The sequence below is a fragment of the Janthinobacterium sp. PSPC1-1 genome, assembly GCF_049897625.1.
GTDB lineage: Bacteria > Pseudomonadota > Gammaproteobacteria > Burkholderiales > Burkholderiaceae_D > Janthinobacterium > Janthinobacterium tructae.
In genome coordinates this window covers 55,968-169,703 of the sequence record NZ_JAFCWP010000001.1, presented here as the reverse complement: position 1 = coordinate 169,703, position 113,736 = coordinate 55,968, and the positions used below count along the sequence as shown (strand labels likewise).

General features: G+C 63.0%; 108 protein-coding genes and 2 tRNA genes (1 of these 110 cut by a window edge). 67 read left to right on the top strand and 43 right to left on the bottom strand.

Features of this window, described 5'->3' with window-relative positions:
- Positions 1–46 precede the first annotated feature (46 nt).
- Complete coding sequence (locus tag ACP7EG_RS00815; protein ID WP_426086032.1) at positions 47–391, bottom strand: transposase; 345 nt, start codon at positions 389–391, stop codon at positions 47–49.
- A 70-nt stretch (positions 392–461) separates the two neighbouring features.
- Positions 462–1,028: a transcription elongation factor GreB gene (greB, locus tag ACP7EG_RS00810; protein ID WP_426086031.1), complete on the bottom strand. Its 567-nt coding sequence runs from the start codon at positions 1,026–1,028 to the stop codon at positions 462–464.
- A gap of 115 nt (positions 1,029–1,143) precedes the next feature.
- Here greB and ACP7EG_RS00805 point away from each other — a divergent pair, with 115 nt between their 5' ends.
- The 12 genes from ACP7EG_RS00805 to ACP7EG_RS00750 all read left to right on the top strand — a co-directional run bounded on the left by ACP7EG_RS00805 (position 1,144) and on the right by ACP7EG_RS00750 (position 13,239).
- The gene (locus tag ACP7EG_RS00805; protein ID WP_426086030.1) at positions 1,144–1,731 is read left to right on the top strand and encodes a hypothetical protein; all 588 of its coding nucleotides are present in this window, start codon (positions 1,144–1,146) and stop codon (positions 1,729–1,731) included.
- Between the two features lie 17 nt (positions 1,732–1,748).
- The gene (locus tag ACP7EG_RS00800) at positions 1,749–3,239 is read left to right on the top strand and encodes a histidine kinase (RefSeq protein WP_426086029.1); all 1,491 of its coding nucleotides are present in this window, start codon (positions 1,749–1,751) and stop codon (positions 3,237–3,239) included.
- A gap of 52 nt (positions 3,240–3,291) precedes the next feature.
- A complete protein-coding gene (locus ACP7EG_RS00795; RefSeq protein WP_034753998.1) occupies positions 3,292–3,939 on the top strand; it encodes a response regulator in 648 nt (215 codons plus the stop codon).
- Between the two features lie 201 nt (positions 3,940–4,140).
- The gene (locus ACP7EG_RS00790) at positions 4,141–5,712 is read left to right on the top strand and encodes a GGDEF domain-containing protein (protein ID WP_099762596.1); all 1,572 of its coding nucleotides are present in this window, start codon (positions 4,141–4,143) and stop codon (positions 5,710–5,712) included.
- A 368-nt stretch (positions 5,713–6,080) separates the two neighbouring features.
- On the top strand, positions 6,081–7,529 hold the full coding sequence (locus tag ACP7EG_RS00785) for a flagellin (RefSeq protein WP_426086028.1): 1,449 nt from the start codon (positions 6,081–6,083) through the stop codon (positions 7,527–7,529).
- A 93-nt stretch (positions 7,530–7,622) separates the two neighbouring features.
- A complete protein-coding gene (locus ACP7EG_RS00780; RefSeq protein ID WP_426086027.1) occupies positions 7,623–8,006 on the top strand; it encodes a flagellar protein FlaG in 384 nt (127 codons plus the stop codon).
- Between the two features lie 120 nt (positions 8,007–8,126).
- Positions 8,127–10,127: a flagellar filament capping protein FliD gene (gene fliD, locus ACP7EG_RS00775; RefSeq protein ID WP_426086026.1), complete on the top strand. Its 2,001-nt coding sequence runs from the start codon at positions 8,127–8,129 to the stop codon at positions 10,125–10,127.
- A gap of 30 nt (positions 10,128–10,157) precedes the next feature.
- Positions 10,158–10,613: a flagellar export chaperone FliS gene (gene fliS, locus ACP7EG_RS00770; RefSeq protein WP_426086025.1), complete on the top strand. Its 456-nt coding sequence runs from the start codon at positions 10,158–10,160 to the stop codon at positions 10,611–10,613.
- Between the two features lie 3 nt (positions 10,614–10,616).
- Entirely contained in the window at positions 10,617–10,943 is a 327-nt protein-coding gene (locus ACP7EG_RS00765; RefSeq protein ID WP_099762582.1) for a flagellar protein FliT, read from the top strand.
- 17 nt (positions 10,944–10,960) lie between these two features.
- The gene (locus ACP7EG_RS00760) at positions 10,961–12,148 is read left to right on the top strand and encodes a flagellar hook-length control protein FliK (protein WP_426086024.1); all 1,188 of its coding nucleotides are present in this window, start codon (positions 10,961–10,963) and stop codon (positions 12,146–12,148) included.
- Positions 12,141–12,467, top strand: coding sequence for an EscU/YscU/HrcU family type III secretion system export apparatus switch protein (locus ACP7EG_RS00755; protein WP_035821344.1), 327 nt, complete (start codon positions 12,141–12,143; stop codon positions 12,465–12,467). Before ACP7EG_RS00760 ends, ACP7EG_RS00755 begins: the two co-directional genes overlap by 8 nt.
- Before the next feature lie 25 nt (positions 12,468–12,492).
- On the top strand, positions 12,493–13,239 hold the full coding sequence (locus ACP7EG_RS00750; protein ID WP_426086023.1) for a flagellar brake protein: 747 nt from the start codon (positions 12,493–12,495) through the stop codon (positions 13,237–13,239).
- A gap of 79 nt (positions 13,240–13,318) precedes the next feature.
- On the opposite strand, the gene fliE is transcribed toward ACP7EG_RS00750, so the two are convergent.
- Positions 13,319–13,621, bottom strand: a complete 303-nt coding sequence (gene fliE / locus ACP7EG_RS00745; RefSeq protein ID WP_243136536.1) for a flagellar hook-basal body complex protein FliE — start codon at positions 13,619–13,621, stop codon at positions 13,319–13,321.
- A gap of 322 nt (positions 13,622–13,943) precedes the next feature.
- Between fliE and fliF the strand changes: the two genes are divergently transcribed.
- The 13 genes from fliF to fliR all read left to right on the top strand — a co-directional run bounded on the left by fliF (position 13,944) and on the right by fliR (position 25,255).
- Complete coding sequence (fliF, locus tag ACP7EG_RS00740) at positions 13,944–15,659, top strand: flagellar basal-body MS-ring/collar protein FliF (protein ID WP_426086022.1); 1,716 nt, start codon at positions 13,944–13,946, stop codon at positions 15,657–15,659.
- On the top strand, positions 15,652–16,650 hold the full coding sequence (gene fliG, locus ACP7EG_RS00735; protein ID WP_071075865.1) for a flagellar motor switch protein FliG: 999 nt from the start codon (positions 15,652–15,654) through the stop codon (positions 16,648–16,650). The genes fliF and fliG overlap by 8 nt, the downstream gene beginning before the upstream one ends.
- 43 nt (positions 16,651–16,693) lie before the next feature.
- Positions 16,694–17,407, top strand: a complete 714-nt coding sequence (locus tag ACP7EG_RS00730) for a flagellar assembly protein FliH (RefSeq protein WP_426087114.1) — start codon at positions 16,694–16,696, stop codon at positions 17,405–17,407.
- 89 nt (positions 17,408–17,496) lie between these two features.
- The gene (gene fliI / locus ACP7EG_RS00725; protein ID WP_243136568.1) at positions 17,497–18,813 is read left to right on the top strand and encodes a flagellar protein export ATPase FliI; all 1,317 of its coding nucleotides are present in this window, start codon (positions 17,497–17,499) and stop codon (positions 18,811–18,813) included.
- A gap of 32 nt (positions 18,814–18,845) precedes the next feature.
- Positions 18,846–19,286, top strand: coding sequence for a flagellar export protein FliJ (fliJ, locus tag ACP7EG_RS00720; RefSeq protein WP_426086021.1), 441 nt, complete (start codon positions 18,846–18,848; stop codon positions 19,284–19,286).
- Between the two features lie 19 nt (positions 19,287–19,305).
- Positions 19,306–20,574: a flagellar hook-length control protein FliK gene (locus ACP7EG_RS00715; protein ID WP_426086020.1), complete on the top strand. Its 1,269-nt coding sequence runs from the start codon at positions 19,306–19,308 to the stop codon at positions 20,572–20,574.
- A 186-nt stretch (positions 20,575–20,760) separates the two neighbouring features.
- A complete protein-coding gene (fliL, locus tag ACP7EG_RS00710) occupies positions 20,761–21,273 on the top strand; it encodes a flagellar basal body-associated protein FliL (protein ID WP_071075861.1) in 513 nt (170 codons plus the stop codon).
- A gap of 6 nt (positions 21,274–21,279) precedes the next feature.
- Complete coding sequence (gene fliM, locus ACP7EG_RS00705) at positions 21,280–22,266, top strand: flagellar motor switch protein FliM (RefSeq protein ID WP_071075860.1); 987 nt, start codon at positions 21,280–21,282, stop codon at positions 22,264–22,266.
- A gap of 51 nt (positions 22,267–22,317) precedes the next feature.
- Positions 22,318–22,752, top strand: coding sequence for a flagellar motor switch protein FliN (gene fliN / locus ACP7EG_RS00700; protein ID WP_034754038.1), 435 nt, complete (start codon positions 22,318–22,320; stop codon positions 22,750–22,752).
- Complete coding sequence (fliO, locus tag ACP7EG_RS00695) at positions 22,749–23,327, top strand: flagellar biosynthetic protein FliO (protein ID WP_426086019.1); 579 nt, start codon at positions 22,749–22,751, stop codon at positions 23,325–23,327. The genes fliN and fliO overlap by 4 nt, the downstream gene beginning before the upstream one ends.
- A gap of 7 nt (positions 23,328–23,334) precedes the next feature.
- Positions 23,335–24,093: a flagellar type III secretion system pore protein FliP gene (fliP, locus tag ACP7EG_RS00690; protein ID WP_096238644.1), complete on the top strand. Its 759-nt coding sequence runs from the start codon at positions 23,335–23,337 to the stop codon at positions 24,091–24,093.
- A gap of 9 nt (positions 24,094–24,102) precedes the next feature.
- Complete coding sequence (gene fliQ / locus ACP7EG_RS00685; RefSeq protein ID WP_071075857.1) at positions 24,103–24,372, top strand: flagellar biosynthesis protein FliQ; 270 nt, start codon at positions 24,103–24,105, stop codon at positions 24,370–24,372.
- A gap of 16 nt (positions 24,373–24,388) precedes the next feature.
- Positions 24,389–25,255: a flagellar biosynthetic protein FliR gene (gene fliR, locus ACP7EG_RS00680; protein WP_426086018.1), complete on the top strand. Its 867-nt coding sequence runs from the start codon at positions 24,389–24,391 to the stop codon at positions 25,253–25,255.
- A 6-nt stretch (positions 25,256–25,261) separates the two neighbouring features.
- Here the strand turns inward: fliR and ACP7EG_RS00675 are convergent, their stop codons facing one another.
- Positions 25,262–25,906, bottom strand: coding sequence for a LysE/ArgO family amino acid transporter (locus tag ACP7EG_RS00675; protein WP_426086017.1), 645 nt, complete (start codon positions 25,904–25,906; stop codon positions 25,262–25,264).
- Positions 25,907–25,979: 73 nt separating this feature from the next.
- Between ACP7EG_RS00675 and ACP7EG_RS00670 the strand changes: the two genes are divergently transcribed.
- Positions 25,980–26,882, top strand: coding sequence for a LysR family transcriptional regulator ArgP (locus tag ACP7EG_RS00670; protein WP_426086015.1), 903 nt, complete (start codon positions 25,980–25,982; stop codon positions 26,880–26,882).
- Between the two features lie 9 nt (positions 26,883–26,891).
- Here the strand turns inward: ACP7EG_RS00670 and ACP7EG_RS00665 are convergent, their stop codons facing one another.
- From ACP7EG_RS00665 to flgB, 13 genes are all read right to left on the bottom strand, one after another.
- Entirely contained in the window at positions 26,892–28,151 is a 1,260-nt protein-coding gene (locus ACP7EG_RS00665) for an MFS transporter (protein ID WP_426086014.1), read from the bottom strand.
- Positions 28,152–28,199: 48 nt separating this feature from the next.
- A complete protein-coding gene (locus tag ACP7EG_RS00660; protein ID WP_426086013.1) occupies positions 28,200–28,652 on the bottom strand; it encodes a MarR family winged helix-turn-helix transcriptional regulator in 453 nt (150 codons plus the stop codon).
- A 329-nt stretch (positions 28,653–28,981) separates the two neighbouring features.
- Positions 28,982–30,223: a flagellar hook-associated protein FlgL gene (flgL, locus tag ACP7EG_RS00655; protein ID WP_426086012.1), complete on the bottom strand. Its 1,242-nt coding sequence runs from the start codon at positions 30,221–30,223 to the stop codon at positions 28,982–28,984.
- 51 nt (positions 30,224–30,274) lie between these two features.
- Positions 30,275–32,242, bottom strand: a complete 1,968-nt coding sequence (gene flgK, locus ACP7EG_RS00650) for a flagellar hook-associated protein FlgK (protein WP_426086011.1) — start codon at positions 32,240–32,242, stop codon at positions 30,275–30,277.
- A 245-nt stretch (positions 32,243–32,487) separates the two neighbouring features.
- A complete protein-coding gene (gene flgJ, locus ACP7EG_RS00645) occupies positions 32,488–33,414 on the bottom strand; it encodes a flagellar assembly peptidoglycan hydrolase FlgJ (RefSeq protein ID WP_426086010.1) in 927 nt (308 codons plus the stop codon).
- Between the two features lie 10 nt (positions 33,415–33,424).
- Positions 33,425–34,540, bottom strand: coding sequence for a flagellar basal body P-ring protein FlgI (locus tag ACP7EG_RS00640; RefSeq protein ID WP_096237493.1), 1,116 nt, complete (start codon positions 34,538–34,540; stop codon positions 33,425–33,427).
- A 2-nt stretch (positions 34,541–34,542) separates the two neighbouring features.
- A complete protein-coding gene (locus tag ACP7EG_RS00635; RefSeq protein ID WP_426086009.1) occupies positions 34,543–35,193 on the bottom strand; it encodes a flagellar basal body L-ring protein FlgH in 651 nt (216 codons plus the stop codon).
- Positions 35,194–35,243: 50 nt separating this feature from the next.
- A complete protein-coding gene (gene flgG / locus ACP7EG_RS00630; protein WP_010400781.1) occupies positions 35,244–36,026 on the bottom strand; it encodes a flagellar basal-body rod protein FlgG in 783 nt (260 codons plus the stop codon).
- Positions 36,027–36,098: 72 nt separating this feature from the next.
- Complete coding sequence (locus ACP7EG_RS00625) at positions 36,099–36,842, bottom strand: flagellar basal body rod protein FlgF (protein ID WP_282406778.1); 744 nt, start codon at positions 36,840–36,842, stop codon at positions 36,099–36,101.
- A 106-nt stretch (positions 36,843–36,948) separates the two neighbouring features.
- Entirely contained in the window at positions 36,949–38,496 is a 1,548-nt protein-coding gene (locus tag ACP7EG_RS00620; RefSeq protein ID WP_426086007.1) for a flagellar hook protein FlgE, read from the bottom strand.
- Between the two features lie 54 nt (positions 38,497–38,550).
- Positions 38,551–39,249: a flagellar hook assembly protein FlgD gene (locus ACP7EG_RS00615; protein ID WP_426086005.1), complete on the bottom strand. Its 699-nt coding sequence runs from the start codon at positions 39,247–39,249 to the stop codon at positions 38,551–38,553.
- A gap of 15 nt (positions 39,250–39,264) precedes the next feature.
- Entirely contained in the window at positions 39,265–39,666 is a 402-nt protein-coding gene (gene flgC, locus ACP7EG_RS00610) for a flagellar basal body rod protein FlgC (RefSeq protein WP_071075845.1), read from the bottom strand.
- Between the two features lie 2 nt (positions 39,667–39,668).
- Positions 39,669–40,121 carry a flagellar basal body rod protein FlgB gene (gene flgB, locus ACP7EG_RS00605; RefSeq protein ID WP_071075844.1) on the bottom strand — a complete coding sequence of 151 codons (453 nt, stop codon included), beginning with the start codon at positions 40,119–40,121 and terminating at the stop codon, positions 39,669–39,671.
- A 191-nt stretch (positions 40,122–40,312) separates the two neighbouring features.
- On the opposite strand from flgB, the gene flgA reads away from it, so the two are divergent.
- The 3 genes from flgA (at position 40,313) to ACP7EG_RS00590 (ending at position 41,903) form a co-directional block, all read left to right on the top strand.
- Positions 40,313–41,008 carry a flagellar basal body P-ring formation chaperone FlgA gene (gene flgA, locus ACP7EG_RS00600; protein ID WP_070220163.1) on the top strand — a complete coding sequence of 232 codons (696 nt, stop codon included), beginning with the start codon at positions 40,313–40,315 and terminating at the stop codon, positions 41,006–41,008.
- 110 nt (positions 41,009–41,118) lie between these two features.
- On the top strand, positions 41,119–41,427 hold the full coding sequence (gene flgM, locus ACP7EG_RS00595) for a flagellar biosynthesis anti-sigma factor FlgM (protein ID WP_034754089.1): 309 nt from the start codon (positions 41,119–41,121) through the stop codon (positions 41,425–41,427).
- Positions 41,428–41,435: 8 nt separating this feature from the next.
- Positions 41,436–41,903: a flagella synthesis protein FlgN gene (locus tag ACP7EG_RS00590; protein ID WP_096237503.1), complete on the top strand. Its 468-nt coding sequence runs from the start codon at positions 41,436–41,438 to the stop codon at positions 41,901–41,903.
- A 50-nt stretch (positions 41,904–41,953) separates the two neighbouring features.
- Here ACP7EG_RS00590 and ACP7EG_RS00585 read toward each other — a convergent pair whose 3' ends face one another.
- From ACP7EG_RS00585 to ACP7EG_RS00535, 11 genes are all read right to left on the bottom strand, one after another.
- Entirely contained in the window at positions 41,954–42,865 is a 912-nt protein-coding gene (locus ACP7EG_RS00585) for a hypothetical protein (protein ID WP_426086003.1), read from the bottom strand.
- Positions 42,866–42,885: 20 nt separating this feature from the next.
- A complete protein-coding gene (locus ACP7EG_RS00580) occupies positions 42,886–43,248 on the bottom strand; it encodes a translation initiation factor Sui1 (protein ID WP_426086002.1) in 363 nt (120 codons plus the stop codon).
- Between the two features lie 48 nt (positions 43,249–43,296).
- Positions 43,297–44,085 (bottom strand): flagellar motor protein MotD, encoded by a 789-nt coding sequence (motD, locus tag ACP7EG_RS00575; protein WP_426087113.1) that lies wholly within the window; start codon positions 44,083–44,085, stop codon positions 43,297–43,299.
- Between the two features lie 5 nt (positions 44,086–44,090).
- Positions 44,091–44,837, bottom strand: coding sequence for a flagellar motor protein (locus ACP7EG_RS00570; RefSeq protein WP_071075840.1), 747 nt, complete (start codon positions 44,835–44,837; stop codon positions 44,091–44,093).
- The gene (locus ACP7EG_RS00565) at positions 44,819–45,550 is read right to left on the bottom strand and encodes an RNA polymerase sigma factor FliA (RefSeq protein WP_096237506.1); all 732 of its coding nucleotides are present in this window, start codon (positions 45,548–45,550) and stop codon (positions 44,819–44,821) included. Before ACP7EG_RS00565 ends, ACP7EG_RS00570 begins: the two co-directional genes overlap by 19 nt.
- 44 nt (positions 45,551–45,594) lie before the next feature.
- Complete coding sequence (locus ACP7EG_RS00560) at positions 45,595–46,458, bottom strand: MinD/ParA family ATP-binding protein (RefSeq protein WP_426086001.1); 864 nt, start codon at positions 46,456–46,458, stop codon at positions 45,595–45,597.
- Positions 46,451–47,779: a flagellar biosynthesis protein FlhF gene (gene flhF / locus ACP7EG_RS00555; RefSeq protein WP_099762516.1), complete on the bottom strand. Its 1,329-nt coding sequence runs from the start codon at positions 47,777–47,779 to the stop codon at positions 46,451–46,453. The genes ACP7EG_RS00560 and flhF overlap by 8 nt, the downstream gene beginning before the upstream one ends.
- A gap of 361 nt (positions 47,780–48,140) precedes the next feature.
- Positions 48,141–50,237: a flagellar biosynthesis protein FlhA gene (gene flhA, locus ACP7EG_RS00550; protein WP_426086000.1), complete on the bottom strand. Its 2,097-nt coding sequence runs from the start codon at positions 50,235–50,237 to the stop codon at positions 48,141–48,143.
- Positions 50,234–51,427 carry a flagellar biosynthesis protein FlhB gene (flhB, locus tag ACP7EG_RS00545; protein ID WP_426085999.1) on the bottom strand — a complete coding sequence of 398 codons (1,194 nt, stop codon included), beginning with the start codon at positions 51,425–51,427 and terminating at the stop codon, positions 50,234–50,236. The genes flhA and flhB overlap by 4 nt, the downstream gene beginning before the upstream one ends.
- 139 nt (positions 51,428–51,566) lie before the next feature.
- Complete coding sequence (locus ACP7EG_RS00540; RefSeq protein WP_426085998.1) at positions 51,567–52,565, bottom strand: fumarylacetoacetate hydrolase family protein; 999 nt, start codon at positions 52,563–52,565, stop codon at positions 51,567–51,569.
- Between the two features lie 88 nt (positions 52,566–52,653).
- Positions 52,654–53,364 (bottom strand): pseudouridine synthase, encoded by a 711-nt coding sequence (locus tag ACP7EG_RS00535; protein ID WP_426085997.1) that lies wholly within the window; start codon positions 53,362–53,364, stop codon positions 52,654–52,656.
- Positions 53,365–53,621: 257 nt separating this feature from the next.
- Between ACP7EG_RS00535 and ACP7EG_RS00530 the strand changes: the two genes are divergently transcribed.
- Positions 53,622–53,987, top strand: coding sequence for a hypothetical protein (locus ACP7EG_RS00530; RefSeq protein WP_426085996.1), 366 nt, complete (start codon positions 53,622–53,624; stop codon positions 53,985–53,987).
- Between the two features lie 378 nt (positions 53,988–54,365).
- Here the strand turns inward: ACP7EG_RS00530 and ACP7EG_RS00525 are convergent, their stop codons facing one another.
- The 4 genes from ACP7EG_RS00525 to ACP7EG_RS00510 all read right to left on the bottom strand — a co-directional run bounded on the left by ACP7EG_RS00525 (position 54,366) and on the right by ACP7EG_RS00510 (position 57,527).
- The gene (locus tag ACP7EG_RS00525) at positions 54,366–55,367 is read right to left on the bottom strand and encodes a S49 family peptidase (RefSeq protein ID WP_426085995.1); all 1,002 of its coding nucleotides are present in this window, start codon (positions 55,365–55,367) and stop codon (positions 54,366–54,368) included.
- A 41-nt stretch (positions 55,368–55,408) separates the two neighbouring features.
- The gene (locus ACP7EG_RS00520; protein WP_426085994.1) at positions 55,409–55,786 is read right to left on the bottom strand and encodes a Rieske (2Fe-2S) protein; all 378 of its coding nucleotides are present in this window, start codon (positions 55,784–55,786) and stop codon (positions 55,409–55,411) included.
- Entirely contained in the window at positions 55,783–56,442 is a 660-nt protein-coding gene (locus ACP7EG_RS00515) for an HAD-IIIA family hydrolase (protein ID WP_426085993.1), read from the bottom strand. The genes ACP7EG_RS00520 and ACP7EG_RS00515 overlap by 4 nt, the downstream gene beginning before the upstream one ends.
- Before the next feature lie 89 nt (positions 56,443–56,531).
- Positions 56,532–57,527 (bottom strand): RluA family pseudouridine synthase, encoded by a 996-nt coding sequence (locus tag ACP7EG_RS00510; RefSeq protein WP_071075830.1) that lies wholly within the window; start codon positions 57,525–57,527, stop codon positions 56,532–56,534.
- Between the two features lie 697 nt (positions 57,528–58,224).
- Between ACP7EG_RS00510 and ACP7EG_RS00505 the strand changes: the two genes are divergently transcribed.
- The 6 genes from ACP7EG_RS00505 (at position 58,225) to ACP7EG_RS00480 (ending at position 67,848) form a co-directional block, all read left to right on the top strand.
- Positions 58,225–61,338 carry an Rne/Rng family ribonuclease gene (locus ACP7EG_RS00505; protein ID WP_426085992.1) on the top strand — a complete coding sequence of 1,038 codons (3,114 nt, stop codon included), beginning with the start codon at positions 58,225–58,227 and terminating at the stop codon, positions 61,336–61,338.
- A gap of 92 nt (positions 61,339–61,430) precedes the next feature.
- Complete coding sequence (gene chrA, locus ACP7EG_RS00500; RefSeq protein WP_426085991.1) at positions 61,431–62,768, top strand: chromate efflux transporter; 1,338 nt, start codon at positions 61,431–61,433, stop codon at positions 62,766–62,768.
- 38 nt (positions 62,769–62,806) lie between these two features.
- A complete protein-coding gene (gene moaA, locus ACP7EG_RS00495) occupies positions 62,807–63,928 on the top strand; it encodes a GTP 3',8-cyclase MoaA (RefSeq protein WP_426085990.1) in 1,122 nt (373 codons plus the stop codon).
- Positions 63,929–63,990: 62 nt separating this feature from the next.
- Positions 63,991–65,850 carry a gephyrin-like molybdotransferase Glp gene (gene glp, locus ACP7EG_RS00490; protein WP_426085989.1) on the top strand — a complete coding sequence of 620 codons (1,860 nt, stop codon included), beginning with the start codon at positions 63,991–63,993 and terminating at the stop codon, positions 65,848–65,850.
- Positions 65,850–66,644, top strand: coding sequence for a hypothetical protein (locus tag ACP7EG_RS00485; protein WP_426085988.1), 795 nt, complete (start codon positions 65,850–65,852; stop codon positions 66,642–66,644). Before glp ends, ACP7EG_RS00485 begins: the two co-directional genes overlap by 1 nt.
- A gap of 292 nt (positions 66,645–66,936) precedes the next feature.
- Positions 66,937–67,848, top strand: a complete 912-nt coding sequence (locus ACP7EG_RS00480; RefSeq protein ID WP_426085987.1) for an MHFG family PEP-CTERM protein — start codon at positions 66,937–66,939, stop codon at positions 67,846–67,848.
- A 12-nt stretch (positions 67,849–67,860) separates the two neighbouring features.
- Here the strand turns inward: ACP7EG_RS00480 and rmuC are convergent, their stop codons facing one another.
- Complete coding sequence (gene rmuC, locus ACP7EG_RS00475; protein WP_426085986.1) at positions 67,861–69,246, bottom strand: DNA recombination protein RmuC; 1,386 nt, start codon at positions 69,244–69,246, stop codon at positions 67,861–67,863.
- Positions 69,247–69,251: 5 nt separating this feature from the next.
- Positions 69,252–69,647 (bottom strand): group II truncated hemoglobin, encoded by a 396-nt coding sequence (locus tag ACP7EG_RS00470; protein WP_034754244.1) that lies wholly within the window; start codon positions 69,645–69,647, stop codon positions 69,252–69,254.
- 132 nt (positions 69,648–69,779) lie between these two features.
- On the opposite strand from ACP7EG_RS00470, the gene ACP7EG_RS00465 reads away from it, so the two are divergent.
- From ACP7EG_RS00465 to ACP7EG_RS00455, 3 genes are read left to right on the top strand one after another with little or no spacing between them, the layout of a single operon-like run.
- Positions 69,780–71,045: an MFS transporter gene (locus tag ACP7EG_RS00465; RefSeq protein ID WP_426085985.1), complete on the top strand. Its 1,266-nt coding sequence runs from the start codon at positions 69,780–69,782 to the stop codon at positions 71,043–71,045.
- A gap of 12 nt (positions 71,046–71,057) precedes the next feature.
- Positions 71,058–71,405 (top strand): GIY-YIG nuclease family protein, encoded by a 348-nt coding sequence (locus ACP7EG_RS00460; RefSeq protein ID WP_071075822.1) that lies wholly within the window; start codon positions 71,058–71,060, stop codon positions 71,403–71,405.
- Positions 71,406–71,462: 57 nt separating this feature from the next.
- A complete protein-coding gene (locus tag ACP7EG_RS00455; protein WP_426085983.1) occupies positions 71,463–71,930 on the top strand; it encodes a MarR family winged helix-turn-helix transcriptional regulator in 468 nt (155 codons plus the stop codon).
- 10 nt (positions 71,931–71,940) lie between these two features.
- On the opposite strand, the gene cqsA is transcribed toward ACP7EG_RS00455, so the two are convergent.
- The gene (gene cqsA / locus ACP7EG_RS00450; RefSeq protein ID WP_426085981.1) at positions 71,941–73,185 is read right to left on the bottom strand and encodes an alpha-hydroxyketone-type quorum-sensing autoinducer synthase; all 1,245 of its coding nucleotides are present in this window, start codon (positions 73,183–73,185) and stop codon (positions 71,941–71,943) included.
- A gap of 167 nt (positions 73,186–73,352) precedes the next feature.
- Between cqsA and ACP7EG_RS00445 the strand changes: the two genes are divergently transcribed.
- On the top strand, positions 73,353–74,657 hold the full coding sequence (locus ACP7EG_RS00445) for a sensor histidine kinase (protein WP_426087112.1): 1,305 nt from the start codon (positions 73,353–73,355) through the stop codon (positions 74,655–74,657).
- Between the two features lie 3 nt (positions 74,658–74,660).
- Complete coding sequence (locus ACP7EG_RS00440) at positions 74,661–75,668, top strand: response regulator (protein ID WP_426085980.1); 1,008 nt, start codon at positions 74,661–74,663, stop codon at positions 75,666–75,668.
- A gap of 8 nt (positions 75,669–75,676) precedes the next feature.
- Here ACP7EG_RS00440 and ACP7EG_RS00435 read toward each other — a convergent pair whose 3' ends face one another.
- Together ACP7EG_RS00435 and ACP7EG_RS00430 are read right to left on the bottom strand one after the other, a co-directional pair.
- Positions 75,677–78,208, bottom strand: coding sequence for an ABC transporter permease (locus ACP7EG_RS00435; protein WP_426085979.1), 2,532 nt, complete (start codon positions 78,206–78,208; stop codon positions 75,677–75,679).
- A 36-nt stretch (positions 78,209–78,244) separates the two neighbouring features.
- Positions 78,245–79,276, bottom strand: a complete 1,032-nt coding sequence (locus tag ACP7EG_RS00430) for an adenosine deaminase (protein WP_426085978.1) — start codon at positions 79,274–79,276, stop codon at positions 78,245–78,247.
- 549 nt (positions 79,277–79,825) lie between these two features.
- Here ACP7EG_RS00430 and ACP7EG_RS00425 point away from each other — a divergent pair.
- The 14 genes from ACP7EG_RS00425 to ACP7EG_RS00360 all read left to right on the top strand — a co-directional run bounded on the left by ACP7EG_RS00425 (position 79,826) and on the right by ACP7EG_RS00360 (position 96,786).
- The gene (locus tag ACP7EG_RS00425; RefSeq protein WP_071075815.1) at positions 79,826–81,748 is read left to right on the top strand and encodes a PrkA family serine protein kinase; all 1,923 of its coding nucleotides are present in this window, start codon (positions 79,826–79,828) and stop codon (positions 81,746–81,748) included.
- A 72-nt stretch (positions 81,749–81,820) separates the two neighbouring features.
- Positions 81,821–83,089: a YeaH/YhbH family protein gene (locus tag ACP7EG_RS00420; protein ID WP_426085977.1), complete on the top strand. Its 1,269-nt coding sequence runs from the start codon at positions 81,821–81,823 to the stop codon at positions 83,087–83,089.
- Entirely contained in the window at positions 83,089–84,690 is a 1,602-nt protein-coding gene (locus tag ACP7EG_RS00415; protein ID WP_071076044.1) for a SpoVR family protein, read from the top strand. The genes ACP7EG_RS00420 and ACP7EG_RS00415 overlap by 1 nt, the downstream gene beginning before the upstream one ends.
- Before the next feature lie 538 nt (positions 84,691–85,228).
- The gene (locus ACP7EG_RS00410; RefSeq protein ID WP_426085976.1) at positions 85,229–85,885 is read left to right on the top strand and encodes an energy transducer TonB; all 657 of its coding nucleotides are present in this window, start codon (positions 85,229–85,231) and stop codon (positions 85,883–85,885) included.
- A gap of 86 nt (positions 85,886–85,971) precedes the next feature.
- On the top strand, positions 85,972–86,901 hold the full coding sequence (locus ACP7EG_RS00405) for a MotA/TolQ/ExbB proton channel family protein (protein ID WP_165829526.1): 930 nt from the start codon (positions 85,972–85,974) through the stop codon (positions 86,899–86,901).
- Between the two features lie 3 nt (positions 86,902–86,904).
- Positions 86,905–87,333 carry an ExbD/TolR family protein gene (locus ACP7EG_RS00400; RefSeq protein ID WP_426085975.1) on the top strand — a complete coding sequence of 143 codons (429 nt, stop codon included), beginning with the start codon at positions 86,905–86,907 and terminating at the stop codon, positions 87,331–87,333.
- 105 nt (positions 87,334–87,438) lie between these two features.
- Positions 87,439–87,870 (top strand): ExbD/TolR family protein, encoded by a 432-nt coding sequence (locus ACP7EG_RS00395; RefSeq protein ID WP_170840419.1) that lies wholly within the window; start codon positions 87,439–87,441, stop codon positions 87,868–87,870.
- 78 nt (positions 87,871–87,948) lie between these two features.
- Positions 87,949–89,160, top strand: coding sequence for a hypothetical protein (locus tag ACP7EG_RS00390; protein WP_426085974.1), 1,212 nt, complete (start codon positions 87,949–87,951; stop codon positions 89,158–89,160).
- Between the two features lie 241 nt (positions 89,161–89,401).
- Positions 89,402–90,373 (top strand): bifunctional riboflavin kinase/FAD synthetase, encoded by a 972-nt coding sequence (locus ACP7EG_RS00385; protein ID WP_426085973.1) that lies wholly within the window; start codon positions 89,402–89,404, stop codon positions 90,371–90,373.
- Between the two features lie 81 nt (positions 90,374–90,454).
- On the top strand, positions 90,455–93,355 hold the full coding sequence (gene ileS, locus ACP7EG_RS00380; RefSeq protein ID WP_426085972.1) for an isoleucine--tRNA ligase: 2,901 nt from the start codon (positions 90,455–90,457) through the stop codon (positions 93,353–93,355).
- 84 nt (positions 93,356–93,439) lie between these two features.
- Positions 93,440–93,949 (top strand): signal peptidase II, encoded by a 510-nt coding sequence (gene lspA, locus ACP7EG_RS00375; RefSeq protein WP_099762453.1) that lies wholly within the window; start codon positions 93,440–93,442, stop codon positions 93,947–93,949.
- A 17-nt stretch (positions 93,950–93,966) separates the two neighbouring features.
- Positions 93,967–95,187 carry a bifunctional phosphopantothenoylcysteine decarboxylase/phosphopantothenate--cysteine ligase CoaBC gene (gene coaBC, locus ACP7EG_RS00370; RefSeq protein WP_426085971.1) on the top strand — a complete coding sequence of 407 codons (1,221 nt, stop codon included), beginning with the start codon at positions 93,967–93,969 and terminating at the stop codon, positions 95,185–95,187.
- A gap of 35 nt (positions 95,188–95,222) precedes the next feature.
- Positions 95,223–95,672, top strand: coding sequence for a dUTP diphosphatase (dut, locus tag ACP7EG_RS00365; protein ID WP_099762451.1), 450 nt, complete (start codon positions 95,223–95,225; stop codon positions 95,670–95,672).
- 10 nt (positions 95,673–95,682) lie between these two features.
- The gene (locus ACP7EG_RS00360; RefSeq protein WP_426085970.1) at positions 95,683–96,786 is read left to right on the top strand and encodes a M48 family metalloprotease; all 1,104 of its coding nucleotides are present in this window, start codon (positions 95,683–95,685) and stop codon (positions 96,784–96,786) included.
- Between the two features lie 31 nt (positions 96,787–96,817).
- Here the strand turns inward: ACP7EG_RS00360 and ACP7EG_RS00355 are convergent, their stop codons facing one another.
- Entirely contained in the window at positions 96,818–96,958 is a 141-nt protein-coding gene (locus tag ACP7EG_RS00355) for a hypothetical protein (RefSeq protein WP_162835767.1), read from the bottom strand.
- 98 nt (positions 96,959–97,056) lie between these two features.
- On the opposite strand from ACP7EG_RS00355, the gene ACP7EG_RS00350 reads away from it, so the two are divergent.
- The 5 genes from ACP7EG_RS00350 (at position 97,057) to ACP7EG_RS00330 (ending at position 100,808) form a co-directional block, all read left to right on the top strand.
- Entirely contained in the window at positions 97,057–98,064 is a 1,008-nt protein-coding gene (locus tag ACP7EG_RS00350; protein WP_426085969.1) for an XdhC family protein, read from the top strand.
- Positions 98,065–98,132: 68 nt separating this feature from the next.
- A complete protein-coding gene (locus ACP7EG_RS00345; protein WP_426085968.1) occupies positions 98,133–99,050 on the top strand; it encodes a DNA-3-methyladenine glycosylase family protein in 918 nt (305 codons plus the stop codon).
- 57 nt (positions 99,051–99,107) lie between these two features.
- The gene (locus ACP7EG_RS00340; RefSeq protein WP_426085967.1) at positions 99,108–99,479 is read left to right on the top strand and encodes a COG4315 family predicted lipoprotein; all 372 of its coding nucleotides are present in this window, start codon (positions 99,108–99,110) and stop codon (positions 99,477–99,479) included.
- Positions 99,480–99,498: 19 nt separating this feature from the next.
- Entirely contained in the window at positions 99,499–100,026 is a 528-nt protein-coding gene (locus ACP7EG_RS00335) for an RNA polymerase sigma factor (RefSeq protein ID WP_426085966.1), read from the top strand.
- Positions 100,023–100,808, top strand: a complete 786-nt coding sequence (locus ACP7EG_RS00330; protein ID WP_426085965.1) for an anti-sigma factor family protein — start codon at positions 100,023–100,025, stop codon at positions 100,806–100,808. The genes ACP7EG_RS00335 and ACP7EG_RS00330 overlap by 4 nt, the downstream gene beginning before the upstream one ends.
- A 43-nt stretch (positions 100,809–100,851) precedes the next feature.
- Here the strand turns inward: ACP7EG_RS00330 and mug are convergent, their stop codons facing one another.
- A complete protein-coding gene (gene mug, locus ACP7EG_RS00325; protein WP_426085964.1) occupies positions 100,852–101,373 on the bottom strand; it encodes a G/U mismatch-specific DNA glycosylase in 522 nt (173 codons plus the stop codon).
- A 183-nt stretch (positions 101,374–101,556) separates the two neighbouring features.
- Between mug and ACP7EG_RS00320 the strand changes: the two genes are divergently transcribed.
- Positions 101,557–102,033: a (2Fe-2S)-binding protein gene (locus tag ACP7EG_RS00320; RefSeq protein WP_426085963.1), complete on the top strand. Its 477-nt coding sequence runs from the start codon at positions 101,557–101,559 to the stop codon at positions 102,031–102,033.
- Entirely contained in the window at positions 102,030–104,345 is a 2,316-nt protein-coding gene (locus tag ACP7EG_RS00315) for a molybdopterin cofactor-binding domain-containing protein (RefSeq protein WP_426085962.1), read from the top strand. The genes ACP7EG_RS00320 and ACP7EG_RS00315 overlap by 4 nt, the downstream gene beginning before the upstream one ends.
- On the opposite strand, the gene ACP7EG_RS00310 is transcribed toward ACP7EG_RS00315, so the two are convergent.
- Complete coding sequence (locus tag ACP7EG_RS00310; RefSeq protein WP_426085961.1) at positions 104,342–105,520, bottom strand: MFS transporter; 1,179 nt, start codon at positions 105,518–105,520, stop codon at positions 104,342–104,344. The two genes, ACP7EG_RS00315 and ACP7EG_RS00310, sit on opposite strands and share 4 nt — an antisense overlap.
- 110 nt (positions 105,521–105,630) lie before the next feature.
- Between ACP7EG_RS00310 and ACP7EG_RS00305 the strand changes: the two genes are divergently transcribed.
- Entirely contained in the window at positions 105,631–106,431 is an 801-nt protein-coding gene (locus tag ACP7EG_RS00305; protein ID WP_426085960.1) for a helix-turn-helix transcriptional regulator, read from the top strand.
- 46 nt (positions 106,432–106,477) lie between these two features.
- Here the strand turns inward: ACP7EG_RS00305 and ACP7EG_RS00300 are convergent.
- A tRNA-Met gene (locus tag ACP7EG_RS00300) sits at positions 106,478–106,554 on the bottom strand.
- Between the two features lie 142 nt (positions 106,555–106,696).
- Positions 106,697–106,773: transfer RNA gene (locus ACP7EG_RS00295), tRNA-Met, on the bottom strand.
- 198 nt (positions 106,774–106,971) lie between these two features.
- Here ACP7EG_RS00295 and ACP7EG_RS00290 point away from each other — a divergent pair.
- From ACP7EG_RS00290 to ACP7EG_RS00280, 3 genes are read left to right on the top strand one after another with little or no spacing between them, the layout of a single operon-like run.
- The gene (locus ACP7EG_RS00290) at positions 106,972–107,550 is read left to right on the top strand and encodes an NUDIX hydrolase (RefSeq protein WP_426085959.1); all 579 of its coding nucleotides are present in this window, start codon (positions 106,972–106,974) and stop codon (positions 107,548–107,550) included.
- A gap of 30 nt (positions 107,551–107,580) precedes the next feature.
- Positions 107,581–108,297 (top strand): leucyl/phenylalanyl-tRNA--protein transferase, encoded by a 717-nt coding sequence (gene aat / locus ACP7EG_RS00285; RefSeq protein ID WP_426085958.1) that lies wholly within the window; start codon positions 107,581–107,583, stop codon positions 108,295–108,297.
- 60 nt (positions 108,298–108,357) lie between these two features.
- The gene (locus ACP7EG_RS00280; protein WP_282406729.1) at positions 108,358–109,080 is read left to right on the top strand and encodes an arginyltransferase; all 723 of its coding nucleotides are present in this window, start codon (positions 108,358–108,360) and stop codon (positions 109,078–109,080) included.
- Between the two features lie 164 nt (positions 109,081–109,244).
- On the opposite strand, the gene ACP7EG_RS00275 is transcribed toward ACP7EG_RS00280, so the two are convergent.
- A complete protein-coding gene (locus tag ACP7EG_RS00275; protein ID WP_426085957.1) occupies positions 109,245–112,556 on the bottom strand; it encodes a S41 family peptidase in 3,312 nt (1,103 codons plus the stop codon).
- Positions 112,557–112,759: 203 nt separating this feature from the next.
- Between ACP7EG_RS00275 and ACP7EG_RS00270 the strand changes: the two genes are divergently transcribed.
- Positions 112,760–113,736 carry the 5' portion of a quinone-dependent dihydroorotate dehydrogenase gene (locus ACP7EG_RS00270; protein ID WP_426085955.1) on the top strand. Its footprint extends 67 nt past the window's final position, so 977 of the gene's 1,044 nt are visible here — the first part of the coding sequence; the start codon lies at positions 112,760–112,762; its stop codon lies beyond the right edge, outside the window.

Below are 113,736 nucleotides of genomic sequence, written 5' to 3'. Positions count from 1 at the left end.
ACGATACCGGCCCTGACGGGATTGAGTTCGATATAGCGCTGGCAAATCAATAAGTAACGCTCGCCTGAACCATGCAAGATTTGTAGCGGCCTTCCCACAAGCTGCCGGTACGACCATAACGCCAGTTGAAATACTGCACATAACGCTGGTTCAGCATTTTCATCATCGACGACAAGGAGTCTGTATTTTGCGTGGAAAGCAAAAGATGCACATGATTGCTCATGACCACATACGCATGCAGATAGCACGGCGCAAGCGCTAAACAACTACGCAGATAGTCAAGATAGCGCTGCTTATCCTGCCCATCAAGAAAGCATGCTTGGCGATTCACTCCACGCTGCACCACATGCAGCGGAACGCCGGGCAAGACAAGCCGGAGGCGACGGGGCATGGCAACTCCTGATACCAACTAAATGATCAGTGTGCCAGCACCCGCCTCAGGCGCCCTGCGTCACCGCAAACTACCCCTCCACCGGCGCTGGATACGTCACTTCCAGCAACTCCAGCTCTTGCTCGCCCTGCGGCGTGTTGAGGGTGATGAGGTCGCCTTCGCGGGCCTTGGTGATGGTGCGCGCCATCGGCGAGACCCAGCTGATCTTGCCGTTCAGGGGGTCGAATTCATCGATGCCGACGATGGTGATGGTGTGCGTTGCGCCGTCGCTGGTGCGGTAAGTAACCGTGGCGCCGAAAAACACCTGGTCGTTGCCATGGTGCACGCTGGGGTCGACGATGGCGGCCAGATCCATGCGTTTGGTCAGGAAGCGGATGCGGCGGTCGATTTCGCGCAGGCGCCGCTTGCCGTAGATATAGTCGCCATTTTCCGAACGGTCGCCATTCGACGCCGCCCAATGCACGATACGCACCACTTCCGGACGGTCGACGTCGATCAGCTGCAGCAACTCTTCCTTGATGCGCTGGTAGCCGGCCGGCGTGATGTAGTTCTTGGCGCCGGCGGGAATGGCCAGCGCCAGCGCGGCCGCTTCTTCATCGTCGTCGTTGTCGGATTCTTTTACAAAGGCTTTATTCATCCGCCTATTGTAGCCCCGCCAGGGAGCCACGGGCACACCGGATGCGGGGGCAGCCGGGCTTTTTTGACGTATCATCGTGGCAATCGCGGCAAACCTGCGCCGCACACGGAGACGGATGAAAAAATTCTACAGAGTCAGGCGCTGGCTGTTCGCGCCGCTGGTCTACCTGGCGGCCATCTGCCTGCTGATCGAGGAATGGCTGTGGGCGACGGGCGCGCGCATCATGCAGGTGGTGGCGCAATTTCCGCCCCTGCATACGCTCGAAGCGTGGATCAAGCGCCTGCCGCCGTACTGGGCGCTGGCCATCTTCGTGCTGCCGGCCGTGCTGCTGTTTCCCGTCAAGCTGCTGGCCCTGCTGGCGATCGCGCGCGGCCATGCGTTTTCCGGCATCGGCGTGATCGTCATCGCCAAGCTGGGCGGCGCGGCCGCCGTGGCCCGCCTGTACAGCCTGACGCGCCCTACCCTGCTCAGTTTGCCGTGGTTTGCGCGTTGGCATGGCCTGTTCATGGAAACCAAGGACCGCTGGATCGCCCGCCTGCGCGCCACGCGTCCGTGGCGCCGCGTCAGCCGCCTGTCAGCCGCGCTGGGCCGCGCCCGCCGCGCCTGGTGGCAGCGCTTGCGCAAGGGCACGCCAGGCCGTCATCATTCCCGCCCGGCCAGAGTGCTGCGCCGCTTCGCCGCCTTCTGGCGCGCCCGCCGCTAATGAAAAAAGGCCATCCCATGCACGATACTGCCCGGCTCGCCCCCGCCATGCGCGCGGCGGCGCGGGAAATCTACCTGTACGACGCGGTCAGCCTGCAATTGCTGGACGCCAACGATGCCGCCTGCGACAACTTGCAGTACGCACGCAAGGAGTTGCTGGCGATGACGCCCTTCACCCTGGCGCCACAGCTCGACGCGCAGCAACTGGCCGCCGTGCTGGCCGCCCTGGACGACAGCATCGGCGCGCAAGCCTTGCTGCACGTGCAGCAGCGCCGCCGCGATGGCAGCCTGTATTCGCTCAGCCTGCACCTGTCGCGCGCCAGCCGCCAGAACCGTGCCCTGCTGCTGGCCGAGGGCGAAGACTTGCGCACGCCACAGGCGACGGCCGCCGCCCTGGCGCAGGTGCAGTCGCGCTTCAACGCCATCGTCTCGAATACGCCGGGGCTGGTGTACCAGTTTTGCCTGCATGCGGACGGGCGAGCGTCCTTTGCCTACCTGAGCGATGGCTGCCAGGCCCTGCTGGGCCTGGAGCCGGCACAGCTGCACGCGCGCCCGGAACTGTTCTACCAGCTGATCCTGGCCGACGACCACGCCTCGTATCTGGAGTCGATGCAGGCCTCAAAAAACGCCTTGTGGAGCTGGAACTGGGAAGGCCGCATCTGGATCGATGCCTGGAAGGATGTCAAATGGATCAACTTGCGCTCCACGCCGCGCGCGCTGGCCGACGGCACGGTGCAGTGGGAAGGCATCATGACGAATATCACGGAAAGCCGGCTGGAACAGATCGAAGTGCGCCAGTCGCGCGCCCGCCTGGCCGAGCTGACTGCGCATATCGACAAGGTCAAGGAACACGAACGCACCCGCCTGGCGCGCGAACTGCACGATGACCTGGGCGGCAATTTGACGGCGATCAAGATGGCGCTGGCCATGCTGGCGCGCCGCCTGCCGCCGGACGACCCGCAGTTGCAGGAAAAGGCCGACTATGTCGATGCCCTGGTCGACCGCAGCATCGACGCCGTGCACCGCATTTCGCTGGACTTGCGCCCCTCCATGCTGGACCTGGGCCTGGTTGCCGCGCTGGACTGGCAGGTGAAGGAATTCGCGCGCCAGGCCGGCATCGAATGCGAATTCATTTCCAACCGCCAGCATATTGAACTGGAACTGGACCAGGCGACCAGCCTGTTCCGCATCGCCCAGGAGGCACTGACGAATATCGCCAAGCATGCGCAGGCCAGCAAGGTCAGCGTGCGCCTGGCCCGGCAGCGCCAGCATCTGAGCCTGTCGATCGCCGACAATGGCGTCGGCATGCGCCTGTCCGACCGCGCCAAGCCGCAGTCGTTCGGCATCCGCGGCATGGCCGAACGCGCCAGCGCGCTGGGCGGCACCCTGAGCCTGGTGGATGGACCCGATGGCGGCACTCTCCTGAGCATAAAAATCCGGCTGACCACGCCGCGAGAGGCGATAATAGCGGCTGCAGCCAGCGCACCAGCGCAAAGCGGAGCGCCATAAGGCCACAGGGTCGCCGCAGGGCGCAGGGATTCAGATAGGAAACAACGCAGTCATGAAAGAAAAAGCCACCATCCGGGTATTCATCGCCGACGATCATGCGATCGTGCGCGAGGGCTTGAAGCAAATCCTCGCCGACACGAAGGACATCATCGTGGCCGGCGAGGCTGAAAATGGCCACGACGCCATCAAACTGTTCCGTGGCTCGAAATGCCAGGTATTGCTGCTAGACATCTCCCTGCCCGACCGCAGCGGCATCGAGGTGCTCAAGCAGATCAAGAAGGAAAAGCCGGAACTGGCCGTGCTGATGCTCTCCATGCACCGCGAGGACCAGTATGCCATTCGCTCGCTCAAGGCGGGCGCGGCCGGTTACCTGACGAAACAGAGTGCGCCGCGCGAGCTGGTCACGGCCATCCGCCAAGTGGCGCAAGGCTTGAAATACATCAGTGCCTCGCTGGCACAGGAACTGGCCAACACGGTGGGCGAAGACCACGAAACGGCCTTGCACGACACCCTGTCGGACCGCGAATACCAGACCCTGGTCATGATCGCCTCGGGCAAGGCGGTGGGCGCCATTGCCGAAGAACTCAAATTGTCCGTGAAAACCGTCAGCGAATACCGCGCGCGCTTGCTGGTCAAGATGAAACTCAAGAACAGCGCCGAATTGACGCATTACGCCATCCGCAACCAGCTGGTCGATTGACGGCAAAGCGGCATGCCCGCTGGCATCGGGCGAATTGACAGGACTTCTCCTTGCTTCTCGCACAATAAGTTCTTTGCCAACTCGCCTATCATGGGGATAATGAGAAATATCTGAAAAGGCTGTGTCTACATGTCCAGTAAATTGCCATCTTCACCAGCAGGCGCTCCCGCTGGCGCCACGCATACCGCCGCCGCTGCGGCGATGAATCCGGCCGATATCGCCCGCGAAGCGTTTCGCCGCCTGGCCACGCGCCGCATCGCCCCCACGCCCAGCGCCTACCGCGATATCTACAATGAAATCGCCGGCATCAGCGAACCGGCCGATACGCCTGCCGCCCCGGCAGCCGTGCTGGCCGCCAGCGCTCCCACGGAGAGCGGCGCGGAAAACGTCCTGACGCAGTTTGCCGCCAAGATGAGCGAATCGGCGGGCGAACTGGGCGACTTTGGCCGCCGTTTCCAGCGGGCACTGAAGGCGCGCGACTGGGACAGCTATGCGCGCACCCTGGCGCAGCTGGCGGAAAAACAGGTCAAGAAAGGCGGCGGCATCGAATTGCCGCCACTGCCGGACGGCGAACAGACGCGCACCCTGCGTGAATTGCTCAGCCGCACCCTGGGCTTTGCCGTCGCCACCTTGCTGACGGGCACGCCCGCGCTGGTGGAAGAAGCCGAATCGCTGGGCGCTGCCATCAAACTGGCGCACACGGAAGAGGCGCTGAACGAAGCGGCGCTGCGCCTGAAGCAGCTGTGCTACCAGATCGAACTGAAAAGCGGCGATACGGCCGAGCAGCAGGAATTGCTGCTGCGCCTGTTCAAGTTGCTGCTGGACAACGTCAGCCAATTGCTCGACGACGACAGCTGGCTGCGCGGCCAGGTCGATGCCGTGCAAAACCTGATCGCCGGCCCGCTCGACCAGCGCGCGCTGGAAGACGCCACGCGCAGCCTGAAGGAAGTCATCTACAAGCAAAGCCAGCTCAAGCACAGCCTGTCCGACGTCAAGCTGACGGTGAAGAACATGATGATGACCTTCATCGACCGCCTGGGGCAAGTGGCGGCCAGCACGGGCGACTTCCATGAAAAGATCGGCGGCTATTCGGAAAAGATCAGCCAGGCGGAAAATATCAGCGAATTGAACAGCGTTCTCGACGAAGTCTTGCGCGAAACGCGCATGGTGCAGAACGAAGCCCTGCGCGCACGCGACAAGATGGTGCTGGCGCGCCAGGAAGTGCAGGATGCGGAACAGCGCATCCACACCCTGGAAGCGAAGCTCCAGCATATGAGCGAACTGGTGCGGGAAGACCAGCTGACGGGCAGCCTGAACCGCCGTGGCCTGGACGATGTGTTCGAGCGCGAGACAGCCCGCTCCGACCGCCGCGGCACGCCGCTGTGCATCGCCATGCTGGACCTGGACGATTTCAAGCGCCTGAACGACACTTATGGCCACCTGGCCGGCGATGCCGCCCTGAAACACCTGGTCAAAATCGTCAAGGAAACCCTGCGCTCGATGGACGTCATCGCCCGCTTCGGCGGCGAGGAATTCCTCATCCTGCTGCCGGAAACCACGGTCGAAGCGGCCTCATCGACGATGACGCGCTTGCAGCGCGAGCTGACCCGGCATTTCTTCCTGCACGACAACGAGAAAGTCTTGATCACCTTTTCCGCCGGCGTGGCCCTGCGCCTGCCCAACGAAGACCAGGCCGAGCTGGTCAAACGCGCCGACCGCGCCATGTACCAGGCCAAACAGACGGGCAAGAATCGGGTGGTGGTGGCCGACTAAACGGCAACTTGCAGGCTGTCGCACTCCATGCCCACCTTACGGTGGGTTTTTTTTGGCCTGCGCCCGGCACGTGCGTACGGCGGCGCTGCAGCGGCCGACATGCGCCCCCTGTGGCAATCTGAAGATACTGAATATTATTTCTTATATTTAATTATTTACAACCCTAAAGTTTAGTCAAAGCGTGCCGTCTATGCGTCCTCGCCTATGGCAACTTGAGGGGCAAAACAAAAAATATACTCGCTGTATTTCCCTAAACTTTCCATGGCCCACTCCGTTAATGAATATAACTGCGGTGTGAGTGTCCCGGAAGGCAGGGGCAGACCAAGGTACAAGGCACATAGCCAAAACATATAGCAAGGAGCTTCAAAATGGCCTCAGTCATCAATACCAATACCGCGTCACTGAATGCGCAACGCAACCTGAGCACATCGCAGTCGGCCCTGTCCACCTCATTGCAACGCCTGTCTTCGGGTATGCGCATCAATAGCGCAAAAGACGATGCTGCTGGCCTGGCAATTTCCGAGCGCTTCACCTCGCAAATCCGCGGTCTCGATCAAGCCAAGCGCAACGCCAACGATGGCGTGTCGCTGCTGCAAACGGCCGAGGGTTCGCTGAAATCGACGGGCGACATTCTGCAACGTGTCCGCGAACTGTCAGTACAGTCGTCGAACGCCACCAACTCGGCCGGCGACCGCAAGGCAATCCAGGCTGAGGTAGGCCAGCTGCTGTCGGAAGCCGACCGCATCTCGCAAACGTCGGAATTCAACGGCATGAAGCTGCTCGACGGCTCGTTCGGCTCGGCATCGTTCCAGGTCGGCGCCAACGCTGGCCAAACCATCCAGGCCACGACTGCCAACTTCCGTACCAATAACTACGGCAACAACCAGTCGTCCGCTGCGCCACCAGCTACCTTGGCTGGCAGCACTGCTACCGCTTACGCCGGCGGCACCTTCGACATCCAGGGTCTGAAATCGGCAACGGTCACCGCGACTACCGCCGACACCGCGCAAACGCTGGCAGCCACCATCAACGGCAAGACCTCCGATACGGGCGTGACGGCAACTGCCAAAACCGAAGAAGAAGTCAAGTTTGCGGCCAATGGCGTGTATTCGCTGGCAGTTACCTCCGACAGCGCCACCGCCTCGAACGTGACCTTCACGGTGGGCGCGAACAACGCGTCGGGCCTGGCATCGGCAGTAAGCGCCTTCAATGATGTATCGTCCACCACCGGCGTGACGGCCAAGATGAACGACGCCAAGGACGGCCTGGTGCTGACCAACATAGCTGGCAACAACATCAAGCTGGACAACAAGAGCGCGACCTCGACCTTCACGGCTGCCTCGATCGGCGCCGACGGTGCCCGGACAGCGGCTGCCACCGTTGCCGCCACCAACGGCTCCGCCGTGTCGATGGGCTATATTTCGATGAACTCCGACAAGGGTTTCTCGTTGGGCACGGTTACCGCCGGCAATGGCGTGGCCTCTGGTCCGGCGACGCTCAATTCGGTATCCAGCATCGACGTGTCGACTGTCGCGGGTTCGAACGATGCGCTGAAGATTCTCGATTCCGCCCTGGCCAGTGTCAACAGCCAGCGCGCAACCTTCGGTGCCTTGCAGTCGCGCTTTGAAACGGCGGTAAGCAACCTGGAATCGACCTCGGAAAACCTGTCGGCATCGCGTAGCCGCATTCAGGATACCGACTTCGCATCGGAAACGGCCAAGCTGACGCGCGGCCAGATCCTGCAACAGGCTGGTACGGCAATGTTGGCCCAGGCCAACTCGCTGCCTAACGGCGTGCTGTCGCTGCTGCGCGGTTAATCTCCGCCCCGTAGTACCGTAGCTTAGCCCTCCCCGGCCGATCCAGATATTGCATCTTGATCCGCCGGGGATTTTCCGTTAGAGGACACCATCATGGATATCCAGGCAACAAACGGCCTCACGGCCCCACAGCCGCAGCCGCAGCGCACTGCGCTCACCCCAGGCAGCACCACGGCCGCCAAACCTGCGGCGCCAGCAGCCACGGACAGCAAGCCCACCGGCAAGGCCGCCAGCAAGGAAGACGCGCAGGCCGAGCTGAGAGAGGTCAAGCAGGCCGTCAGTGACATCAACAAGGCGATGCAGTTCATGTCGCGCCAGCTGGAGTTTTCAGTCGATACCGACAGCGAGCGCACCATCGTCAAGGTGATCGACCAGCAAACCCGCGAGGTCATCCGCCAGATGCCCACCAAGGAAGCGCTGGAAATCGGCAAGGCGCTGGAAAAAGCACAAGGTTTGCTGATCAAGCAAACGGCGTGAAACGGCCCTGTGCCACTTCCTTCGTGGCATAGGGCAAACAGCTGGCCGAATACCCCTCTAAAGTCTGGATGGATTATGCCGTTAACCAAGTATATTCAAGCATTCTCATAGGAGGTTATTGTGGCTGTCTCATCCGTCAGTACTGGTGGCGTTCTCGACGTAAATGGCCTGGTCAGTCAGCTGATGGCAGTGGAGAGCCGCCCCTTTGTTGCCATGCAGAACAAAGAGAAGGCGATTACCTCCCAAATCTCCGCCTATGGCACCCTGAGCGGCGGCGTCGGCGCGTTCCAGACCACTGTCACCGCCCTGGCCGATGCCTCCAAATACAAGGTGGCCAACGCCACCACCTCAGATGACAAGGTCTTGACCGCCACCGCTGGCAAGGACACAGTCAAGGGCAACTACAGCGTCAACGTGACCCAGCTGGCGCAGGCGCAAACCATTTCGGCCGCCGGCCAGGAAAGCACCTCGACGCTGATCGGCTCGGGCGCCAGCACCGTGCTGACATTCGACTTCGGCAGCATCACCGGTGGCACCCTGACCGACGGCAAATATACCGGCGCCACCTTCGACCTCGATGCCACCCGCGTAGCGCGCACCGTCACCATCGACGGCAGCAACAACTCGCTGCAAGGTATTCGCGATGCCATCAACAAGGCCGGCATCGGCGTGACCGCCAGCATTATTTCCGACGGTAGCGACAAGCCGAACCGCTTGGTATTGACATCTGGCAAGAGCGGTGAAACGTCGAGCATGCGCGTGTCCGTCGCCGGCGACCAGGACCTGAGCAACTTGCTGTCCTATGCGCCCAACGGCACGCAGAACATGACCCAAAGCAATGCTGGTCAAAATGCCAAGCTGACCGTCAACGGCGTGGCCATTACCAGCCAGACCAACAATGTCGAGAACGCCGTGCCTGGCGTGACGATGTCGGTACTCAAGATCGGCACCAGCAATGTCGGCGTCACCATGGATACGTCCGGCATCAAGACGGCGCTGACCAATTTCGTCAAGGCCTACAATGAGCTCAATACCACCGTCACCGGCCTGACGGCCGTCACGCCCGACTTGAAACAGGGTGCGGCGCGCACCGGCGGCCCGCTGGTCGGCGATTCGACCACCAACAGCCTGCAGGCCAGCTTGCGCAAGCTGTTCGGCACCAGCGTGCCGGGCCTTGACAGCACCGTGACGAGCCTGAGCCAGCTGGGCGTCGCTTTTCAGAAGGACGGCACCCTGAAGCTCGATACCGGCAAGCTGCAAACGGCGATCGACAAGAATTCGGACGACGTCATCAAGCTGCTGGCGACCTCGGGCTCGACCACCGACAGCCTGGTCAGCTTCGTCAGTTCGACCAGCAATTCGACGGTCGGCACCAAGGGCATCTCGATTTCCAAGCTGGCCACGCAAGGCACCCTGGTCGGCAGCACGGCGGCCAACCTGAACATTATTGCCGGCGTCAACGACAACCTGTCGCTGAGCATCAATGGCGTCAGCACCAAGGCCACCCTAGTGCCGGGCAACTATACGGCCGACAGCCTGGTCAGCCATTTGCAGTCGCTGATCAACGGCGCCTCGGGCGTGACCGACACCACGGCCGGCGTCAAGGTAACGCAGCAAAATGGTGTGTTCAGCATCGTCTCGAACAAGTATGGCTCGTCATCGAAGCTGGAAATCACCGGCAATGGCGCCGACGACCTGTTCGGCACGCCGACCATGACCACCGGCGTGGACGTGGCCGGCACCATCGACGGCGCCGTGGCCGTCGGCAGCGGCCAGACCCTGACCGGTTCGGCCGGTTCGGGCAGCGCCGGGATTGCCGTACTGATCAAAGGCGGCCAGCTGGGCGACCGCGGTACGGTGAATATTTCCAAGGGTATCAGCGCCCTGTTTGCTACTATTACGGATAATTACCTGGGAACGGCGGGCCTGATCCAGAACAAGAATGACGGCTTGAACAAGAGCATCGCCGATATCACCAAGCAACGCGATGCGCTCAATACGCGGCTGACCCTGACCGAGGCGCGCTTGCGCAGGCAATACAGCTCACTCGACGTCACGCTCAGTTCGATGAACAGCACCAGCAATTTTTTGACTCAGCAACTCGCTGCGCTGGCCAAGTAGAGCTAACGCATATCTACAAGAGGAATACGAATGTTTGGATCATCGAACAAAGGCGCGCAATCCTACGCCAAGGTTGGCCTGGAAACGGGCATAGGTGCCGCTTCCCCGCACAAGCTGATCGCCATGCTGTACGACGGCGCCCTAGTAGCCGTGCTGAGCGCGCAGATGCACATGAAAGCTGGCAATATCCCGGAAAAGGGCAAGTCCATTTCACGCGCCATGCAACTGATCGACCAGGGACTGCGCGCCAGCCTGGACAAGAATGCGGGCGGCGAGATCGCCGAAAACCTCGATGCGCTGTATGAATACATGGGCGCGCGATTGCTGATGGCCAACCTGAAAAATGACCTGAGCATCCTCGAAGAGATACAGCGCCTTCTGACCGACCTGCGCGACACCTGGAACGCCATAGGCACGCCTTCCGGCATGAGTATTGCCGCTAGCGATGCATCTGCTACCCGCATCTCCAACTATGCGAGCGCCTGAGCCATGATGACCAATCAAGAAGTCCTGACCACCTATGAAACCATGCAGACCCTGACGGGCCGGATGGTGACGGCCGCCAGCAACGCCGACTGGGACGCGTTCGAAGCGCTGGAGCAGCAAGTGAGCGCGCACGTGGAAGCGCTGAAAGCGAATGAAGCAAAAGTCGTGCTGGAAAGCGCCGGCCGCCAGCGCAAGGTCGCCCTGATCAAGCAGATCCTGGAAGATGACCGCAAGATCCGCGACCTGACCATGCCGTGGATGGCGCATTTGTCCAAGCTGATCAACAGCACGGGCACCGAACGGCGCCTGGCCAACGCCTACGGCGTCTAAACGCAAGCGGGGGCGCCATGTTGCCGAAGATGGATGCCATCGGCATGCCGCCCCTGACCCCGGTCAAGGGCGCGCGCCCGGCCGACGCCGTCGCCGACCCGCGCCAGGCCGAGTTCCAGCGCTCGCTGCAGGGACTGATCGGCAAATCCATGCAGGGCCAGGTAATGGCGCGCATGGGCGATGGCAGCTACCTGGTGCGCGTGGCCGGCACGCCGGCCCGCATGCAGCTGCCCGCAGGCGCCCAGCTGGGCACCGAGATTCCCCTGACCTTGATCGGCATCAATCCCCGTCCCTCCTTTCAAATCGGCAATCACCGCGACCAGCCCGCCAGCGCCCTGCTGACGTATGCCGACGCGGAGGCCGAACCCGACGCCTTGGAAGCGCGCGGTCCCCAGACCGGCGCTGCCCAGGCCGGCATGCGCGCCAGCAGCACGGCCGCCACCCTGCTCAGCCGCGCCCCCCTGACGCCGACCAACTTGCTGCCCGCCCTGGCAGGCGATACACCGGCACCGGAACTGAGCACCACCGCGCGCGCCATCAGCAGCGTACTCAGCCAGGCTGAAAGCGTGCCCGGCGCCCCCCTGGCGCTGGTCGGCAAGACGCCGCTGATGGCCGCGCCGGGAGCCGATCCGGCCCAGGTGGCGCAAAAGCTGCGCGACACGGTCGGCAGCAGCGGCCTGTTCTATGAATCGCACGTGGCCGAATGGGCCGAAGGCAAGCGCCCGCTGGCCTCGCTGCTGCTGGAACCGCAAATGCAAAAGGCCGCGCCGGGCGAGACGCCCAGGACGGGCACCGACCTGGCCTCGGCGCAGCTGATCAATTTACAGCTGCATACGCACGAACAGGCGCGCGTGCAGTGGCAGGGCGAAGCCTGGCCCGGCCAGAAGATGCAGTGGGATATCAGCCAGGATGCGCCGGAAGGACAGCAGCACGCTGGCACGCAGGGCGACGAAGAAGCGACGGCCTGGCGCAGCAATGTGCGCTTCCAGTTTCCCCTGCTGGGCGACCTGGCCGCGCACGTGGTCTTGCAGGGCGGCCGGGTGGCCATCCAGCTGCAGGCCGGCAGCGAGGCCAGCGCCGATACCTTGCGCCAGCATGCGGCGCGGCTGGAAGCGTCGCTGGACGCCGCCGGCTGGCCCCTGTCGTCATTGACGATCGCCGGCAAGCCGCAGGCGGCCGAGCCAGCGGAAGCAGATGATGCTTGACGACACCAAGCGCAAGGTGCCGCAGACGGCCGTCGCCCTGGCCTACCAGAGCGGCACGCCAGCGCCCAAGGTGGTGGCCAAGGGCAGCGGCCTGATCGCGGACCAGATCATCAGCACGGCGCGCGAACACGGCGTCTTCGTGCATGAATCGAAAGAATTGGTGGCGCTGCTGATGGATGTCGACCTGGACCGCCAGATTCCGCCCGGCCTGTATCGGGCGATTGCGGAACTGCTGGCCTGGTTATATCATATTGAATCTGCGAATGGCGGACCCATCCCGCCGCCGCCCGACACCAGCGTCAACCTCACTGATACATAGACAGGCATCAATGCAAGCACATATTATGGATTCCGGCCTCGAAAACTGGCATGACTTTGAAGTGGAATCGCGGCGGGAAATCATCGCCTTGCTGCGCAGCATCAGCGAAAAGAACCAGCTGATCCGCATGCTGATCCACGGTGAATCCGATGTGTGCGTCACCTCCATCCTGGAAGTCGATGCCGACCACAATACCGTCATCCTCGACCGTTCCGTGAACAACGACCAGAACCGGCGCATGCTGGCCGCCAAGGGCATCTCGTTTGAAACGTCGCTCGACAAGATCCGCATCCTGTTTGCCAGTGCCCAGGTGCAAGAGTGCAATTACGGCGGTACTCCCGCCTTGAAAATTGCCATTCCAGAAACATTGATCCGCCTGCAGCGGCGCGAGTATTACCGCATGACCACGCCCGTGAGCAATCCCGTGCGCGTCTCGATTCCCCTGCCGCCCTCGCTGGGCGGCGCCGATGCCCCGTTTCCGCTGGCCGACATCAGCTGCGGCGGCATCGCCATCCTGGACAATAAGCTGATACTGGGCGAGACCATCGGCAGGGACTATCCCGGTTGCCGCATCGACTTGCCTGACGTCGGCATCGTCACCGCCACCTTGCAAATTCGCAATTCGCTGGACATGACCCTGCTGAACAACAAGCTGAACCGCCGCCTGGGCTGCCAGTTCGTCGACCTGCCGCGCAGCATGCTGGCGCACGTGCAGCGCTATATCACGCGGCTGGAGCGGGAGAGGAATGCGCGCATGGCTGGGTTGGGCTGATCATAGTTAACCCAAAACGAAGACTGGGGTCGGACCCTGAGGGTCCGACCCCGGCCCTTGCGCTTGGGGTTATCATGAGTTAAACCTGCATATTCATGATCTCGTGATACGCCGACACTAATTTATTGCGCACCTGCACCGTCGCCTGGAATTCGATGCTCGACTTTTGCATCGACACCATCACATCCGACAGGCTGACCTTTTCGTCACCCATGGTAAAGCGCTGGCCCATCGCCGACGAAGCCTGTTGCGAACTGCTCACGGAGTCCAGCGCGCTCTTGAAGGCGTCGGCAAAATTCACCTTCGCTGCCGGCATTTCCGTCTGGATCGCTGGTATTTTCGCCTCCGGCCGCGTGGCCGCCGACTTCAGTTGCGCGATCATCGCCTCGATCCTGCTGCTATCGATACCGCCTGTTTTCACTTTGCCTCCCGATTCTGGTCTACTCCTTGTTGTACCCAGAGAACAAAACCCTGGTTTGCAAGGCAACGACGGGTACAATAACTTCCATCACATGTTGCCAGGGTTCCACAATACCAGCGCCAACGCCAGCCGCTCGGCCGAGCAGGCGGCAAAAGCGCCTTCTGTTTGGACGATTGAAGCGCGTGACAGTGGCGGATAATTCTGCATATCGCCCCTCCTCCCGAGGAAGCGGCCCCCACGCACCACCCAACACCCGTCAAACCACACGCCCTGGAAGGCAATCATGGCTGTAGCCGAAGAAATCGATGTGAACCGCATACCGCCGGAACCGGCGCCTGCCCGCTCGCCCGTGGAGTCCGTGCAAGCGTTCGCCAAGACGCCGATGGGCAAGAATTTCCTGCGCGGCCTGGGTGTGGCCGCACTGATTGCCATCGGCGTGGCCCTGTACATGTGGAACCAGCCACCCGAGTACAAGGTCCTGTTTTCCAATTATACGGACCGCGACGGCGGCGCCATCACCGCATCGCTGGACCAGCTGGGCATCAAGCACAAGTTTTCCGAAGGCGGCGGCGCCATTCTCGTGCCCACCGAGCAAGTCCACGATGCGCGCCTGAAACTGGCCGCGCAAGGCTTGCCGAAGGGCGGCAACGTGGGCTTCGAGCTGATGGAAAACCAGAAGCTGGGCGTCTCGCAGTTTCTGGAACAGGTCAATTTCCAGCGCGCCCTCGAAGGCGAACTGGCGAAATCGATCGAATCGGTGTCCGCCGTCGACACGGCGCGCGTCCACCTGGCCCTGCCCAAGCCGTCCGTCTTCGTGCGCGAGCAGCAAAAACCCACGGCTTCCGTGCTGCTGAACCTGCATCCGGGCCGCGGCCTCGACCAATTGCAGGTAAGCGCCATCGTGCACCTGGTGGCGTCCAGCGTGCCGGAATTGCTTCCAGTCAATGTCACCGTGGTCGACCAGGCCGGCACCTTGCTGTCGAACCAGGAAAAGGACAAGGACCGCGCCAACGGCATCAAGAGCCTGGACCCGAACCAGTTAAAGTACGTGCAGCAGTTGCAGCAAAGCGTGATCAAGCAAGTCGAATCGATCTTGCTGCCCATCGTCGGCGAAGGCAATGTGCGCGCCGAAGCGACGGCCGACGTGGATTTCTCGCAAAGCGAGCAGGCGGCCGAAACCTACAAGCCGAACTCGCCGCCGGAAGCGTCCACCATCCGCAGCCAGCAAACGAGCGAATCGACGGGCGCTGGCAATGCCAACCCGTCCGGCGTGCCGGGCGCCCTGTCGAACCAGCCGCCAGGCGTCGCCACGGCGCCGTTGACGGCCGAAGCGCCAGGCGCACCGGCCGGCGCAGCGACGGCACCGAGCCAGAAGGAATCGACGACAAATTACGAAGTTGACAAGACCGTGCGCTACGAGCAGAAATCCATGGGCGGCTTGCGCCGCCTGTCGGTGGCCGTCGTCGTCAACTACCGCCGCAGCTTCGACAAGGATGGCAAGGTCACGGTCAAGCCGATTTCGCCTGCCGAAATGGTGCAGATCAATAACCTGGTCAAGGAAGCGATGGGCTACAACAAGGAGCGCGGCGACAGCTTCAGCGTGGCCAACTCGCCCTTCGACGGCATCGACCGCGCGCCGGAAGGCAAGCTGGAGTGGTGGCGCGACCCGGCCAACTTGCCGCTGGCCAAGGAACTGGCGAAGTTCCTCATCACTGCCCTGATCCTGCTGTATATCTTCATCAAGATCGTGCGCCCGATGCTGCGCCCCGTGATGCGCAAGATCGACGATTTCGGCGCGCCACCGCCCGTCATCGAGCCGGAACTGGCCAAGGACGGCGCAGAAAGCGAAGTCCTGCTCAGCGAAGCGGAGCTGGAAGAACTGGAAGAAGATACGGCCCGCGGTTATCGCGAAAACCTGGCGATGGCGAGGAAACTGGCACAGGACGACCCACGCGTGGTGGCCAACGTAATCAAAGCATGGATAGGCAATAATGAGTGAGACAACGGGACTGCAAAAAGCATCGATCCTGATGCTGGCACTGGGCGAGAGCGAAGCGGCCGAGGTCATGAAATTCCTCGGCCCGCGCGAAGTGCTGAAACTGGGCGCCGCCATGGCCACCATGAAGGGCATCGCGCACGAACAGGTGGTCGAGGTGCTCGACGACTTCCGTGCGCAGACGGAACTCAATTCCACCGTCGGCCTCGATTCGGACGAATACATCCGGCAAGTGCTGACCAAGGCGCTGGGCGACGACAAGGCGTCCGTGCTGCTGTCGCGCATCCTGGGCGGCAAGGATGCGTCCGGCATCGAATCGCTGAAATGGATGGATTCGCAATCCGTGTCCGAGCTGATCCGCAACGAACACCCGCAGATCATCGCCACCATCCTGGTCCACCTGGAACGCGACCAGGCGTGCGAAATCCTCGGCCATTTCACGGACCGCCTGCGCAACGACGTGGTGCTGCGCATCGCCACCCTGGACGGCGTGCAGCCGGCCGCCTTGCGCGAACTCAACGATGTGCTGACGAAACTGCTGTCGGGTAACGAAAACATCAAGAAATCGTCGCTGGGCGGCGTGCGCGCGGCGGCCGAGATCCTCAACTTCATGAGCGGCGAGCAGGAAGGCTCCGTCATGGACAATATCAAGAACTACGACAACGACATGGCGCAAAAGATCATGGACGAAATGTTCGTGTTCGACAACGTGATCGACATCGACGACCGCGGCATCCAGCTGCTGCTGCGCGAAGTGCAGTCGGAAATGCTGATCATCGCCCTGAAAGGCGCCTCGCAAGAGCTGCGCGACAAGATCTTCAAGAACATGTCGCAGCGTGCCGGCGAGATGATGCGCGAAGACCTGGAGTCGAAAGGCCCCGTGCGCCTGTCGGAAGTGGAATCGCAACAGAAACAGATCCTGCAAATCGTGCGCCGCCTGGCGGACGAAGGGCAGATAGTACTGGGTGGAAAAGGCGAGGATTCGTTTGTCTAATTTAATACCCAAAGAGCAACAAACCGCTTACCAGCGCTGGGAAATGACCTCGTTTGGCGACGAGCGTCCCAGCGTGGTGGCGGCGCGCAAGCTGCTCGAACCCGATCCTGAACCCGAATTCGACCCGGAAATGGATCCATACGGCGAACTGTCGGAAGAAGAGCAGGCCGCGCCGCTGGAATACCCGACGCAGGAAGAACTCGACGCCATCCGCGAAGAAGCGCGCGCCACGGCCTTCGATGAGGGCCGCGCCGCCGGCTATGCGGAAGGCCACGCGGCCGGACATGCCGACGGCCATGCGCAGTCATATGCGGAAGGCAAGGCGGCGTCCGGCGTGGAACTGGCGCATCTGCAAACCATCGCCGTCGACTTCGGCACGGCCGTGCACCAGGCCGATGAACTGATCGCCAACGACGTCATGGAACTGGCCTTGCAACTGGCCAAGGCCATGCTGAAGACGGCCTTGCCCGTGCGCCCCGAGCTGATGCTGCCGCTGGTGCGCGAAGCCATCGAATATTTGCCTGTGCTGCAACAACCGGCCTTGCTGATGCTCAATCCGGAAGATGCGCAAGTAGTGCGCGACGGCATCGGCGATGAGCTCGACAAGGGTGGCTGGAGGGTCATCGAAGACCCGTCCGTGGAACGCGGCGGCTGCAAGATCGACACGGCCAGCAACCAGATCGATGCGCAAAGCTCCACCCGCTGGCAGCGCCTGACGCATGCGCTGGGCAAGGACCTGGACTGGCTGGCGCCGTGAGCGAGTCCGTCAAAGGCCCGCAAGCCCATGCGGGGCGCTGGCGCGCCTACCTGAGCGACTGTTCGGCCGTGGTCGGCTTTGTGGAACCGATGCAAATATCGGGCCGGGTCACGCGCGTGGCCGGCCTGGTGATGGAAGCGGTGGGCCTGCGCCTGGCCGTCGGCGCCGCCTGCACCGTGCCGCTGCCGAATGGCGGGCGGGTCGAGGCGGAAGTCGTGGGCTTTGAAGGCGAGCGCCTGTTTTTGATGCCGCAAAGCGACGTCGAAGGCATCGTGCCCGGCACGCGCGTGTTTTCCGTCGAACCGGCCATCCCCCGTCCCGGCAGCGTGGCGCATCCGCGCCGCCGCCCCAGCGACCGCGCGCGCCATCTGCCCGTGGGACCGCAACTGCTGGGTCGCGTGCTCGATGGCGCGGGCCGCCCGCTCGACCAGCTCGGCCCCCTGCTCACGACGGACAGCGCCCCCATCAACGTGCGTCCCGCCAATCCACTGGGCCGCGCGCCCATCGTGACCACGCTGGACGTGGGCGTGCGCTCGATCAATGCCATGCTGACCGTCGGCCGCGGCCAGCGCATGGGCCTGTTCGCCGGTTCCGGCGTGGGCAAGAGCGTGCTGCTGGGCATGATGGCCCGCTACACGGAAGCGGACGTGATCGTCGTCGGCCTGATCGGCGAACGGGGACGCGAAGTGAAGGAATTCATCGAGCAAATCCTCGGTGCGGAAGGTCTGGCCCGCTCCGTCGTCGTGGCGGCGCCGGCCGACACGCCGCCGCTGATGCGCCTGCAGGGCGCCGCGTATGCGACGGCGATTGCCGAGTATTTCCGCGACCAGGGGCAAAACGTGCTGCTGATCATGGATTCGCTGACCCGCTACGCCATGGCGCAGCGCGAAATCGCCCTGGCCATCGGCGAACCGCCTGCCACCAAGGGTTATCCGCCGTCCGTCTTCGCCAAGCTGCCCGTGCTGGTGGAACGGGCCGGCAATGGCGAGGAAGGCGGCGGCTCGATCACCGCCTTCTATACCGTGCTGACCGAGGGCGATGACCAGCAGGACCCGATCGCCGACTCGGCGCGCGCGATTCTCGATGGCCATATCGTGCTGAACCGGCGCCTGGCCGAGGCGGGCCATTATCCCGCCATTGACATCGAGCAATCGATTTCGCGCGCCGCCCACTCAATCACCACGCATGAACACCAGCAGCAGGCGCGCAAGCTGAAACAGCTATATTCGCGCTATGAACGCAGCCGCGACCTGATCAGCGTGGGCGCCTACAGCGCCGGCACCGACCCCGTACTGGACCAGGCCATCGCCCTGCATGAAAAGATCGAGGCGTTTTTGCAACAGCAAATCACCGAGCGGGTCAGCATGGACGAGAGCTTGGGGCAACTTACCGCTCTATTCGACTGATTAGGGCTTGCATGGCGGGAATATAATCAGGCATGGCTTCTCCTTCCCAACTTGCAACCCTGATCGACCTTGCCCAGCGCGAAACGGATGATTGCGCCAAGCGCCTGGGCGCGGCCCTGAAAGCGCTCGACGATTGCCGCCAGAAGCTCGACATGCTGTCCGGCTACCGCGACGATTATGCCCAGCGCTTCGAGGCGAGCATGAGCAGCGGCATCACGCCCATGGCTTACCGCAATTTCCAGGCCTTCATGGTCAAGCTCGACAGCGCCATCCAGGGCCAGCAGCAAGTGGTCGAGCATGCGCAAGCGCGCAGCGAGAATGAAAAGATGCGCTGGCAACTGGCCGAACGCAAGCGCATGTCGTACACCACCCTGAATAACCGGGCGCAGGAACAGGCGCTGAAGCTGGAAAACAAGCGCGACCAGAAAGCAATGGATGAGCACGCGGCGCGACAAGCCTATTACAAACGCTAAGCAACACTGAGGCAGCATCATGCAAACCCAGCCAACACCGATTTCCCAGATTATCTCGCCGAACGCCACGCCGGGCGCCGCCAACCGCAGCCAGGCGCCCACCAGCAGCACCGCGGGCGACTTCCAGCGCACCCTGAACCGCCAGATCGAGCAACGCCAGACCAGCCGCAATATGGAGCAAGCGCAAGGACAAGCATCGGCGGCAGCCCGCCCTGCCAGCCCTGCCGCGACGCAGGCGCCCACCCAGGCGCCGGCCAAGGACACGACGCCGGCGCACGCGAACACCGAACCGGCCGCCAACAAGGAACAGCCATCCGCGCCCGCCAGCGAGGCGCCCGCCACCAGCGACAGCGCCACGGCCGAGGCCAGCGTGCCCGCCGCGACAGTTCCGCCGCCGGCCGATCCTGCCGCCGAGATGCTGGCCCTGGTGGGCAGCATCCAGCTGGCCATCCAGCCGCCAGCGGCCAAGGCCGCGCCGGAACTGCCCGCGCGCGCCAGCCTCAAGGCCGACGGCAAGAACCTGGCAACAGGGGCCTTGCTGGCAGCCGGCCAGGGCGGCGGCAAGGCCGCCGCCACCGTTATCGCGCAAGCCGACAGCGGCGACTTTGCCGACAGCCTGGGCCTGGCCCAGGGCAAGGCGGCCACCACACAAGGCAGCAGCGTACCGAGCGGCAAGGCCGAGCCGGGCAAGCTGGCCATCGACGCGCAGCTGGCGGCCACGGCCAAGGCTGGCAGCGCCGTGAGCGAAGCGATCATCAAGGAAGCACCTGCCGACCTGAGCCGCTTGGCGGCCCAGCTGCAGCCAGGCGCGCTGCAGCAGGCCGCCGCCGCTATGGCCGTGCCGGCAGACAAGCTGACGGGCCGGGTCGGCACGCCGGCCTGGGATCAGCAACTGGGGCAGAAAGTCGTGTGGATGGCGGCCGGTGGCGACCAGAGCGCCACCCTGACCCTGAATCCGCCCGACCTGGGGCCTGTGCAAGTGGTCCTGACGGTCACCAATGACCAGGCCGATGCCGCCTTCATGTCGGCCCAGCCCGAAGTACGCCAGGCGCTGGAAGCGGCCATGCCTCGCCTGCGCGAGATGATGAGCGAAGCGGGTATCGCCTTCGGCAGCGCCACCGTCTCGGCCGGCACGCCGGAACAGCAAAACAATGGCGAGCGTGCCGCCTCGGGCGAACGCCGCGGCAATGGCCAGGGCGGCAGCGTCTCCGGTGGCGAGATCGCCATTGCGCCGGCGGCGGGCGGACGCAGCCGGCCCAGCCTGAGTGCCGTGGATACCTTTGCCTGAGGCCAATTCATCGGCCGCAGGCCCCAGACGCGCCCCAGGGAGTAACTTTTCGTATAAAAACAGCGAGTTGAGGGCGCTTCCGCCCTCTTTTCACTGCATCCTTCTGCGCAGAATTTGCCGATAATGACATAATGGCGTCGTGATCCACTTCCATGCACTCGTGTACCATTGAAAGCAAATCCAAAAATGAAAGCAGATCCGAAAGCAGATGCAGGCCTGGCCCCCCCCGGCGCCTCGAAAAAGAAGCTTCTGATCATCGTGCTGGCCTCGGTGCTGGTGGCTGGCGGCATCGGTGGCGGTGCAGCCTGGTACTTCCTGCATGGCAAGGCCGATAAAGAAGAAGCGGCGCCCAGCAAGAAAAAACATGCCGCGTCCAAGGCCGGTCCGCCCGTCTTCGTGCCCATCGACTCCTTCACCGTCAACTTGCAGCCGGAAAATGGCGAACAATACCTGCAGATCGCGTTTACCTTGCAGGCCAGCAGCGCGGAAGAAATGGACTTGATCAAGGTCAACATGCCGAAAGTGCGCAGCCGCTTGCTGCTGCTGCTGTCCGGCAAGAAGGCATCCGAACTCAATACCGTGGAAGGCAAGCAGCAACTGGCGGCCGAAATCATCAATCAGGTGAACCAGCCGTTCGAGGACAAAGGGCCGGAGCAGGACGTGACGGACGTATTATTTACCGCATTCATCATTCAATAAGCAGCCATGGCCGATAATTTCCTCTCCCAGGAAGAAGTCGATGCCCTTCTGAAGGGCGTCAACGGAGACCAGGACGACGCGCAGGCGCCGGAAGATGTCACGGGAGTTCGTACCTACAACCTGGCAACCCAGGAGCGCATCGTGCGCGGCCGGATGCCAACGTTGGAAATTATCAACGAGCGTTTCGCCCGCCTGCTGCGCGTGGGCCTGTTCAACTTCCTGCGCCGCAGTGCCGAAGTGTCGGTGGGTTCCGTGCGCGTCTCGAAATACAGCGAGTTCATCCGCAACCTGGTGGTGCCGACCAATCTGAACCTGGTGCACATGAAGCCGCTGCGCGGCACGGCCCTGATGGTCTTCGATCCGGGTCTGGTGTTCCTGCTGGTCGACAATCTGTTTGGCGGCGACGGACGTTTTCATACGCGTGTCGAAGGACGCGACTTTACGCAGACGGAGCAGCGCATCATCTTGCGCATCCTCGACATCGTCTTTGAAGCCTATACCAAGTCGTGGGAACCGGTCTTCCCCGTCGAGTTCGAATATATCCGCTCGGAAATGAACACGCAGTTCGCCAACATCGCCACGCCGAACGAGGTCGTCGTCGCCTCGACGTTTACGGTGGAACTGGGCTCCGTTTCCGGACAAATCCACTTCTGCATGCCGTACTCGATGATCGAGCCGATCCGCGATTCGCTGACCTCCAGCCTGCAGGGCGAAGCGCTGGAAGTGGACAAGCGCTGGATCCGCCTCATGACGCAGCAGATCCAGATCGCCGAAGTCGAACTGGTGGCGTCGCTGGGCACGGCGCGCGTCTCGTTCGACGAGATTTTGAACATGAAGGTGGGCGACATCATTCCGCTCAATATTCCCGAACTGATCGCCGCCACCGTCGACGGCGTGCCCGTGATGGATTGCACATATGGCGTGTTGAACGGACAATATGCGCTGAAGGTTGAAAAGTTATTGGCAAATTCCGATAACATGAATAATCACTAAATAACTACCCGGGCCGCGTTGCGGTCCGTATCTGTACAACAGGAGAAACACATGTCTGACAACCAAGACGACCAAAGCGCGGAAGACGATTGGGGCGCGGCCATTGCCGAGCAGGCCAAGGCGGAAGCCGAAGCGCTGCAAAACCAGGCCGCCAATACGGCCAGCGCGGCCAGCGCCGCCGTGTTCAAGGACTTTTCCAAGCAGGCGTCGAAGTCGGAAACGCACAACGATATCGATTTCATCCTCGATATCCCCGTGCAGCTGACAGTCGAACTGGGCCGCACCAAGATCGCCATCAAGAACCTGCTGCAACTGGCACAGGGTTCCGTGGTCGAGCTTGACGGCCTGGCGGGCGAACCGATGGACGTACTGGTGAACGGCTGCCTGATCGCCCAGGGCGAAGTGGTGGTGGTGAATGACAAGTTTGGTATCCGCCTGACCGACATCATCACGCCTTCCGAACGCATCCGAAAATTGAATAAATGAAGCCTGGCCTGTTGATTTCCACCGTGCTGCCGCTCATGGCGGCATGCAGCATTGCGCTGGCGGCGCCCGCTTCGGCTCCCGTACCAGCTTCGGTCCCGGCCGAAACGGCGGCGCCCAGCGCAACTGCCGAAGTTGCATCTGAAAAACCCGCTGCAGCGGCACCCGCCCCTGCCGCCGCCCTGCCCGCCATGCCGGCGGGCGCGCCCATGACGATGGCACCGACGAGCTCGGCCGGCAGCTTGCTGCAAACCATCTTCGCGCTGGTGTTCGTGCTGGCCCTGCTGATCGGCCTGGCCTGGTTCATGAAGCGCTATGGCCCTAAAGTCATGGGCGGCAACAACAAGATGCGCGTCGTCAGTTCGCTCAATCTGGGCGGACGCGAACGCATCGTCCTCGTCGAAGTGGCCGACCAGTGGATCGTCGTCGGCGCCTCGCCCGGCCGCATCAACGCGCTGGCTACCATGCCGCGCCAGGAAGGCGAGTTGCCGCAACTGGCAACGACGCAAAACGGCCCCGCAGCCGCCAATTTTTCCGAGTGGCTGAAACAGACCATCGAAAAACGCAATGGGAAATAAGCAGCAGATGGCGTGGTCCAACGTAAAGACTCCCCTGACCTGGCTGCTGGCGGCGGCCGCCCTGGCCTTGCCGCTGTGGGCCATGGCCCAGCCGGGTATCCCGGCCTTCAACAGCACGCCGGCGCCGGGCGGCGGACAGAATTACTCACTGCCGGTGCAGACGCTCATCCTGATGACGTCGCTCACCTTCCTGCCGGCGGCCCTCCTGATGATGACCTGCTTTACGCGCATCATCATCGTGCTGTCCCTGCTGCGCCAAGCCATCGGCACGCAATCGGCGCCGCCGAACCAGGTGCTGGTGGGGCTCGCCCTGTTCCTGACCCTGTTCGTCATGGGCCCCGTGTTCGACAAGATTTATACGGATGCCTATCTTCCTTACCAGGAAAACAAGATCAGCATGCAGCAGGCCATGGACAAGGGCGTCGATCCCCTGAAAACCTTCATGCTCAAGCAGACGCGCCAGGCCGACCTGGCCCTGTTTGCCAAGATGTCGCGCTCGCCGGCCCTGCAAGGCCCGGAAGACGTGCCGCTGCGCATCCTCGTGCCCGCCTTCGTCACCAGCGAACTGAAGACGGCATTCCAGATCGGCTTTGCCATCTTCATCCCGTTTTTGATCATCGACATGGTGGTCGCCAGCGTGCTGATGTCGATGGGTATGATGATGATGTCGCCGGCGACGATCTCGCTGCCGTTCAAGCTGATGCTGTTCGTGCTGGTCGATGGCTGGCAATTGCTGCTGGGCTCCTTGTCTCAGAGTTTTTACTAGGGGAAAACGATGACACCCGAAAGCGTCATGACCCTGGGCCGCCATGCGATGGAAGTCACCCTGATGGTGGCCGCGCCCATGCTGCTCGTCGCCCTCATCATCGGCTTGATCGTGAGTATTTTCCAGGCGGCCACGCAGATCAACGAATCGACCCTGTCTTTCATCCCCAAGCTGGTCGGCATCTTTGTCGCCCTCGTCGTGGCCGGTCCGTGGATGCTGTCCGTCATGCTCGACTATATGCGCCAGGTATTTACCGGCATTCCGAACCTGGTGGGTTAGTGCAGCCACCATTGCCATGCTGACCCTGTCGAGCATCGAACTGAACACGTGGATCGCAGCACTGCTGTGGCCGCTTAGCCGCATCCTCGGCCTGATCGCGGCCGCGCCCCTGTTCGGCAATGCTGCCGTGCCGGCCAGCGTCAAGGTGACCCTGGGCGCGCTGCTGGCCATGATCATCGCTCCCACCGTGCCGGCCTTGCCCGCTGTCAACCCGATGTCCTTGCCCGGCTTGCTGATCCTGACGCAAGAGATGCTGGTGGGCCTGGCCATGGGCTTTTCCATCCGCATCGTGTTTTCCGCCGTCGAAATGGCGGGCGAACTCAGTAGTCTCACCATGGGCCTGGGCTTCGCCTCGTTCTTCGACCCGCAAACCAAGGGCAGATCTTCCGCCATCAGCCAGTTCCTCGTCATGCTGGCCACCTTGATGTTTTTGACAGTCAACGGCCACCTGGTCTTGCTGGCGGCGCTGGCGGAAAGCTTTGTCAGCCTGCCCATTTCATCGAGTCCCATCAGCGGCGGCGGTTTCCAGCAATTGGCGGCCTGGGGCGGGGAAATCTTCCGCTCCGGCCTGCAGATTTCGCTGCCCATCATCGCCGCCCTGCTGCTGACCAACGTGGCGCTGGGCATTTTGACGCGGGCCGCGCCGCAGCTGAACATTTTCGGTATCGGCTTCCCCGTCACCCTGGGCGTGGGCTTGCTGGTGATCAGCATGGTCCTGCCCTACCTGGCCACGCCCTTCCAGAACATGTTCCTGCGCGGCATAGAAACGGCGCGTTTGCTGCCGCGCGGCTTTGCCACGCGCGACCGGCCACCGCCGCCCGCGCCGCCGAATCCCTTGCGCCCGGCGCCGCCTGCTCCGGCTCCGCTGCCGGCGGCGCGCTGATCAGGGCTAGCCGCCCAGCGCGTGGCGCAGCAGCAGCGCCGACAGCACGAACATGGTGACGCCGATCAAGCCATCGAGCACTTGCCAGGCGCGGGGCCGCGCAAACCACGGCGCCAGCCAGCGTGCGCCATAGCCCAGCGAGGCAAACCACAGCAGGCTGGCCGCGCTGGCGCCGGCGATGAAGCAGCCGCGCAGCGCGCCCGGTTGCTGGGCGCCAATACTTCCCACCAGCAATACCGTATCCAGATACACATGCGGGTTAAGCAAGGTAAATGCCGCCGCCTGGGCCAGCACGGCGCCCAGTCCCAGTCCGGCACCTCCCTCGGCGGCGCGCAACTGCTGCGGCCGGCGGGCGCGCAGCAGCGCTTGCCAACCGTAGACGGCCAGGAAAGCGGCACCACCCAGCGCCAGCGCGCTGGCCAGCAAGGGGCGCTGCCCCAGCGCACTGGCCATGCCCAGCACGCCGGCGGCAATCAGCGCCGCGTCGGCCAGCGCGCAAAACAGCACGATGGCGCCCACGTGTTCGCGGCGCAGGCCTTGCCGCAAGACAAAGGCATTTTGCGAGCCGATGGCAACGATGAGTCCCAGGCCCAGGGTCATGCCCTGGAAAAAGACGGAAAAAACGAGTGGGGTGGTGGCGGAGAGTGTCATGCGGCGATCTTGCCAGCTGCAAGCAATGAAGGCAAACTACCTTTTCTACCGCTACTTAAGGAAAACTTCATCCATGCTCGACTATGCCGCCCTGGGCGCCCTGGCCGCCGTCATCCGCGAAGGCAGTTTCGAGCGCGCGGCGCGCGCCTTGCATGTGACGCCATCGGCCATTTCGCAGCGCATCCGCCTGCTGGAAGAGCGCGTCGGTTGCGCGCTGGTGATACGCGATCAGCCTTGCCGCGCCACGGAAACGGGCCGGCGCTTGTGCCAGCACGTGGACCAGGTGCAACTGCTCGAACAGGATTTGCAGGGCAACTTGCCGGCGCTGGCGCAGGCAGCACTGGGCGTGTCGCGCGCCAGCGTGCCCGTCGCCGTGAATGCCGACAGCCTGGCCACCTGGCTGGCGCCCGCCATCGCCGCCTTCGCCGCCGGGCACCCGGTGCTGCTGCAAGTGGCCGTTGACGACCAGGACCATACGGCCGAGTGGCTGCGCAGCGGCACCGTGCTGGCCGCCGTCAGCGCCATGGCCCGGCCCGCATCGGGCTGCAACAGCCGCCCGCTGGGCGCCATGCGCTACCTGGCGGCCGCCAGTCCCGCCTTCCTGCAGCGGTATTTTGCCCACGGCGTGGGCGCCGCCAGCCTGGCGCTGGCACCCAGCCTCGTGTTCAATGCCAAGGACGAGCTGCAATCGCGCTGGGTGCGGCGCCTGTGCCACCGGCATGTGGAATTGCCGCGCCATGCCCTGCCCTCGCCGCACGCCTTCGTCACGGCCGGCCTGGCCGGTATGGGCTGGGGACTGCATCCGCAGGCACTGATCCAGCCTAATCTTGACAATGGCAGCCTGGTCGAACTGCTGCCCGCTACGCCCCTGGATGTGCCCCTGCACTGGCACACGGCACGCGCCGCGTCCGGCCTGCTCGACGGTTTGAGCGCAGCCATCCTGGCTGCCGCCCGCACGGGCCTGCTGCCGCCCTGATTGCCAGGCTCAGGGCTGGTCGCTGCTGAACGCGAAGCGCCAGCGCCGCACATCGACATTCAAACGCAACTGGTGATGTTTGACCAGGTAGCGCACGCCGACCAGCGCCGCCGCCAGGCCCGACAGGGCGCCGATGCCCAGCGCCCAGCGCGGGCCGAAGGTGTCGGCCACCCAGCCCACGATGGGCGCGCCCAGCGGCGTGCCGCCTGCCGAGATGGCCAGCAGGATGGCCATCACGCGGCCCCGCATGGCGGGCGCCGTCGACAGTTGCACGCTGCTGTTGACGCTGGTGGTAAACGTTTGCGCGGCGATGCCGATGACCACCAGCATCATGCCGAACAGCCAATAATTGGGCATCACGGCAGCCAGCGCGCAGGCCAGGCCGAACAGCGCCGCCGCCCCCAGCAGCAAGGCCAGCGTAGGCTGGCCACGGCCCGCCGCCAGCAGGGCGCCGGCCACGGAGCCGCACGCCATGATGGAACTGAGCACGCCATACTGGCCGGCGCCCGCATGGAAGGCTGTGACCGACATGGTCGAGAGGAAAATCGGGAAATTCAAGCCGAAGGTGCCGATCAGGAATAGCATCAGCAGGATGGCCATCAGGTCGGGCCGCTGGCGCACGTAGCGGAAACCCTCGCCCAGGCTGGCGCGCGTGGCCTTGATACGCGGTGCGCGGCGCAGCAATTGCACGCGCAGCAGCAACAGCGAACCGATCACGGCGGCAAACGAGACGGCGTTGATGATGAAGACCCAGCCACTGCCGACACTGCTGATCAGCAGCCCAGCTACCGCGGGGCCCAGCATGCGCGCCGCATTGAACGAGGTGGAATTGAGCGCCACGGCATTCGTCAGGTCTTCCTCACCGACGATTTCGGCAACAAACGTCTGGCGCACGGGCGAATCGAAGGCCGTCACGCAGCCCAGCAGGAAAGCAAACACATACACATGCCACAGTTGTACCAGGCCGCTGATGCACAAGATCCCGAGTCCCAGCGCCAGCAAGCCCATGGCCGCCTGCGTGCACAGCAGCAATTTCCTGCGGTCGAGCAAGTCGGCTGCCATGCCCGTCAGGGGTAGCAACAGCAGTTGCGGGCCGAATTGCAAGGCCATCACAATACCGACGGCGCTGGCATTGTGCTGCGTCAATTCGCTCAGCACCAGCCAATCCTGCGCCGTGCGCTGCATCCAGGTGCCAATATTCGACACCAGGGCGCCGCCGGCCCAGATACGGTAATTGGGAATGCGTAGCGAACGGAAGGTGTTGTTCATCTGGGCGTGCGGGCTCCTTGCCGGGGTCGTGGTGGAAAACTCAGCGGATCACTGCGCCAAGCGTTTGAGTAAGGCCACCGCATGGTTCAGTTCGGTGACTTCGTCCGGCGTGAGCCGGGTTTCAATGGTGCGCGCCAGCCAGTCTTCGCGCGCGGCGCGGCTGGCCGCGATCCAGGTGCGGCAACTGTCCGTCAGGGTCAATAGCGTCTGCCGGCCATCCGCCGGGTCGGGCGAGCCCGTCACCATGCGCGCTTGCGTCAACGCTTGCACGGTGGCGGCCATCGACTGGGGCCGCATGCCTTCGGCGCGCGCCAGGCTGCTGGCGGTGGCCGGGCCATCGCGCTCGAGGCGGCTCAGCACGGATGCCTGCGACATGCTGACATCGCCCAGATGCGCTTCTTCGCGCAGGCGGCGGCGCAGCTTGCCGACCAGGATACGTAATTCGCCGGCCAGTTGCAGCACGTGCTCGTGATCGTTGTGTTCTTCTTGTGGGGTGCTCATGCTAGCCGTGGAGTGGATCAACGGCCATCAGTATAACAGATAGACAGGCAGACTGCGCAGTTTGCCTGCATATATTATCAAGACGGCCATTTTGCGCCCGTAAAAAAGCCGGGGCGGGAGGTATTCTCCCGGCCCCGGCTTGCCGGTCATCGAGCCGATATCGAGCGCTTAGAGCCTATCCCAGTAGGGAGCGTCTTCTGCTGGCAGCTCATCAGGAGCGCGGACAAGGCGTGAGGAGGACGCGTGGCGAGCCACGCGACGACGAGCAACGCCGTCCCCGCTTCTGAGGGGCGCCAGCAGGGGATGTATTCATCTACTGGGATAGGCTCTTAGCTGATGTAATTGAACAGCGACAGGCCCGAGATCGAGGTGAACGTTTTCTGCGCCGCCTGCAGGGTCACCTGCTGCTGGGTGAAGGTGGAAATGGCTTTCACCATGTCCAGGTCTTGCAGGTCCGACAGGGTGGTGGCGTACTGGAGGTCGAGGTCGTCGCCTGCGCTGTCGAGATAATCGAGCTCCTTCATGCGCGCGCCCACTTCGGTGCGCACCGACAGCACATTGTCGTAGGCCGTGTCGAGTATATTGTGGGCCGCGTTCAAGCCATTCGTCAGGCGCGCCTGGCCCGCATCGCCAGTGGTCGTCTGGCGCAGCACGCCGATCAGGTTTTTCACGGTGGTAAACAGCGATTCCTTGGCGCTCGGCTCCAGCGTAAAGCTGTCCAGGTCGGCCGGCTTGCCCGTGACATTCACTTGCTGGCCGTCGAAGGTGATGGTGTCGCCGCTCTTGTAGGGGATGGGCACGGCGGGATTCGGCACCGTCTGGCCCAAGGTGGCGTCGGTGATGGTATACGTGGTGACGGCAGCGGTGCCCGTGCCCGCGACCTTGAAGTCAATGGAATATTTATGTCCCGTCAATGCCGTCGGGTCCGTCACCGTGCCACCGGAAACGATGCCGGAACCGCCGCGCGTGAAGTTGCCGCTGGCGGCGGCCGTGGTGAACTTGCCGTTGCCGGTCAGGTTGTTTTCAAAGACGGTGGCGCCGGAATCGCTGGTCGCCAGGTAGCGCGCCGAGCCCACCTGCAATTCGCGCTGGCCCTGGTCGCCCACATAGGTGGCGCCCGTCGGCGTCTGGCTGAATGGCTGGGTGGTGGATTTATAGCCGGAAAACAGGTAGCCACCGGCGCCGTCGGCCGTGTTGGCGATGCCCAGCAAGTCGGTCAGCCGCCCTTCCAGTTCCCTCGCCAGGGTTTCGCGGTCGACGTCTTTCAGCGCGGGATTGCCGGCCTTGACGACCAGATCTTTCACGTCCGCAATCAGTGAACCCGTGCTGGCCAGCGCCAGCTCTTCCTGTGACAGGAAATTCTTCGCATTCGAACGGTTCGTCACGAACTGCGTATTGATCGATTGCGACTGCGTCACTTCCAGCGCGCGCGCCGAGGCGATCGGATCGTCGGCAGGCGTCAGGTTGCGGCGGTTCGCCGACAGCTGCATCTGCGTACGGTTCAGGGCACCCTGCAGATTGTTCAGCTGCGAACTGCCCTGGTCATAAATCATTCGTGTGCTGATGCGCATGATGCTGCCCTTCCAGAAAGCCGCCGCGCGCTAAGTCGCGGCAAAAATTGATTAACGTCCCAGGCCGATGACTACGTCGAACAGGGTGCTGGCGATCTGCATGACCTTGCCGCACGCCTGGTAGGACTGCTGGTAACGCAGCAGGTTGGCCGCCTCTTCATCGAGGTTGACGCCGGAGACGGCCTGCTGCTGCGTGCTGACCTGCTGCAGCAAGGCCAGGCTGGCCAGGCCGCTGACCTGTACTTCGCGTGTCTTGTTGCCCACGAAGCTGACGGTTTGCGCATACGAGCCCTGGAACGTGGCATTGCCGCCATCGAGGATGTTCTTCGTCTGCAAGCCCGCCAGCAGCGCGGCATTGCGGTTGTCGCCCACGCCGCCCGTATTGGGCTTGATCGTGAAGGTATCGCCCTGCGCCGGCGTGCCCGTCATGCTGACATTGATGCCGCCAAAGCTGAAGTTGTCGCCTTCCGCATACGGGATGCTCGCCGTACCGGCCGGATAGGTGGTGGTGGCGCCATTCACGCCCTTGACCGTCACCGCCTGGCCGGCCGGGAAACCCGTCAGCGAGGTAGTCGCCTTGTCGTAGGTCAAGGTCACGGGCCCCGTCAGGGCATTGCCCGGGGTCAGGTAGGCCTTGTCGACGGAGCCGGCGCTGAGCTTGCCCGTGCCCGTATTGGCCACCGGCGCCGAGGTGGCGATGGGGGCCCCAGCGGCAATCTTGTTGCGGTCGGTGATCAGCACGGCCAGGCCCGCCGCACCATTCGCCGTCGGTTTGATGACGTAGTTGTCGCCTTGGGCGGCCGTGCCCGAGATCGAGAAATCGACGCCGTCGATGGTTTGCGGCGCCGTTTGCGGGTACGGATTGATGATGGTGTGCGCGCCGTCCGATTCGCGCGTCACCACATAGTTGCTGCCATCGTAATTCAGGCTGTAATCGCTGGCCGTCAGCTTGGTGGGGTCGCTGACCTTGGCCGACAGCACGGTGGTGCTGCTGGCGTTGTTGCCGCGATCGGCGCCGATCACGGGGTCGGGTATCTTGAAAAAGTCGCCGCCCATGGCGCCATTCAAGTCCTGGCCCAGCTTGTGCTGGTCGTTGAAGGTGCTCGCCAGCGCGATGGCCACCTTGCCCAGCGAGTTCTGCACATTGTCCAGGGTGCCGCTGCGAAATTCCAGCAAGCCGCCCAGCGAGCCGCCGGTCAGGGAGCTGTCCGGCAGTACGCTGACGGTATTGCCCGTGACATAGCCCACCTCGATGCGGTTCGGGTCCGTCCGCGAAGGCGTGGCCGCCAGCGCGAAGCTGCGATCCGCCACCACCAGCGGCTGGCCCGCGCCGATGGAAATGGTGACGGTATTGTTGGCAGCGGGTTGCACCGTCGCCTTGACATACTTGTTCAATTCCGTGATCAGCTGGTCGCGCTGGTCCAGCAGATCGTTGGGCTGGTTGCTGGCATCGACCGACAACTGGGAAATCGACTTGTTCAGCTCGGCGAGCTGCTTGGCGTAGGTATTAATCACCGTCACATTCGACGTGATCTGCGAATTGACGCCGTCGCCGATCTCCGTCAGGCGCGCGCTCAAGCCCTGGAAACGGGAAGCGAGCGAGCCGGCGCTCGACAGCAACGCCTGGCGCGAGGCGACCGAAGACGGATTGGCGCTGAAGTCCTGCACGCCCTTGAAGAAATCCTGCATGGCGGGCGACAGGCCCGCCGTGGGGTCGGCCAGCAAGTTGTCGATCTGGCTGATCTGCGTGTAATAGCTGTCGAGCGCGCTGGTGGCGCTTTGTGCGGCATTGACCTGGGTGCCCATGAAGCTGTCGTACTGGCGCTTGATCTGCGACACTTCCGTGCCCGTGCCGACGAAGCCATAGCCGGCAAAGTTCGACTGCGAAGTCTGCTGCAGCACCGTCTGGCGATTGTAGCCGGGTACATTCGCATTCGTGATGTTATGCCCGGTCGTCGACAGGCCCACCTGCGCTGCAAGCAAACCGCTCTTACCGATGCTGAGTAGATTCGAAGTCATGGTGTCTTATTGGTTACCGTCACATGTATTTACGGCAGCCGCGGCGAAAACTTGAAGTGCGCGGCCTGCACAGGGGTACGGCAGGGTCTGTAGGTCGCAATAAATTATTGTAATTTCTGACTTTCATAACCGGCGCTCTGCGGCGTTACCCGCTGCTAGCAGTGCCTGCACTGCGTCGCAACGGGCGCCTTGCAGCGCATCCGCTTCTGTTCGTCATAACTTCACAATAATTTCCCACGACCTACTTAGCCGACCAGCGAATGCTTGATGATTTTTGTCAGTTTGGCAGCGTAATTCGGGTCCGTCGCGTAGCCAGCCTTTTGCAAGCCCTGGGCAAACGTGCTGGCGTCGCCCGCGCTGGCCAGCACTTTTTCGTAGCGCTTGTTGTTTGTAATCAACTGCGCGTAATCCTTGAAGCTGTCCGCGTAGCTGTCATAGGCACGGAATTTCTCCACCTTGCGCTGCGCCTTGCCATTCACATATTCCGTGGTGACGGCTTCCGTGACCTTGCCCTTCCAGTCGCTGGATGCCTTGATGCCGAACAGGTTGTGGCTGCTGCTGCCGTCGCGGGCGATGATTTCGCGCTTGCCCCAGCCCGTCTCCAGCGCTGCCTGGCCCAGCATGAACTTGGCCGGGATGCCGGTGGCGCGGCTGGCTTCTTCCGCATGTACACCCAGCTTTTCCTGGAAGGCGCGCACATGCGGCGCCTGCGTGGCATTGGCCTTCTCGCTCAGGGTCTTGCCCGTGGCGGTGGCACTGGCCGCGCCGTCGGTCAGCGCGCCTTGCTGCTGGCGGAAGGCAGCCAGCGCCTGCGTCATGCTCGACGAGCGGGGCGACGGCGCTTCGGCGCCATCGGCGGCCAGCGCCTGGTTCGAGGACGACAGCTGGCGGATCAGCACGTCCGCCAGGCCCGTGCCCCGCTTGGCCAGGTTCTGGCTCGTCTGCTGATCCAGCATCGAGGTATACATCTTGCTTTGCTGGCTATCCATGATGCCGTCCTGCGGCGAGGCGTCACGCATGCTTTTCATCATCATGTTGATGAACATGGCTTCAAATTGCGTGGCCGCCTCTTTCAGGGCGGCAGGGTCCTTCGCCTTGGCGGACTGGCGCAAGCCATCCATGCCCTTGACGTCGTAGGCGGCGGTATTGCTGAGGTCGGTTTGGCTGATCATGGCGTGCCCATCAAATGATTTCGAGTTCGGCGCGCAGCGAACCGGCCGCCTTCATCGCCTGCAGGATGGCCAGCAAGTCTTGCGGCGAGGCGCCGATGGCGTTCAAGGCTTTCACCACGTCGGACAGCGAAGCGCCACCCTTGACCAGCATGACCTTGCCCGGTTCCTTCTTGATATCGATCTGTGCCGTCTGCGTGACCACCGTGCGCCCGCCCGACAAGGGTGCCGGCTGGCTCACCTGCGGCTCGACATTGATGGTGACGGACAGGTTGCCGTGCGAAATGGCACATGTTTCCAGCGTCACGGACTGGTTCATCACGACGGAACCGGTGCGCGCATTCATGATGACCTTGGCCGCCAGGCGGGCCGGATTGACTTCGATGCTTTCCAGCTGGCCCAGGAAGGTCACGCGCTGGTCGCTGCTGCCCGGCGACTGCACCTGAATCACGCGCCCGTCCAGCGCGGCGGCCGTGCCGGCGCCGTAGCGGCTGTTGATGGCGTCGACCACGCGGCTGGCGGTGGCGAAATCGGTGGCATTCAATTCCAGGCGTATGGTGTTGTTGGCGCCCAGCACCGAGGGCACAGTGCGCTCGACGGTGGCGCCGCCCGAGATGCGCCCCACGCTCAGGTGATTGATGACGATGGAGCTGCCGGCCGCCTGCGCGCCCACGCCGCCCACCAGTACATTGCCCTGCGCCATGCCGTACACCTGGCCGTCGGCGCCCTTCAATGGCGTCATCAATAAGGTGCCGCCGCGCAAGCTTTTCGCATTGCCCATCGACGACACGGTCACGTCGAGCATCTGGCCCGGCTGGGCAAACGCGGGCAAGGACGTCGTCACCATCACGGCGGCCACGTTTTTCAGCTGCAAACTGGTGCCTTGCGGCAAGTTGATACCTTGCTGCTGCAGCATCGCCGCCACGCTCTGGATGGTGAACGGCGTTTGCGTGGTCTGGTCGCCGCTGCCGTCGAGGCCGACAACGAGGCCATAGCCCATCAACTGATTCTGGCGCACGCCGGCGATGCTGGCCAGGTCTTTCAGGCGTTCCGCCTGGGCGACGGGCGCCAGCATGGCGGCTGCCAGGCCGCAGGCGAGCAAAAGGCGGGGGAAAGTCAAGGTCGCCATGATCAGAACGGCAGCAGGCTGAGGAAGAAGCGCGAGGCCATCGAGGCCATTTCGGCGCGGTCGATCTGGCTGTTGGTGCGGTATTCGACGCGCGCGTCGGCCACCTGGGTCGAGGCCACGACGTTGCCCGTGCCGATGGTGTCCGGATTGACCATGCCCGAGAAGCGGATGAATTCCGTGCCCTTGTTCATGGCGATCTGTTTTTCGCCGGCGACGATAAGATTTCCGTTTGGCAATACCTCGATCACCGTCACGCCGATCGTGCCGGAAAAGGTGTTGCTGGCGGACTGGTTGTCGCCATCCGCAAACTTGGTCGCGCCATTCGCCGAGACGGTGCCGCCTAAACGGCCCTGGGCAAAACCAGGCGTACTGAAGCCCACGCTGCCCGACTTGTTGCCGGAGCTGGCGCCCGCCTTGACGGCGTTCGTGCGCTCGGTGATGGCGATCGTCATGGTGTCGCCCACGTGGCGCGCGCGGCGGTCTTCGAAGGCGGGACGGTAAGTCGACGGCTGGTAGATGGAACCGTTGTTGACGACCACGGGTTCCGGCATCGGCGCGCGCGTGGTGGTCGGGTATTGCACGATGGACGTAGGCGTGATGGCGCAGCCGGACAACAGGACTGCGGACAACAGGGCGATGATGGGGTATTGCATGGCGAACCTCCGCTGCCATCCGGCGGCGGATGGCATGACGACTATGAAAATTAAAGTTGCGACAATTTCTGCAGCATTTGATCGGATGTGGTGATGGCCTTGCTGTTGATCTCGTAGGCGCGCTGCGTCTGGATCATGTTGACCATTTCCTCGGCCACGTTGACGTTCGAGCTCTCGATGTAGCCCTGCATCAGCACGCCGGCACCATTCGTGCCCGGGGTGTTGGTTTGCGCCACGCCGGAAGCGCCCGTTTCCATGTACAGGTTTTCGCCCTTCGATTCCAGGCCGGCCGGATTGACGAAGGTGGTCAGCTGCAGGGAGCCGATCTGCGACGGCGCCACGGTATTGGGCAAGGTCACGGAGACGGTGCCGTCGCGCGCCACGGTCAGGCTCAGCGCATTCGTCGGTACGGTGATGGCGGGCTGGATGACGAAGCCTTCGGAAGTCACCAACTGGCCATTGGCATCCGTCTGGAAGGAGCCGTCGCGCGTGTAGGCGGTGGCGCCATCGGGCAGCAGCACCTGGAAGAAACCGGTGCCGTTGACCATCACGTCGCGCGAATTGCCCGACGCCTGGGGATTGCCCTGGGTATGGATGCGTTCGGTAGCCACGGTGCGCACGCCCGTGCCGATCTGCAAGCCCGACGGCAGCTGGGTTTGCTGCGACGATTGCGCACCCGGCTGGCGCACATTTTGATACAGCAAGTCTTCAAACACGGCGCGCGACTTCTTGAAGCCCGTGGTGCTGACGTTGGCCAGGTTATTGGCGATCACGTCCATCTGCGTCTGCTGCGCTTCCAGGCCGGTCTTGGCTATCCAAAGGGAACGAATCATGTTTTTTCTCCAATAACAGCGCTTGCCAGCCCTGTAGACTATTTCTATGTGACCATTATGCGACCGGCTCTATCAATTCAAAGCGAGGATCTGGGTGGCTTTCGCCGCGTTATTCTCGGCATTCTTCAACAAGCTCATTTGTGTTTCGAACTGGCGCGCCAGGGCGATCATGCTGACCATCGAGTCGACGGGGCTGACATTGCTGCCTTCGAGCGCGCCCGTCGTCAATTTGACGGCCTGGTCGGCTTGCGCCAGCGTGCCATCCTTCAGGCGGAACAGGCCGTCGTCGCCGCGCACCAGTTGCTGCTCGGGCGGGTTGACCAGCTTGATGCGTCCCAGCACCGTGGACGGGCCCGGCGGCACATCGGTGGAAATCGTGCCCACCGTGCCATCGCTGGCGATGGACACCGTCACGCCCGGCGGAATGGCCAGCGGACCCGTGTCGCCCTGCACCATCAAGCCCGATTGCGTCTGCAACATGCCGTTTTCATTGAGCTTGAAGGCGCCGTTGCGCGTATAGGCTTCGGAACCGTCGGCCGACTGCACCGCGATCCAGCCGCCATTTTCCACGGCCACATCGAGCGCGCGGCCCGTGTGCTGCATGGGTCCTTGCGTGAAATCGGAACCGACCGTCGAATCGACGACAAAGGCGCGCGTCGGCATCATGCCGTCGGCCACCACAGGCACGGCGCGAAACGAGTCGAGCTGGGCACGGAAACCCGTGCTGGTGGCGTTCGCCAGGTTATTCGCCGTGGTCGCCTGCTTGTCCAGGATGTGCTTGGCGCCCGAGCCGGCGGTGTAGATGAGACGGTCCATGTGTTTCTCCTGTTGCTTTCAACCCAAGGCAAAAACTGGGGTCGGACGGGGACGCCAAGTCCCTCAGGGTCCGACCCCGGCCTTTCGCCGCTAGGGGGTCAATCCATTAGCGCAAGTTCACCAGGGTTTGCAAGACCGAATCCTGCGTCTTGATGGTCTGCGCATTCGCCTGGTAGGCGCGCTGGGCCGTGATCATGTTGACCAGCTCCGCCGTCAGGTCCACGTTCGACACTTCGACGGCCGAGGCGCGCAAGTCGCCCAGGCCGGCCGAGCTCGGCTCACCCGTCATGGGGCTGCCCGAGGTCGAGCTTTCCGCCCAGGCATTGTTGCCCAGCGGCTCGAGGCCATTCGGATTGGCAAACTTGGTCAATACCACCTGGCCCAGGTCGCGCGTCTGGCCATTGTTGTACTGGCCCTGGATCACGCCATCGGAACCCACGACGAAACGGCTCAGCTGGCCGGCCGCATAGCCATCGGCCACGGTGCGCTTTTCGCTGGTGGATGAACTGAGCTGGGTGGAATTGGTGAAGTCGACCTTGATCGCCAGGTTCGCGTTCGCGCCCGTGGCGGGGAAGACGGGCAGGTTGACCGTCACCGGCAGGGTTTGCGGCGGCGTCAGGCCCAGCATGGCGGCCTTGTCCAGGCTACCGACGCTGTTGAACACCAGCGCAGCCGACCTCACGGCGGGCACTTCCGTCACCGAGGCGATATTCTTGTCGATCTGATCCGGTGTCAGGCTGGAATTGATGCCGTTAGGCACGGCGCTGCCATAGGTGGCGCTGATGGCATTCAACTGGGCGGTGCTGGCGCCGGCCAGCACGGCGGCGGCGCGCACGGCAGCGCCGGCCGCATTGCCATAGGCGACGGCGGCAGCCGTGATAGCCGCCGGCACCAGCGGCACGGCAGTGGCGGCGGACTGGTAGGCGGTGCGCGCGGCCAGCGAGGCGGCATCGGTCTGCGCCGCAGCCGCCACTTTCGCGCTGGTAATTTCCTTGCCGTCAGTAGCCGAGTAGACATCCCAGCTATTGATGCCCGTCTTGACGTAGAAATTGGACATGGTGTGGGCATTGCCCAGCGAATCGTAGACGGGCACGGGGAATTGCTTGGTCCACGACTTTTGCTCGCCCACGCTGAACGGCACCACGGTCGGCATGGCCGAGTTGGAATCGAGGTTGACCTGGGTATCGACCTTGGTGGTCGCCTGCGGCGCCATGTCGGACGGGTCGATCTGCAGCGGTACGACGGCGCCGGCCAGGATCTTGCCGTTCACGTCGGCCGGATAGCCCGTCAGCTGGGCTTTCTGGGCATTGATGATGAAGCCGCTCTTGTCGACCTGGAACTGGCCGTTGCGCGAATACTGGATGGCACCGTTCACGCTGGTGCGGAAGAAACCGCCGCCATTGATGGCGATGTCGAGCGGATTCGACGAGCTTTCCAGGTTACCCTGGTTGAACAGCTGCGCCACTTGCGACACGGCCACGCCGATGCCGGGCTGGTTGCCGCCCACGCCATACAGCGAATTGGCATAGATGTCGGCAAACTGCGCCTGCGATTGCTTGAAACCCACGGTGGCCGAGTTGGCGATATTGTTGCCGATGACGTCCAGCGATTTGGCGGCGCCATTCAAGCCGCTCAGGCCTTGTTGGAAAGACATTGTGTTCTCCTGGTAGAAATTAGGGGTAGAGGGTCTACGCTACAAACGAGCGGCTTACAAAATCTGTTTCACATCGGCCATGGTGATGCTGCCCACGCCCGGCACATTCAACTTCACGCCGCCGGCGCCCGTCGACACGCTGGCGACCGAGCCGAACATCAGCGCCGCCGCATCCGTGAGCTTGGCGCCGCCACGCGTTGCTTCCACCGAAAAGGTATAGGCGCCGTCGGCCAGCACGATCGGCTTGCCATCCTTGTCGAGCTCGGCGGTGGAACCGTTCCAGCCCAGCGGCAAGGTACCCGCATCCTGCGGGCCCAGGTCGATGGAATGGACTTCCTTGCCCGCGCTGTTGTAGATGATGACCTTGACGCTGTCGGCCGGCGTCGCCAGGTCCACGCCCAGCAGGGCCGCGCTCTTGCTCAGGGTGACGTTCTTGCCTGCCGTCAGCACGCCGTGGCCGATGATATTCGCTGCCTGCATGGATTCGGCCTGCTGGTAGCTGGTTTTCAGCGTTTCCAGCGTGGTATTGAGCTTGTTGACGCCCGTCACCGTGGACAGCTGGGCCAGCTGGCTCGTCAGCTGCGCATTGTCCAGCGGGTTCATTGGATCCTGATTTTGCAGCTGGGTCACCAGCAGGGTCAGGAATTTGTTCGTTTCTTCCTCGACGCTGCCCTTCGCGGCCGTCGTCTTCTTCGGATTCATCGTCGCCATCAGGTCGGTGACGGTGGTGGTGCTGGTATCGATGGTTGCCATAATGGTCAGTCAGCCCTATTGGCCGAGCGTAAGGGTTTTCAGGAGCAGCGACTTGGCCGCGTTCATGGTTTCCACGTTGGTCTGGTACGAGCGCGAAGCCGACAGCATGTTGACCATCTCGTCGACCGTATTCACGTTGGGCATGGTGACGTAGCCCTTCTCGTCGGCCAGCGGGTTCTTCGGGTCGTAGACCAGCTTCATCGGCGACGGATCTTCGATCACCTTCTGCACCTTGACGGCCGTGGCGCCGTTGGCCATGGGCACGGCTTCGAACACCACCTGCTTGGCGCGGTAGGCTTCGCCCGTGGCGCTGGTGGCGCTGTCGGCATTGGCCAGGTTGCTGGCCACCGTGTTCAGGCGCTGCGCCTGGGCGCTCATGGCCGAACCGGACACGTTGAAGATATTAAATAGCGACATGATTATTGTCCTCCCTGGATGGCCGTCAGCATGCCCTTGATCTGCGAGTTGAGGAACGTCACGGCCGCCTCGTAGCGGATGGCATTGTCGGCAAAGGCGTTGCGTTCAAGATCCATGTCCACCGTATTGCCGTCGACGGCGCCCTGGGCCGGCGCGCGGTACAGCAGCGGCGTGCCGTCAGCCAGGGTCTCGACCTTGCCGCCCGTGCTGCTCCCTGCGGCAGCGGCCACGCCCTTGCCCGGCAGATGCTGCGGCGCCGTGCCCTTCAAGGCCGGCGGCACGCCATCCTTGCGCGCCATCGCCCCCTTCAGCGCGCTGGCGAAATCGACATCGCGCGCCTTGTAGTTGGGCGTATCGGCATTCGCGATATTCGAGGCGAGCAATTCCTGGCGCGTCGAGCGCAGGCTCAGCGCCGTCTCGTTGAAGCGCATGTAATCGTCGAGTTTCCCTATCATGTCAGGCTCCGGAAAGATCTGCCACTGGCGCCTGAGATGGCGGAAGGATGGCGGTATAGTGATGACAGGAAACATAGTACGGCGCCCACCGGCAAGGCCATCGCCGGATCAGACCGTACTTTTACCCCTTAATCGGCGCTTCGATCAGGGCTGCGCGCACTATCATGGCACTATTCCAGAGGCCTATCACCATGAAAACACCGCTCGCTTTCTTCTTCGCTCTTGCCGCCCTGCCACTATTGGCGCAGGCGCAAAACGCCGGCCGGCAGACGCCGGAAGCGCTACGCAACAGCGTGGAACAGTTCCTGCAAGTGCAAAGCAATGGCTTGCCAGGCAAGGTGACGGTCACCGTCGGCGCCGTCGATCCGCGCCTGAACCTGGCCGCCTGCCCCGCGCCGCAAGCGTTCATGGCGCCAGGCGCGCGCGCCTGGGGCAAGACTACCGTGGGCGTGCGCTGTACGGCACCCTCCAACTGGACCATTTATTTGCAGGCCAACGTGGCCGTGGTGGGCGACTACGTGGCCAGCGCCGTGCCGCTGGCACAAGGGCAAGCCATCGACGCCAGCCAGCTGGTGACGATGCAGGGCGACCTGGCGGCATTGCCGGCAGGCATCGCCACCGACATGGCCCAGGTGGTGGGCGCCAGCACGAATATTTCCTTGCCACCAGGCACGCCGATGCGCCTCGATACCCTGCGCCGCAAGCCGGTGGTCATGCAAGGCCAGCTGGTGCGCGTCGTTTCAAGTGGCAACGGTTTCCAGGTGGCATCAGAAGGACGCGCCATCGGCAGCGCCGGCGATGGCCAGACGGTGCAGGTACGCACGCAGAGCGGCCAGCAGATCAGCGGCGTGGCGCGCGCGGGTGGCATGGTGGAGGTCGCCTTTTAACGCGAATAGATAGCGATATTGTAGTCTGGCGCACTAAAGTTCCTGGATAAGATGCCGATAAGATGTCATATCCCGGAGTTTTTTGACTTCGACCAGACGAGGATCACGCTGTGAAAATTACCGACAACACCATTAAAAGCAATCCCGGCCTGCCGGTGGCGCCCGCGAATACCTCCGGCGCCCGGAATGCCGAGAAAGCCCAGGCAACACCGACGACGTCGGACAATGTACGCCTGTCGCCGCAAGGACAGGCATTAGCGGCCAGTGCAACTGCCGGCAGCGGCGCCGTGTTCGACACGAAAAAAGTCGAACGCATCAAACTGGCGATCGCCGACGGCCAGTTCCAGGTCAACTCTGAAAAAGTGGCGGACGGTCTCCTCGACACAGTCAAGGACTTGCTGCACTCACGAAATAGATAGGTTCCCTCATGCAATCAGTGACTCCGTTTTCCAGCCTGCGCGACGAGCAACAGCTCATGACCACATTGCTGGCATTGATGAAAGAAGAACAGCGGCATCTGGTTGCGGCTGACATCGATGCAATCACGGAGCTCACGGTGCGCAAGACGGCACTCGTCGGACAATTGAGCCAGCTGGCGGCGCAACGCCACCAGGCGCTGGCGGCAGCCGGTTTCACGGCCGCCGAAGCGGGCATGGAAGACTGGCTGATCAGCGCCAGCGAAGCCGAAGCGGCGCCCCTGTGGAAAGCCCTGCTCGACACCACGCGCGAAGCGAAAGAACAGAACCGGCTTAACAGCCTGCTGGTCAACAAGCACATGCTGCACACGCAAGGCGCCCTGAACGCCATGCGCCCCACGGCCCAGAGCGGCAATTTCTACGGCCCCAGCGGCCAACCGACGACGAACACGGCCAGCCGGCGCGTCGTCATCGGCTAAGTCCCTTATTTAGAGCCTATCCCCCGGCAAGGCGCAGCGGCTTTGCCAGCTCAGCCGTGCCCGGGTCGTCCCGTGTGCTGGCGAAATTTCGCCGCGATGGCTTGCCCCTTCGCGGCGGCGGCGGCCTGCTGCGCCGGGGTCAGTTCATCCTGCAGCCAGTGCCAGTATTCATCCTGATACGGATTGGTGGCGCCGGGAGCGAGGATGTCGTCGTAGACGAGGCGCAGGGCCAGCAGGTAGCCATACGCTTGCGGCGCATCTTTCTGCACCACCTCGCCATCGCGCAGGTAGGCCATCATCAGGGTAGCCACGCTGGAGAGTTCAGCTTCGTCCGCCTGCGCCGTCAGCTGGGCGATGGCTTGCCGCTTCCATGCCTGCACCAGCGGATCGTCGGGACGGTTGCGCAGCGCGCTGCGGTCGCCGAACGGCCCTTCCGACAGGAAAAGGGTGGCGGCGCCCGGCACGCCCGCCTTGGCGGCAGTGGCCAGGTAGCCCAGTCGGTCCTCGCGCTGGCGCTGCGTCAGGCCCGCGCACAGCTGCTGCTGGGCGGCTTTTTCTGCCGCCGTCATCTCGCGTCCCAACTCGAATTCCAGCCCCGGCAAGCGGCTCTCGCGCTGGAAGACGATGCAGTCGTCGAGCAGGTTGTAGGCCGCATACGCGTCTTCCGGCCTGCCGCTGGCGGCCAGGCGTTCGAGCCGCTGCGCCAGGGAAACGACAACGGGCGCGTCAGCCGCAGGGACGGAAGCCTCGATAGGCAAATACGATTCCAGGCTGCGCCCCGCTGGTGCGCTGGCGGCAGCGATAGCCACAGATTCCGGCGCGCCGCCGTCGGGTGCGGGCCAGTACGCCAACGCCAGTGCTGCCGCGATGGCAGCGGCGATGGCGATACTGGTGAATTTGACGTTCATGGTGAGGATGCGCGTGGATGGGAAGCGCACGTTACCACAGGTGCGCGGCGGCATGCCGCACGCGGCGCGGGCAATCAGCCGCCGGCTTTTTTCGCTTGGTGGCCCAGTTTGGCCAGCGCGGCCACGATGGTGTCCACGTGGTCGCCCTGCACTTCGATCACGCCATCCTTGACGGTGCCGCCCGAGCCGCATTGCGTGCGCAGCTGCTTGCCCAGCAGGGCCAGCGCGATGGCGTCCAGCGCCAGGCCTTTCACCACGCTGACGCTCTTGCCGCCGCGGCCCTTGGTCTGGCGCGACACGCGCACCACGCCATCGCCCGCAGGCGCCACCTTGGCCTGCGCCTTGCACGCGCATTGCGCCAGCGGCTGGCGGCAGGCGGGACACATGCGGCCCGTTTCAGTGGAATACACGAGACCGCCCAGGGAACTGCTTTTCATGATGGAGAGATAAAAAGGGAGAAGGCGCGATTGTACCAAGCGCCGGGTTCAGTTGGCGGGAGCAGGTGCCGGTGCGACGGGCGGCGTCGGCACTTCCGTCACCGTCTCGGGGATGCCCGACAAAATCGTCACGGCGACCCTGCGGTTGCGCGCGCGCCCTTCCGGCGTTTCGTTCGGCGCCACGGGGATGTTGTCGGCATGGCCCACGGCCGTCAGGCGCGACGCTTGCACGCCGCTGGCGATGAACAGGCGCACCACGGCGCTGGCGCGCGCGGCCGACAATTCCCAGTTCGAGGCAAAGGTCGAATTACTGATCGGCTGCACATCCGTATGTCCTTCCACCTGCACGTCGTGCGTGTCATCCTTGAGCAGCACGGCCACGGCGCGCAAGGCCTGGTCCGACTCCATCGTCAGCCCTGCGGCGCCCGGGTCGAACAGCACGCTGGCATTGATTTCCACGCTCACGCCGCGGCTCGTCTGCGTCACCCGCACCTTGCCTTCCTTGACCAGCGGCGCCAGCGTGGACGTCAGGTCCTGCGCCAGGCGCGTCATGTGTTCGCGCTCGCGGCGGATGGCTTCCGTGCGGCGTTTCAGGGCTGGGTTCGGCAGCGCAATGGCTTGCGGCGCTTCCATGATGATGGGCGGCGCGCCCTTTTCCAGGCTGAAGGCCTGGCCGATGGCATTCTGGAAGACGCGGTATTTACCTTCGTTGACTTGCGAAATCGCGTACATGACGACGAAAAAGGCGAACAGCAAGGTGATGAAGTCGGCATACGAGATCAGCCAGCGGTCCTGGTTGTCCGGCTCCTCGTCATACTTCCTGCGCGCGCGCCGCATCATGCTCAGTGCTCGTGCAGCAGGCTGGCCACGCGCTCTTCGATGATGCGCGTGTGGTCGCCCGTGGCGATGTCGTACAGCACGGCGGCCGTGATTTCATACTGCAGTACCCGGCGCGAGACGATGGCCTTGAGTTTATTTGCCACCGGCAGGAACAGCAGATTGGCCAGGCCCACGCCATAAATCGTCGAGACAAACGCCACGGCGATGCCGCTGCCTAATTTACTCGGGTCGGTGAGGTTTTCCATCACGTGGATCAGGCCCAGCACGGCGCCCAGGATGCCGATGGTGGGCGAATAGCCGGCCGCCGATTCCCACACCTTGACGGCCTGGCGTTCGGCCATCTCGTAGGCGGAGATTTCCACGTCGAGCAACTGGCGCAGCTTGTCGGGCGCGATGCCGTCGACGATCATGCGCAAGCCCTTGGCATTGAAGCGGTCGGCCGTGTTCTCCATCAGGCGTTCGAGCGCCAGCGGGCCATCGCGGCGCGCCGTCAAACTCCATTGCCCGATGTCGCGCGCCAGCGCGGCACGCGTGTCGGCTGGCGGCAGGAAGACCCAGCGCAGCATTTCCAGGCCGCGCACGAAGGTGCGCAGCCGCGTTTGCAGCAGCACGGCGCCGAAGGTGCCAATGACCACGATGGCAAAGGCGGCCGGCTGCAGCAGGGAGGCCATCTTGCCGCCTTCCAGTGCCTGGCCGACCAAGAGGCCCGCCAGCGCCAGCGCCAGCCCGATTACGCTGGACCAGTCCACGCCAGCTCCCTCAAGGTTGCCCGCAGGCGCGCGACGGCCTGGGTATGCAGCTGCGAGACGCGCGATTCGGACACGCCCATCACCGCACCGATCTCCTTCAGGTTCAGCTCTTCTTCGTAGTACAGGCCCATGAGCATTTTCTCGCGTGGCGGCAGCGCGTCGATGGCATCGATCACGGATTGCCGGAAATCGGTATCGAGCAGGGACCGCAAGGGGTCGCTGTTCTCGTCCACGCAATGGCGGTCGAGAAAGCTGTCATTGCCGTCCGGGTCATGAAAGTCTTCGTAGTACAGCAACTGGTGGCCGCCGCCGTCGCCCAGCATTTCCTGGTAGTCGACCAGCGACATTTTCAGCAATTTTGCCACTTCCGACTCCGTCGGCGGGTGTCCCAGGCGCTGCTGCAAAATGCTCATCGCCTCTTCGATCTTGCGCATGTTCTGGCGCATGCTGCGCGGCAGCCAGTCGCTGGTGCGCAATTCGTCGAGCATGGCGCCGCGGATGCGCAGCACGGCATACGTCTCGAACTGCGCGCCATGCGTCTCTTCATAGCGGCTGATGGCGTCGAGCAGGCCGATCATGCCGGCCTGGATCAGGTCATCGACCTCGACCGAAGGCGGCAATTTCGCCTTCATATGGTGCGCCAGACGCTTCACCAGCGGAATGTGCTCCGTCAGCAAATAGTCCTTGTTCGATTTCCCTTTGACCGTGTACATAGGCTGCTTATTGTTTTAACTGCTATCGTGTGCTGATGATGGATTCAGACGCTGAACTGGTGCGGGCTCCCCGTCTGATACAAGGTGCCACCGAGCACCGGCGCCGCCGAACGGGCCAGCCGCTCGGCCAGTCCGCGAAACGCCACCGAGGCTCCCGCCAGCGGAAAGGCATCGACCACGCTGCGGCCCAGACGCGCCGCGCGGTGCAGATACTCATCGGCAGGCACCGATCCCATCGAGGTCAGTTTCACGGCCAGATAGCGGCTCGCCGCCTGCGCCATATTATCGTATACCACTTTTGCCTCGGATTCGGAAGCGCCGGTGACGAGAATGCCGAACGGACGGCGTCCCAGCTCCTGGCTCAGGCGCTTGATCAGGCAGTACGCGGCCTTGATCGAGGTGGCACTGGTCGACACTTGCACCACGATATCGGACGAGGCCATCAGCGGCACGGGGAAGCAATCGCCTTCGTCGGCCATGATGCCATCGACCAGCACGATGCCGCTCTGGCGCGCCAGCACCTCGAAGGTCTTGCCCAGGCGGCGCAGTTCTTCCTCGCCCGCATAGTCCATGCTGTCCATCAGGTGGTTGCGCGCGCCCAGGCTGGCCACGCCGAAGCCTTGCGGCACCTGGTGGATGACCTGGTTCAAGGCGCACTGCTGGCGCGCCACGTCGCGCAGGCTGGCGCCGTGCGCCAGTCCCAGGCGCGCGGCGACGCCGTCGCTGCCGCCGCTGGCGTCGAGCAACAGCACGTCATTGCCGCCGTAGACCAGCGAGGCGCCCAGGTTGACCAGCATGGCGCCCTTGTCGTCCTGCGGCGTGGCTGATAAAAATGTCATCACGCGCGGCTGCGGGCCAGCCAGCATGCGGCGCAAGCCTTCGGCCTGGTCGAAATCGAAATTAGCCAAGGCGCACCCCGCGCGCTTCATTGTTGCGGGCGGCCGCCTGCGCCATCAACAGCGGCAGTTCGGCATCGGAAAACTGCGTCGCCGCCGCATCGCGCTTGAGCTTGAAGGCGCGGTCGATCAGGTAGCCGCGGTCGGCCAAGTACAGGTCTTCCGGCACGCGCTGGCCGTTCGACACATAAAACAGGTTGAGTTTCTGGCGGATCACCACGTCGAGCACATTGCCGATCGAGGCCGCTTCATCGAGCTTGGTCATGATGCAGCCGGCCAGGCCGCTGCCCTGGTAGGCGCGCACCACTTCGTTCAAGGTTTCCTGCGTCGCCGTGGAGTTCAGGCACAGCAAACGTTTCACGTCGGCGCCGGCGCCCGACAGCATGGCCACCTGTTCCGTCACCATCTGGTCGCGCTGGCTCACGCCCACCGTATCGATCAGCACCGTGTGCTTGTTCTTCAATTCTTTCAGGGCGATGCGCAAGTCCGCTTCATCCTTCACCGAATGCACCATCACGCCGAGGATCTTGCCGTAGATGCGCAACTGTTCGTGCGCGCCGATACGATAGGCGTCCGTGGTGATCAGGGCCAACTTTTCCGGGCCGTGGCGCATCACGCAGCGGGCCGCCAGCTTGGCCGTGCTGGTGGTCTTGCCGACACCGGTCGGGCCGACCAGCGCAAACACGCCGCCCTGCTCCAGCATGGCGTCTTCATTGGCGACCGTATTCAGGTTACGGCTGAGGACAGTCTTGATCCAGCGCATGCTTTGCGCGCCATCGAGGCCGGCGGGCAGCTTGTCGATCAGGTAGCGCGCCAGGCTGGCCGAGAAACCGGCGGCCAGCATTTCGCGCAGCACCACGGCTTTTTGCGGCTCGCGCTGTTGCGTCGAGCCCCACGAGATTTCCGCCAGCTGGGTTTCCATCATGCCGCGCATGGCGCGGATTTCATTCATCATGCCGCTCATCTCGGCGGCGGCGTTCTCTTTGACGTGCGCCAGCGCGCTGGCCATCATCTGCTGCATGCGGGCCATGTCCACTGGCTCGCCGGCAGCCTGGCGCGGTGCGGCAGGACGTGGCGCAGCCGGGCGCTGGGCCGGGGCGGCCGGACGCTGCGGCGTGGCGAACTGGGTCTGCAACTGGGGACGGGGCTGGGACATTTCGGACGCGGCCGGCGGCGACGCCAGCGAAGCGGCATCGTCATTGGCCAGCGCGAGGATTTCCACCACGCCATCGGCCTGGCGGTTCGACAGGATCACGGCATCGGGACCCAGCGCTTCACGCACCTTGCGCAGCGCATCGCGCGACGAGGCGCCCGTAAATTTCTTCACATTCATGACCGGCCTCCCAGGGCGGGGGTGGCGCAATATTGGCTGAACTGTGTGACCATCGTCGACTCCTGTTGCTTGGGTGCTGTCTTCCACATGGACACAGATCACCCGGACAGTTTCCATTATTAGCGATGCTTGGAGGAAATGATCGAAGGAACAGGACGGGAAAGTACCCGTTATTCAGTTTGCCGGCAGGAAATTGATGAAAAAATAAGCAAAAAAGTGGCAACCCGTCGCTTCGCGATCGGAGTGCGCCCCATTGGGACGCACTCCCCCATCGAAATCTAGGGTCAGACCCCCTCGCACGTTGGCGATGACCTTCGTGTTGGTGGTGTTGAGGGTCTGACCCCGGCATTAACCATGTCAACTATTGCGCGCCCACCAGGCTGGTGACGCGGATGGTCTTGGTTTCCGGCACTTCCGCATGCGACAGCACTTTCAGCTGCGGCAAGGCGCGGCGCAGGAAACGCGACAGCAAGGCGCGCAGCGGCGCCGGCACCAGCAGCACCGGCGTCAGGCCCAGCGCCTCCTGCTGCTGCGCGGCCAGGCCTGCCTGGTGGGCGATGGTATCGGCCAGGCCCGGCTCGATGCCGGCGCCGTCGCCGCCGTTGCCCATGGCTTGCATCAGCAGGCGCTCCAGGCGGCTGTCCAGGGTCATCACGGACAATTCGGCGGCGCCGGGGAACAGTTGCTGCACGATGGCGCGGCCCAGCGATACGCGCACCAGCGCCGTCAGCTCGTTCGGGTCTTGCGTATTGACCGTATGCTCGGCCAGGGTTTCGATGATGCTGCGCATGTCGCGGATGTGCACGCCCTCGGCCAGCAGGTTCTGCAGCACCTTTTGCAAGGTCGACAGCGACAACATCTTCGGCACCAGGTCTTCCACCAGGCGCGGCGCATCCTTGCCCAGGTGATCGAGCAGCGACTGCACTTCCGCGCGCCCCAGCAGTTCGGAAGCGTGCGAGGTGATCAGGTGGTTCAAGTGCGTGGCCACCACGGTGCCCGCATCGACGACCGTGTAGCCCATCGATTGCGCCTGGTCACGCAAGCTGGCGTCGATCCAGGTGGCGGGCAAGCCGAATGCGGGATCGCTGGTGGCCACGCCCGGCAAGGTGCCGCTGGCCATGCCGGGATTAATCGCCAGGAACTGCCCGTTGAACGCTTCGCCCACGCCCACTTCCACGCCCTTGAGGGTGATGCGGTAGGCGGACGGTTTCAATTCCAGGTTGTCGCGGATATGCACGGGCGGCGCCAGAAAGCCCACTTCCTGGGCAAATTTCTTGCGGATGCCCTTGATGCGCTTGAGCAATTCGCCGCCCTGCGTCTTGTCGACCAGGGGAATCAGGCGGTAGCCCACTTCCAGGCCCAGGGTATCGACGGGCATGATGTCTTGCCAGCTAGCTTCTTCCTGCTCGGGCGCCACGGTGGCTTGCGGCACGTCGGCCGGCCTCTCGGCCGCTTCTTTTTCCTGCGTGCGTTTCTTGCTGATCAGATAGGCGGAGCCGGCCAGCGCGGAGGCCAGCAGCAGGAAGACCATGTTCGGCATGCCCGGAATCAGGCCCATGCCGCCGATGATGCCGGCGGTAATATACAGTACTTGGGGTTTCGCAAACAGCTGCCCCACCAGCTGGGTGCCGATGTCCTGGTCGCTGGCCACGCGCGAGACGACGATACCGGCTGCCGTGGAAATGATCAGCGAAGGAATCTGCGCCACCAGGCCGTCACCGATGGCCAGCAGGGTGTAGTTCTTGAGCGCGTCGGCAAAGCCCATGTCGTGCTGCAGCAAACCCACCAGCAAGCCGCCGACGATATTGATGACGGTGACCATGATGCCGGCGATGGCGTCGCCGCGCACGTATTTGCTGGCACCATCCATGGCGCCATAGAATTCCGCTTCCTGCGCCACTTCCGTGCGGCGGCGGCGCGCTTCGTCTTCGCCGATCAGGCCGGCGTTCAGGTCGGCATCGATGGCCATTTGTTTACCAGGCATGGCGTCCAGCGCGAAGCGGGCACCCACCTCGGCGATACGGCCCGCACCCTTGGTCACGACGGTAAAGTTGATGATGGTCAAAATGATGAACACCACGATACCGACCGTGTAGTTGCCGCCGATCAAGAAGTGGCCGAACGCTTCGATCACTTTACCGGCCGCGTCGGCGCCCGTATGGCCTTCCGTCAGCACCACGCGCGTGGACGCCACGTTCAGCGACAGGCGCAGCATGGTCGACACCAGCAAAATGGTCGGGAACGCCATGAAGTCGAGCGGCTTGACCGTGTACAGCGCCGTCAGCAGCACGATGATGGACAGCGCGATGTTGAAACTGAAGAAAATGTCGAGAATGAAGGCCGGCAGCGGCAGCACCATCATCGCCAGCAGCATGATGATGATGATCGGCGCGGCGATGCCCTTGCTGGCGTTGCTGCTCATTCCGCTGAGCCAGGCTGGCAATCTCAGGCCGTTCATGGTGTACTTCCTTTATTCTTGTCTGCCGCGTCTGCTGCGGCTTTGATCTGCGATGCGGGGTCGAGTGGATCGAGCTCGGGCGGCACGTCGAGTTTTTTCGGCTTGTCGGGCCGCTGGCCATGGCCACTGCCGTAGCTGCGCAGCTGGAACACATACGCCAGCACTTCGGCCACGGCGCCATACAGCGCCTCGGGGATCTCGTCGCCGATGTCCGTGTGCTGGTACAGCGCACGCGCCAGGGCCGGCGCTTCCAGGATGGCGACCTTGTGTTCGCCGGCCAGTTCGCGGATCTTCGCCGCCACCTCGTCGATACCCTTGGCCACCACCTGCGGCGCGCCGCGCGAATTCTCGCCATACTTCAGGGCCACCGCGTAGTGGGTAGGATTGGTCACCACCACGTCGGCCGTCGGCACGTCGGCCATCATGCGGCGGCGCGACATTTCATGCTGCATCTGGCGTATCTTCGCCTTGATCTGCGGATTGCCGTCCGACTCTTTCGCCTCTTGCTTGACTTCCTGCAAGGACATTTTCATCTTGTTAGCGTAATGCCACATCTGGTACGGGCCGTCGATGGCGGCGATCAGGCCCAGCGCGCCCACGATCATCAGGAAAGCCGTAATCAGCAGGCTGATCAGATGGGCCGAACCGGCGCGCAAGGATTCGACCGACAGGCCCAGCACGGCGTCTTTCTGGTGCTGCATCACCATCCAGGCGACGACGCCGACGACGAGCGTCTTGGCGATGGCCTTGAGCAATTCCACCAGCGCATTCTTTGAAAACATATTGCCCAGGCCGCGAATCGGGTTGAGCTTGCCAAAATTGGGGGTGAATGCCTTGGAACTGAACAGCCAGCCCCCCACCAGCACGGGCGAGGCCAGGGCGACGAGCATGATCGCCAGCGCGTACGGCAGGCAAGTCAGCAAGACGGAACCCACGTCGTAGCCGATGCGCAACATCATCGCGTCGGGATTGAGGATTTGCTCCCGGTCCAGGGTCAGGCCGGAGACCATGACCGCCGTCAGCCGGCGCACGATGGCGTCGCCGGCAAACCACAGGCAGCAGCCGGACGCCATCAACACCGTAAACGTGGCCACTTCACGCGATCGCGGAACGTCGCCTTCCTCACGCGCCTGCTCGAGGCGCTTCGGTGACGCGGCTTCGGTCTTTTCTGCGTCGCTGTCTTCCGACATCAATCAACTCCGGTGAAGTCCTGCAGCCTGGTTAGGCGCAATACGGACTGGGCATGACGCATTATCGGTTTAATTAGCGCAACGCCATCAAGGGAAAAGGAGGGCTAATCCCCTGCTTTTCCTTTGCTCTCCAGAAACCTTAGCGGGACTTCCTGGCCTCTGCCTGCTTGACGGTCTGCTCGATGGCACCAAACAGCGACTTGCCGTCATCGCCCAGCATTTCCAGTCGAACAACATCACCGAACAGCAAATAGGGCGTACTGGCGACGCCATCGGCGATCATCTCCTGGTTACGTCGCTCAACGATGCTGGAAAAACCCTTTTTAATCTCCTTGTTGGCGACGCCGCCCGCGCTGACCACGCTGCCGGCGCGCGCGTTGCGCGTCTGGCACAGATGCGCAAGCAATTGCGGATAATTAAACGCCATATCGGCGCCCGCGTGGGGCTGGCCCGTCAATTTTCCGTTCAGGCTGCAGCGCAGCGCGTAATGCACCTTGCCGCCGCGCCAGGCGTCGCCCAGTTCGTCGGGCGTGATGGCCACCGGTGAGCAGGCCATGGCCGGCTTCGATTGCAGGAAGCCGCAGCCGCTGGCCTGCTCCTCGGGCGCCAGATTGCGCAGAGTAATATCGTTGACCAGCATCAACAGCTTGATGTTCAGGTGCGCCTGGTCCGGCGTCGAGCCCATGGCCACGTCATCCGTGATGGCGGCGATACCCGCCTCGTAATCGATGCCCCACTGTTCGTGCGCCAAGGTGATGTCGTCGTGAGCGCCGAGGAAATCATCGCTGGCACCCTGATACAGGCGCGGCGCCTCGCGCAAGTTGGCGGGTACATCAACGCCTGCGGCCTTGCAGGCCCGCTCGATCTGCTGCAGGTACGATGCGCCGGCCACGCGCAGGCTGCTGCGCGGCAAGGGCGCCATGCAGTTGGCAGGGTCGAACTCGAAGGCGCGATGGCCGCGGCCGCTATTGATGGTCTGGTACAGCAAATCGAGCTGGGGCGCGATGAAACTCCAGTCGTCGAGCGCCTTTTGCAAGGTCGAGGCGATGCCATCGGCCAGGTGGGCCGTTTTCAGGTCGCGCGAGACGACAGCCAGCTGGCCGTCACGCGTGCCGTCTTTCAAAGTTGCTAATTTCATGTACGGGAAACTTCGTCAAATGCGGGCAATTAGGGACCAAAGACGCCAAAAAGCCGGGACATTCCCGGCTTTGGCGGTCAGGAGGGATTTATGCCAGCAGCGCGATCTGCTCTGGCGTCAGATAGCACCACTCGCCTTCGGCGATGCCCAGCGATTCCAGCGTCAGGCTGCCGATGGCGGAACGGTGCAGCGCGCTGCAATGGTTGCCGGCGGCGGCCAGCATGCGCTTGACCTGGTGGTATTTGCCTTGTTCGAGCACGATTTCCAGCTGATGCTCTCCCCGTTTGATGCAGACGAGGGCCGCCAGCGGGGCCGGTTCATCGTGCAATTGCACGCCAGCCAATAGCTGCGCCACTAGTTCATCGGTCACGGGCTCTTGCGTGGTAGCCTGGTAAATCTTGGGAACATGACGCTTCGGCGACGATTGCGCATGGATAAAGGGGCCATCGTCGGACATCAGCAGCATGCCGGTCGTATCGTGGTCGAGCCGGCCGACGGGCTGGACTTCGCGCCAGGTGAACTGTTCCGGCAGCAGGGTCAACACGCCAGGGTGATGGCTGGGCTTGCGCGAGCATTCGAAGTTGGCGGGCTTGTTCAGCGCCAGGTACAGGTGCGCGCGGTATACCCACTCTTCTTCAAACACGTGCAGCACCAGGCCTTCGGTCTCGACGGTGGTACGGTAAGTGGTCTGGGTGACGCCATCGATGACGACATCGCCATCTTCGATGAGGGAACGACAATATTTACGGGTGCCAAAACCCTGCGATTGCAGGATGCGGTCTAGGGATAATTTACTCATGGGCGTGACTTTACCAGAAGCGGCTGACAGCGTGAAGCGGCGGCGCGCGCCGCCTGCGCCAGTCGGCGGACCGTGCACCAGCCTTGCGCAGGCACAGATACGGCGATGCACAAGGTGAGATTTCGATATAAATGGCCCATTCCTTTGAGATATATCAAGCGCTCGGAATATCGCATTGATAGACTGAAACTTCGTTAGGAATCCGCCTAATGTACTTTAGGAATTGTGGCAGTCGCCACCCCTCATAAGGACATCGTATGAAGCATACCGATACCATCGCCTTACAAGGCAGCATCGCCGACATGCGTCAGCGCATCGCCGCGGAACAGGCGGCCATGCACAAGGTCAGACTCGGCGTGGCGCGCTGGCGCAACACCCCTGCGCCGCAGGATGCGGACGCGCCGCCAGCCCCAGCGAGCCAGACGCGCTGGCATGCCGAGGCGCAATGCCATTTCATGTGCTGGCTGGAACTGGGCGGTTTTGCGCACGCGGATGCGGCAGCCGACAAGGTGAGCGCGCCCGCCATGACAGACATGCCACCCGACAGCAGCGCCAACTCCGGCAACAACACAGCAGCGGCGCCGGCCCCCTTGCCCGCGCACTGTAACGGCTGCGCCGCCTGAGCGCGCCACCATCGGCCCTGTCATGCCCTGCCCCCGCATGCCTGCCTTGCCAGCCAGACCAGATCACGCATTGCACGATGCCAGCCCACCCGGCACGGACGACGCACAAAAGGAAACGGCGGCATTGCGCCGCCGTTCCCAAGCCCCATCGGGACTTCAGTGAGGAATGTAAATTCACTCAAAACCACATCTGCGATGCGGCGAGTAGTTCCAAGACCTGCCAATCAAGTTAGTACTGACAACATAGTTGATATATCGCCCCTCCTTGAAAAGAACTACGCTTTCACTATAGCCCAAGCAGCCCCTTTTTCAAGCCAAATTACCATCTTATTGAAAATCATTCTCGACTGGCTTGCCTGCCAGCCAAGAGTGATGCCTTCAACGCAACGCCGGTTGTGACTGCTGCACGGCCGCCTTCATGGCGCCTGCGCCCATGGCGGCGCCAAATTTCTTCAGCACCCGCTCCGGCAAGCCTTCATGCTGCGTGTAGTCGACGATGTCTTCCGCCTTGACGACATCGCGCGCCACGCTGTCGACCGTGCCAAAATCGTCGGCCAGCCCCATTTCCACGGCTTTCGCGCCCGTCCAGTACAGGCCGGAGAAGGTATCGGCCGTTTCCTTCAGGCGCTTGCCCCGTCCCGTGCGCACCACGTCGATGAATTGCTGGTGGATTTCATTGAGCATGCCTTGCGCATACGCCTTGTGCTTTTCCGTCAGGGGGCTGAACGGGTCCATGAAGCCCTTGTTCTCGCCCGCCGTCAGCAGCCGGCGCTCGACGCCCACCTTTTCCATCACGCCCGTAAAGCCGAAGCCATCCATCAGCACGCCGATGGAGCCGACCACGCTGGCCTTGTTGACATAGATGCGGTCGGCGGCGGCGGCGATGTAATAGCCGCCCGAGGCGCACATTTCATCGACCACCACATACAAGGGCTTGTCCGGATAGCCCTTGCGCAGGCGCTGCATCTCGTCGACGATCATGCCGGCCTGCACGGGACTGCCGCCCGGACTATTAATGTGCAGCACCACGGCCACGGAACCGGCATCGGAAAATGCCTTGTCCAGCGCGGGGATGACGACGGCGGCCGAGCCGCTGCCTTCGGACTCGATACTGCCGCTGATGTCGATCAGGGCCGTGTGGCGGCCCAGGGTCTCGCTGTCGTCGGCCGTGTTGTAGTCATAAAACACCCACAGGGCGAACAGCACGATCAGCAGGCCGAACACCTTGAAAAAGATGCTCCAGCGGCGGTGCGCGCGTTGCTCTTGCAAAGTGGCAAATACCAGCTTTTCCAGCACGTCGCGCTCCCAGTTCCCCGCAGGGGCGCCGTGGCCGGCGGCTGGCGCGCTGCTGTCCAGCTTGTCATTCGTGTTTTCGCTCATGGTTCACTTTGTTTAAATTGCAATAATGCCTGTGCCCGGCATCAGGCCGGCAGCGGCTGAACATACTCATCGGGTTGCCAGTACAGCTGGCCATCGCGCTCGCTCACTGGAATCGGGCGCAAGCGGCCGCCCTTGCAGGGACCGCCCGCGCACAAGCCGCTCTCCGGCACATAGATGGCGCCATGCGTCGAACACATCAGGTACAAGCCGCTGGACTCGAAAAACTCGCCCTCGGCCCAGTCCAGTTCGATCGGTACGTGGGCGCAGCGGTTCAGGTAGCCATATGCCTTGCCGCCGTGGCGCACGACAAAGCCGGTGGTCGCTTCGCCACCAGCCGAGACGGGAAAGCGCACGCCCTTGCCGCCATCGGCCAGCGCATCGGCGGCACAAATGAATACGTCGACAACATCGCTCATCATGCGTACTCGCTCAGCCATTGATGCAGATCGGCCACCGTGGCGGCCGAATACAGGGGATTACAAGCCTGCAACTGCTCCACCGGATGCGCCCCATACTCTACGGCAATACCGGCCGCACCTGCATTGCTTGCCATCAACAAATCATGACTGGTGTCGCCGATCATCACGGTGCGGCGCATATCCTGCCCCAGTTCGCGCGTCAGCTCCTGCAGCATGGCCGGATGGGGCTTGGAAAACGTTTCATCGGCGCAGCGCGTCGCATCGAACAGCGACAGCAGCTTGACGGCATTCAGCGAACGGTTCAGGCCGACACGGCTCTTGCCCGTGGCGACGGCCAGAAAGTACGCTTGCTGCGAGAGTTCCTGCAGCATTTCCTGCACGCCGGGAAACAGGGTCAGCTCATGGTCGCGCGACAGATAGTGATAGCGATAGCGTTCCGCCATGCGCGCATGGTATTTCGGCTCGACATCGGGCATCACCAGCTGCATGGCTTCGTGCAAGCCCAGGCCGATCACATGCGAGGCCAGCAACTCGGTGGGAATTGGCAAGCCCAGGTCTTTCGCCGACGCCTGGATGCACTTGACGATGGTCGAGGTACTGTCTATCAGGGTACCGTCCCAATCGAAGACGATCAGATCAAATTGCTTTCTTGCCATGTTTCCCGACGACAAAGCCGCCGGCTCCTTGAGAATGAATGATGGCGACTGACTACCTTGTGAGTAGTGTCCCCGCACGCGATGGAGAGCTATCGTGCGGCAACGGCCAAGGGTTTGCCCAAGCTTACCAAGAAACGCTCGCATTCGGCAGCCAGCGGCGCATTCAGGGTCACCGTCTTGCCCGTCTCCGGATGCGTAAACGTGATCTGGTGCGCGTGCAGGAACATGCGCTTCAGGGCGCCGCGCGTGCTGTCGGCTTTCAACAGGGCACGGTTGAGGGCAAAGTCGCCATATTTATCGTCGCCCGCGATGGGGAAACCGGAGGAGGACAGATGCACGCGGATCTGGTGCGTGCGTCCCGTCTTCAATTCCGCTTCCAGCAAGGCGAAGTTGTGATATTTATGCAACAGTGAAAACACCGTGTGCGACGCCAGGCCATCGGCCTGCACGGCCACCCGGCGCTCGCCTTCGGCCGTCGTGTATTTATGTAGCGGCAGCTTGATATGCTGGCGCGCATTCTTCCAGTCACCGGCCACCAGTACCAGGTAGCGCTTGTCCGTGAGGCCGTCGCGCATCTGCTCGTGCAAATTCGTCAACGCCGTGCGCTTCTTTGCCAGCAACAGCAAGCCGGACGTGTCGCGGTCCAGGCGGTGCACCAGTTCCAGGAACTTGGCGTCGGGGCGCGAGGCGCGCAATTGCTCGATCACGCCGAACGAGACGCCCGAGCCGCCATGCACGGCCACGCCGGCCGGCTTGTCGATGACGAGCAGCTGCGCATCTTCGAAAATGATCTTGAATTCGGCGGCCGGCGCGCCCGTGGGGGCCTTTTCGGCCACGCGCACGGGTGGAATGCGCACCACGTCGCCGGCGACAAGACGGTACAGCTGATCGATACGGCCTTTATTAACCCGCACTTCTCCCGATCGCAAGATCCGGTAGATGTGGCTTTTAGGCACTCCCTTGCACACTCTTAATAAGTAGTTGTCGATACGCTGGCCTGCTTCTTCCTCGGCGATCGTTACGAATTGGGCTTGCGGCTGAACCGGGGGTGTTGAAGGGGGAACAACATCTTTTTGACTCTTCATTTACTATGTCTTCCCAGAAATCTCTCTAAGTCCTTCATTTTGAATATATAATTGTTTTTGCTGCGGCCCTGGCTGCTGCGAGTGTAAGAATAAAAGCACATTTTACACAGGGGCGTCTCCACCGGCCTCGCCAAATTGCAAATTCGGTGGAAAAAAATGTATATGCACCATCCCTGCGCGAATCAAGGTTGCACCGTAGTTGTAATCGGATAACGCGTGGAGATGCTGAAGTGAGTGTGGGATTATAAGGATAAGTACCCGTTAGCGCGACTTATCGAGTCGGGCTCGCGGGTTGATGAAGTTGATAACGCTTGCCGTTTTCGCCAAACCCCGTATGTGGCCAAATACTGAGGGTTGTCGATGATAGGCTGAGGCCAAGCCTCGCCATCGCGATCCCTGTAATGAGCCGGCTAACGATTTTGGCTCTGAATTTGCTGACCACTTGCATTCTCTGCCCCCGATGCAGTTCATTCTCATCCGGGCTGTTTCAGATGAGTTGCAAGTGTCCTGTGCACTCGGCATGACGATTGACCTCACCGCGCCTGTTGCGGCCGTAACGCATATCTCGTACGCGTTGTTGCTCCGCACGCCTGGGCATTTCCCCCGCCAACACTCCCGTTCTCGCATATATCCCTGTACTTTCGTCGCTTCCCCGGAAGCGGCTTTGAGATGGCCTACGGGTCGCGGAGTTATAAAAATGAAACGCATGTTGTTTAATGCCACGCAGCAAGAAGAACTGCGCGTAGCGATTGTCGACGGACAAAAACTGATCGACATCGATATCGAGACAGCCGGGCGCGAACAGCGCAAATCCAACATCTACAAGGGCGTCATCACGCGCATCGAGCCATCGCTCGAAGCGTGCTTCGTCAGCTATGGCGAAGACCGCCACGGCTTCCTGCCTTTCAAGGAAGTTGCCCGCACGTATTTCCGCGAAGGCGTCGATGTGCGTAACGCTTCCGTCAAGGAAGCGCTGCGCGAAGGCCAGGAAATCATGGTGCAAGTGGAAAAGGAAGAGCGCGGCAACAAGGGCGCTGCCCTGACCTCGTTCGTTTCGCTGGCCGGCCGTTACCTGGTCTTGATGCCGAACAACCCGCGTGGCGGTGGCGTATCGCGCCGCGTGGAAGGTGAAGAGCGTCAGGAATTGCGCGAAACCATGGATAAACTGGACTTGCCAGCTGGCATGTCCGTCATTGCCCGCACCGCCGGCATCGGCCGCAACGTCGATGAACTGCAGTGGGACTTGAATTACCTGATGCAACTGTGGCGCGCCATCGAAGGCGCCGGCAAGTCGGCCAACGGCGCTTTCCTGATCTACCAGGAATCGTCGCTCGTCATCCGCGCCATCCGCGACTACTTCCAGCCCGACATCGGCGAGATCCTGATCGATACCGACGAGATCTACGACCAGGCGCACCAGTTCATGAGCCACGTGATGCCCGACATGGTGCACCGCGTAAAACGCTACAGCGACGACGTGCCGCTGTTCTCGCGCTTCCAGATCGAACATCAAATTGAAACGGCGTACAGCCGCACCGTGCCGCTGCCATCGGGCGGCGCCATCGTCATCGACCACACCGAAGCGCTGGTTTCCGTCGACGTCAACTCGGCCCGCGCCACGCGCGGTTCGGACATCGAGACAACCGCCTTCAACACCAACTGCGAAGCGGCCGAAGAAGTGGCCCGCCAGCTGCGCCTGCGCGACTTGGGTGGCTTGATCGTCATCGACTTCATCGACATGGAAGTGGCAAAAAACCAGCGCGAAGTGGAACAGCGCCTGAAAGACGCGCTGCACCATGACCGTGCCCGTGTACAAATGGGCAAGATTTCCCGCTTCGGCCTGATGGAACTGTCACGCCAGCGCCTGCGCCCTTCGTTGTCCGAAGGCTCGCACGTGACGTGCCCGCGCTGCTCCGGCACCGGCCACATCCGCGACACGGAATCGTCCGCCCTGCAGGTGCTGCGCATCATCCAGGAAGAAGCGATGAAGGAAAACTCGGCCACCATCCACGTGCAAGTGCCCGTGGACGTGGGCGCCTTCCTGCTGAACGAAAAGCGCGGCGAAGTACTGAAAATCGAGAACCGCCACCGCATCGCCGTGATCCTGATCCCGAACAAGCATCTGGAAACGCCGCACTACAAGCTGGAACGCATCAAGCACGACGATCCGCGTCTGGAAGACAGCCAGGCCAGCTACAACCTGGCCGAAAGCGCTGAAACCGACATGGCTTACAGCAAGCGCCAGAAGGAAGAAGCCAAGCCGCGCCAGGAAGCCGTCGTCAAGACGATCACGCCTGACCAGCCAGCACCGCTGGTCGAGCGCAAGCCTGTCGAAGCGAAACCAGTCCCGGTGGCCGCACCTGCCGCACCACAAGGCTTGATCGCCAAGATCATCAGCTTCTTCACCGGCGCCCCGGCCCCGGTGGCGCCAGCGCCCGCCCCTGTCGCACCAGCCAAGCCGACCGGCGCCGACCGCGGCGACCGCAACAGCCGTGGCCCGCGTGGCCGTGGCCGCAACGGCAAGCCTGGCCGCGAAGAACGCGAACCGGGCCAGGGTCGCCCAGCCCAGGACGATGCAGCGAAAGAAGCGGAAGCACTGGAAAAGGCGGCCCGTCCGCCACGCCCACCGCGTCCGCCACGCGAACCGCGTGAAGCGGGCGAGGCAACGGCGGCACCACGCGAACGGGGCGAGCGTCCTGAGCGCGCGGAACGCCCTGAGCGCGCAGAGCGTCCAGAACGCGCCGAACGTCCGCCACGCCAGCCACGCGAAGGCCGCGAGCCACGCATCGACAAGGCTGTTGTTGCTGAAGTGAAAGCGGATGAACTGGCCCTGGTTGGTGCTACCGCCAGCGCCGTCAATGTGGTCGTACCGTCAAGCGGTCCGGACGCTGATGCAGCACCAATGAGCTTGCTGAAAGCGCCGGTCAATGCCGGTCCTGAAGGCGAAGAGACGGAAAACGACGTGGAAGGCGAAGAACCGCGCCGCCGCCGTCGTCGTGGTGGCCGCAACCGCAACCGCCGCGACCGCGAAACGGGCGAGCTGATCGAATCGGCAAACGGCGAGAACGAAGGCCAGGACGCGCCAGTGATCAGCTTTACGGTCGCTCCGGCGCCGGAAGCCGCCGCTGATGCTACCCCGGTCGCCGTCGTGGCTGCCGCCGCTGTCGTCGCCGTCGCTGCGCCAGTGGAAGCTGCCGTCGTGGAAGTGGTCGAAGTGGTCGAAGTGCTGGAAGTGGCCAAGGTCGAAGAAGCCGCTCCTGCCGCAGAAGCCGCACCAGTTGCTGAAGTGATCGTGCCACCAGCCCCTGTCGAAGCGGTTGCAGCGCAAGCTGAACCAGCCGCTGCCGAGCCAGCACCAGTTGCCGAGTACAGCTTTGCCGAGAAAGTGGAAGCGGCACCGGTGCCAGCGGAAATCATCGTCGAAGCCGTGCCAGTGGTGGAAGCTGCGCCTTTGGTCGAAGCCATCGCCGTGATCGAGGAAGCACCAGCGCCAGTGGCTGAAACGGCGCCTGCCGTGGTGGAAGCCGCACCGGTGGTTGCCGAAGTTGCGCCTGCTCCTGCTCCTGCTCCTGCTCCTGCTCCTGCGCCATCACCTGTCGTCGCTGCAGCGCCGGCACCTGCGCCGCTGGACTTGAGCGCAGTGCTCGGTTCGGCCGGCCTGACCCTGGCTGCCACCGATCCGGAAAAACTGCGCCTGGCGCAGGAAGCGGCCGCCAAGGCAGTCGCTCCCGTGCGCAAGCCGCGCGAACGCAAGCCATTGCCGCCGCAATCGGATGAGCCGTTGATCCAGGTCAACACGCAACGTCCATAAGCGCGCCGGGTTCGCCCAGCCGCCAATGATGAAAGGGGGAGCTCAGGCTTCCCCTTTTTTACGTCCACACCTTTGCCAGCCAGCCGCCAGCCATGCACAAGAACGCCAACCTTCCCCGCCCCGCCCCCGTCAGCCTGCGCAGCGCCTTCTGGTACTGGCTCAAGCTGGGCTGCGTCAGCTTTGGCGGCCCGGCCGGGCAAATCGCCATGATGCATGCGGAACTGGTGGAAAAGCGGCGCTGGATTTCCGAGCAGCGTTTCTTGCACGCCCTGAATTACTGCATGCTGCTGCCGGGGCCGGAAGCGACCCAGCTGGCCATCTACATCGGCTGGCTGATGCACCGCACGCGCGGCGCCCTGGTGGCGGGCCTGCTGTTCCTGCTACCCTCGCTGCTGCTGCTGATCGTCCTGTCCTGGCTCTACATGGCGTATGGCCACGTGGCCGCCATCGCCGGCATCCTGTACGGCATCAAGCCGGCCGTCGTCGCCATCGTGCTGGCGGCTGCCTGGCGCCTGGGCCGGCGCACCTTGCGCAGCCCCGGCCTGATCACCATCGCGGCGGCAGCATTTGTCGCCATCGCCGCGCTACAGCTGCCATTTCCGCTGATCGTGCTCGCCGCCGCCCTGCTGGGCATGGCGGGCGGGCGCTGGCTGCCGAGCCATTTTCATATCGGCGGCACGCAACATGGCGGCGCGGCCCGCTACGGTGCCGCCCTGATCGATGACGACACGCCCACGCCGGAGCACGCGCAGCTCAAATGGCCGCGCCTGCTGGGCACGGCCGCCGTGGGCCTGGCGCTGGCATTCCTCACCTGGCTAGGCCTGGCACTACTGGGCGGACGCGAGCAACCGCTGGCGCAGATGGGCGTGTTTTTCAGCAAGGCCGCCCTGCTCACGTTCGGCGGCGCGTATGCCGTGCTGCCCTACCTGGTGCAGGGCGCCGTCGACCACTACCACTGGATCACGAGCGCGCAGATGATGGATGGCCTGGCGCTGGGCGAAACGACGCCCGGCCCTCTGATCATGATCGTCGCCTTCATCGGTTTTGTGGGCGGCTGGAGCCATGCCGCAGGCATCGCCGGTGAACACCTGTGGCTGGCGGGCGTGTGCGGCGCCCTCGTCGCCAGCTGGTTTACTTTCCTGCCCTCGTTCATCTTCATCCTGGCCGGCGCGCCGCTGGTGGAAGCGTCGCGCGGCAATTTGCTCCTGAGCGCACCCCTGACGGCCATTTCGGCGGCCGTGGTGGGCGTCATCGCCAGCCTGGCACTGTTCTTTGGCCGCCATGTCTTCTGGCAAGAAAACCCGCTGCCCCACTGGGACTGGCTGGCGATGCTCATCGCGCTGGCGGCCGGCGTGGCGCTGATCAAGTTTCAAATGGGCACCATCAAATTGCTGCTCGCCTGTGCCATCTTCGGCCTCGTGCTATCGTAGCTGCCTTGACCGATTTAACGTAAGTGGTATCACCTTTCATGGCTGACAAGATTATCTACCTCGCCGAGGCCCGCAATGGAGCACCGGCGATCCCCGCGCGGCTGGAAAGCCCCAGCGGCAACGTGGCCGACAGCCTGGGCCGGCCCCTCCACGACCTGCGCATCTCGATTACCGACCGCTGCAATTTCCGTTGCGTGTATTGCATGCCGAAAGACGTGTTCGACAAGAACCACGTGTACCTGCCGCACACGGATTTGCTGTCGTTCGAGGAAATCACGCGCGTGGCGCGCCTGTTCGTCGCGCACGGCGTGGAAAAAATCCGCCTGACGGGCGGCGAACCGCTGCTGCGCAAGAATATCGAAAAGCTCATCGCCATGCTGGCCGAGCTGCGCACGCCCTCGGGGCAGCCGCTGGACCTGACCCTGACGACCAACGGTTCCTTGCTGGCCAGAAAAGCGCAAGCATTGAAGGATGCGGGCCTGAACCGCGTTACCGTGTCGCTCGACTCGCTCGACGACACCACCTTCAAGCGCATGAACGATGTCGATTTCGCCGTGGCCGACGTACTGCACGGCATCGATGCGGCGCACCAGGCAGGACTCGGCCCCATCAAGATCAATATGGTCGTCAAGGCCGGCATGAACGAGCAGGAAATCGTGCCCATGGCGCGCCACTTCAAGGGCACGCCCTACATCTTGCGCTTCATCGAATACATGGACGTGGGCGCCTCGAACGGCTGGAACTTGCAGGAAGTCATCCCGTCCGCCGAGGTGGTGCGCCGCATCGGTGCACACATGCCCTTGCTGCCCATCAACCCCAACTACGCGGGCGAGACGGCGGCGCGCTGGCGCTACGCCGATGGCAGCGGCGAAATCGGCCTCATTTCCAGCGTCACGCAAGCGTTCTGCGCCGATTGCAGCCGCGCCCGCCTCTCGACCGAGGGCAAGCTGTACACCTGCCTGTTCGCCAGCAGCGGCCACGACTTGCGCAGCCTGCTGCGCGGCGGCCGCAGCGACGCGGAAATTTCCTCGGCCGTGGCGCAGTTGTGGCGCGGCCGCGCCGACCGCTATTCGCAATTGCGCACCAGCCAGACGGATTTGACGGCCACCACGCTTGAGCACGGTAAAAAGAAAGTGGAAATGTCGTACATCGGCGGCTGAATCAGGCGCGGCGCGCGCCCGCCGCTGCTACCATGGCGCATGCCCCCATTTTCCTACCTGACATGATCAACACACACGACATTACCGGCCTGATCCTGGCCGGCGGCCTCGGCACGCGCATGGGCCAGCGCGACAAGGGCATGCTGCCCCTGCATGGCCAGCCACTGGCGCGCCACGTGCTGCAGCGCCTGGCGCCACAAGCAGGCCAGTTGGCCATCAGTGTCCACGCCGATGCCGGAGATTATGCGCGCTTCGGCCTGCCCGTCTGGCCCGACGTGCTGCCGGGCCAGCTGGGCCCGCTGGCCGGCATGCACAGCGGCATGCAGCACGCCAGCACGCCCTACCTGCTGACGGTGCCGTGCGATTCGCCCCTGCTGCCGCCCGACCTGGCAGCGCGCCTGGCCGCCGGTTTAATCGACAACGATGCCGACCTGGCCATCGCCGTCACCGAAGAGATCGACCCGGCCACGGGATCGACGTTGCGCCGCCCGCATCCCGTTTTCTGCCTCGTCAAGACTTCCGCCCTGCCCCAGCTCGATGCGTATCTGCGCAATGGAGAACGCCGCATGCGCACCTGGCATGGCCCCCTGAAGCTGGCCGAGGTAGTATTCGAGGATGGCGGCGCGTTCGGCAACATGAATACCCCGGACGAGCTGGCCGCCCTGCAGGCGCAGGGCCTGTCCGTGCCGATGGCGCAAGCCATCCTGGCCGACAGCGTCGCACCCGTCGCCGACGTGGAACAACTGCCGCTGCCGCAAGCGTTCGAGCGCATCCTGGCGGCCGACATCATCTCGCCCATCAGCGTGCCCGCGCACGACAATTCCGCCATGGATGGCTATGCGCTGCATGGGGCTGACCTTGGCGCCGACCTGGGCGGCAGTGTGCCACTGACCCTGGCCGTGGTCGACACCATCCTGGCCGGCCGCCCCGGCACCGTCAACGTTGAGCGCGGGCAATGCGCGCGCATCATGACGGGCGCCGTCATGCCCGACGGCTGCGACAGCGTGGTGCCGCAGGAACTGGTGCAGCAGGCCAGCGCAAGCAGCATCACGCTGGCGCCCGATTGCATCCGCCCCGGCGACAACCGCCGTTTCAAGGGCGAAGACTTGATGCAGGGCCAGCCGGCCTTGCTGCAGGGCAAGCGCCTGGGACCGGCCGAACTGGGGCTGCTGGCCTCCTTGGGCATCGCCACCGTGCCTGTGCGCCGGCGCCTGCGCGTGGCCTTCTTTTCCACCGGCGACGAATTGCGCTCGATCGGCGAGCAACTCGACGCCGGCTGCATCTATGACAGCAACCGCTACACCCTGCTGGGCATGCTGAGCCGTTTGGGCTGCGAAGTGCTCGACATGGGTATCGTCAAGGATGAGCCGCAAGCGCTGGAAGCGGCCCTGCGCGGCGCCTGCGCCAAGGCCGACGTCATCATCACCTCGGGCGGCGTGTCCAGCGGCGCGGCCGATTTTACGCGCGAGATCCTGGCGCGCCTGGGTGAGGTAGCCTTCTGGCAAATCAACATGCGTCCGGGCCGCCCCATGGCCTTTGGCCGGATTGCCAGCGAAGGCGGCACGGCCTTGCTGCTGGGCCTGCCCGGCAACCCCGTGGCCGTGATGGCGGCGTTTTATTTCCTCGCCCGCCCCACCCTGCTGCGCCTGATGGGCGCCGATGCGGACACGGCCACCCTGCCGCTGCTGCAAGTGGCGGCACAAGCACCCATCCGCAAGAAACGGGGCCGCACGGAATACCAGCGCGGCATCGTCGAACGGGGCGCGGACGGCCGCCAGCACGTGCGCGTGACGGGGGCGCAAGGCTCCGGCATCCTGCGCTCGATGACACAAGCCAATTGCATGATCGTGCTGCATGAAGCGCAGGGCAACGTGGCCACGGGCGACCTGGTCGATATCGTGCTGTTCCATGGATTGACCTGATGAAACATCTACTTCTGGCACTGGCCCTGCTGCAGGGCATGGTGGCGTACGCTGGCGATGTCCACAGCAATGGTTACACGGTGCGCTTCGACGAGCGCATCGAAACGGCGCCGGGCGACTTGCATGGCGCCACCGTGGGCCGCATCAGCATCGTGCGCGCCGCCGATCAAGGTCTCGCGTGGCAGGAAAACACGCCCTTGCAGCCGGGCTGCGGCGCCATTGCGGCCATCACCGTCCTCAACGACAGCTATGTGGCCCTGTGCGGCCACTTGGGCGGGCGCCATTACACGCAAAAGATCATCTTCATGCAAGGCAACTCGCCCAGCATGGTGAGCGTGGACCAGTTCGATTCACCGAGTGCCGTGCGCGTGGAGCGTAACGGATCGCTGGCCGTCGACGTCCTGCGGCGCGACCGCTTCCCTGGCGAGCTGACGGGTCCGCATTACTTTCCCACCGTGTACCGCTTGCACCACGATGACGCCACCTTCGGTTTCATCCCCAGCTTTGATGCCGATGCCGCCGAGCGCTACTGGCAGCACTTTCGCGCCACGCGCCAGGCGGCGCCAGCGGCGGACGTACTGCCGGAACTGCTGGCGTCGCTGCTGGCGGCGCAGGCCGGCAAGCAATCCATCTGTGCAGAACTTGCCACGCTCGCCGCAGATTTGCAGCAGGGACAACAGTACGAACAGTACGATATGCAAGGCGCGCGCACCTTGATGCGCAAGTGGCTGCACAAGCTGCCCGCCATCGGCTATCCCGCCTTCGATACGCAAGCCTGCCCGGGCCGCATCTAGATCGTTTCACCACCGCCTGCCGGCGGCGCATCCTTCAACACCCCACTGCCCTCTCAACCGGCCCGCCCAGCGCGGGCCGCTCGCATTGCCCCTTCACAATCAATTTCCCTGCACTGCTGTGGTTCGACTATCGAGATTAAAATATTAATTATTTCTTTAAGGAACATATTAATAAACACAACACTAATTGTAATTATTTTATTTATTTGTTGATACTACAGTTTCTTCGGTGATAACATTCGAACTTGCACAAAAATTCAATTTTGATATTGTTTTCACGAGGAAACTAATAATGAGACACCATTCATGGATCGCGGGCGCCGGCATGCTGGGAGTGGCTTGCCTGCTTGGCATGTTGTCCCTGGCGCCGCTGCCCGCCTATGCCAAAGGGTCCCCTCGGGCCGACGTGCTGGAGCATTGCAGCTGGAACCGCCCGGGCGCCGACCCGTTCATGGGAGATGTGGTGGCCGCAGTGGACAGGTACCCGGACATCGCGCCGCAGGTGCGCGAAGAATTGAAGGCGCGCATGCGTGCGCGCCAGTACGATGAAATCGTCGTGATCAGCCGCGACGCCATCCGCGGCAAGGGCCATTACAATGCGCGCATCAGCGACATGCATTTCGGGCCGGGCCGCGTCTGCCGCAATGTCACGCGCTCAGGCTGGAGCGAGCAGATGCAGGAAAGGGGACTCGTGTACTGCGTGCAGGGCGTTTGCATCCTCGTGCCCACCGTGTGCCGCAATGTCAGCCGCATCATGCGGGTGCCAGCGTCAGCGACGCCAGCCACCGGAGCCGCTCCCGGTGGCGCCGCGCCCGTTGCCGCCGGGCCCGCCGCCCCGGAAGCAGCAGGCGTGCCCGTGATCGATAATCCCGACGCCTTGCACGGCGGTTCCTTCACGGGCGCCGGCGCGCCGCCGGCCGTGGCGAGCGCTCCCTTCCTGCCCTTCGATTATGTGCGTACCGTCGGCGGTATCACGCCGCCAGCCGGCATGGGCGGCATGGGCGGCGGAGGTGGTGGTGGAAGCCTGCGGCCGGACCAGGGCAGCAGCATCATCGTGCCGCCCACCGTGATCCTGCCGACCCTGCCACCCACCGGCCCGACAGTCTTGCCGGCCGTGCCCGAGCCGCAAACATGGGCCATGCTGCTGGCGGGATTGGCACTGCTGGCCGGCGCCACGCTGCGCCGCCGGCCAGCGGCGGCCTGAACGCCGAGGGCGCTATTCGCCGTCCGCCTCGGCGGACAGCCCCGCGTCCGCCGCGCCCAGCAGCAAGGCGGCCGCCTCGCCCGGCAAGGCTTCCACGGATTTCAATTTGCGCGCCATCTGCCGGCTGCGCACTTCCGCGCTTTCGATATTCTTCGCCGCCTTTTCCAGCGTCAGCCGGGTTTGCGACAGCACGTCGCCGAACTTGCCGAACTCCGTCTTGACGGCACCCAGCACCTGCCATACTTCCGACGAGCGCTTTTCCAGCGCCAGCGTGCGGAAACCCATCTGCAGGCTGTTGAGCAAGGCCGTCAGGGTGGACGGTCCGGCAATGCTGACCCTGTGTACGCGCTGCAATTCGTCGGCCAGTCCCGGCCGGCGCAGCACTTCCGCATATAGCCCTTCCGTGGGCAGGAACAGGATGGCAAAGTCGGTGGTCAGCGGCGGCGCCAGGTATTTCTCGGCGATGGTTTTCGCCTCGCCCCGCACGGCCCGTTCCAGCTCGCGGCCGGCGACGGCCACGCCGTCCGCATCGGCCCGCTCGGCCGCGTCCACCAGACGCTCGTACTGTTCCTTGGGAAACTTTGCATCGATGGGCATCCACACGGGCGGACCGCCGTCGACCATGCCTGGCAACTTCAGGGCGAATTCCACGCGCGCGCCGCTGCCCGGCAGCGTTTCCACGTTCTTCGCGTACTGGTCGACAGTGAGTACCTGCTCCAGCAGCATTTCCAGCTGCACTTCGCCCCAGGTGCCGCGCGTCTTCACATTAGTAAGCACCCGCTTCAGATCGCCCACGCCCAGCGCCAGCTGCTGCATTTCACCGAGGCCCTGGTGGACTTTTTCCAGCCGCTCCGACACTTGCTGGAACGACGCACTCAAACGCGTTTCCAGCGTGGCATGCAGTTTTTCATCGACCGTCTTGCGCATCTCTTCCAGGCGCGCGCCGTTATCGGCCTGCAAGTCGCGGATCTTGTTTTCCAAGGTGGCGCGCACTTCCAGCATGCGCTGCGCATTCGATTCCGTCAGCTGGGCCAGGGTCTGGTTGGTGCTCTCGGCAAAGCGCGCCAGGCTTTGCGCCTGCTCCTCGCGCCCGACTTTCCCCTGCGCCTGCATCTGCGTGCGCAGGCTGTCGAGCTGTTGCAAGGTTGCCGCCTGGAATTGCGCCAGGCCGGCCGCCAGGTCTTGCCGGGTGGCTTGCGCCGACGCCTGCAACTGCAGCCGCACTTCGCGCTCGACCCGGTCGATGCGCTCCAGGCTTTGCTGCTGGTGCTGCTGCACCAGCGCCAGGGTGGTGGCGCCATCGCCGGCCGCGCCACGCGGGCGCAGCAGCAGCAAGATCAACAGGACGATGGCGACGGCGGCGGCGCCCAGCAGGCTGTAAAACTCGATTGGGCTCATGGGTGTCAGTCAGGTTTGTTGCGCATCCAGTCGGCCGTCTGATAGAACGATTCCATCAGGCGCACGCGCAGGGATTCTTCGATGCCCGTGTCTTCCATGGCCCAGGCCATGGCGCGCAGCCACTGGTCGCGCTCGCTGGTGCCGATGGCGTAAGGCAAGTGACGCGCGCGCAAGCGCGGGTGGCCGAATTTCTCGATATACAAATCCGGCCCGCCCATCCAGCCCGTCAGGAAGAAATACAGCTTGTCGCGCGAACCGTCCGTCGATGGCGGATGCATGACGCGGATGCCGGCGAACTCGGGCTCAAGTTCCATCAGATCATAAAAACGGTCGACCATTTCACGCAGCACGGGGGCGCCGCCGATGGTCTCGTACAGGGTGGGGGCAGTGGTATCAGTCATGGCCGCCATGATAGCGCAAGCATCGGCGCTCCATGCGCCACTAGCTCTCTCTGCCACAATAAATGGCAATATACTTGACCAATCAAGCTTATATCAACTACTATGCAATTTTAAACCAAGGACAAGAACAGCATGTCAGCCACTACCCAACCCCACTTGCTACGCAATACCAACTTCCGCTGGCTGCTGGGCGGCGGCCTCGTTTCCATGCTGGGCGACCAGTTCAGCATGCTGGCCCTGCCGTGGCTGGTGCTGAGCCTGACGAACGATAGCCTCAGCCTGGGCATCGCCGTGGCCCTGATGGGCGCACCGCGCGCCGTACTCATCTTGCTGGGCGGCACCGTCGCCGACCGTTACTCGCCCCGGCGCGTGATGCTGCTGAGCAAGTATGCGAACGCTGCCATCCTGCTGGCACTGGCGGGGCTGCTGATGCTGGAGCAGGCCAGCCTGGCACTCGCGTATGCGGCCGCGCTGGCACTGGGCATCGCTTCCGCCTTTGGCATTCCGGCCGGCACGGCCATCCTGCCGCAAGCCGTGCCGACGCAATTGTTGCAAAAAGCCAATGGCTTGCAGATGGGCACGCGCCAGTTGTCGCTGCTGGCCGGCCCCCTGCTGGCGGCGCTGGTGCTGGGCGCCCATGAGGGCGCGCAGAAAACCCCCATGGCGGCGCTGGCCGCCGCCTTTGTCATCGATGCGCTGACATTTGTGTTTTCTGCCTGGACCTTGCGGCAAGTCAAGCTGCGGCCACTGGCCGTGGTGGCGGCGCAGGGCATGTGGCGCGACATGGCCGCTGGCCTGGCCATGGTGTGGCGCGACCTTCCCTTGCGCAGCTGCTATGCGTACTGGGCGGTGGTGGCCTTCTTCGTCATGGGTCCGCTGCAAGTGGCCTTGCCCGTGCTGGCCAGCGAACGCCTGCACGGTGCTGCGGCGCTGGGACTGCTGATGGGCGCGCACGGCGCCGGCACCCTGGCCGGCATGCTGGCGTCCAGCCTGGGCGGCGCCTGGCTGCGCCTGCGTTTCGGCGCCACCCTGCTGGCCGTTGACGCCATTGTCGCCATCCTGTTGATGACGCTGGGGCAAATCGAAACAGCCTGGCAAGGCGCAGCCTTGCTGGCCGTCACCGGCCTGCTGGGCGGCTATGTGCAGGTGGCCATCTTTACGTGGATACAGCGGCGTGTGGTGCCCGCCATGCTGGGCCGGGCGATGGCCGTGTTCATGGGCATCTTCCTGGGCCTGGCGCCCCTGTCGGCGGCGGCCACGGGCGCGCTGCTGCGCCACCTGAGCGTGAGCGAACTGTTCTGCGCCGGCGGCGCCCTGCTGCTGGCCGCCGCCATCGCCGCCGCCCTGTTCACTGACATTGCGCGCATCGCGGCAACCGATTACGTCACCCAACCGTGAGGAAATTGCAGCATGGATAAAACACAGCAAGCTGCCCTGAAAGCGGCTTACCGGCAGCAAGCGCCAGCGCTGGGCATCATCGCGCTGCGCCACCTGCCCAGCGGATGCACCCTGCTCGAACGCAGCCGCAACGCCCCTGGTGCGCTGAACCGCCACCGCTTCGAACTCGCGCTGGGCACGCACCGCAACGCCCGCTTGCAGGCGGATTGGCGGCGCGATGGCGCGGCGGCCTTCCGCTTCGACATCATCGACACCGTCGATCAATCCGTCGATCCCGCCTTCGATGCGCAGGCCGAACTCGATGCCCTGCTGGCCCTGCACCGCGCACAGTGGCTGGAACAGGGGCAGCCACTGTATTGAGCAGTATTGCTTTACACTTGCGTACTCAAGCACTGCGCAGCCAACACCAAGGAAACCATGACCGATCACACTTCCCCGCCGCCGGACGGCGCCAGCGCGCTGGACTTTTGCCTGCGCCTGGCGCGTGCCCAGGCGCTGCTGGTGCGCCGTTTTGACAGCATTCTGGGCAATCTGCATGGCTTGAGCTTTGGCGATTATCAATTGCTGTACCACTTGCAGCGTGCGCCCGGTGGCCGCCTGCGCCGCATCGACCTGGCCGAGCGCCTGGCGCTGACGGCGTCCGGCATCACGCGCTCGCTGATACCGCTGGAGAAAATCGGCCTAGTGGCACGCCAGGCCGATGCGCGCGATGCCCGCGTCGGCTATGCCGTCATCACCGAGGCGGGGCAAGCCCTGCTGATCCATGCCGATGCGACGGCGCAGGCGCTGGGCCAGGAATTGCTGGGCAGCGCCAGCGCGGAGCAGCTGGCACCGCTGTCCCTGCTGCTGGCCGGCATCGCCGGCAGCCAGCCCAGCAACGGCTGACGCCCGCTCCTTACACCAGCGCCAGCTTGCGCAAACGCCGCGTCGACGGCCAGCGCGCCATGCCCGTCTCATCGCGGATGGCGGCGCAGGCGGCCAGCACTCTGGCGCGCTCGTCCTCGCGCAAGCCCGCATTCAGGGTCAGGCGCACCAGCGAGCGGTTCTTCGGCGTGGCCGGTGCGCAGAACACGGCGCCGTAGATGCCGTGCCGCTCCAGCGCCTTGCGCAGGATCAGGGTGTCGGGTTCAGTGCCCGCTTCCAGCGCGATGATTTGCTCGGTGCCGTCGCTGACGTTGTAGCCAAGCTCAGCCAGACCCTGGCGCAGCTGCACGCTGTGGCGGCGCAGGGCGGCGCGGCGGGCATCGGCGGCGCGGATGAAATCGAGCGCCGCATCGAACCACGCCAGCTCGTGTTCCAGCAGGCAGGAGCTGAAGATGGCGGGCCGCGAGGCGGACAGGAAATAGCCCTTGAAGCGGGCCGAACAGGTGATCAGCCCCGCGCGCCCCGCAAACGCCTTGGCCAGCGACGCCGTGCGAAAATGCACGCGCCCGGCCAGGCCCAGCTCGGCCACCAGGCCCGCGCCCTGCGGGCCGTGCGTGCCCAGCGAGTGCGACTCGTCGACGATCAGCATGCTGCCGCTGCGCTCGGCGATTTCCACCATTTCCAGCAGCGGCGCCACGCTGCCATTCGTGCTGTACAGCGCATCGACGACGATGATGCCGGGGCCATGCTTGTCGAGCTGGCGCTGCAGGTGAGCGCCATCGTTATGCAGGAAGGCCACGGGCACGGCTTGCGCCGATTGCACCCCTTCCCACAGCGAGGCGTGCGCCTGCATGTCCAGGTAGACGGGGATGCCGGGCCCGGCCAGGCTTTGCAGCAAACCCACGTTGGCGACCCAGCCCGACTGCGCCAGCACACAGGCTTCGCTGCCGAGATAGTCCGCGAATTTTTGTTCGAGCCGGTGCTGGCGGCTGCCTTCCTGCAAGAACACGGACGACATCAGCATGGCGCCGCCGCCTTGCAAGACGCGCGCCTGGGCCGCCAGCAGCACGGTCTCGCCGGCGATGTTCAGGTAATCATTACCTGCCAGCATGACCGCACGCGCGGGCATGGCTTGCCATTCGTGCAGGTGTTCGCCACCGAGCAGCTTCTCGATGCGCTCGACGTAATGTTCATCCATGCGTGCGCGCACGAAGGCAGGCATCTGTTGTTCAGCATGGATGGCGGGGGACGACAGGGGAAAAAGGGCGTGTGACATAGGGCACTCCTGATTGGTTGCGGGGGAACTACCGCGTCCAACATGCGCGAGCCATCCGACAAGAGATTGATACAGCTCAACAGTTATGCCGATATTCTGCTGATAAGGAAGGAACCCGCCGATCATGTTGCATTGACACGCCTCAACGAACACGTCCCCTGATCATGATGCACGTGCAGTCCCCTTCCGGAAAACGGTGGCAAGGCAAGCTGCTCCAGCCTTTCCTGCATTTCCACGACGCCATCGAACACACACCCGTGCGGCGCGCGCAGGTGCGCACCCTGGCCGTCATCGGCGCGCTGGGCATGCCCCTGTACTACGCGCTGTGGCATTATTTTTTTCCGCAAGAATACGAATCGCCGCTGCTGCGCAGCGTGGCGGCACTGCTGTTCCTGCCCGCGCTGTGGCCCGACCGCTTCAGTAATACCTGGTTCAGCGTGTACCTGTTCCTGGGGCTGACCTTCGAACTGCCGTTTTTCTTCACGTACATGTTCCTGATGAACCACGCCTCGGCGCTGTGGATGCATTCACTGCTGGTGGCGCTGATCGTGCTGTTTCATTTCGATACGCGCATCGCCGTGCTGGCCTACCTGAGCGGCACCCTGCTGGCCTGCCTGGCGTTTGCCGTGTTTGGTGATCCCGCCTTTTTGCTCAGCCGCGACGTCTTGCAGCAATTGCCCGTGCACTGGTTCACGATTGCCGTGCTGTCCGTGGTCAAGGTGGGGCGCCATGTGGGCGCACAAGAGAAACTGGCCGGGCTGGCAGCCGGACTGGGCAGCGTGGCGCACGAATTGCGCACGCCCCTCGTCAGCGTCGAGGCGAACGTGCGCGGACTGCAGCGCAAGCTGCAAGACCAGCCGCCCGACGCGGCCAGCCTGGAAGCGTTGGCGCGCATCCAGTTCGAAGTGCGCCACATGCACCACATGATCGATTTGTTCCTGCTCAGCGCCAGCGCCGTCAACCGCAAGCTCGAAGCGAACGAAGCTGTGGCCATGCACGACAGCGTGGCGGCCGTGCTGCGCCGCTATCCATTTACCAGCACGGCCCAGCGCGACATCGTCAAGGTCGAGGTGCGCGCCGATTTCACCTTTCCGGGCCAGTCGGAATTGTGCGTGGTTATCCTGCTGAACCTGCTGCGCAATGCCTTGAAAAGCATCCACCGCGCCGGCAAGGGCCGCGTGCGCATCATCATCGATGGCGCCCATCCCGTACCGCGCCTGCTGTTCATCGACACGGGCTGCGGCATCGCGGCCAACCGCCTGCCGCTGATCTTCGACCGCTTCTATTCGTATCCCGCGCACAACGGCAGCGGCATCGGCCTGGCCCTGTGCCGGCAAATCATGCAAGCCTGGCAGGCACGCATCCGCTGCGTGGCGCGCGAAGGCGCCTACGCCATCTTCGTGCTGGAATTTCCCCAGCCCCTGCCCGTGCCCACGCACCACCGTTTTCCATCCATCCACCGCGCGAGGTGACGCATGCAACTGCCCGTCTACACCCATCCGACCCTGACCGTATTGATCGACGACAGCGATTCCTTCCTGAAAAGCCTGGCATTCCAGCTCAATCCTAGCCTGGCGCGCAAGACTTTCCACGACACCAGCAGCGCCTTGCACTGGCTGCGCCACAGCACGCAACTGGGCGAGACACCGCTGCACGTCAATTTCGACACGCAAAACTTGCCGCCCGACCAGTGCAACGTGGCGCTCGATCTCGAACGCATCTGGCGCATCAGCGGCCAGGCGCAGCGCTTTGCCGTGCCCTCCGTGCTGGTGGTCGATTATTCGATGCCGCAGATGAATGGCCTGGAATTCTGCCAGGCCGTGCGCGACTTGCCGTGCAAGAAGATTTTATTTACAGGGGCGGCCGATGAAAAAGTAGCCGTGACGGCCTTCAACCGGGGCTTGATCGACCGCTACATCAAGAAGAGCGACGACGATGCGCTCGACATCCTGGAACTGGAAATCGTTGCCCTGCAACGCGAATTCTTCCTGCAGCAATCGGACACCGTACGCGACTTGCTATTACTGCACGACTACAGTTTCCTGCAAGACGAAGCCATGGCCGCCGTCGTGTACGAGCTGTGCCAGCGCCATGGCTTCGTCGAGTTCTACATCTTTCCCAATCCCTGCGGCATCCTGTTTTTCACGCGCGACGGCCATGCCAAGCTGATGATCATCGAGACGGAGCGCAGCCTGCACACGCAATATGAAATGGCGCGCGACAGCGACGCACCGGAATCCCTGCTGCTGGCCCTGCTGGAAATGCGCGTGATCCCGTACTTTTCCGACGCCGACAGCGACGGCATGTATGCGACGCACATCGGCGAAAACTGGTTCCGCTACTGCGCCGCGCCCACCATCTGTCTGGGCCGCGTGACGTATTTCTGGGCCCTGTTCGACGTGCCGGCGCACCAGTTGGGGCAGCCGGTCATGTCCTATGCGCAATTTTTGCGCGCGGGCGCGGGCGACAGCATCAGCGCGTAGTTGGCAACTTAGCCTTCCCGTAGCGTTTGCAGCGGCGGATGTTTCAATACATTGCGCAGTCCCAGCCAGCCGCCGGCGATGGCGCACAGGGCGCCGGCCAGTAAACCAAAGGCCCACACGCCCGGCGCGAAGCTCCAGGCGAACTTGAACTGGTAAGTGGCCAGGGCCCAGCCCATGGCGGCTGCGCCCGATGCCGCCAGCAAGCCGGCCAGGGCGCCCACCAGAGAAAATTCGATCAGCTGCGCCTGCGCCAGCTGGCGCCGCGTGGCGCCCAGCGCGCGCAGCAGGCCCGCTTCGCGCGTGCGCTCGTCCTGCGAACCCATCAGCGCCGCATACAGCACCAGCAAGCCCGAGGCCAGCGTAAACGCGAAGAGGAATTCGACGGCCGTGACCACTTGGTCCAGCACGCCCTGGATCTGTTTCAGCACGCCGCCCACGTCGACCACCGTCAGATTCGGGTAGTCGCGCAGCAAGGCATTGCCCAGGTCCGCCTGCGCAGGCGGCAAGTGAAACGCCGTGATCCACGTCTGCGGCGTGTCCGCCATGGCGGCCGGGTTGATGATGACAAAGAAATTGACGCGCATCGAACCCCATTCCAGCTTGCGCAAACTGGTAATGGCCGCCTCGACGGGCTGGCCGGCGATGTCGAAGCGCAGCTTGTCGCCCAGTTTCAGTTTCAATGTCTTGGCGATGCCCTCTTCCACCGACGCCTCAGCCGGCGCACCGGGCGCATTGGCGAACCACTTGCCGGCCACCAGCTTGTTTTCTTCCTGCATGGTGGCCATCGTCGACAGGTTGAATTCGCGCTCGGCCAGGCCCTTGGCGCGGTCATCCTCGTAGGTGGTTTCCGTGATGGCGTTGCCATTCACGGCCACCAAACGCCCGCGTATCATCGGATACAAAGGCGCATTGGCCACGCCGGCCTGCGCCAGGCGCGCGGCGATCGGCTCTTTTTGTTCCGGCAGGATATTGATCATGAAGCGGTTCGGCGCGTCCGGCGGCGTGGCATTGCGCCAGGCCACCATCAAGTCGCCGCGCACCACCGTCAGCAACAGCAAGGCCATCAGGCCCAGCGCCAGCGACACCACCTGGATCACGGTGGCGCCCGGACGGCGCTGCAAGGACGTGACGGCGAAGCGCCAGCCCTGGTGATTGAAGGCGCCGCGCAGGGTTTTCAGCGATTTGATGCCCAGCCAGCCGGCCAGGCCGAACAGGGCAAAGCCGCCCAGGAAGCCGGCCGCCGTCAGCAGCGCCAGTTTCACGTCGCCCGCCTGCCACAGGAGCAGCACGACGAAGGCGGCGATGCCCAAGCCGTAGGTGGCCAGGGCCAGCGCCTGCGGCGGCTCCTGCTCGCGGCGGATCACCCGGTTATGGGGAACATTTCGCAACTGCAAAATCGGCGGCAGGGCAAAGCCCAGCAACAGCAGCATGCCGGTGGCCACGCCTTGCAGCGCAGGCAGCAGGGAGACGGGCGGCAAGTCGCTCTGCACCAGCTTGCCCAGCAGCTCCAGCAGCACCAGGTGGCCGCCGAAACCCACCATCACGCCGATCAGGCTACCCACCAGGCCCACCAGTAAAAATTCGATCACGTACATGGCCGTGACCTGGTTTTGCGTCAAGCCCAGGCAGCGCAGCATGGCGCAGGCATCGAGGTGCCGCAGCATGAAGCGGCGCGCCGCCATGGCCACGGCGACGGCCGCCAGCATGGCCGACAACAAGCCGACCAGCGACAGAAAACGGTCGGCGCGGTCCAGGGTCGATTGCATCTGCGGACTACCCGATTCCAGCGATTCGATGCGCACACCTTTGATGGCCTGCGCCTTGATCTGGCTTTCCAGCCAGGCTTGATATTGCGCAAGCTCGGCTGCCTTGGCGGGCGGTGCCGACAGCAGCAAGCGGTACGACACGCGCGAGCCGTTTTGCACCAGCGCCGTGGCGGCCAGGTCGCTCAAGGGCAGCATCACGCGCGGGGCGAAGTTCAGGAACGAGGCGCCCCGGTCCGGCTCGCTGGCGATCAGTTGCGTGACGGTAAATGCCTTGTCGCCCAAGGTCAAGGTGTCGCCCAGCTTCGCGTTCAGGCTGGACAAAATCGCCGCGTCGACCCACACGGTGCCCGGTGCCGGCACCTGCTCCGTTGGCCTTCCCAGGGCATCCTGCGCTTCGTTCAGTTTGGTCGTGATTTTCAGCTTGCCCCGCTGCGGGTAGCCGGGCGAGACGGCCTTGAGGGACGCCAGCTGCGACAGCGACTGCTCACCCTCGCCCGCCTGCGCCATGCTGGGGAACGTCACCGTGTCGGCCAGGATAAAACCGCGCTTCTGCGCTTCGGCGCGCCACGCCGCATTGACGGGCTGGTCGGCGCTGATGACCAGGTCGGCCCCCAGCAGCTGGTGCGCGTCGCGGTTCAGGCCCGCGCGCAAACGGTCGACGAAGAAGCCCACGGCCGACAGGGCCGCCACGGCCACGATCAGGGCGACGAGCAGGAAACGCAGTTGCCCGGCGCGCCAGTCGCGGCCGGTCATTTTCAGGGAGAGGCGGAGCATGGGCGGCGGGTCTTTATGCGAGTTGATTGTGATGCGTTATTGCGCTGCGCCGTGGGCGGCGGCGTGCTGGGCAAAATACGCAGCGACGGTAGCAAGGAAGGCGTCTTTTTGCGCCTGCGGCAGGAAGGCGGCAATAAAACCGTTGCGCGCCAGGCGCTGCGCGTGGGACAGGCCCAGTGGCAGCGCGTCGAAGATGGCGTCGAAGTTATCGTTCATGTAGCCGCCGAAATACGCGGGGTCGTCCGAGTTCACCGTCACGAGCAGGCCGGCGTCGAGCAGTTGCACCAGATTATGCTCATGCATCTGGTCGAACACGCGCAGCTTGGTGTTCGACAAGGGGCAGACGGTCAGCGCGATCTGTTCGCGCGCCAGGCGGGCCGTCAGTTCCGCGTCTTCCAGGCAGCGCACGCCATGGTCGATGCGTTCGACTTGCAAGTCGTCGAGCGCCGTGCGGATGTAGGCTGGCGGACCTTCCTCGCCCGCGTGGGCCACCAGGTGCAGGCCCAGCTCGCGGCAACGGGCAAACACGCGCGAAAATTTCTCGGGCGGGTTGCCCACTTCCGAGGAATCGAGGCCGATGCCGATGAATTTGTCGCGGTGCGGCAGCGCGTCTTCCAGGGTCTCGAACGCCTCTTCCTCGCTCAGGTGGCGCAGGAAACACAGGATCAGGGCCGCGCTGACGGGGCTGTCCTGGCAGGCGCGGTGAATGCCGTTGATCACGTCGGCAATCGGCACGCCGCGCGCCGTGTGCGTTTGCGGGTCGAAGAAGATTTCCGTATGCAGCACGTTATCGGCTTCGGCGCGGCGCAGATAGGCTTGCGTCATGTCATAGAAATCCTGCTCTTTCAAGAGCACGCTTGCGCCAGCGTAATAAATGTCGAGAAAAGACTGTAAATCCGTAAAAGCATAGGCGCTGCGCAAGTGTTCTACCGATTCATAGCCCAGCGGCACGCCATTGCGCGCGGCCAGTGCGAAAATCAGTTCTGGCTCCAGCGAGCCTTCGATATGGATATGCAACTCGGCCTTCGGCATGCCGCGGACGATCGCGCGCAATTGGGGGTTCATCATGGGTGTTCCTTATAGGGTGACGATAAAAGTGCTGGCACGCGCACGCACGGCGCGCAGGGCCATCAGACATGCAGGCATCTTAGCGCAAGATGGCCGGTCTCACCGGCGACAGCAGCGCCAAGGCTGGCACCGGCACGTGCTGGCGAATTGTCGTATGATGGTTTAAAAGGTACAAAAAGGTTCATCGCAATCGATGAAAAATTTGATGATTTATCCAATTAAATCAACAATTTACAAACAAGTATTAAGGATATGCTGACATATCTTTTGACTTCCTGATCCTTTAGAGCAATAATAAATTTCATGGGGTAATGGTAGGTGCAACAAGCGCTATCAACAGTGAAAAAAAGCCGGCTGGCCACGTCAGCGTACGGCATCAAGCGCCAGTTTTTTGGTCCGGGCAATCCGGACTCGCAAAGACACCCGGGCTTGAAACAACAATAAAAATCGGTACGGGGTACAGGAAAAGTTCAGACGGCGAGCCCAGGCGAGTGCCAGGCGGGCGGCCATGGTGACTGGCAGGACAGGTTTACATTAAAGGACATTGACATGACCATTTTTGATAACTATGCAGCACGCTACGAGCGCACCCGCGAAGAGGAAATGTCGCTCACCGAATACCTGGCCCTGTGCAAGAAGGACAAGCTGACCTATGCCAGCGCGCCCGAACGCATGCTGGCCGCCATCGGCGAGCCGCAACTGGTCGACACGCGCAACGACACGCGCCTGTCGCGCATCTTCGCCAACAAGGTGATCAAGATCTATCCCGCCTTCCGCGAGTTCTACGGCACCGAGGAAGTCATCGAGCAAGTCGTCTCGTATTTCCGCCATGCCGCGCAAGGGCTGGAAGAACGCAAGCAGATCCTGTATCTGCTGGGGCCTGTCGGCGGCGGCAAGTCGTCCATTGCGGAAAAACTCAAGTCGCTGATGGAGCACGTCCCCTTCTATTGCCTGAAAGGCTCGCCCGTCAACGAATCGCCGCTGGGCCTGTTCAACGAGCAAGAAGACGGCACCATCCTGGAAGAGGATTACGGCATCCCGCGCCGCTACCTGCGCAACATCCCCAGCCCCTGGGCCGTGAAACGCCTGCATGAATACAATGGCGACATCAACCAGTTCCGCGTCGTCAAGCGCTACCCGTCCGTGCTGAAACAGATCGCCATCTCGAAAACGGAGCCGGGCGATGAAAACAACCAGGATATTTCCTCGCTGGTGGGCAAGGTCGACATCCGCAAGCTGGAAGACTATGCGCAGGACGACCCGGACGCCTACAGCTATTCGGGCGGCCTGTGCCTGGCCAACCAGGGCTTGATGGAATTCGTGGAAATGTTCAAGGCACCGATCAAGGTGCTGCATCCGCTGCTGACGGCCACGCAGGAAGGCAATTACAAGGGCACGGAAGGTTTTGGCGCGATTCCGTTCGACGGCATCATCCTGGCCCACTCGAACGAGTCGGAATGGAAGACCTTTAAAAACAACCGCAACAACGAGGCCTTCCTTGACCGTATCTATATCGTCAAGGTGCCGTACTGCCTGCGCGTGACCGATGAAATCAAGATCTACGACAAGCTGGTGGCCAATTCCTCGCTCGTCAAGGCCCCGTGCGCGCCCGGCACCCTGCGCATGATGGCGCAGTTCGCCATCCTGTCACGGCTGAAAGACCCGGAAAACTCCAGCATTTTCTCGAAAATGCTCGTCTACGATGGCGAAAACCTCAAGGATACGGACCCGAAAGCCAAATCCATGCACGAATACGTCGATTATGCGGGCGTGGACGAGGGCATGAACGGCCTGTCGACGCGCTTTGCCTTCAAGATCCTGTCGAAAGTGTTCAACTTTGACAATTCCGAAGTGGCCGCCAATCCCGTGCACTTATTATATGTACTGGAACAGCAGGTCGAGCGCGAGCAGTTCGCGCCGGAACTCGAGCAGCGCTACTTCTCCTATATTAAAGAGCACCTGGCGCAGCGCTATGTGGAATTCATCGGCAAGGAGATCCAGACGGCGTACCTGGAAAGCTATTCGGAATACGGCCAGAACATCTTCGACCGCTACGTGACGTTTGCCGATTTCTGGATACAGGACCAGGAATACCGCGATCCGGACACGGGCGAAAGTTTTGATCGTGAATCGCTGAACAATGAACTCGAGAAGATCGAGAAGCCGGCGGGCATTTCCAATCCGAAAGACTTCCGCAATGAAATCGTGAACTTCGGGCTGCGCGCGCGGGCCTCGAACGGCGGCAAGAATCCCGCCTGGACCAGTTATGAAAAGTTCCGCACCGTGATCGAAAAGAAAATGTTCTCGAATACGGAGGAATTGCTGCCCGTGATTTCCTTCAATGCCAAGGCCAGCGCCGACGATGCCAACAAGCACGCCGACTTCGTCGCCCGCATGGTGGAAAAAGGCTATACGGCCAAGCAGGTACGCCTGTTATGCGAATGGTACTTGCGCGTACGCAAGTCATCCTAGCGCGGACAGCGGAGGCACGCTCCCGCCCGGCGACTGGCGGGGCGCGCAAGACGAGAGGCAAGGAGGCACCCTTTGACATACCTCATCGACAGGCGCTTGCAAAGCAAGAATAAATCCGCCGTCAACCGCGAGCGTTTCCTGCGGCGTTACAAGGGCCAGATCAAGGATGCCGTGGGGCGCGCCATCAAGGGGCGCTCGATCACGGACGTCGAGAATGGCGAAAAAGTCAGCATCCCCGTCAAGGACGTGGGCGAACCGTCGTTCGGCCACGCGCATGGGGGCGTATGGGAAGTGGTTAATCCCGGCAACAAGGAATACCTGAAAGGCGACCAGATCGCCCGGCCGAAAGGCGGCGGTGGCAGTGGGCGGGGCAAGGCGGGCAATAGCGACGAGACGACGGAAGACGACTTCATCTTCGAATTGTCGCGCGAAGAATTCATGAATTATTTCTTCGAGGACTTGGAATTGCCGCACATGGTGAAAACCCAGCTGACGGCCACCACGGAATTCAAGAACCAGCGCGCCGGCTACAATATGTCGGGCACGCCATCGAACATCCATGTGCTGCGTTCCCTGCGCGGCGCGCTGGGCCGGCGCATCGCCGTCGGCGGCGGCGCCCGCAAGCAGTTGGCGCAGGCCGAGGAAGACCTGGCCGCCCTGCTGCTCGACGGCGCCGCCGAGGACGACCCGCCGGTGGTGGAACTGCGCCGCGTGATCCACCACCTGCACACGCGCCTGCTGGCCATCCCCTTCATCGATCCGTTCGACTTGCGCTACAGCAATCGCATCAAGGTGCCCAAGCCGATGACGCAAGCCGTCATGTTCTGCATCATGGACGTCTCCGGTTCCATGGACGAATCGCGCAAGGACACGGCCAAGCGCTTCTTCATCCTCTTGTATCTATTCCTCAAGCGCGCCTACGACAAGATCGAGGTGGTCTTCATCCGCCACCATACGGCGGCGGCGGAAGTGGACGAGCATGAATTCTTCAATTCGCGCGAGTCGGGCGGCACCGTGGTGTCGTCCGCCCTGCACTTGCTCAATACCATCATCGACGAACGCTATGGCGCCGGGCAATGGAACAGCTATGTGGCGCAGGCGTCCGACGGCGATAACTGGGACAACGATTCCGTGCTGTGCCGCCAGTTGCTGATCAACACCATCCTGCCCAAGGTGCAGTACTACACCTATGTCGAGATCACCGACGGCCCGCAGCAAAACCTGTGGGAGCAATATGCGGGCGTGCTCGACCATCACGCCCATTTCGCCATGCAAAAGATCGTCACGCCGGCCGATATCTACCCGGTCTTCCGCGAACTGTTCAAGAAACAGGTGAAATGATGAGTGCAGCCTTTGACCGCGCCAGCAACACTCCAGGCGAACCGTTCGTGCGCCTGCGCCACCCGAACGCCCTGCCCGAGCAGTCGGAATGGACGTTCGAACTGATCGAGCAAATCCACGAGGAAATCCGCAGAGTGGCGAAGCAGTTCGGCCTGGACACCTATCCGAACCAGCTGGAAATCATCACGGCCGAGCAAATGATGGATGCCTACACCTCGGTCGGCATGCCTGTCTCGTACAACCACTGGTCGTTCGGCAAACATTTTCTTTCCACCGAAAAAAGCTACAAGCGGGGCCAGATGGGCCTGGCCTACGAGATCGTCATCAACTCGAACCCGTGCATCGCCTATTTAATGGAGGAAAACAGCCTGACCATGCAGTCGCTGGTGATCGCGCATGCGGCCTACGGCCACAACTCCTTCTTTAAAGGCAACTATCTGTTCCGCGCCTGGACGGATGCGGACGCCATCATCGACTATATGGTGTTTGCCAAGAATTACATCGCCGAATGCGAGCAGCGCCATGGCGTCGATGCGGTGGAATTGCTGCTCGACTCTTGCCACGCCATCCAGAACTATGGTGTGGACCGCTACAAGCGCCCGGCGAAACTGTCGATGGCGAAGGAATATGCGCGCCAGAAAGAGCGCGAAGCGTATGTGCAGTCGCAGATCAACCAGCTGTGGCGTACCCTGCCCCGGCGCGAGGATGACGAGGACGAGGATGAGCAGCGCAAGGCCGCCCCCCGCTTCCCGCCCGAAGCCGAGGAAAACCTGCTGTACTTTATAGAGAAGTACGCGCCGCTGCTGGAACCGTGGCAGCGCGAGATGGTGCGCATCGTGCGCAAGATTTCCCAGTATTTCTATCCGCAGCGGCAAACCCAGGTCATGAACGAGGGTTGGGCCACCTTCTGGCACTACACGATATTGAACCAGCTGTATGACGAAGGCGTGGTGGGCGACGGCTTCATGATGGAATTCCTGAAAAGCCATACCAACGTGGTCTACCAGCCGCCCATCGACAGCCCGTATTACAGCGGCATCAACCCGTATGCGCTGGGTTTTGCCATGATGAGCGACATCCGCCGCATCTGCGAGCATCCGACGGACGAAGACCGCGCCTGGTTCCCCGACATTGCCGGCAGCGACTGGCGCAAGAGCCTGGACTTTGCCATGCGCAATTTCAAGGATGAAAGCTTCATCGCCCAGTATCTGTCGCCGCGGCTGATCCGCGAATTCCATTTCTTTGCCGTCCTCGACGACGACAAGAATGAAAAACTGGCCATTTCCGCCATCCACGACGATGCCGGCTATCGCTACGTGCGCCAGCAGCTGGCCGAGCAGTACAACCTGGGCAACCGCGAGCCGAACATCCAGGTCTGGTCCGTGAATACGCGCGACGACCGCGCATTGACCCTGCGCCACACGCAATTCCAGCGCCGCCCGCTGAACCAGCAGGCAGCCGAAGTGCTCAAGCACGTGGCACGGCTGTGGGGCTTCGATGTCCACCTCGATACGGTCGATCCGCAAGGCGTCGTCCTGGGTACGCTGAATTGCCGGCGCGAGAAGCGCAACCGGCGCGACGATGCGCCGGCACGGCCATAAGTAATCTTCTTGGCAATTATTTTAGCAAGAACATAAGCGCATCCTATGCCGCCATAGGAATTCCGTATGGCCTGGCGACGTCGAAACGGCTGCCGGGAGCGTCTTTTTTGACCTGGGTGAAGTTCCTTTCGCACCCGATTGGTGCGCGCGTATGGCGAAGTGGTCTGGTTCAGAGGCAAAATATTCCCTATGGGAAATATTTTTCTCCAAATTTAGCGGTTTCCATATTGATTATCACGAAATATAATTCCGTCATATGGGCACATCGGAGAACTTAGCAGTAGTCGCCCAAAACGGCTGTAAAAAACCGATAAGACCGCCTTTTTTTATGTCCGAAAGCGTGCAAAGATGACATAAGCAAGTACGTTTTCAGGGCGCAAAAGCGCCAAAAATTTAACCGGTTTTAGGCGTTAAAAATCTGTGTAAAATAAAGAATTCGTATGTATAATTCGGCGACGTCCCGGATACGGCTGGAGCTTTGTGTCGTCATTTTGGGGTTCAGTTGCAAGACAAGAGATGGTATTTGGAGAAAGCAGGCATGAATTTTTCGAACGAGAAAAGTCCCAAGAACTACACAGGCATCACTATCGTTGTCCTGCTGCACGTTCTCGCGGCTTACGGGATCGTGACGGGCTTGGGCAAGCGGTTGGTCACCAAAATGATGGAACCGGTTGAAACCAAGATTATCGAGGAAGTCAAACCGCCTCCACCGAAGGATCTTCCACCGCCACCACCGCCGCCAGAAATGAAAGCGCCACCGCCGCCATTCATTCCGCCAGTCGAGGTGAACGTGCAGCAGCCGCCACCACAGCAGAACGTGATTGCAAATACGACTGCCGTGAAGCCAGCCACGAATGTATTGGCACCGCCAGCGCCGCCTGCACAGCCTACGCCAACTCCTGGACCAGCCAAATCGGTGCGTACACCGGCCGTGGTTGACTTCAGTGTCTGCGAAAAACCGGCTTATCCAAAGTCGTCGCAGCGCAACGAGGAAACCGGTGTGGTGACACTGTCGTTCCTGATCGGTGTGGACGGCAAGGTCGCTGATTCGAAGATCGTGAAGTCCAGCGGCTTCAGAGACCTGGACAAAGCTGCGGTGCAAGGTATCAGCCGCTGTACATTTAAGCCGGCAACAGTTGACGGCAAGCCGGAACAAGGCTGGCAGCAAATGCAATACGTTTGGTCGCTGGATTAAAACCCGAGACAGTTATCCCCTGTCTCACACCATGATTTCGTTGTCATTACGTTCAGCGATCTGTTATTTTTAATTTTGGAGGAAGCATGTTTAAGAATACCCGTTTGTCCGCATTTTTTGCCGCGGTTCTGTTGTCCGTCACCGCTACTACCGCTCTGGTAGCAGCTCCGGCATTCGCTGACGCGCCAGCATCGGCTGCCGCTTCGGCTCCTGCGGCAGACGCTGCACCAGCACCAGTTGCCGCAGATGCAGCCGCTCCAGCAGCAGACGCAGCAGCTCCAGCCGCTGACGCAGCAGCTCCAGCCAAAACCGAAGAAGTGCACAACCCGTTCGGCCTGCAAGCAGTGTGGGACGGCGGCTTCGTGCCACGCGCTACCCTGATCATCATGGTCATCATGTCGATCGGCACCTGGTACATCATCATCACCAAGCTGATCGATCAAATGAAGATCTTCAAGCAAGCCAAAGAAGCCGCTGCCAAATTCTGGAAAGCTCCTTCGATCGCTGCTGGTTCGGCAACCCTGGAAGAAGGTTCGCCATTCCGCTTCATCGCTGAATCGGGCACCAAGGCAACCGCGCACCATGACGGCGCCCTGCTGGAACAAATCGATCTGTCGACCTGGGTGACGATGTCGATCCAGCGCGCTTCGGACAAAGTTCAATCGCGTCTGCAAGATGGCCTGTCGTTCCTGGCAACCGTTGGTTCGACCGCACCGTTTATCGGTCTGTTCGGTACCGTTTGGGGTATTTACAACGCACTGACCGCTATCGGCATGACCGGTAACGCATCGATCGACAAAGTGGCAGGTCCAGTTGGTGAAGCACTGATCATGACCGCTTTCGGTCTGCTGGTCGCCGTTCCTGCCGTTCTGGGTTACAACTGGTTGGTGCGTCGTAACAAGACCGCAATGGAAGACATCCGCTCGTTCAGCGCCGACGTTCACTCGGTACTGATTTCCGGCGCCATGTCGACCAGCGAAGCTGGCCGTGCTGCCGGCGCTAAAAAGATCGGATAAGTCATGTCGATGTCCGTCGGCTCCGACAGCGGAGATGAAGATCAAGTAATGTCAGAAATCAACACGACGCCGCTCGTCGACATCATGTTGGTTTTGCTGATCATTTTCTTGATTACGAGTCCGGTTGTCCTCAAGCTGCAGCAAATCAGTCTGCCGATTGAGGCCAATCAAGCCCTGCAAACCAAGCCAGAGAACGTTAACATCGTTGTTAACAAGGACGGCGAGATTTACCTGGGCCAGACCAGACTGAAAGACACGAACGAACTGTTCGATTATCTTAAAGTTGAAGCAGTGAAAGTACCGCAGCCGGAAGTACACGTTCGTGGCGACCAAGAAACACGCTACGAATCGATCGGCCGGGTTATTTACACGACCCAACGTGCCGGGATCCAGAAGGTCGGCTTCATCACCGAACCACCTGACAAGGGCTGATAGCGGCTGGCAGCGGCGTCCCGGCAACAGGGGGATGCCGCTGCCGGAAGCTGACCGGGCGGCAGTTTCGCCCGGTGCTTCGTTGGACTTCTTAAAGGAAACACTATGAGTATGAATGTCGGTTCGGGAAGCGCAGCAGGCGCGGATCCGGAACCAATGATGGAACTGAACATGACGCCCCTCATCGACGTGATGCTGGTGCTGATTATCATGTTGATCATCACGATTCCTAAGCAAAACCACTCGGTGAACCTGAACATGCCGGTCGGCACCCCGCCGCCACCGACAACCGAACCAGTGGTCGTCACGATCGATGTCGATTTTGATGGCACTATCTTGTGGGACAATCAGGTCGTACCTGATCGTAATACGCTGGAAGCCAAGCTGAGCAACGTTGCTGCGCAAGCAGACCAGCCAGAAGTGCATCTGCGTCCTAACAAGCTGGTGGAATACAAAGTCGTCGCCGGTGTGATGGCGTCGGCGCAGCGTCTGGGCGTGACCAAAATCGGTCTGGTCGGCAACGAGCAATTCCAGTAAGCTGTAGCAATCAGGTTATCTTTACATCCGAATAGGCAGGACTTCCTGCCTATTCGCTTTTTACTGAAAGACTTTCTTATGTCCAAGTTTCGTCTCGCTCATCTCGGCCTCGTCATGGCCGCTATCGGTTTTACCGCAGCAACTCCCGTAATCGGCCTGGGCTCGCTGGCATACGCCGCGGACACCGTGCGTGCCGAAGTGGGCAAGCCACTGCAAGAAGCGCAAAAACTCGCTAGCAGCGGCAAAAACAAGGAAGCGCTGGCCAAGCTGCGCGAAGCTGACAGCGTCGGCGGCAAGACCGCCTTTGAAAGCTACCAGATCGAGCGCGTGCGCGCCTCGGCCGCCGCTGCCTCCGGCGATAACGGCACCGCCATCAAGGCTTTCGAAGCCGTCATCAATTCCGGCCGCCTGAGCGCCGCCGAAGCCCCCAAATTCACGCAAGCGCTGGCAGGCATGTACTACCGCGCCAAGGACTGGCCGAACACCATCACCTGGATCAAACGCTCGCTGAAAGACCGCGAAGATCCACAGATGCGCGAACTGCTGATCCAGACCTACTACGTCAGCGGCAATTACGCCGAAGCGGCCAAAGAACTGCAAGCGCGCGGCGGCAACTCGGAAGCGAGCCTGCAAATGCTGGCCAACATCCAGTTGAAGCAAAACGACAAGGCCGGCTATGTGGCCACCCTGGAAAAACTGGCATCGAGCTATCCGAAGACCAGCTACTGGGCCGACCTGCTGAACCGCGTTTCGGGCAAACCTGGCTTCTCGCAACGCCTGAGCCTGGACGTCCAGCGCCTGCGCCTGGCCAACGGCCTGTTCACCAAGCCGTCCGAATACATGGAAATCAGCCAGCTGGCCCTGCAAGCAGGCAATCCAGGTGAAGCATTGAGCATCATCGAGCAGGGCTACAAAAAAGGCGTGCTGGGCACCGGCGCCGATGCGCCGCGTCACCAGCGCCTGAAAGACCTGGCCCTGAAAACCCAGGCCGACCTGAAAGCCAGCGCCGCCAAGTCGGAAGCGGAATACGTCAAGAACAAGGACGCCGACAGCTTGAGCAAGCTGGGCTTCGCCCTGGTCTACGATGGCCAGGCCGACAAGGGCCTGGGCTTGATGAACGATGCCGTGAAAATGGGCACCGCCAAGTACGCGGAAGAAGCCAAGCTGCATCTGGGCATCGCGTACATGCACGCCGGCAAGAAGGCCAATGCCACGACAGCGTTCAAGGCCGTCAAGGGCACGGATGGCGCGGCAGACCTGGCCCGTTACTGGACCCTCATGAACAAGTAAGACAACACGTCCAGGGCGTTGTTGCCGCGTCTCGCCGTACATTCGTACTGTCTTCGACGCGGCGCCTAGCCCTGAACATGTTGTCAAGCCGTTAGTTCCCGAAAAGCGTTGCCAGCACACCCGCCGGCAACGCTTTTTGTTATTTCAGCAGTGAAATTCACCCTGCGCCAGCCCTGCCGGGTGTGCATCCCTGAAACAGTCCGTATAATCCCCCTTTTGGCACAGTTTTCATCAGATTCCTATGAAGGTATTCCGCGGACTTCCCAATGCCCAGGCACGAGCGCCTTGCGCTCTGACCATCGGCAATTTTGACGGTGTCCACATCGGCCATCAAGCCTTGCTGGCGCGCGTGCGCGGCGCGGCGACCGAACTCGGCATTGAAGCGGCCGTGATGACGTTCGAACCGCACCCGCGCGAATTCTTCGCGCAGCGCGCGGGCGACCTGTCGAAGGCGCCGCAGCGCATCGCCAACCTGCGCGACAAGCTGCAATCGCTGGACGACGCCGGCATCGACAGAGTCGTCGTCGAGCACTTCAGTGCGCAATTTGCCGCCTTGACGCCGCAGGAATTCACGCAAAAAGTCCTCGTCGACGGCTTGCACGTGAAATGGCTGATGGTCGGTGACGATTTCTGCTATGGCGCCCGGCGCGCCGGCGACGTCGCCATGCTGCAGGAAGCGGGCCGCGAACATGGTTTCCACGTAGAAACATTACCTACCGTCATGAATGGCAGCACGCGCATCTCGTCGTCGGCCGTGCGCCTGGCCCTGGCCGCCGGCGATTTCCCGCTGGCCACGCAGTTGCTGGGCCACCCGTACGCCATTTCCGGCCATGTGATCCACGGCCAGAAGCTGGGCCGCACCCTGGGTTTTCCCACTCTGAACCTGCGCGTGGCGCACCGTCCGGCCCTGTCCGGCGTCTTCATCGTGCAAGTGCACGGCCTGGCGTCGCAAGCGCTGCCCGCCGTGGCCAGCCTGGGCGTGCGCCCGACCGTCGACGACAGCGGCCGCGTCTTGCTGGAAGTGCATCTGTTTAATTTCAATCAATCCTGTTACGGCAAGCTGGTACGCGTGGAGTTTTTGCAAAAGCTGCGCGACGAAGAAAAGTATGACGACTTGCCCACCCTGACGGCCGCCATCGAGCGCGACTCGAACCAGGCGCGCGCCTATTTTGAGCAGCGCAGCGGTGCTATTACCGCTACCGACCGAATTTGACGCCGGCCAACTCCGCCGCCTGGCGGCGCCTGCCGCCGCAAACCCGCTACAAAAATAGACTCCATACCATTAAAGAAGATTATGTCCGATCAAAACAAGCCAGCCACGCCCAAGCAGAACAAGAAGCCTGAAAGCAAATACCCGGTCAACATGACGGAAACCCCGTTCCCGATGCGCGGCGACATGGCCAAGCGCGAACCGCAATGGGTACAGCAATGGCAAGACAAGAAGATTTACGAGCGCGTGCGCAAGGCTGCCGCCGGCCGTCCTAAATTCATCCTGCATGATGGTCCGCCGTACGCGAATGGCGACATCCACCTGGGCCACGCCGTCAACAAGATCCTCAAAGACATGGTCGTCAAATCGCGCTCGCTGGCCGGCTTCGACGCGCCGTATGTACCGGGCTGGGATTGCCACGGCATGCCGATCGAGATCCAGATCGAAAAACTGCACGGCAAGAACCTGCCGACGGCCGAAGTGCTGGAAAAGGCCCGCGCCTACGCCAACGTGCAGGTCGAGCGCCAGAAGAAGGATTTCATCCGCCTGGGCGTACTGGGTGAGTGGGACAACCCGTACCTGACCATGGCGCACGGCAATGAAGCCGACGAGTTGCGCGCGCTGGGCAAGTTGCTGGAAAAAGGCTATGTCTACCGTGGCCTGAAGCCCGTTAACTGGTGTTTTGATTGCCAGTCGGCGCTGGCGGAAGCTGAAATCGAATACGAAAACAAACGCGATCCGGCCATCGATGTCGGCTTCAAGTTCGCCGAATTCGACAAGCTGGCCAAAGCCTTCAATCTGCCGACACTGCCGACCGAAAACGGCTTCGTCGTCATCTGGACCACCACGCCTTGGACCATCCCGTCGAACCAGGCACTGAACGTCCATCCTGAATTGAAATACGCGCTGGTCGAAACCTCGCGCGATGGCCAGCCTTTGCTGCTGATTCTGGCGCAAGACCTGGTCGAATCCTGCCTGGCGCGCTTCAAGCTCGATGGCACGACGATCGCCACCTGCGACGGCGCCGCGCTGGAAGGCATCAGCTTCCGCCATCCGCTGCACGCGTCGGATGCTTTCTACGACCGCCTGTCACCGATGTACCTGGCCGATTACGTGACCGCCGAAAGCGGCACGGGCGTGGTGCACTCGGCGCCCGCGTATGGCGTGGACGACTTTATCTCGTGCAAGGCGCACGGCATGAAGGACGACGACATCATCAAGCCCGTCATGGGCGACGGCAATTACGTTTCGACCTTGCCGCTGTTCGGTGGCATGAGCATCTGGGATGCTTCCAAGCCGATCTGCGCCGCCCTGAAAGAAGCGGGCGCCCTGTTCGAAGTCAAGATGTTCGACCACAGCTACATGCACTGCTGGCGTCACAAAAAGCCTGTCATCTACCGCGCCACCTCGCAGTGGTTCGCCGGCATGGACGTGACGCCGAAGGACGGCGGCGCGACCCTGCGCGAGACGGCCTTGAAAGGCATCGCCGAGACCGAGTTCTTCCCGGACTGGGGCCAGGCGCGCCTGCACGGCATGATCGCCAACCGTCCCGACTGGACCCTGTCGCGCCAGCGCCAGTGGGGCGTGCCGATGGCTTTCATCGTGCACAAGGAAACGGGCGACCTGCATCCGCGCACGCCGGAACTGCTGGAGCAAGTAGCCAAGCTGATCGAAAAAAACGGCATCGAGGCATGGCAGGCGCTGGACTTGAAAGAACTGATCGGCGACGAAGCGGCCATTTACGCCAAGAACAAGGACACGCTGGACGTATGGTTCGATTCCGGCGCCACGCACCAGACGGTGCTGGGCGGCCCGCAAGGCCATGGCTCGCACTCGACGCAGCTGCAATTCCCGGCCGACCTGTACCTGGAAGGTTCGGACCAGCATCGCGGCTGGTTCCACTCGTCCCTGCTGGTATCGTCGATGCTGAATGGCCGTCCGCCGTATAAAGCCCTGCTGACGCACGGCTTCACGGTCGATGGCGAAGGCAAGAAGATGTCTAAATCGCTGGGCAACACCCTGGCGCCGCAAAAGATCTCGGACACCCTGGGCGCCGACATCCTGCGCCTGTGGATCGCCTCGACCGACTACACGGGCGAGCTGTCGATCTCCGACGAGATCCTGAAACGCGTGACGGAAGCGTACCGCCGCATCCGCAACACCTTGCGCTTCCTGCTGGCCAACACCTCGGACTTCAATCCGGCCACGGACGCCGTGCCGGTGGCGGAGATGTTCGAAATCGACCGCTATGCGCTGGCCAACATGGCCTCGCTGCAAACGCAGATCGAGAACAACTACGCACGCTACGAATTCCAGCCGGTGGTGTCGAAGCTGCAGACGTACTGCTCGGAAGACCTGGGTGGCTTCTACCTGGACATCCTGAAGGACCGTTTGTACACCTCCGGCTTGAGCTCGCACGCGCGCCGCTCGGCACAGACGGCCCTGTGGCATATCACGCAAAGCCTGCTGCGCCTGATGGCGCCGGCCCTGTCGTTCACGGCCGAAGAGGCGTGGGCCGTCTTCGCCGGCGCGGACGCTTATGCAGCCAGCGATGAAACCATCTTCACGCAAACCTGGTGGCAGCTGCCGGAAGTGTCGGATGCGGCCGACCTGCTGGAGAAATACACGGCCCTGCGCGCTGTGCGTACGGACGTCACAAAACAGCTGGAAGACTTGCGCACCTCGGGCGCCATCGGCTCCTCGCTGCAGGCGGAACTGACGATCAAGGCCGCGCCGATGAAGTACAAGCTGTTGACCACCCTGGGCGAGGACTTGAAATTCGTCTTCATCACCTCGCAGGCCACCGTTGCCGAAGTAGCCGACGAAGCGGCAGAGGAAATCGTCGTGGCCGCGTCGACGGCGCCGAAGTGCGAGCGCTGCTGGCACTACCGTGCGGACGTGGGCACGGACGCCGCGCATGCTACCCTGTGCGGCCGCTGCGTCAGCAACCTGTTTGGTGCGGGCGAGAAACGCCGCTTCGCCTAAAAACGGTGCGGGACAGGTTCCCGCACCGCTTCCCACCGCCGCTGCCCGCAAGAGTAGCGGCGGCTTTATCTTCCCTGGAAAAATATGGCCACTAAAAACCGTTTTTCATCGAAATCGTCCTCCTCAGCGTCGCTGGTACCCTGGCTGGGCATTGCCGCCATCGTCATCCTGTTCGACCAGATCACCAAGATCACGATCCTGAAGACCTTCCGCTATGCGCAGGAAATGGTCATCACCTCGTATTTCAACCTGGTGCTCGCGTATAACAAGGGCGCCGCGTTCAGCTTCCTGTCCGACCAGGGCGGCTGGCAGCGCTATTTCTTCACCGCCATCGCCCTCGTGGCAGCCGTCTACATCATTTATTTGCTGAAAAAGCACGCCGGCCAGCGCATGTTCTGCTGGGCCCTGGCACTGATCCTGGGCGGCGCGCTGGGCAACGCCATCGACCGCCTGATGTACGGCCACGTGGTCGACTTCCTCGACTTCCACTGGAAAAGCTGGGGCCACTTCCCCGCCTTCAACATCGCCGACAGCGCCATCTGCATCGGCGCGGCCCTGTTCATCATCGATGAACTGCGCCGGGTAAACAAATAAACACGCAGGAGAACGGCATGGAATTGTCCGGCAAAAAAATCGTCCTGGGACTCTCGGGCGGCGTCGCCTGCTACAAGGCGGCGGAACTGTGCCGTGCCCTGACCAAGTCTGGCGCCTCGGTGCAGGTGGTGATGACGGATGCGGCCAGCCACTTCATCACGGCCGTGACGATGCAGGCCCTGTCGGGCCACCCCGTGCACACCAGCCAGTGGGATGCGCGCATCGATAACAACATGGCGCATATCGATTTGACGCGCCATGCGGATGCCATCCTGATCGCGCCGTGTTCGGCCGATTTTCTGCGTAAACTCGCGCACGGCGTGTGCGACGACCTGCTCTCGACCCTGTGCCTGGCCCGCCCGGCCCACCTGCCTTTGCTGGTGGCGCCGGCCATGAACGTGGAAATGTGGCAGAACCCCGCCACGCAGCGCAATGTGCAGCAGCTGCGCGACGACGGCATCAAGCTGTTCGGCCCTGCCGCCGGCGAACAGGCATGCGGCGAAACGGGACTGGGCCGCATGCTGGAACCGGAACAGCTGTTGACGGAGCTGATCGCCGCCTTCCAGCCGAAAGTCCTGGCCGGCAGGCGCGTTCTGGTCACGGCCGGTCCTACTTTTGAAGCCATCGACCCCGTACGCGGCATCACCAATCTGTCCTCGGGCAAGATGGGCTATGCGGTGGCGCGCGCGGCGCGCGAGGCGGGCGCCGAGGTGCTGCTCATTTCCGGCCCCACGGCCCTCGACGCGCCCTTCGGCGTGCGCCGCATCGATGTGCAAAGCGCGCAGCAGATGCACGATGCGGTACTGGCCCACGTCGACGGCCAGCATGTCTTTGTCGCCGTGGCCGCCGTGGCCGACTGGAGAGTCGCCAACGCCAGCGACCAGAAGATGAAAAAACAGGCCGACGGCTCCGTGCCCGAACTGCAGTTCGTGCAAAATCCCGACATCCTCGCCACCGTGGCGGCGCGCACCAACCTGGCCGGCTATCCCTACTGCGTCGGGTTTGCCGCCGAATCGGAAAATCTGGTGGAATTCGGCTCGACCAAGCGCGAGAAAAAAGGCATTCCTCTGCTGGTCGGCAATATCGGCCAGAACACCTTTGGCCAGGACGACAACACCATCATCCTGTTCGATGAAGAAGGCCATACCGTGCTGCCGCGCGCCTCGAAACTGAACCTGGCGCGCCAGCTGATTTCGGAAATTTCGAAGCGTATTGCCAAAAATTCGCTGCTCAAATAATCCCTTTAAACGACTTAGCTTAGTTAGTTAGATTAATGAAAAATATCGACATCAAGATCCTCGACGCCCGCATGCAAGAACTGCTGCCCGCCTACGCCACACCCGGCAGCGCCGGCCTCGATTTGCGCGCCTGCATAGACGAAGCCATCACCATCGAAGCGGGCCAGACGGTGCTCATTCCCACCGGCCTGGCCATCCACATCGGCGACCCGTCGTATGCGGCCATGATTTTGCCGCGCAGCGGCATGGGCCACAAAAACGGCATCGTATTGGGGAATCTGGTAGGCTTGATCGATTCCGATTACCAGGGCCAGCTGATGGTATCGACCTGGAACCGGGGCCAGAGCGCTTTCACGCTCAATCCCATGGAACGCCTGGCGCAGCTGATTATCGTGCCGGTGCTGCAAGTGGGCTTTAACGTCGTCGAGGAATTCGGCGACAGCGAACGCGGTGTTGGCGGTTTCGGCAGCACCGGAAAACATTAAGGAATTTCTTATGCCAGGTTTCCGCCATCTGATCTCAGCCCCGACTTCGCTGCGCCGATTGGCTACTCCCCTCCTGCTGGCCAGTGCGGCCATCCTCGCCGGCTGCACCACGCCGGCAACGAATGTCAGCGGCCCGTTCAACGTCGTGCCGGCGCCCGATGCGCCCGCGCCGACGGCGCAGCAAAAGGCAGCGCAGGAAGAACTGGTGAAGATGGTGGCGCTGCAGGACCGCCTGTCGAAAGTCTCGGCGCCCCTGCTGATCAACAATGCGGACCTGTGCAAGACGTATGCACGCAACCTGCTGGGCTTCACGGCGCAGAACAAGTATTCCTACCCTGGCATCTATGCCGATGCGGCGCAGGCAGCCCTCGGCTATGGCGAACAGATGCAGGTCTCGGGCGTGCTGCCTGGCAGCGGCGCCGCGCGCGCCGGCTTGCGCAAGGGCGACGGCTTGCTGGCTGCGGAAGGCAAGCCGCTGCCGGCCGGTCCCAAGGCGGAAGGTCCGTTCGGCGCCATCGTCGGCCCGCTGGCCTCGAAGAGCGCCAGCCTGAACATGACCATCGCCCGCGACGGCCAGCCGCAGGACCTGAAAATTCCCGTCACGCGCGCCTGCGCCTTCCGTGTCGCCCTGGGCAATGCGGACAATATCAACGCGTATTCGGACGGCGCGCGCATCATGCTCACGCGCGGCATGCTCAATGCGGCGCAAAACGACGAAGGCATCGCCTTCGTGATCGCCCGCGAAATGGCGCACAACATCCTCGATCACGCGCGCAGCCAGCGCACGGCCGGCACGGCCGGCAGCATCATCGACAGCCTGGGTGCCGTGCAGCCCGACGTATCGATGCTGACGGGCGCCGCCGGCATCAAGCCCATGCCGCAGGAACTCGACGTACAAGCCGATACCCTTGCCATCTACCTGCTGGCGCGCGCCGGCTACAACGTCGACAACGCCGCCCGCTTCTGGCAGCGCCTGGCCACGCAAGTGCCGGCGACAGTCGCCAACGGCTACACGGCCCTGCATCCGGGTACCAACTCACGCATGGCGGCCATCAACCGCGCCGTCACCGACGTGCGCGCCAAGCAGGCGGCCAAGAAGCCGCTGAAGCCTTAAGCACGGAGGCACCTGACAAAACCGGGTTTGCTCAGGCGCCCGGGAAGTTCGGGAAGTAGGTGCCCATAATCCAGGTCAGGGCGCCGCAGAACACCACGGCCAGAAACAGGACGATGAGCAGCTTGCCGAACTTGGGAATACCCTCTTCTTGCGTCTTGACTTCATTTGACATGAAAATTCTCCGCAGGGTGGTGGAGCAGGTAGTATATCCACAATCTTGAATACTTTTCCATACTTTGCCGCAAACATGCGGCATCACTCCCGCACCCCATGGACAGCATCGACCTTGAAGTTCTGAAAACCAGCGCCGCCTGGCTCGCTGCCGGGCACCGCTGCGAACTCGTCACCGTCGTCAAGACCTGGGGTTCCAGCCCCCGCCCCGTGGGCGCCACGCTGGCCATCTGCGACGATGGCACGGTGGTCGGTTCCGTCTCCGGCGGCTGTATCGAGGATGACCTGATCGACGCCGTCCGCACACACGGCATCGTGCGCACGCTGCCGGAAATCGTCAGCTACGGCATCAGCGCCGACGAGGCGCACCGCTTCGGCCTGCCCTGCGGCGGCACCATCGAACTGGCCATCGAGCCGCTGCATGCAGACAGCCGCGTGGCCGAACTGCTGGCGCGCCTGGCAGCGCATGAACTGGTCGAACGCCGCCTGGACTTGCACAGCGGCGCCGTCACCCTGCGCACCGCCGTGCCGGGCGCCGTGCTGGCCCTGCAAAACGCCGTGCTGACCACGCAGCACGGCCCGCGCTGGCGCTTGCTGATCATCGGCGCCAGCCAGCTGTCGCGCTTCGTGGCGCAAATCGCCATGGCCATGGATTACCACGTCATCGTCTGCGACCCGCGCGAAGAATATCGGGGCGGCTGGAACGTGCCCGGCGTACCCCTGCTGCACGCCATGCCCGACGACCTCGTGCTGGATTTAAAGCTCGACAGCCGCAGCGCCGTCGTCGCCCTCACGCACGATCCCAAGCTCGACGACCTGGCCCTGATGGAAGCGTTGAAATCCCCGGCTTTTTATGTCGGCGCCATCGGTTCGCGCGCGAATAACGCCAAGCGCCGCGAGCGGCTGTTGCAGTTCGACGTCAGCGCCGAACAGCTGGCACGCCTGCACGGCCCCATCGGCCTGTACATCGGCAGCAAGACGCCGGCCGAAATCGCCATTTCCATCCTGGCCGAACTGACGGCCGTCAAAAATGGCGTGCCCGACGCGCTGCAGATCCAGCACGCGGCCGCCTTGACGCCGCCCAACCCGGACCTCTGCGTGCGCTGAAGCCTGAAAGCAAGAAACAAGATGCGCCAGCGGCGCGCCCCTGCTACCTTCCCTGATTTTTGGCCACCATGACCCTGCTGCACTGGACCCTGCCCCTGCCCGCCGGCTACCGCCGCGACGATGTCATCGCCTTCCATAGCCGCGATGGCGAAGCCGTGGCGGAGCAAGTCACGCCGACGGGGCTGCGCAAGGGAATTTTGCTGTGCGGCGTGCCCGTGATACTGGACGTGGCCTTCAGCGACGATGCCGCCGTCTGCCGCGCCGAGATCGACGGCAGCGCCAGTGACGCTCTGCAAACGCCGCTGCACGGCGCCCTGCTCAACATCCTCGGCCTGCGCATCGACCCGCAGCCATTCGCGCAACTGGCCGCCGGCGACCCGCTGCTGGCGCCTTTGATCCGGCTCAACCCGGGCTTGCGCATCGTGCAATCGGCCAGCCCGTTCGAGGCGCTGACCTGGGCCATCATCGGCCAGCAGATCAACCTGTCGTTCGCCATTTCCCTGCGCCGCACGTTTATTCTGCAGGCGGGACGCCGGCACGGCAGCGGCTTGTGGTGCTACCCGGAGGCGCGCGACGTGGCGCGCCTGTCCGTCGAGGATTTGACCAGCCGCAAATTCTCGCGCGCCAAGGCGGAAACCGTGCTGCGCCTGGCGCGCCTGGTCGACGCGGGAACATTGTCGCTGGAGCTGCCCCCCTGCGGCGACGTGGCGGCCATTTCGCAGGCGCTGCTGGCCGTGAAGGGCATCGGCCCGTGGACCGTCAACTACGCGCTGCTGCGCGGCTACGGCTATGCCGACTGCTCGCTGCACGGCGACGTGGCCATCCGCGCCGCCCTGCAAAAGCTGCTCGGCGAAGTAACGAAACCTGACATGGCGCGCACGGAGCAGTGGCTGCGCCAGTATGCGCCGCACCGCACCATGGCCGCCGCCCACCTGTGGGCCAGCCTGCATGCGCCGGCAAAAAATATTTTGCCGGTGCGGGAATAAACGGCGAGTAGCATGCGTCTATCCCTTGCAAGCCCCCAAAACCTCAAGGAGACCATCATGCGCTTTACTACTTTTGCCGCCACCGCCCTTTTCACCGCCTTGTCCGCCCCGCTGGCCTTCGCCGCCGACGTCATGCCCGCCAATGGCATGCTGGTCAACGCCAGCGGCATGACCGTGTATGTGTTCGACAAGGATGTCGCCGACAGCGGCAAGAGCGCCTGCAGCGGCGGCTGCCTGGTCGCCTGGCCCGCCGTCATCGCCACTGACGCGACGCCCGCCGCCCCGTATGGCAGCATCAAGCGCGAAGACAACGGCGCCATGCAGCTGACCTACAAGGGCAAGCCCCTGTACCTGTACAAGGAAGACAAGAAGCCGGGCGATGTCGCCGGCGACAACTTCAAGAACGTGTGGCACGTCGTCAAGCCGTAAGCCCCCTCCTGCCGCCACGATGACCACGCCAGAGGACAGCCGCCAGCTGCAAGCCTGCCTGCCGGGCCTGCGCCGCTATGCGCGTGCGCTGGTGGGCGGACTGCAGGCGGACGACCTGGTGCAGGATACCGTGGAGCGTGCCTGGCGCAAGCTCGATCAATGGCAGCGCGGCGGCGAAATGCGGCCCTGGCTGTTCGCCATCATGCATAACCTGCACGTGGATCAGCTGCGCCGCCCCGGCCTGGCGCTGCAGGAGCTGGACGACGACAGCGTGCTGCCCGCCCCTGAGCGGGCGCCGGGGCAAGCCATCGCCATCGGCGAAATGGATGCGGCGCTGGCCCGCCTGCCGCTGGGGCAGCGCGAAGTGATCCTGCTGGTCGCGCTCGAACAAATGCCGTATGAGCAGGTGGCGGCCACCCTGGACATCCCCGTCGGCACCGTCATGTCGCGCCTGTCGCGCGGACGCGACAAACTGCGCACCCTGCTCGATGGCCGCCCTGCCGGCAGCCAGGGCAGCGGCCCTCCCACCCTGAAAGTCGTGAAATGACAATGCAAGCCATCAGCGAAGCGCAATTGCATGCCCTGGCCGACGGCGTCCTGCAGGAAGAGCAGCGCGCGGCCGTCGACGCCCACCTGCGCGCGCATCCGCAAGACGCCGCCAGGGTCGCTGCCTGGCGCGAGCAAAACCGGCAATTGCGCGCCCTGTTCGATCCCGTGCTGGACGAAGCCGTGCCGCCGGCGCTGTGGCAGGCAGCGGCCCCGCCGGCGGCCAATTACGCCTGGTACCGCCCCGCCATGCAGGCGGCAGCGGCCATCGTGCTGCTCATAGCAGGTGGCGCGGGAGGCTGGCTGCTGCGTGGCGGCGACAGCGTGACCGCCAGCGCCAGCCCGATCTCCCTGGCGCGCAGCGCCGCCATCGCTCATGCCGTCTACACGCCAGAAGTACGCCACCCAGTGGAAGTGGGGGTCGAACAAGAGGCGCACCTGGTGCAATGGCTGTCGAAACGCCTGGGCAGCAAATTGCAGCCGCCCGCGCTGTCGCCGCTCGGCTATCACTTGATCGGCGGGCGCCTGCTGCCCGGCGATGGCGACGGCCCCGTGGCGCAATTCATGTACGAAGAGGGCACTGGCAAGCGCCTGACCCTGTACGTGGCCAGGGAGCGGGCCGGCAAGCAGGAAACGGCATTCCGCTACACGCAGGAAAAGGACTTGGGCGTGTTTTACTGGATCGATGGCCAGATGGGTTACGCCCTGTCGGCCAGGCTGCCGAAAGCCGAGTTGGGAAAGATCGCCGACGCCGTGTATGCGCAGCTGGAGGCACATCGCTGAGCCACGGATAGCCGCTATTGCCGCGCCGGCGCGCGTCTGGACGTCAGCTGAGCGCGCGCCTCAGTTCCGCATAGGCGTCGATCAGCCGCTCCTTCGAATAGCCGCGATTGAGTCCACTCGGATTGGGCAAGATCCACGCGCGCACCCCGCCGAAGCGCTCTGGCTGTTCGCCCCAGTCCACCTGGCGTTGTCCCGTCATTGCCGCGTAGGCTGCCTTGCCCAGGAAGGCGATCCACTGCGGCTGCATCAATGCCAGTTTGTGCTGCAGGCCCGCCGCCGCCTGAGCGAATTCGTCCGTCCCCACCTGGTCCGCGCGGCTGGTCGGGCGCCCGACGGCCGCCGTCAAACCCAGACCGAAACCGAGCACGCTGGCATCGTCCTGCGGCGCCACCAAATGCGGCGTGAAGCCGGCCAGATGCAATACGGGCCAGAAGCGGTTGCCGCGGCCGAGAAAATGGTGGCCGGCGGCCGCCGCGTCCACACCGGGATTAAGGCCGCAAAAAACCACCTGCAAGCCGGGAGCCAGGATGTCGGGCAAGCCTTGCGTCGGGGCGATATGTGTCATGGAAAACTCCCAATACCAGGAGCCGCAGTATAGAAGAACTTGCGCAGACATGTGCTGGCCTGCCGCCAGCTGCCATGCCCTGCAACACATGGCGGCTGGTGCTACCATCTGGTACTGATGAGCTAATCCCTATGGCGGATGGCCGTCGCGCTTTCCCGCACCATCCCCCACAGAGGAATAAACATGACGACCCTGACCATCAATGGCAAGCAGCACGACCTTGCACTGCCTGAAGACACGCCCCTGCTGTGGGCCTTGCGCGACGAACTGGGCATGACCGGCACCAAATTCGGTTGCGGCATGGCCCTGTGCGGCGCCTGCACCGTGCACCTCGATGGCGAAGCCATCCGCTCCTGCGTGACGCCGATGTCGGCCGCCGCCGGCAAGAAGATCACCACCATCGAAGCGGTGGGCGAAGACAAGATCGGCCTGGCGCTGCAGCAAGCCTGGCAGGAACACGGCGTCCCCCAATGCGGCTACTGTCAGGCCGGGCAGATCATGTCGGCCACGGCCCTGCTGCACAAGACCCCAAGACCGAACGACCAGCAAATCCGCGAAGCGATGAGCGGCAATATCTGCCGCTGCGGCACCTATACGCGCATCCACGCAGCCATCAAGCAGGCCGCGACCAGCATCAACGCAAAAGGAGCGGCCAAATGAGCATCCTTGAAAACATCCCCGCCCCCTCCCCCACTTCGCCTGCGCGGCGCAACTGGCTCAAGGCTGCCGGCGCGCTGGCCGGTTTGACTTTGGTGGCCGGCCCTTCCGGCCTGGTGATGGCAGCCGACGCCGTCAAATACGGCGGCGACAAGATGGCCGGCGGCGTGGTCGACGACACCCTGGTATTCCTGTCGGTCGGCGCCGACGGCATCGTCACCATCGTGGCGCACCGCTCCGAAATGGGCCAGGGCATCCGCACCAGCCTGCCCATGGTAGCGGCCGACGAACTGGGTGCCGACTGGGCGCAGGTGCGCGTGCAGCAGGCGCCCGCCGACGAGGCGCGCTACGGCAGCCAGGATACGGACGGCTCGCGCAGCATGCGCCACTCGTTCCGCGCCATGCGCCACGTGGGCGCCACGGCGCGTTTGATGCTGGAAACGGCTGCCGCCGTGCGCTGGGACGTGCCCGTGACGGAAGTCAAAGCCGTCAACCACGCGGTCGTGCATGCGGCCAGCGGACGCTCCCTGTCGTTCGGCGCCCTGGCCGAAGAAGCGGCCAAATTGCCGGTGCCGCCGCGCGCGCGCATCAGCCTGAAAACGGCCGGCGAGCTGCGTTATATAGGCCAAAGCAGCACACGCGGCATCGACCTGCACGACATCGTCACGGGCAACACCCACTTTGGCATCGACACGCGCCTCGATGGCATGGCGTATGCCGTCATCGCCCGTCCGCCCGTGTTTGGCGGCAAGCTGAAAAGCGTGGACAAGACGGCGGCCCTGAAGGTGCCTGGCGTGCTGCGCATCGTCGAACTGGCGGGCAGTCCGCCGCCGGCCATGTTCAATCCGCTGGGCGGCGTGGCCGTCATCGCCAGCAACACCTGGGCCGCCATCAAGGGCCGCGAAGCGCTGGTGCTGGAATGGGAGGATGGCCCGAACGGCGACTACGATTCGAAGGCTTTCCGCAAGACGCTGGAAGCGGCCGTGCGCCAGCCGGCCAGCCCGGCGCGCGACCAGGGCAAGACGGTGGCCACCCTGGCCGCCGCTCCCGCCGCGCGAAAATTCAGTGCAGAATACTATCTGCCCCACCTGGCCCACGCCACCATGGAGCCACCCGCCGCCACCGTGCGCATCGCCGATGGCAAGGCAGAAGTGTGGGCCTGCGTGCAGGCGCCGCAAGCCACGCGCAGCAACGTGGCCAAGGCCCTGGGGCTGACGTATGACGACGTGACCGTCCACGTGACCCTGCTCGGCGGCGGCTTCGGGCGCAAATCGAAACCCGATTTCGCCGTCGAGGCGGCGCTGCTGTCGAAAGCGATGGATGGCGCGCCCGTCAAGCTGACATGGACGCGCGACGACGACCTGCAACACGACTACCTGCACACGGTGTCCGTCGAGCGGCTGGAAGCGTCGCTGGACGCCAAAGGCCATCCCACCGCATGGCTGCACCGCACGGCTGCGCCCACCATCACCTCGACCTTTGCCGCCGGCGCGAACAGGCAGGCGCCGTTCGAGCTGGGCATGTCGGCCATCAATGTGCCGTATGCGATTGCGAACATCCGCGTCGAAGTGCCGGAAGTGCCGGCCCATACGCGCATCGGCTGGTTCCGTTCCGTCTCGAACATCCCGCACGCATTTGCCATCCAGTCGTTCACGGCCGAACTGGCGCATGCGGCGAAAAAAGATCATCGCGACTACCTGCTGGATTTACTCGGGCCGGCACGCAAGATCAACCCGGCCGACCTATCCGATGGCTGGAACTATGGCGAAGACCCGGCGAAGTATCCGGTCGACATAGGCCGCATGCGCCACGTGATCGAGCTGGCGACAGCCAAGGCGGGCTGGGGCCGCAAGCTGCCCAAGGGCCGGGGACTGGGCCTGGCCGTGTCCTACAGCTTTGTCACCTATGTGGCGGCCGTGATAGAGGTGGAGATCAACGCGGCCGGTGAAGTCATCGTGCCCAGGGTCGATATCGCCATGGATTGCGGACCGCAGATCAACCCGGACCGCGTGCGTTCGCAGATCGAAGGCGCTTGCATCATGGGCCTGTCCCTGGCCATGAGCGGCGAGATCAGTTTCAAGAATGGCCGGGTCGAGCAAAGCAATTTCCACGACTACGCCGTACTGCGCGCCGCCGACGCGCCGCGCGTGATCCACACGCACCTGGTGCCGGGCACACTGGACATGGAGCTGGGCGGCGTGGGCGAGCCGGCCACGCCGCCCATCGCGCCGGCCCTGTGCAACGCCATCTTCGCCGCCACGGGCAAGCGCATCCGCGCCCTGCCCGTGGGCATGCAGCTGGCGAAAAAGGCTTAAGTCCGCCGCGCGGCAGGCAACTGCAGCAGCAACGCTGCGATGGCGACCAAGGCGGCGCCGGCCGCCAGCAGCCACATGGGCCAGTTGAGCAGGAGCAGCAACCCGCCCGTGGCGGCGCCGATGGCGCTGCCGAGGTACAGCGCCGATTCATTGAGGGCGATGGCCAGGTTGCCGTCGCCCTGCTGCGCGCGCACGGCCAGCAACTGCTGGTTCTGCGGCACTTGCAGGGCCCAGCCAGCCGCTCCCCACAACGCAATCGGCGCCAGCATCAGCCAGGCCGACCAGCCGGCCGCCAACGGCAGCGCGCACAGGGCCAGCGCCAGCAGCAGCAAGATGAAGCAGGTCAGCTTCGGCGCCGCCAACTTGTCCGCCCATGGCCCCACCAGCACGCTGCCCGCGATGCCGCCCACGCCCCACGCCCACAGGAACGGCGTACTGGAAACCGCTGCGCCGTGCGCGGACCACGCCAGCAGCGGCACAATAAACGTGTACATGCCCAGGCTGGCGACGGCCGCCAGCAAGGACACCAGCAGAATGAGCAGCACCCGCCCATCGGCCAGCAAGGCCAGCTTGCGGCGCAGCGAAATGGCCTGCGCCACCGGCAGCGCAGGCAGCTGCCACAGCAAGCCCGCCAGCGCCAGCGCACCGAGGACGGCGACCAGCCACAGGGCCGCCGTCCAGCCCAGCTGCTGCGCCAGCAACAGGCTCACTGGCACGCCCAGCACCGTGCCGCCCGCCATGCCGCCCATGATCACGCCGATGGCCTTGCCCCGCTGCTGCGGCGCCGACACGCCCGCCGCCGCCGCGATACCCAGCGCCAGATAGACACCGGCCCCGATGCCAGCAATGGCCCGCCAAGCCAGCAAACTGGCAAATCCGGGCGCCAGCGCGCTGGCCCCGTTCGCCAGCACGAACACGGCCAGGGCGAGCAACAGGCCCGTGCGTTGCGCGCGCGCCGGCAGCAAGGCCACGACCAGCGGCGAGCCGAGGCCATAGGCCAGGGTAAATGCCGTCACCAGTTGCGCGGCCATGGCCAGCGAGATGGAAAATGCACTGGCGATCAGCGGCATCAAACCCGCCGTCACATACGAGGCCATGCCCAGCGCGAACGCGCCCACGGCGATCAGGTAGACGGTGAGGGGAAGAACGGCACGGGAGGAAGAAGAGTCAGACATGGGCCAGCTTTCGGGAAGAAAACGGGCATTCTGGAATACAATATAAACAATTACAATTTAACTGTTTATGCTATTACTGATAGCAACAGGTTGACAGGAAAGGCATCACCATGCGCACATTGGCCCGCACCCGCCACGAACTGGCCGCCTACCTGCAGGCGCGGCGCGCGCGGCTGTCGCCCGAAGACGTGGGCTTGCCCGGCGGCGGGCGGCGCAGGACGCCGGGCTTGCGCCGCGAAGAGGTGGCGGCGCTGGCCGGCGTGGGGCTGACCTGGTACACCTGGCTGGAGCAGGGGCGCGAGATCGGCGTCTCCAGCGTCTTCCTCGACAAACTGGCCGAAGTGCTGAAACTGGACGGGGGCGAGCGCCGCCACCTGTTCCTGCTGGCGCATGCGCGTCCACCGGCCGAAGAGGGCAAGACGTATTGCGTGGTGCCGCCGCTGGTGCGCCGCCTGATGCACGAGCTGGCGCATCCGGCCTATGTGCTCAACCTGCGCTGGGACGTGCTGGCGTTCAATGCGGGCGCGGACGCCCTGTTTGGCTTCGGCGCGCATGCCGCCTCGCGGCGCAATCTGCTGTGGCTGCTGTTTACCGATCCGCTGCTGCGCTCACGCTTCGCCGGCTGGGAAGAGCAGGCGCCGCTGATGCTGTCGAGCTTTCGCCGCGACTACGCGCGCGCCACGCAGGAAGCCGATATCCACGCGCTGGTGGAGGAACTGGAAAAGGTCTCGCCTGAATTCAAGCAGTGGTGGCGCCGCCACGACGTGCATGCGCCCTGCGACGGCGTGCGCCGCCTGACAATCGACGGCGAGCAGGTCGCGTATGAGCACACCTCGCTGACCATCGATGCAGACCGCCACTTGCGGCTGGTCGTGTATGCGCGCCAGCTGGAAGAAGAAATCGCCCCGTAAACGAAAAAACCGCTGGCCCTCTTGCGAGGAACCAGCGGCTTCGAAATGGTTGCGGGGACAGGATTTGAACCTGTGACCTTCGGGTTATGAGCCCGACGAGCTGCCAGACTGCTCCACCCCGCACTCGAATTATATACCAGATTGTTGCGCCGCGTAAAGGGCAAGAATTGACAATCTCATTCCTGCCCCGTCTGCCGGAGCTTGCCGCTGGCCAGCAATGGAAAAAGCCGCTGATCTTTTGCAAGAGTCAGCGGCTTTCCGGTATTGGTTGCGGGGACAGGATTTGAACCTGTGACCTTCGGGTTATGAGCCCGACGAGCTGCCAGACTGCTCCACCCCGCACTCGAATTATAAGGGCAAACGGGTGGCTTAGGCAATAACTATCTCAACTTAGACTGCAATAGAGCCATTTAATTAAATAGGTCGGCCAATTGCCGCTTGGCATGCCGTCCGCCTGTCACGCCACGCCGCACGCAATCGGTGTACAGTAAGCGTTACACTATCGACTTACCCGATGCCATCCCTACTCCAAGCCTGCCCATGAAATTCTGCTCCGAATGCGCCCATCCTGTCAGCCTGTCCATCCCGGAAGGCGACAACCGTCCGCGCTATGTCTGCACCAACTGCGACGCCATCCATTACCAGAACCCGAAAATGGTGGTCGGCTCCATTCCCGTCTGGGAAGAGGATGGCCAGTTGCAGGTCTTGCTGTGCAAACGCGCCATCGAGCCGCGCCTCGGTTACTGGACCCTGCCGGCCGGCTTCATGGAAAACGATGAAACCACGTCCGACGCGGCCGAGCGCGAAACGGTGGAGGAAGCAGGCGCCAATATCGAGCTGGGGCCCCTGTTTTCACTGCTCAACGTGCAGCGCGTGCACCAGGTGCACCTGTTCTACCTGGCGCGTTTGCGCGACCTCGATTTCGCACCGGGCATCGAAAGCCTGGAGGTACAGCTGTTTACGGAAGCGCAGATTCCCTGGGATGACCTGGCCTTCCCCACCATCCGCGCCACCCTGGAACTGTTCTTTGCAGACCGCGTGAAAATCCGCGAAGGCGGCAGCTATGGTTTCCATACGGGCGACATCACGCGCCCGATGGCGCGCCCGGATGCCGAGTAAGCCCATCCACCCCATTACCATTGCGATGGCATGATTCCCTGGCTCGATATCCACACCCCCTTTCCCGACGTTTCGCGCGCCCTCACCGATGAAGCGCCCGGCCTGCTCGCGGCCGGCGCCGACCTGTCGCCCGCGCGCCTGCTCGACGCCTACCGGCACGGCATCTTCCCCTGGTTTTCCGAGGGCCAGCCCATACTCTGGTGGAGCACCGATCCGCGCATGGTGCTGATGACGGAGAACTTCAAAGTCTCCGACAGCCTGGCCAAGGCCATCCGCAAGGTCGAGCGCAGCGCCTCCACGGACGGGCGCTGGCAGCTGCGCTTCGACGGCGATTTCGACGCCGTCATGCGCGCCTGCGCGGCACCGCGCAAGGATGGCCCGGGCACCTGGATTTCCGACGAGATCATCGCCGGCTACACGGGCTTGCACAAGCTGGGCTACGCGCACTCTTCGGAACTGTGGCTGGACGGGGAACTGGTGGGCGGCGCGTATGGCGTGTCGATCGGGCGCATGTTCTATGGCGAATCGATGTTTGCGCGCGTCTCGGATGGTTCGAAGATCGCGCTGGCGCAGCTGGTGCGCTTTTTGCAGGCGCGCGGCGTGACCATGATTGACTGCCAGCAAGAAACAAAACACCTGGCCTCGCTGGGCGCGGCGCCCATTTCGCGCGCACGCTTCCTGGCCCATGTACGCGTCGCCATTGAAGCTGCGCAAATCACCGATTGGCATGCTGCGCCAGCGGCGTAAAAAAGCTATGATAGCTTCACACAGACATCCATTGCTGCGGCCAGACCAGACAGGATCAGCATGACGCACCTGAACGAACTACCGTTTGCCACCCTGCAGTTCTACACGACGGCGCCCTACCCGTGCAGCTACCTGGACGACCGCCAGGCCCGCTCGCAGGTGGCCACGCCTTCGCACCTGATCAACAGCGACGTGTATTCGGAACTGGTGCGCAACGGCTTTCGCCGCAGCGGCATCTTCACCTACCGGCCGTATTGCGACGGCTGCCAGGCCTGCATCCCCGTGCGCGTGGTGGCGCAATCGTTCACGCCCAACCGCAACCAGCGCCGCGCCTGGAGCCGGCACGCCGACCTGCAGGCGGGCGTGGCCACCCTTTCCTTCCTCGACGAGCATTACGAGCTGTATCTGCGCTACCAGAGCACACGCCACGCGGGCGGCGGCATGGACCAGGACAGCCGCGACCAGTACGCGCAATTTTTGCTGCAAAGCCGGGTCAACACGCGCCTGGTGGAATTTCGCGATGCCGACGGCATCCTGCGCATGGTCAGCATCATCGACGTGCTGGCCGATGGCCTGTCGTCCGTCTACACGTTTTTCGATCCCGACGTGCCTGGCGCCTCGTACGGCACCTACAACGTGCTGTGGCAAATCGCCCAGGCGCGTGAACTGGGCCTGCCCTACATCTACCTGGGCTACTGGATAGAACAAAGCCCGAAGATGGCGTATAAAACCAACTTCAAGCCGCTGGAAGCGCGCATCAAGGGGCAGTGGGTGATCCTGTAAAACCGGGGTCAAACAATGGTGTCGGATTACGCTTCGCTAATCCGACCTACCGGGTGAATCGAACAGTGCAAGGTAGGTCGGATTAGCGCAAGGCGCGTAATCCGACACATTGTTGGCGGGTTGGCGATACAAGTCGGATTACGGCGCTTCGCGCCTAACCCGACCTACTTGCTCTTGTCCGGAAACGCCGGACGTGCCGGCCGCACGGGCGGGTTCTTCGCCAGTTCGCCCTGGATCACCTCGATCGCTTTTTCCAGCTGCGGATCGCGGCCGGCGATGACGTCGGCCGGCGTTTGCTCGACTTCGATATCGGGCGGCACGCCTTCGTTTTCCACGCCCCAGCCGTTTTCGCGCGTCCAGAACGCCAGGTTCGGCGCCGTGATGGTGCCACCATCCATCAGCACGGGAAAGCCGAGGATGCCCACCAGGCCGCCCCACGTCGCCTTGCCGATCAGCGGACCCATGTTGTTTTTGCGGAACATCCACGGCAACAGGTCGCCGCCCGAGCCGGCCGTCTCGTCGATCAGCATGGCGCGCGGCCCCTGGATCGAGGCGGACGGCGTCTTCATGTCGGCGCCATAGCGCATGGTCCACCAGGCGATTTCCTTCTTCTGCAGGATCTCGATGTAGTAATCGGCCACGCTGCCGCCGCCATTGAAACGCTCGTCGACGATGATGGCCTGCTTGTCCGCCTGCGGGAAGAAATAGCGCTTGAAGTAAGTGTGACCCAGGCCCGCCGTATTGGGCACGTACACGTACGCCACCTTGCCATTGGTGGCCGCATTGACCTTGCGCATATTGCCCTCGATCCAGTCGCGGTTGCGCAGGGCATCCTCGGTCGGCACGGGCACCACGGTGATCGTGCGCGCGCCCTTGCCGTCGGCCGATGGCCCCACGGTCAGGTCGATGGCCTTGCCGGCCGTGTTCTCGAAGGCGCTGTAGATATTCGTCGGCGGCGTCAAAGGACGGCTGTCGACGGCCAGCAGGTATTCGCCCGCCTTGACGTTCAGGCCCGGCTCCGTCAGCGGCGCGCGCAGGGCCGGATTCCAGTTCAAGCCGCCATACACCTTCTTGAAGCGGTAATGCCCGTCGCGCACTTCGTAATCGGCGCCCAGCAAGCCGCCCGGCACTTTCTTCGCCTCGATAAAATCGTCGCCGCCGCCGCCGCGGTGGTGGCCCACGGCCAGTTCGCTGCACATCCATTGAATCAGGCGGTTCAGGTCCGCGCGGCTGGATAGCTCGGGCAGGAACACGGCGTACTTGCCGCGCATGGCCTTCCAGTCCACGCCATGCATGCCCGGATCATAGAAATAATCGCGGTTGATGCGCCACACTTCATTGAAAATCTGCGTCCACTCGGCACGCGGATCGGCTTTCACTTCGATGGCGTCGACCTTGATCTTGCCCTCGCCCGGCGCCAGCAGCTTGCCCGTGGCGGAGCCCATGGCCCAGTTGTCCTTCTGCCGGTACAGCAGCTTCTTGCCATCGGCCGACACCTCGAAGTCGTCCGCCTCCATCACCACGGTTTCCGCCTTGCGCTCCTTCAAGTCAAAGCGCTGCACGGCCTTCTTGCCATCGCTTTCGCGCAGCAGGAAGATCTGCCCCGCAGCGCCAGCCGTCAGGCTGGAGAATTGCGCGGCCGGCAGCGGCAGGTCGACGATGCGCGTGGCGATGCCGTCGAAATCGATGGTAATCGGCGCCACGGGCGCCACCACCACTTTCGGATCGTCGCGGCCCGTCTTCGGATCGACCTTCGCTTCGCTCTTCGGCTCGGCTTCCGCCTTGGCCGTGTCTTTCTTGCTCTCCGCGCTGGCGGCCTTTTCCTCGTCGCTTTCCTTGATCAGCGGCGACGGCAAGTCGCGCCGCAGCACGGCCATCCACACGGTGCGCGTCACCAGGTTGTCTTCGTTCTGCTGCGAGAACCAGTTATTGCTGGGGCCTGCGTTGGTCGACGCGAAGAAGTACAGATATTTGCCGCTCTTGTCGAACACGGGCTGGGCCACGTCGGACAGGCCATCGGTCACCGGCATCGACTTGTTCTGCTCCACGGAATAGATATACGCGCTGCGCGTGTAGGTGGGCGAATTGAGCGTGTAGGCCAGCCAGCGCGAATCGGGCGCCCACGAGGCGCGCATGCTCTTGTCGACGCCATACATCGGCTCCGTGGCGACCTTCTGCACCTTGCCCGTGCCGACGTCGATCACATACATGCTCCAGCCATTGTCGGCAAACGCGATCTTCTTGCTGTCGGGCGACCAGACGGCGTTGTCATAGAAGCCGCTGCCATTCAGCTTGAGCTTTTTCACGGCGCCCTTGCCGTCCTGCGCGCGCACATGCAGTTCATATTCTCCCGACTCGTCCGAAAAATACGCAACCGAGCGGCCATCGGGCGACCAGATGGGCGTGCGCTCGTGGGCGCCGGCCGTCTGCGTCAGGTTGCGCACGTCGCCCTTGTCGGCGGGGATGGTGATGATCTCGCCCCGGTATTCAAAGGCGATGCGCGCACCCGACGGCGAAATCGACGCGTCGCGGATGTATTTCGCGTTCTTCACCCAGCGCGGGCGCGTCTGCCCCAGGTCGCTGGCTACGCCAATGGCGAGTTTGTGCGCCTGGCCGCTGGCGATGTCAAACGCGTGCAGGTAGCCCGCCTGCTCGTAGACGATGGTGCCATTCGCCGCCGAAGCGTTCAGCACGGGGAAATCCGTGTGCTGCGTCAGCTGGCGCACGGCTTTGGTCTTGACGTCATACGCGAACAGGTTGAATTCGCCGTTGCGGTCCGAGCGGAAGTACACGGTGTCGCCCAGCCACATGGGATCGACGTCGTTCGAGCGCGTGGTCGGCTGGGGGATTTTTTCGATGGATTTATCGGCCGAGGAGAATAACCACAGCCAGGAATTGGTGCCGCCCCGGTAGCGCTTCCACTGCTTGAAGGCCGGCATCAGCGGGTTGTAGGCGATGCGCTTGCCGTCCGGCGAATACGCGGCGCGCGACGCGTTGGGGATCTCCAGCTGGGTTTCCACGCCGCCCGCCACCGGCACCGTGAACAGCTTCTGGAAGCGGTTGTTGAAGGCGGCGCGGGGCGAGGTGAACATCACGGCCTGGCCATCGGGCGTGAACGACTGCGCCAGGTCCGCGCCCGGGTGGAAGGTCAAGCGGCGCGGCACGCCGCCCGCCGCCGCGATCACATACACGTCGACATTGCCGTCGATGTTCGCGCTATACGCGATCAGGCTGCCGTCGGGCGAGAACACAGGGTTGGACTTGTCGCCCAGGTCGGACGTGAGGCGCCGCGCGCCGCCGCCATCGAGGTTCGACAGCCACAGGTCGCCCGCATAGATGAAGGCGATATGGCGGCTGGAGACGGCCGGTTCGCTCAGCATGCGGGTGTCTTGCGTATTGGGCAGGGCCAGGGCCGGGTGGCTCAGCAGCAGTGCGCTGGCGGCCGCGATGGCCGTCAAGATGCGTGTCTTTTTCAATCGATGTCTCGCTTATGAAGTAAACAGAACAGAGAAAAAACAGGAAAGTCCGCGGCCGAATGCGAATTAACAAGGAATCAATGTTGCATTTGACCAAAGAGAACTATACACCCGGCAGCCGCGCGGAACACGGTAAAATACGCCACTTATTTCGCGCGCCGCCAGTCCTTCCCGGTAGCCCGCACACCTACTCAAAGCGCCCCATGTCTGAAAAATTCCTGTACTCCCTCGCCCGCCCGCTGCTGTTTTCGATGGATGCCGAAGCGGCCCACCATCTGACCCTGCCCGCCCTGAAACGCGCCAGCGCGCTGTGCCTGACCAAGCTGGCCGGCAAACCGGCGGCGGACCCGCGCACGGTGATGGGCATTACCTTCCCCAATCCCGTGGGCCTGGCCGCGGGCCTGGACAAGGATGGCGCCTACATCGACGCGCTGGCCGACCTGGGTTTTGGCTCCATCGAAGTGGGCACCGTCACGCCGCGCGCGCAGGCGGGCAATCCGAAACCGCGCATGTTCCGCCTGCCGCAGGCGCAGGGCATCATCAACCGCATGGGTTTTAACAATGGCGGCGTGGACGCCTTCGTGGCCAACGTGCAGGCGTCAAAGTTTTACCAGAACCGCGCCGGCGTGCTGGGCCTGAACATCGGCAAGAACGCCGACACGCCCATCGAACGGGCGGCCGACGACTACCTGCTGTGCCTGGAAAAAGTCTACCCCTACGCCAGCTATGTGACGGTGAACATCTCGTCGCCGAACACGAAGAATTTGCGCCAGTTGCAGGGTGCGTCGGAACTCGACGCCCTGCTGTCGCAACTGAAGGAGGCGCAGGCGCGCCTGGCGGACAAGCACAAGCGCTACGTGCCGCTGGCCCTGAAAATCGCGCCGGACATGGATGCTGAACAGGTGAAAAGCATCGCCGAGTCGCTCACGCGCCACCGCATCGACGGCGTCATCGCCACCAACACGACCCTGTCGCGCAGCGCCGTCGAAGGCATGCCGCACGGCGCGGAAGCGGGCGGCCTGTCGGGCGCGCCCGTGTTCGAACTGTCGAACAATGTCATCCGCTTGCTGAAGGCGGAACTGGGCGACGCCTTGCCCATCATCGGTGTGGGCGGCATCATGCAGGGCAAGGACGCCGTGGCCAAGTTCGAGGCGGGCGCGCAACTGGTGCAGCTGTACAG

Bases quoted from the DNA above. Each gene is read 5' to 3' on its own strand.
- ACP7EG_RS00785 (WP_426086028.1), top strand. From the start codon at position 6,081: ATGGCCTCAGTCATCAATACCAATACCGCGTCACTGAATGCGCAACGC.
- fliS (WP_426086025.1), top strand. From the start codon at position 10,158: ATGTTTGGATCATCGAACAAAGGCGCGCAATCCTACGCCAAGGTTGGC.
- ACP7EG_RS00455 (WP_426085983.1), top strand. From the start codon at position 71,463: ATGACCGATCACACTTCCCCGCCGCCGGACGGCGCCAGCGCGCTGGAC.
- rmuC (WP_426085986.1), bottom strand. From the start codon at position 69,246: ATGAGCCCAATCGAGTTTTACAGCCTGCTGGGCGCCGCCGCCGTCGCC.
- ACP7EG_RS00355 (WP_162835767.1), bottom strand. From the start codon at position 96,958: ATGTCAAATGAAGTCAAGACGCAAGAAGAGGGTATTCCCAAGTTCGGC.
- ACP7EG_RS00410 (WP_426085976.1), top strand. From the start codon at position 85,229: ATGAATTTTTCGAACGAGAAAAGTCCCAAGAACTACACAGGCATCACT.
- ACP7EG_RS00625 (WP_282406778.1), bottom strand. From the start codon at position 36,842: ATGGACCGTCTCATCTACACCGCCGGCTCGGGCGCCAAGCACATCCTG.
- fliE (WP_243136536.1), bottom strand. From the start codon at position 13,621: ATGATCGCGCAACTGAAGTCGGCGGCCACGCGGCCGGAGGCGAAAATA.
- mug (WP_426085964.1), bottom strand. From the start codon at position 101,373: ATGACACATATCGCCCCGACGCAAGGCTTGCCCGACATCCTGGCTCCC.
- ACP7EG_RS00760 (WP_426086024.1), top strand. From the start codon at position 10,961: ATGTTGCCGAAGATGGATGCCATCGGCATGCCGCCCCTGACCCCGGTC.
- greB (WP_426086031.1), bottom strand. From the start codon at position 1,028: ATGAATAAAGCCTTTGTAAAAGAATCCGACAACGACGACGATGAAGAA.
- ACP7EG_RS00345 (WP_426085968.1), top strand. From the start codon at position 98,133: ATGACCCTGCTGCACTGGACCCTGCCCCTGCCCGCCGGCTACCGCCGC.
- ACP7EG_RS00290 (WP_426085959.1), top strand. From the start codon at position 106,972: ATGAAATTCTGCTCCGAATGCGCCCATCCTGTCAGCCTGTCCATCCCG.
- flhA (WP_426086000.1), bottom strand. From the start codon at position 50,237: ATGAACGGCCTGAGATTGCCAGCCTGGCTCAGCGGAATGAGCAGCAAC.
- ACP7EG_RS00445 (WP_426087112.1), top strand. From the start codon at position 73,353: ATGCACGTGCAGTCCCCTTCCGGAAAACGGTGGCAAGGCAAGCTGCTC.
- ACP7EG_RS00350 (WP_426085969.1), top strand. From the start codon at position 97,057: ATGGACAGCATCGACCTTGAAGTTCTGAAAACCAGCGCCGCCTGGCTC.
- flgA (WP_070220163.1), top strand. From the start codon at position 40,313: ATGAAAACACCGCTCGCTTTCTTCTTCGCTCTTGCCGCCCTGCCACTA.
- ACP7EG_RS00620 (WP_426086007.1), bottom strand. From the start codon at position 38,496: ATGTCTTTCCAACAAGGCCTGAGCGGCTTGAATGGCGCCGCCAAATCG.
- ACP7EG_RS00470 (WP_034754244.1), bottom strand. From the start codon at position 69,647: ATGACTGATACCACTGCCCCCACCCTGTACGAGACCATCGGCGGCGCC.
- ACP7EG_RS00805 (WP_426086030.1), top strand. From the start codon at position 1,144: ATGAAAAAATTCTACAGAGTCAGGCGCTGGCTGTTCGCGCCGCTGGTC.
- ACP7EG_RS00435 (WP_426085979.1), bottom strand. From the start codon at position 78,208: ATGCTCCGCCTCTCCCTGAAAATGACCGGCCGCGACTGGCGCGCCGGG.
- fliF (WP_426086022.1), top strand. From the start codon at position 13,944: ATGGCTGTAGCCGAAGAAATCGATGTGAACCGCATACCGCCGGAACCG.
- lspA (WP_099762453.1), top strand. From the start codon at position 93,440: ATGGCCACTAAAAACCGTTTTTCATCGAAATCGTCCTCCTCAGCGTCG.
- flgC (WP_071075845.1), bottom strand. From the start codon at position 39,666: ATGTCGCTATTTAATATCTTCAACGTGTCCGGTTCGGCCATGAGCGCC.
- ACP7EG_RS00405 (WP_165829526.1), top strand. From the start codon at position 85,972: ATGTTTAAGAATACCCGTTTGTCCGCATTTTTTGCCGCGGTTCTGTTG.
- ACP7EG_RS00485 (WP_426085988.1), top strand. From the start codon at position 65,850: ATGAAACATCTACTTCTGGCACTGGCCCTGCTGCAGGGCATGGTGGCG.
- ACP7EG_RS00425 (WP_071075815.1), top strand. From the start codon at position 79,826: ATGACCATTTTTGATAACTATGCAGCACGCTACGAGCGCACCCGCGAA.
- fliN (WP_034754038.1), top strand. From the start codon at position 22,318: ATGTCTGACAACCAAGACGACCAAAGCGCGGAAGACGATTGGGGCGCG.
- ACP7EG_RS00505 (WP_426085992.1), top strand. From the start codon at position 58,225: ATGAAACGCATGTTGTTTAATGCCACGCAGCAAGAAGAACTGCGCGTA.
- ACP7EG_RS00395 (WP_170840419.1), top strand. From the start codon at position 87,439: ATGAGTATGAATGTCGGTTCGGGAAGCGCAGCAGGCGCGGATCCGGAA.
- aat (WP_426085958.1), top strand. From the start codon at position 107,581: ATGATTCCCTGGCTCGATATCCACACCCCCTTTCCCGACGTTTCGCGC.
- ACP7EG_RS00465 (WP_426085985.1), top strand. From the start codon at position 69,780: ATGTCAGCCACTACCCAACCCCACTTGCTACGCAATACCAACTTCCGC.
- flhB (WP_426085999.1), bottom strand. From the start codon at position 51,427: ATGTCGGAAGACAGCGACGCAGAAAAGACCGAAGCCGCGTCACCGAAG.
- ACP7EG_RS00430 (WP_426085978.1), bottom strand. From the start codon at position 79,276: ATGATGAACCCCCAATTGCGCGCGATCGTCCGCGGCATGCCGAAGGCC.
- coaBC (WP_426085971.1), top strand. From the start codon at position 93,967: ATGGAATTGTCCGGCAAAAAAATCGTCCTGGGACTCTCGGGCGGCGTC.
- flgJ (WP_426086010.1), bottom strand. From the start codon at position 33,414: ATGATCAGCCAAACCGACCTCAGCAATACCGCCGCCTACGACGTCAAG.
- ACP7EG_RS00765 (WP_099762582.1), top strand. From the start codon at position 10,617: ATGATGACCAATCAAGAAGTCCTGACCACCTATGAAACCATGCAGACC.
- ACP7EG_RS00640 (WP_096237493.1), bottom strand. From the start codon at position 34,540: ATGGCGACCTTGACTTTCCCCCGCCTTTTGCTCGCCTGCGGCCTGGCA.
- flgB (WP_071075844.1), bottom strand. From the start codon at position 40,121: ATGATAGGGAAACTCGACGATTACATGCGCTTCAACGAGACGGCGCTG.
- ACP7EG_RS00755 (WP_035821344.1), top strand. From the start codon at position 12,141: ATGCTTGACGACACCAAGCGCAAGGTGCCGCAGACGGCCGTCGCCCTG.
- ileS (WP_426085972.1), top strand. From the start codon at position 90,455: ATGTCCGATCAAAACAAGCCAGCCACGCCCAAGCAGAACAAGAAGCCT.
- chrA (WP_426085991.1), top strand. From the start codon at position 61,431: ATGCACAAGAACGCCAACCTTCCCCGCCCCGCCCCCGTCAGCCTGCGC.
- ACP7EG_RS00440 (WP_426085980.1), top strand. From the start codon at position 74,661: ATGCAACTGCCCGTCTACACCCATCCGACCCTGACCGTATTGATCGAC.
- ACP7EG_RS00525 (WP_426085995.1), bottom strand. From the start codon at position 55,367: ATGAGCGAAAACACGAATGACAAGCTGGACAGCAGCGCGCCAGCCGCC.
- ACP7EG_RS00590 (WP_096237503.1), top strand. From the start codon at position 41,436: ATGCAATCAGTGACTCCGTTTTCCAGCCTGCGCGACGAGCAACAGCTC.
- ACP7EG_RS00510 (WP_071075830.1), bottom strand. From the start codon at position 57,527: ATGAAGAGTCAAAAAGATGTTGTTCCCCCTTCAACACCCCCGGTTCAG.
- fliO (WP_426086019.1), top strand. From the start codon at position 22,749: ATGAAGCCTGGCCTGTTGATTTCCACCGTGCTGCCGCTCATGGCGGCA.
- ACP7EG_RS00580 (WP_426086002.1), bottom strand. From the start codon at position 43,248: ATGAAAAGCAGTTCCCTGGGCGGTCTCGTGTATTCCACTGAAACGGGC.
- ACP7EG_RS00415 (WP_071076044.1), top strand. From the start codon at position 83,089: ATGAGTGCAGCCTTTGACCGCGCCAGCAACACTCCAGGCGAACCGTTC.
- ACP7EG_RS00335 (WP_426085966.1), top strand. From the start codon at position 99,499: ATGACCACGCCAGAGGACAGCCGCCAGCTGCAAGCCTGCCTGCCGGGC.
- flgG (WP_010400781.1), bottom strand. From the start codon at position 36,026: ATGATTCGTTCCCTTTGGATAGCCAAGACCGGCCTGGAAGCGCAGCAG.
- fliP (WP_096238644.1), top strand. From the start codon at position 23,335: ATGGCGTGGTCCAACGTAAAGACTCCCCTGACCTGGCTGCTGGCGGCG.
- glp (WP_426085989.1), top strand. From the start codon at position 63,991: ATGATCAACACACACGACATTACCGGCCTGATCCTGGCCGGCGGCCTC.
- ACP7EG_RS00780 (WP_426086027.1), top strand. From the start codon at position 7,623: ATGGATATCCAGGCAACAAACGGCCTCACGGCCCCACAGCCGCAGCCG.
- ACP7EG_RS00340 (WP_426085967.1), top strand. From the start codon at position 99,108: ATGCGCTTTACTACTTTTGCCGCCACCGCCCTTTTCACCGCCTTGTCC.
- ACP7EG_RS00750 (WP_426086023.1), top strand. From the start codon at position 12,493: ATGGATTCCGGCCTCGAAAACTGGCATGACTTTGAAGTGGAATCGCGG.
- ACP7EG_RS00660 (WP_426086013.1), bottom strand. From the start codon at position 28,652: ATGAGCACCCCACAAGAAGAACACAACGATCACGAGCACGTGCTGCAA.
- ACP7EG_RS00315 (WP_426085962.1), top strand. From the start codon at position 102,030: ATGAGCATCCTTGAAAACATCCCCGCCCCCTCCCCCACTTCGCCTGCG.
- ACP7EG_RS00280 (WP_282406729.1), top strand. From the start codon at position 108,358: ATGACGCACCTGAACGAACTACCGTTTGCCACCCTGCAGTTCTACACG.
- ACP7EG_RS00815 (WP_426086032.1), bottom strand. From the start codon at position 391: ATGCCCCGTCGCCTCCGGCTTGTCTTGCCCGGCGTTCCGCTGCATGTG.
- flhF (WP_099762516.1), bottom strand. From the start codon at position 47,779: ATGAATGTGAAGAAATTTACGGGCGCCTCGTCGCGCGATGCGCTGCGC.
- moaA (WP_426085990.1), top strand. From the start codon at position 62,807: ATGGCTGACAAGATTATCTACCTCGCCGAGGCCCGCAATGGAGCACCG.
- ACP7EG_RS00670 (WP_426086015.1), top strand. From the start codon at position 25,980: ATGCTCGACTATGCCGCCCTGGGCGCCCTGGCCGCCGTCATCCGCGAA.
- ACP7EG_RS00635 (WP_426086009.1), bottom strand. From the start codon at position 35,193: ATGCAATACCCCATCATCGCCCTGTTGTCCGCAGTCCTGTTGTCCGGC.
- ACP7EG_RS00330 (WP_426085965.1), top strand. From the start codon at position 100,023: ATGACAATGCAAGCCATCAGCGAAGCGCAATTGCATGCCCTGGCCGAC.
- ACP7EG_RS00320 (WP_426085963.1), top strand. From the start codon at position 101,557: ATGACGACCCTGACCATCAATGGCAAGCAGCACGACCTTGCACTGCCT.
- ACP7EG_RS00360 (WP_426085970.1), top strand. From the start codon at position 95,683: ATGCCAGGTTTCCGCCATCTGATCTCAGCCCCGACTTCGCTGCGCCGA.
- fliG (WP_071075865.1), top strand. From the start codon at position 15,652: ATGAGTGAGACAACGGGACTGCAAAAAGCATCGATCCTGATGCTGGCA.
- cqsA (WP_426085981.1), bottom strand. From the start codon at position 73,185: ATGTCACACGCCCTTTTTCCCCTGTCGTCCCCCGCCATCCATGCTGAA.
- ACP7EG_RS00615 (WP_426086005.1), bottom strand. From the start codon at position 39,249: ATGGCAACCATCGATACCAGCACCACCACCGTCACCGACCTGATGGCG.
- ACP7EG_RS00400 (WP_426085975.1), top strand. From the start codon at position 86,905: ATGTCGATGTCCGTCGGCTCCGACAGCGGAGATGAAGATCAAGTAATG.
- flgL (WP_426086012.1), bottom strand. From the start codon at position 30,223: ATGCGCATCAGCACACGAATGATTTATGACCAGGGCAGTTCGCAGCTG.
- ACP7EG_RS00790 (WP_099762596.1), top strand. From the start codon at position 4,141: ATGAATCCGGCCGATATCGCCCGCGAAGCGTTTCGCCGCCTGGCCACG.
- fliI (WP_243136568.1), top strand. From the start codon at position 17,497: ATGCAAATATCGGGCCGGGTCACGCGCGTGGCCGGCCTGGTGATGGAA.
- ACP7EG_RS00730 (WP_426087114.1), top strand. From the start codon at position 16,694: ATGACCTCGTTTGGCGACGAGCGTCCCAGCGTGGTGGCGGCGCGCAAG.
- ACP7EG_RS00535 (WP_426085997.1), bottom strand. From the start codon at position 53,364: ATGAGTAAATTATCCCTAGACCGCATCCTGCAATCGCAGGGTTTTGGC.
- ACP7EG_RS00665 (WP_426086014.1), bottom strand. From the start codon at position 28,151: ATGAACAACACCTTCCGTTCGCTACGCATTCCCAATTACCGTATCTGG.
- ACP7EG_RS00480 (WP_426085987.1), top strand. From the start codon at position 66,937: ATGAGACACCATTCATGGATCGCGGGCGCCGGCATGCTGGGAGTGGCT.
- ACP7EG_RS00565 (WP_096237506.1), bottom strand. From the start codon at position 45,550: ATGTACACGGTCAAAGGGAAATCGAACAAGGACTATTTGCTGACGGAG.
- ACP7EG_RS00515 (WP_426085993.1), bottom strand. From the start codon at position 56,442: ATGGCAAGAAAGCAATTTGATCTGATCGTCTTCGATTGGGACGGTACC.
- motD (WP_426087113.1), bottom strand. From the start codon at position 44,085: ATGCGGCGCGCGCGCAGGAAGTATGACGAGGAGCCGGACAACCAGGAC.
- fliM (WP_071075860.1), top strand. From the start codon at position 21,280: ATGGCCGATAATTTCCTCTCCCAGGAAGAAGTCGATGCCCTTCTGAAG.
- ACP7EG_RS00390 (WP_426085974.1), top strand. From the start codon at position 87,949: ATGTCCAAGTTTCGTCTCGCTCATCTCGGCCTCGTCATGGCCGCTATC.
- fliR (WP_426086018.1), top strand. From the start codon at position 24,389: ATGCTGACCCTGTCGAGCATCGAACTGAACACGTGGATCGCAGCACTG.
- ACP7EG_RS00520 (WP_426085994.1), bottom strand. From the start codon at position 55,786: ATGATGAGCGATGTTGTCGACGTATTCATTTGTGCCGCCGATGCGCTG.
- ACP7EG_RS00800 (WP_426086029.1), top strand. From the start codon at position 1,749: ATGCACGATACTGCCCGGCTCGCCCCCGCCATGCGCGCGGCGGCGCGG.
- dut (WP_099762451.1), top strand. From the start codon at position 95,223: ATGAAAAATATCGACATCAAGATCCTCGACGCCCGCATGCAAGAACTG.
- fliJ (WP_426086021.1), top strand. From the start codon at position 18,846: ATGGCTTCTCCTTCCCAACTTGCAACCCTGATCGACCTTGCCCAGCGC.
- ACP7EG_RS00715 (WP_426086020.1), top strand. From the start codon at position 19,306: ATGCAAACCCAGCCAACACCGATTTCCCAGATTATCTCGCCGAACGCC.
- fliQ (WP_071075857.1), top strand. From the start codon at position 24,103: ATGACACCCGAAAGCGTCATGACCCTGGGCCGCCATGCGATGGAAGTC.
- ACP7EG_RS00460 (WP_071075822.1), top strand. From the start codon at position 71,058: ATGGATAAAACACAGCAAGCTGCCCTGAAAGCGGCTTACCGGCAGCAA.
- ACP7EG_RS00305 (WP_426085960.1), top strand. From the start codon at position 105,631: ATGCGCACATTGGCCCGCACCCGCCACGAACTGGCCGCCTACCTGCAG.
- ACP7EG_RS00585 (WP_426086003.1), bottom strand. From the start codon at position 42,865: ATGCCGCCGCGCACCTGTGGTAACGTGCGCTTCCCATCCACGCGCATC.
- flgK (WP_426086011.1), bottom strand. From the start codon at position 32,242: ATGACTTCGAATCTACTCAGCATCGGTAAGAGCGGTTTGCTTGCAGCG.
- ACP7EG_RS00675 (WP_426086017.1), bottom strand. From the start codon at position 25,906: ATGACACTCTCCGCCACCACCCCACTCGTTTTTTCCGTCTTTTTCCAG.
- ACP7EG_RS00385 (WP_426085973.1), top strand. From the start codon at position 89,402: ATGAAGGTATTCCGCGGACTTCCCAATGCCCAGGCACGAGCGCCTTGC.
- ACP7EG_RS00310 (WP_426085961.1), bottom strand. From the start codon at position 105,520: ATGTCTGACTCTTCTTCCTCCCGTGCCGTTCTTCCCCTCACCGTCTAC.
- ACP7EG_RS00530 (WP_426085996.1), top strand. From the start codon at position 53,622: ATGAAGCATACCGATACCATCGCCTTACAAGGCAGCATCGCCGACATG.
- ACP7EG_RS00540 (WP_426085998.1), bottom strand. From the start codon at position 52,565: ATGAAATTAGCAACTTTGAAAGACGGCACGCGTGACGGCCAGCTGGCT.
- fliL (WP_071075861.1), top strand. From the start codon at position 20,761: ATGAAAGCAGATCCGAAAGCAGATGCAGGCCTGGCCCCCCCCGGCGCC.
- ACP7EG_RS00795 (WP_034753998.1), top strand. From the start codon at position 3,292: ATGAAAGAAAAAGCCACCATCCGGGTATTCATCGCCGACGATCATGCG.